Annotated in this window: 99 protein-coding genes (2 of these 99 running past the window's edge); 34 read left to right on the plus strand and 65 right to left on the minus strand. The window is 53.4% G+C overall.

The features are described 5' to 3' along the window. Window positions 1–475 carry the 3' portion of a helix-turn-helix transcriptional regulator gene (locus tag AC50Y3_RS14390; protein ID WP_494819414.1) on the plus strand. It extends 422 nt beyond the left edge of the window, so only the last 475 of its 897 coding nucleotides appear in the window; its start codon lies beyond the left edge, outside the window; the stop codon is at window positions 473–475. A gap of 97 nt (window positions 476–572) precedes the next feature. Then, complete coding sequence (locus AC50Y3_RS14395) at window positions 573–1925, plus strand: hypothetical protein (protein ID WP_494819415.1); 1353 nt, start codon at window positions 573–575, stop codon at window positions 1923–1925. A gap of 646 nt (window positions 1926–2571) precedes the next feature. On the opposite strand, the gene AC50Y3_RS14400 is transcribed toward AC50Y3_RS14395, so the two are convergent. Continuing rightward, complete coding sequence (locus tag AC50Y3_RS14400) at window positions 2572–4230, minus strand: glutamine--tRNA ligase/YqeY domain fusion protein (RefSeq protein WP_494819416.1); 1659 nt, start codon at window positions 4228–4230, stop codon at window positions 2572–2574. A 155-nt stretch (window positions 4231–4385) separates the two neighbouring features. On the opposite strand from AC50Y3_RS14400, the gene AC50Y3_RS14405 reads away from it, so the two are divergent. The 5 genes from AC50Y3_RS14405 (at window position 4386) to AC50Y3_RS14425 (ending at window position 11039) form a co-directional block, all read left to right on the plus strand. After that, a complete protein-coding gene (locus tag AC50Y3_RS14405; protein ID WP_494819417.1) occupies window positions 4386–4910 on the plus strand; it encodes a MarR family winged helix-turn-helix transcriptional regulator in 525 nt (174 codons plus the stop codon). 6 nt (window positions 4911–4916) lie between these two features. Next, on the plus strand, window positions 4917–6650 hold the full coding sequence (locus AC50Y3_RS14410; RefSeq protein WP_494819418.1) for an ABC transporter ATP-binding protein: 1734 nt from the start codon (window positions 4917–4919) through the stop codon (window positions 6648–6650). Continuing rightward, window positions 6647–8647, plus strand: coding sequence for an ABC transporter ATP-binding protein (locus AC50Y3_RS14415; protein WP_494819419.1), 2001 nt, complete (start codon window positions 6647–6649; stop codon window positions 8645–8647). The genes AC50Y3_RS14410 and AC50Y3_RS14415 overlap by 4 nt, the downstream gene beginning before the upstream one ends. A 175-nt stretch (window positions 8648–8822) precedes the next feature. Then, window positions 8823–10394, plus strand: a complete 1572-nt coding sequence (locus tag AC50Y3_RS14420; protein WP_494819420.1) for a glutamate synthase-related protein — start codon at window positions 8823–8825, stop codon at window positions 10392–10394. 111 nt (window positions 10395–10505) lie between these two features. Next, the gene (locus tag AC50Y3_RS14425) at window positions 10506–11039 is read left to right on the plus strand and encodes a YceI family protein (RefSeq protein ID WP_494819421.1); all 534 of its coding nucleotides are present in this window, start codon (window positions 10506–10508) and stop codon (window positions 11037–11039) included. A gap of 82 nt (window positions 11040–11121) precedes the next feature. On the opposite strand, the gene AC50Y3_RS14430 is transcribed toward AC50Y3_RS14425, so the two are convergent. The 6 genes from AC50Y3_RS14430 to AC50Y3_RS14455 form a co-directional block, all read right to left on the minus strand. Further along, window positions 11122–12390 (minus strand): MGH1-like glycoside hydrolase domain-containing protein, encoded by a 1269-nt coding sequence (locus AC50Y3_RS14430; protein WP_494819422.1) that lies wholly within the window; start codon window positions 12388–12390, stop codon window positions 11122–11124. 38 nt (window positions 12391–12428) lie between these two features. Beyond that, a complete protein-coding gene (locus AC50Y3_RS14435) occupies window positions 12429–13322 on the minus strand; it encodes a carbohydrate ABC transporter permease (RefSeq protein ID WP_494819423.1) in 894 nt (297 codons plus the stop codon). A gap of 18 nt (window positions 13323–13340) precedes the next feature. Continuing rightward, window positions 13341–14246 (minus strand): ABC transporter permease, encoded by a 906-nt coding sequence (locus tag AC50Y3_RS14440; protein ID WP_494819424.1) that lies wholly within the window; start codon window positions 14244–14246, stop codon window positions 13341–13343. Between the two features lie 84 nt (window positions 14247–14330). Next, complete coding sequence (locus AC50Y3_RS14445) at window positions 14331–16037, minus strand: type 2 periplasmic-binding domain-containing protein (protein ID WP_494819425.1); 1707 nt, start codon at window positions 16035–16037, stop codon at window positions 14331–14333. Window positions 16038–16172: 135 nt separating this feature from the next. Continuing rightward, the gene (locus AC50Y3_RS14450; protein WP_494819426.1) at window positions 16173–17210 is read right to left on the minus strand and encodes a response regulator transcription factor; all 1038 of its coding nucleotides are present in this window, start codon (window positions 17208–17210) and stop codon (window positions 16173–16175) included. Then, the gene (locus AC50Y3_RS14455; protein ID WP_494819427.1) at window positions 17185–19017 is read right to left on the minus strand and encodes a sensor histidine kinase; all 1833 of its coding nucleotides are present in this window, start codon (window positions 19015–19017) and stop codon (window positions 17185–17187) included. Before AC50Y3_RS14455 ends, AC50Y3_RS14450 begins: the two co-directional genes overlap by 26 nt. A gap of 329 nt (window positions 19018–19346) precedes the next feature. On the opposite strand from AC50Y3_RS14455, the gene AC50Y3_RS14460 reads away from it, so the two are divergent. Genes AC50Y3_RS14460 through AC50Y3_RS14470 form a run of 3 tightly spaced genes read left to right on the plus strand, consistent with a single transcriptional unit; the run spans window position 19347 to window position 22440 of the window. Further along, window positions 19347–20294, plus strand: coding sequence for a hypothetical protein (locus tag AC50Y3_RS14460; RefSeq protein WP_494819428.1), 948 nt, complete (start codon window positions 19347–19349; stop codon window positions 20292–20294). Continuing rightward, window positions 20291–21049 (plus strand): glycosyltransferase, encoded by a 759-nt coding sequence (locus tag AC50Y3_RS14465; protein WP_494819429.1) that lies wholly within the window; start codon window positions 20291–20293, stop codon window positions 21047–21049. Before AC50Y3_RS14460 ends, AC50Y3_RS14465 begins: the two co-directional genes overlap by 4 nt. Beyond that, complete coding sequence (locus AC50Y3_RS14470) at window positions 21046–22440, plus strand: glycosyltransferase family 4 protein (protein WP_494819430.1); 1395 nt, start codon at window positions 21046–21048, stop codon at window positions 22438–22440. Before AC50Y3_RS14465 ends, AC50Y3_RS14470 begins: the two co-directional genes overlap by 4 nt. A 391-nt stretch (window positions 22441–22831) precedes the next feature. Here AC50Y3_RS14470 and AC50Y3_RS14475 read toward each other — a convergent pair whose 3' ends face one another. The 3 genes from AC50Y3_RS14475 to AC50Y3_RS14485 form a co-directional block, all read right to left on the minus strand. Continuing rightward, window positions 22832–27556, minus strand: a complete 4725-nt coding sequence (locus AC50Y3_RS14475) for a X2-like carbohydrate binding domain-containing protein (RefSeq protein ID WP_494819431.1) — start codon at window positions 27554–27556, stop codon at window positions 22832–22834. A gap of 1484 nt (window positions 27557–29040) precedes the next feature. Beyond that, on the minus strand, window positions 29041–30000 hold the full coding sequence (locus AC50Y3_RS14480; protein ID WP_494819432.1) for a hypothetical protein: 960 nt from the start codon (window positions 29998–30000) through the stop codon (window positions 29041–29043). A gap of 198 nt (window positions 30001–30198) precedes the next feature. Beyond that, the gene (locus AC50Y3_RS14485; protein WP_494819433.1) at window positions 30199–30354 is read right to left on the minus strand and encodes a hypothetical protein; all 156 of its coding nucleotides are present in this window, start codon (window positions 30352–30354) and stop codon (window positions 30199–30201) included. On the opposite strand from AC50Y3_RS14485, the gene AC50Y3_RS14490 reads away from it, so the two are divergent. Further along, window positions 30353–30556: a hypothetical protein gene (locus AC50Y3_RS14490; RefSeq protein ID WP_494819434.1), complete on the plus strand. Its 204-nt coding sequence runs from the start codon at window positions 30353–30355 to the stop codon at window positions 30554–30556. The two genes, AC50Y3_RS14485 and AC50Y3_RS14490, sit on opposite strands and share 2 nt — an antisense overlap. A 116-nt stretch (window positions 30557–30672) precedes the next feature. Here the strand turns inward: AC50Y3_RS14490 and AC50Y3_RS14495 are convergent, their stop codons facing one another. The 5 genes from AC50Y3_RS14495 to AC50Y3_RS14515 form a co-directional block, all read right to left on the minus strand. Next, window positions 30673–31125: a MarR family winged helix-turn-helix transcriptional regulator gene (locus AC50Y3_RS14495; RefSeq protein ID WP_494819435.1), complete on the minus strand. Its 453-nt coding sequence runs from the start codon at window positions 31123–31125 to the stop codon at window positions 30673–30675. A 115-nt stretch (window positions 31126–31240) separates the two neighbouring features. Next, window positions 31241–32839 carry an ankyrin repeat domain-containing protein gene (locus AC50Y3_RS14500; RefSeq protein WP_494819436.1) on the minus strand — a complete coding sequence of 533 codons (1599 nt, stop codon included), beginning with the start codon at window positions 32837–32839 and terminating at the stop codon, window positions 31241–31243. A gap of 5 nt (window positions 32840–32844) precedes the next feature. Beyond that, window positions 32845–33333, minus strand: a complete 489-nt coding sequence (locus AC50Y3_RS14505; RefSeq protein WP_494819437.1) for a CcdC family protein — start codon at window positions 33331–33333, stop codon at window positions 32845–32847. 114 nt (window positions 33334–33447) lie between these two features. Continuing rightward, window positions 33448–33930: a NanQ anomerase/TabA/YiaL family protein gene (locus AC50Y3_RS14510; RefSeq protein WP_494819438.1), complete on the minus strand. Its 483-nt coding sequence runs from the start codon at window positions 33928–33930 to the stop codon at window positions 33448–33450. Window positions 33931–33938: 8 nt separating this feature from the next. Beyond that, a complete protein-coding gene (locus AC50Y3_RS14515; RefSeq protein ID WP_494819439.1) occupies window positions 33939–34142 on the minus strand; it encodes a YwbE family protein in 204 nt (67 codons plus the stop codon). Window positions 34143–34319: 177 nt separating this feature from the next. Between AC50Y3_RS14515 and AC50Y3_RS14520 the strand changes: the two genes are divergently transcribed. Both AC50Y3_RS14520 and AC50Y3_RS14525 read left to right on the plus strand, forming a co-directional pair. Next, window positions 34320–34544, plus strand: a complete 225-nt coding sequence (locus AC50Y3_RS14520) for a DUF1450 domain-containing protein (RefSeq protein WP_210660950.1) — start codon at window positions 34320–34322, stop codon at window positions 34542–34544. Window positions 34545–34657: 113 nt separating this feature from the next. Further along, window positions 34658–35164, plus strand: coding sequence for a ferritin (locus AC50Y3_RS14525; protein WP_494819635.1), 507 nt, complete (start codon window positions 34658–34660; stop codon window positions 35162–35164). Window positions 35165–35746: 582 nt separating this feature from the next. Here the strand turns inward: AC50Y3_RS14525 and AC50Y3_RS14530 are convergent. Beyond that, complete coding sequence (locus AC50Y3_RS14530; protein ID WP_494819440.1) at window positions 35747–36478, minus strand: WecB/TagA/CpsF family glycosyltransferase; 732 nt, start codon at window positions 36476–36478, stop codon at window positions 35747–35749. 66 nt (window positions 36479–36544) lie between these two features. Beyond that, the gene (locus AC50Y3_RS14535) at window positions 36545–37069 is read right to left on the minus strand and encodes a hypothetical protein (RefSeq protein ID WP_494819441.1); all 525 of its coding nucleotides are present in this window, start codon (window positions 37067–37069) and stop codon (window positions 36545–36547) included. A gap of 156 nt (window positions 37070–37225) precedes the next feature. Between AC50Y3_RS14535 and AC50Y3_RS14540 the strand changes: the two genes are divergently transcribed. After that, the gene (locus AC50Y3_RS14540) at window positions 37226–37753 is read left to right on the plus strand and encodes a Gmad2 immunoglobulin-like domain-containing protein (protein WP_494819442.1); all 528 of its coding nucleotides are present in this window, start codon (window positions 37226–37228) and stop codon (window positions 37751–37753) included. A gap of 59 nt (window positions 37754–37812) precedes the next feature. Here AC50Y3_RS14540 and AC50Y3_RS14545 read toward each other — a convergent pair whose 3' ends face one another. The 4 genes from AC50Y3_RS14545 to AC50Y3_RS14560 all read right to left on the minus strand — a co-directional run bounded on the left by AC50Y3_RS14545 (window position 37813) and on the right by AC50Y3_RS14560 (window position 42265). Next, window positions 37813–38337, minus strand: coding sequence for a VOC family protein (locus AC50Y3_RS14545; RefSeq protein ID WP_494819443.1), 525 nt, complete (start codon window positions 38335–38337; stop codon window positions 37813–37815). Continuing rightward, window positions 38300–38821 (minus strand): GNAT family N-acetyltransferase, encoded by a 522-nt coding sequence (locus tag AC50Y3_RS14550; RefSeq protein WP_494819444.1) that lies wholly within the window; start codon window positions 38819–38821, stop codon window positions 38300–38302. The genes AC50Y3_RS14545 and AC50Y3_RS14550 overlap by 38 nt, the downstream gene beginning before the upstream one ends. A 90-nt stretch (window positions 38822–38911) precedes the next feature. Further along, the gene (locus tag AC50Y3_RS14555; protein WP_494819445.1) at window positions 38912–40984 is read right to left on the minus strand and encodes a DEAD/DEAH box helicase; all 2073 of its coding nucleotides are present in this window, start codon (window positions 40982–40984) and stop codon (window positions 38912–38914) included. A 183-nt stretch (window positions 40985–41167) separates the two neighbouring features. Beyond that, entirely contained in the window at window positions 41168–42265 is a 1098-nt protein-coding gene (locus tag AC50Y3_RS14560) for a nitric oxide synthase oxygenase (RefSeq protein WP_494819636.1), read from the minus strand. A gap of 190 nt (window positions 42266–42455) precedes the next feature. Between AC50Y3_RS14560 and AC50Y3_RS14565 the strand changes: the two genes are divergently transcribed. Both AC50Y3_RS14565 and AC50Y3_RS14570 read left to right on the plus strand, forming a co-directional pair. Next, window positions 42456–43499 carry an NADH:flavin oxidoreductase/NADH oxidase gene (locus AC50Y3_RS14565; protein ID WP_494819446.1) on the plus strand — a complete coding sequence of 348 codons (1044 nt, stop codon included), beginning with the start codon at window positions 42456–42458 and terminating at the stop codon, window positions 43497–43499. An 18-nt stretch (window positions 43500–43517) separates the two neighbouring features. Further along, a complete protein-coding gene (locus AC50Y3_RS14570) occupies window positions 43518–43859 on the plus strand; it encodes a cupin domain-containing protein (protein WP_494819447.1) in 342 nt (113 codons plus the stop codon). Window positions 43860–44536: 677 nt separating this feature from the next. Here AC50Y3_RS14570 and AC50Y3_RS14575 read toward each other — a convergent pair. Together AC50Y3_RS14575 and AC50Y3_RS14580 are read right to left on the minus strand one after the other, a co-directional pair. Continuing rightward, complete coding sequence (locus AC50Y3_RS14575) at window positions 44537–46522, minus strand: GTP-binding protein (RefSeq protein WP_494819448.1); 1986 nt, start codon at window positions 46520–46522, stop codon at window positions 44537–44539. Between the two features lie 22 nt (window positions 46523–46544). Then, window positions 46545–47057 carry a metallophosphoesterase family protein gene (locus AC50Y3_RS14580; protein WP_494819449.1) on the minus strand — a complete coding sequence of 171 codons (513 nt, stop codon included), beginning with the start codon at window positions 47055–47057 and terminating at the stop codon, window positions 46545–46547. Window positions 47058–47339: 282 nt separating this feature from the next. Between AC50Y3_RS14580 and AC50Y3_RS14585 the strand changes: the two genes are divergently transcribed. The 5 genes from AC50Y3_RS14585 to AC50Y3_RS14605 all read left to right on the plus strand — a co-directional run bounded on the left by AC50Y3_RS14585 (window position 47340) and on the right by AC50Y3_RS14605 (window position 51830). Continuing rightward, window positions 47340–47810, plus strand: coding sequence for a GNAT family N-acetyltransferase (locus AC50Y3_RS14585; RefSeq protein WP_494819450.1), 471 nt, complete (start codon window positions 47340–47342; stop codon window positions 47808–47810). An 87-nt stretch (window positions 47811–47897) separates the two neighbouring features. Next, window positions 47898–49490 carry a plastocyanin/azurin family copper-binding protein gene (locus AC50Y3_RS14590; protein ID WP_494819451.1) on the plus strand — a complete coding sequence of 531 codons (1593 nt, stop codon included), beginning with the start codon at window positions 47898–47900 and terminating at the stop codon, window positions 49488–49490. A gap of 10 nt (window positions 49491–49500) precedes the next feature. Then, on the plus strand, window positions 49501–50346 hold the full coding sequence (locus AC50Y3_RS14595; protein ID WP_494819452.1) for a cupredoxin domain-containing protein: 846 nt from the start codon (window positions 49501–49503) through the stop codon (window positions 50344–50346). Between the two features lie 114 nt (window positions 50347–50460). After that, a complete protein-coding gene (locus AC50Y3_RS14600) occupies window positions 50461–51033 on the plus strand; it encodes an RNA polymerase sigma factor (protein ID WP_494819453.1) in 573 nt (190 codons plus the stop codon). Continuing rightward, window positions 51033–51830, plus strand: coding sequence for an anti-sigma factor domain-containing protein (locus tag AC50Y3_RS14605; RefSeq protein WP_494819454.1), 798 nt, complete (start codon window positions 51033–51035; stop codon window positions 51828–51830). The genes AC50Y3_RS14600 and AC50Y3_RS14605 overlap by 1 nt, the downstream gene beginning before the upstream one ends. Here AC50Y3_RS14605 and AC50Y3_RS14610 read toward each other — a convergent pair. From AC50Y3_RS14610 to add, 4 genes are all read right to left on the minus strand, one after another. After that, window positions 51794–54172, minus strand: a complete 2379-nt coding sequence (locus tag AC50Y3_RS14610; RefSeq protein ID WP_494819455.1) for a helicase C-terminal domain-containing protein — start codon at window positions 54170–54172, stop codon at window positions 51794–51796. The two genes, AC50Y3_RS14605 and AC50Y3_RS14610, sit on opposite strands and share 37 nt — an antisense overlap. 98 nt (window positions 54173–54270) lie before the next feature. Beyond that, window positions 54271–54483 carry a cold-shock protein gene (locus AC50Y3_RS14615; protein ID WP_090980204.1) on the minus strand — a complete coding sequence of 71 codons (213 nt, stop codon included), beginning with the start codon at window positions 54481–54483 and terminating at the stop codon, window positions 54271–54273. Between the two features lie 77 nt (window positions 54484–54560). After that, window positions 54561–54761, minus strand: a complete 201-nt coding sequence (locus tag AC50Y3_RS14620) for a cold-shock protein (protein ID WP_025337122.1) — start codon at window positions 54759–54761, stop codon at window positions 54561–54563. A gap of 375 nt (window positions 54762–55136) precedes the next feature. Then, window positions 55137–56162 carry an adenosine deaminase gene (gene add, locus AC50Y3_RS14625; protein WP_494819456.1) on the minus strand — a complete coding sequence of 342 codons (1026 nt, stop codon included), beginning with the start codon at window positions 56160–56162 and terminating at the stop codon, window positions 55137–55139. Between the two features lie 206 nt (window positions 56163–56368). On the opposite strand from add, the gene AC50Y3_RS14630 reads away from it, so the two are divergent. Continuing rightward, window positions 56369–58702, plus strand: coding sequence for a bifunctional diguanylate cyclase/phosphodiesterase (locus AC50Y3_RS14630; protein ID WP_494819457.1), 2334 nt, complete (start codon window positions 56369–56371; stop codon window positions 58700–58702). 479 nt (window positions 58703–59181) lie between these two features. Here AC50Y3_RS14630 and AC50Y3_RS14635 read toward each other — a convergent pair whose 3' ends face one another. From AC50Y3_RS14635 to AC50Y3_RS14680, 10 genes are all read right to left on the minus strand, one after another. Next, on the minus strand, window positions 59182–60774 hold the full coding sequence (locus tag AC50Y3_RS14635; protein ID WP_494819458.1) for a sensor domain-containing diguanylate cyclase: 1593 nt from the start codon (window positions 60772–60774) through the stop codon (window positions 59182–59184). Window positions 60775–60909: 135 nt separating this feature from the next. Then, a complete protein-coding gene (locus tag AC50Y3_RS14640) occupies window positions 60910–61065 on the minus strand; it encodes a hypothetical protein (protein ID WP_177246116.1) in 156 nt (51 codons plus the stop codon). 5 nt (window positions 61066–61070) lie between these two features. After that, window positions 61071–61367 carry a ferredoxin family protein gene (locus AC50Y3_RS14645; RefSeq protein WP_090980218.1) on the minus strand — a complete coding sequence of 99 codons (297 nt, stop codon included), beginning with the start codon at window positions 61365–61367 and terminating at the stop codon, window positions 61071–61073. Between the two features lies 1 nt (window position 61368). Further along, window positions 61369–62664, minus strand: coding sequence for an FAD-dependent oxidoreductase (locus tag AC50Y3_RS14650; RefSeq protein ID WP_494819459.1), 1296 nt, complete (start codon window positions 62662–62664; stop codon window positions 61369–61371). Beyond that, a complete protein-coding gene (locus tag AC50Y3_RS14655; protein WP_494819460.1) occupies window positions 62657–63679 on the minus strand; it encodes an electron transfer flavoprotein subunit alpha/FixB family protein in 1023 nt (340 codons plus the stop codon). Before AC50Y3_RS14655 ends, AC50Y3_RS14650 begins: the two co-directional genes overlap by 8 nt. After that, entirely contained in the window at window positions 63676–64506 is an 831-nt protein-coding gene (locus AC50Y3_RS14660; RefSeq protein ID WP_494819461.1) for an electron transfer flavoprotein subunit beta/FixA family protein, read from the minus strand. Before AC50Y3_RS14660 ends, AC50Y3_RS14655 begins: the two co-directional genes overlap by 4 nt. 264 nt (window positions 64507–64770) lie before the next feature. Continuing rightward, window positions 64771–65439 (minus strand): DUF2642 domain-containing protein, encoded by a 669-nt coding sequence (locus AC50Y3_RS14665; protein ID WP_494819462.1) that lies wholly within the window; start codon window positions 65437–65439, stop codon window positions 64771–64773. 43 nt (window positions 65440–65482) lie between these two features. Next, window positions 65483–66817, minus strand: a complete 1335-nt coding sequence (locus AC50Y3_RS14670) for an arsenic transporter (protein ID WP_494819463.1) — start codon at window positions 66815–66817, stop codon at window positions 65483–65485. A 723-nt stretch (window positions 66818–67540) separates the two neighbouring features. Next, the gene (locus tag AC50Y3_RS14675; protein WP_494819464.1) at window positions 67541–68560 is read right to left on the minus strand and encodes a sensor histidine kinase; all 1020 of its coding nucleotides are present in this window, start codon (window positions 68558–68560) and stop codon (window positions 67541–67543) included. Further along, complete coding sequence (locus AC50Y3_RS14680; protein WP_494819465.1) at window positions 68557–69228, minus strand: response regulator transcription factor; 672 nt, start codon at window positions 69226–69228, stop codon at window positions 68557–68559. Before AC50Y3_RS14680 ends, AC50Y3_RS14675 begins: the two co-directional genes overlap by 4 nt. A gap of 182 nt (window positions 69229–69410) precedes the next feature. Between AC50Y3_RS14680 and AC50Y3_RS14685 the strand changes: the two genes are divergently transcribed. After that, entirely contained in the window at window positions 69411–70178 is a 768-nt protein-coding gene (locus tag AC50Y3_RS14685; protein WP_494819466.1) for an ABC transporter ATP-binding protein, read from the plus strand. Next, window positions 70165–72150 (plus strand): FtsX-like permease family protein, encoded by a 1986-nt coding sequence (locus tag AC50Y3_RS14690; RefSeq protein ID WP_494819467.1) that lies wholly within the window; start codon window positions 70165–70167, stop codon window positions 72148–72150. Before AC50Y3_RS14685 ends, AC50Y3_RS14690 begins: the two co-directional genes overlap by 14 nt. Window positions 72151–72218: 68 nt before the next feature. On the opposite strand, the gene AC50Y3_RS14695 is transcribed toward AC50Y3_RS14690, so the two are convergent. The 4 genes from AC50Y3_RS14695 to AC50Y3_RS14710 form a co-directional block, all read right to left on the minus strand. After that, the gene (locus AC50Y3_RS14695; RefSeq protein WP_494819468.1) at window positions 72219–78362 is read right to left on the minus strand and encodes a S8 family serine peptidase; all 6144 of its coding nucleotides are present in this window, start codon (window positions 78360–78362) and stop codon (window positions 72219–72221) included. Between the two features lie 173 nt (window positions 78363–78535). After that, window positions 78536–79282, minus strand: a complete 747-nt coding sequence (locus AC50Y3_RS14700) for an amino acid ABC transporter ATP-binding protein (protein ID WP_494819469.1) — start codon at window positions 79280–79282, stop codon at window positions 78536–78538. Window positions 79283–79302: 20 nt separating this feature from the next. After that, on the minus strand, window positions 79303–79980 hold the full coding sequence (locus AC50Y3_RS14705; protein WP_494819470.1) for an amino acid ABC transporter permease: 678 nt from the start codon (window positions 79978–79980) through the stop codon (window positions 79303–79305). Window positions 79981–79998: 18 nt separating this feature from the next. Beyond that, window positions 79999–80790, minus strand: a complete 792-nt coding sequence (locus AC50Y3_RS14710) for an amino acid ABC transporter substrate-binding protein (protein ID WP_494819637.1) — start codon at window positions 80788–80790, stop codon at window positions 79999–80001. Window positions 80791–81002: 212 nt separating this feature from the next. On the opposite strand from AC50Y3_RS14710, the gene AC50Y3_RS14715 reads away from it, so the two are divergent. Then, window positions 81003–82223 (plus strand): multidrug effflux MFS transporter, encoded by a 1221-nt coding sequence (locus tag AC50Y3_RS14715; RefSeq protein ID WP_494819471.1) that lies wholly within the window; start codon window positions 81003–81005, stop codon window positions 82221–82223. Window positions 82224–82315: 92 nt separating this feature from the next. On the opposite strand, the gene AC50Y3_RS14720 is transcribed toward AC50Y3_RS14715, so the two are convergent. The 4 genes from AC50Y3_RS14720 to AC50Y3_RS14735 all read right to left on the minus strand — a co-directional run bounded on the left by AC50Y3_RS14720 (window position 82316) and on the right by AC50Y3_RS14735 (window position 85825). Beyond that, window positions 82316–83443: a glycosyltransferase WbsX family protein gene (locus AC50Y3_RS14720; RefSeq protein WP_494819472.1), complete on the minus strand. Its 1128-nt coding sequence runs from the start codon at window positions 83441–83443 to the stop codon at window positions 82316–82318. Window positions 83444–83600: 157 nt separating this feature from the next. After that, window positions 83601–84521: a helix-turn-helix domain-containing protein gene (locus AC50Y3_RS14725; protein ID WP_494819473.1), complete on the minus strand. Its 921-nt coding sequence runs from the start codon at window positions 84519–84521 to the stop codon at window positions 83601–83603. 42 nt (window positions 84522–84563) lie between these two features. Then, the gene (locus AC50Y3_RS14730) at window positions 84564–85415 is read right to left on the minus strand and encodes a sulfite exporter TauE/SafE family protein (RefSeq protein WP_494819474.1); all 852 of its coding nucleotides are present in this window, start codon (window positions 85413–85415) and stop codon (window positions 84564–84566) included. A 122-nt stretch (window positions 85416–85537) separates the two neighbouring features. After that, on the minus strand, window positions 85538–85825 hold the full coding sequence (locus tag AC50Y3_RS14735) for a hypothetical protein (RefSeq protein ID WP_494819475.1): 288 nt from the start codon (window positions 85823–85825) through the stop codon (window positions 85538–85540). 219 nt (window positions 85826–86044) lie between these two features. Here AC50Y3_RS14735 and AC50Y3_RS14740 point away from each other — a divergent pair, with 219 nt between their 5' ends. Further along, window positions 86045–86176, plus strand: a complete 132-nt coding sequence (locus AC50Y3_RS14740; protein ID WP_494819476.1) for a DUF4023 domain-containing protein — start codon at window positions 86045–86047, stop codon at window positions 86174–86176. Window positions 86177–86743: 567 nt separating this feature from the next. On the opposite strand, the gene AC50Y3_RS14745 is transcribed toward AC50Y3_RS14740, so the two are convergent. From AC50Y3_RS14745 to AC50Y3_RS14755, 3 genes are all read right to left on the minus strand, one after another. Then, complete coding sequence (locus AC50Y3_RS14745) at window positions 86744–88345, minus strand: flavin monoamine oxidase family protein (protein ID WP_494819477.1); 1602 nt, start codon at window positions 88343–88345, stop codon at window positions 86744–86746. A gap of 174 nt (window positions 88346–88519) precedes the next feature. Continuing rightward, a complete protein-coding gene (locus AC50Y3_RS14750) occupies window positions 88520–88798 on the minus strand; it encodes a hypothetical protein (RefSeq protein ID WP_494819478.1) in 279 nt (92 codons plus the stop codon). Between the two features lie 53 nt (window positions 88799–88851). Beyond that, window positions 88852–89817, minus strand: a complete 966-nt coding sequence (locus AC50Y3_RS14755) for a quinone oxidoreductase family protein (RefSeq protein ID WP_494819479.1) — start codon at window positions 89815–89817, stop codon at window positions 88852–88854. 441 nt (window positions 89818–90258) lie between these two features. Between AC50Y3_RS14755 and AC50Y3_RS14760 the strand changes: the two genes are divergently transcribed. After that, a complete protein-coding gene (locus tag AC50Y3_RS14760) occupies window positions 90259–90927 on the plus strand; it encodes a futalosine hydrolase (protein WP_494819638.1) in 669 nt (222 codons plus the stop codon). A 2-nt stretch (window positions 90928–90929) separates the two neighbouring features. Beyond that, the gene (locus AC50Y3_RS14765; RefSeq protein WP_494819639.1) at window positions 90930–91763 is read left to right on the plus strand and encodes a 1,4-dihydroxy-6-naphtoate synthase; all 834 of its coding nucleotides are present in this window, start codon (window positions 90930–90932) and stop codon (window positions 91761–91763) included. Window positions 91764–91892: 129 nt separating this feature from the next. On the opposite strand, the gene AC50Y3_RS14770 is transcribed toward AC50Y3_RS14765, so the two are convergent. After that, entirely contained in the window at window positions 91893–92723 is an 831-nt protein-coding gene (locus tag AC50Y3_RS14770) for an MBL fold metallo-hydrolase (protein WP_494819480.1), read from the minus strand. Window positions 92724–92866: 143 nt separating this feature from the next. Next, a complete protein-coding gene (gene desA / locus AC50Y3_RS14775) occupies window positions 92867–93895 on the minus strand; it encodes a Delta(5) desaturase DesA (protein ID WP_494819481.1) in 1029 nt (342 codons plus the stop codon). 120 nt (window positions 93896–94015) lie between these two features. Here desA and AC50Y3_RS14780 point away from each other — a divergent pair, with 120 nt between their 5' ends. Then, window positions 94016–94948, plus strand: a complete 933-nt coding sequence (locus AC50Y3_RS14780) for an NAD(P)/FAD-dependent oxidoreductase (RefSeq protein ID WP_494819482.1) — start codon at window positions 94016–94018, stop codon at window positions 94946–94948. A 48-nt stretch (window positions 94949–94996) separates the two neighbouring features. Here the strand turns inward: AC50Y3_RS14780 and AC50Y3_RS14785 are convergent, their stop codons facing one another. Continuing rightward, window positions 94997–96442, minus strand: a complete 1446-nt coding sequence (locus tag AC50Y3_RS14785) for a DEAD/DEAH box helicase (protein WP_494819483.1) — start codon at window positions 96440–96442, stop codon at window positions 94997–94999. Between the two features lie 118 nt (window positions 96443–96560). Between AC50Y3_RS14785 and AC50Y3_RS14790 the strand changes: the two genes are divergently transcribed. Then, window positions 96561–97799 (plus strand): helix-turn-helix domain-containing protein, encoded by a 1239-nt coding sequence (locus tag AC50Y3_RS14790; protein ID WP_494819484.1) that lies wholly within the window; start codon window positions 96561–96563, stop codon window positions 97797–97799. 80 nt (window positions 97800–97879) lie between these two features. Here AC50Y3_RS14790 and AC50Y3_RS14795 read toward each other — a convergent pair whose 3' ends face one another. The 12 genes from AC50Y3_RS14795 to AC50Y3_RS14850 all read right to left on the minus strand — a co-directional run bounded on the left by AC50Y3_RS14795 (window position 97880) and on the right by AC50Y3_RS14850 (window position 108787). Further along, window positions 97880–98239: a hypothetical protein gene (locus tag AC50Y3_RS14795; protein ID WP_494819485.1), complete on the minus strand. Its 360-nt coding sequence runs from the start codon at window positions 98237–98239 to the stop codon at window positions 97880–97882. Between the two features lie 242 nt (window positions 98240–98481). Next, entirely contained in the window at window positions 98482–98961 is a 480-nt protein-coding gene (greA, locus tag AC50Y3_RS14800; RefSeq protein ID WP_494819486.1) for a transcription elongation factor GreA, read from the minus strand. 147 nt (window positions 98962–99108) lie between these two features. Next, window positions 99109–99387 carry a hypothetical protein gene (locus AC50Y3_RS14805; protein WP_494819487.1) on the minus strand — a complete coding sequence of 93 codons (279 nt, stop codon included), beginning with the start codon at window positions 99385–99387 and terminating at the stop codon, window positions 99109–99111. Window positions 99388–99430: 43 nt separating this feature from the next. Next, the gene (locus tag AC50Y3_RS14810; protein WP_494819488.1) at window positions 99431–100282 is read right to left on the minus strand and encodes an AraC family transcriptional regulator; all 852 of its coding nucleotides are present in this window, start codon (window positions 100280–100282) and stop codon (window positions 99431–99433) included. A gap of 127 nt (window positions 100283–100409) precedes the next feature. Further along, on the minus strand, window positions 100410–101471 hold the full coding sequence (gene rlmN / locus AC50Y3_RS14815; protein ID WP_494819489.1) for a dual-specificity RNA methyltransferase RlmN: 1062 nt from the start codon (window positions 101469–101471) through the stop codon (window positions 100410–100412). A 110-nt stretch (window positions 101472–101581) separates the two neighbouring features. After that, window positions 101582–103225 (minus strand): DUF4091 domain-containing protein, encoded by a 1644-nt coding sequence (locus tag AC50Y3_RS14820; RefSeq protein WP_494819490.1) that lies wholly within the window; start codon window positions 103223–103225, stop codon window positions 101582–101584. A gap of 24 nt (window positions 103226–103249) precedes the next feature. Continuing rightward, entirely contained in the window at window positions 103250–103852 is a 603-nt protein-coding gene (locus AC50Y3_RS14825; protein ID WP_494819491.1) for a carbohydrate-binding family 9-like protein, read from the minus strand. Window positions 103853–104043: 191 nt separating this feature from the next. Then, entirely contained in the window at window positions 104044–105966 is a 1923-nt protein-coding gene (locus tag AC50Y3_RS14830; protein WP_494819492.1) for a diguanylate cyclase domain-containing protein, read from the minus strand. 338 nt (window positions 105967–106304) lie between these two features. Then, window positions 106305–107498: an MFS transporter gene (locus tag AC50Y3_RS14835; protein ID WP_494819640.1), complete on the minus strand. Its 1194-nt coding sequence runs from the start codon at window positions 107496–107498 to the stop codon at window positions 106305–106307. Window positions 107499–107588: 90 nt separating this feature from the next. Further along, the gene (locus AC50Y3_RS14840) at window positions 107589–108017 is read right to left on the minus strand and encodes a MerR family transcriptional regulator (protein WP_494819493.1); all 429 of its coding nucleotides are present in this window, start codon (window positions 108015–108017) and stop codon (window positions 107589–107591) included. Between the two features lie 193 nt (window positions 108018–108210). Then, window positions 108211–108408, minus strand: coding sequence for a rhodanese-like domain-containing protein (locus AC50Y3_RS14845; protein ID WP_494819641.1), 198 nt, complete (start codon window positions 108406–108408; stop codon window positions 108211–108213). 61 nt (window positions 108409–108469) lie between these two features. Further along, entirely contained in the window at window positions 108470–108787 is a 318-nt protein-coding gene (locus AC50Y3_RS14850; protein ID WP_494819494.1) for a rhodanese-like domain-containing protein, read from the minus strand. A gap of 48 nt (window positions 108788–108835) precedes the next feature. Here AC50Y3_RS14850 and AC50Y3_RS14855 point away from each other — a divergent pair, with 48 nt between their 5' ends. Continuing rightward, a complete protein-coding gene (locus AC50Y3_RS14855; protein WP_494819495.1) occupies window positions 108836–110557 on the plus strand; it encodes a catalase in 1722 nt (573 codons plus the stop codon). A gap of 50 nt (window positions 110558–110607) precedes the next feature. On the opposite strand, the gene AC50Y3_RS14860 is transcribed toward AC50Y3_RS14855, so the two are convergent. Continuing rightward, window positions 110608–112473, minus strand: coding sequence for an LTA synthase family protein (locus AC50Y3_RS14860; RefSeq protein WP_494819496.1), 1866 nt, complete (start codon window positions 112471–112473; stop codon window positions 110608–110610). Between the two features lie 68 nt (window positions 112474–112541). Further along, the gene (locus tag AC50Y3_RS14865) at window positions 112542–113183 is read right to left on the minus strand and encodes an antibiotic biosynthesis monooxygenase family protein (RefSeq protein WP_494819497.1); all 642 of its coding nucleotides are present in this window, start codon (window positions 113181–113183) and stop codon (window positions 112542–112544) included. 294 nt (window positions 113184–113477) lie between these two features. On the opposite strand from AC50Y3_RS14865, the gene AC50Y3_RS14870 reads away from it, so the two are divergent. The 3 genes from AC50Y3_RS14870 to AC50Y3_RS14880 form a co-directional block, all read left to right on the plus strand. Beyond that, entirely contained in the window at window positions 113478–113936 is a 459-nt protein-coding gene (locus AC50Y3_RS14870) for a MarR family winged helix-turn-helix transcriptional regulator (RefSeq protein ID WP_494819498.1), read from the plus strand. Window positions 113937–113953: 17 nt separating this feature from the next. Continuing rightward, window positions 113954–114709, plus strand: coding sequence for a class I SAM-dependent methyltransferase (locus AC50Y3_RS14875; protein ID WP_494819499.1), 756 nt, complete (start codon window positions 113954–113956; stop codon window positions 114707–114709). Window positions 114710–114826: 117 nt separating this feature from the next. Next, window positions 114827–115343 carry the 5' portion of an NAD(P)H-dependent oxidoreductase gene (locus tag AC50Y3_RS14880; protein ID WP_494819500.1) on the plus strand. 23 nt of this gene lie beyond the right edge of the window, so only the first 517 of its 540 coding nucleotides appear in the window; it begins with the start codon at window positions 114827–114829; its stop codon lies off the right edge, out of view.

Consider the following 115343-nt stretch of genomic DNA (forward strand, 5'->3'; position numbering starts at 1 on the left):
TGAGTCGATGCTGCTGGAATTAATCGAGGAGTTTCAAATGCGATTGCCGCTATACGAAACCTCTTGCAAAGGATTGCTTCTCTCTCTGATCACCTATTTGATCAGGCAGCATGACCTCGGCATGAAACGCCCGGGTACGGACATGCAAGCCATTCGCCGGCATCTTCACTCCAAATGGGACAGCGAGATTACGCTGGAGGAGCTGTCTGAGCGATTTAAGATCAGCAAGTACTATATGCTGCGCACCTTCAAGAAACACTATCTCACGACGCCGATTCAATACCATCGTCAAATCCGAATCGATCAGGCCAAACAATTGCTTCGTTATACCAATCTCTCCATCCAGCATATTTCCGATCACTTGGGATTCGGCAGCATCCATGCGTTCAGCCGCGCCTTCAAGGTGGCGGAGGGCGTGCCTCCTATCGCTTTCAGGGCGAGGAGTGGTCCGGGCGCGGAAGAGTTTAACAGTTGATTTTGACAAAAAAACGAGATTGTTTAGACCAAGAAATTCTCCCTTAGAACTTATATAATCGTACATAAGTACAACTTTCATAAGGGAGTGTCGCGCATTGAATAGAGTCGTTATTGACAATAAGGGCATACCGCCGCTAGCCGGAATATGTTCCTACGAAGAGGCCTGCAAGCCCGGGTTTACCGTCGACCAAAGCGTAAATCTGCTGAAGCGTTTCAACTTTATTGCCAAGAACCTCAATCAAATCTTGTCCGCGCATCTGGCAGCTGTTCCGGAATGGGAAGTTAAATGTGCGTTTGGTTACCATCTGTGGCTCGATGCCGAGCACAGTGCTGCTATTCGCAAACGGGTTTCTGAAATGCGCGAGCCTCCCCTGCATCTTGATCAAGATCCGGATGAGCAGCTGCGCAGCTGGCTGGATGAAGCAATTCGCGCGGAGAATACGGTGGAGCTGCTCACCGGGATCTATCGGGTCATCCGACCGGAAGTTGTGAAAGCGCTGTCCCAATATATTGCGAATATGAACAAAATGACGGAGCATCCGACGTACCGCCTGCTTCGCGGCATGCTGCAGGATGAAGAAGAAATGATCGCCTGGGGAGAAGCGGCCCTCGCGGCGTTAATTGATTCGCCTGAGCAGGCGAGCATTGCCGATCAATGGGAAGCTCACCTGCGCGCTTTCTTGCTCGCTGCCGGCGGCGTGTCTGGGGATCTCGATGCTGTGGTCTGTGAAGCAATCCCGCGTTCGGACGGTCAACGCTATGAAATGGACCCGATGCCTCGTCGCGATGACCGGTTCATCGATCCTTACAATACGTCCGCCAAGATCGATTCCTACTTCTGGGATGAGAACTGTTCACCGGAAGAGCGCGCCTACTCGCTCATCTATAAACGGCTTCGCGAGATGGATGTACCGGAGTGGATGGGGCCGATTCTGTACAAAACAGAAGGAAAACCGTGGGAATACTACACCGACCTCAGCCGCCAGCTATGGGATGAAACCCGGCATGCGATGCTTGGCGAGATCGGCCTTTACTTCGGCGGAGTTCCATTCTACAAGTACCCGATTCATATGGGTTCTTCGGTGATTCTTAATACCGAATTTAGTCCGCAGGATGCTCATCTCATCCTGTGGCGGATCGAACAGAGTCTCATGCCTAAACATACGGGCAAGCAGAAAGAGTGGGAAATCGCGAAGGACACCAACAATCCGATTTCGCTCCTGATCCAAGATTATGATTGGGCCGACGAAGTGCTTCATGCCCAAATCGGACGCAAGTGGCTCGTGCCGGATTACGGCAGCTTAGCAGCCATGACCGAAAGCGGCGACCAGGCCATGAAGGCGTGGGGGCAGGTTTCCGCCAAAACCGCTGCTTGGTCCGAGCAGGCCGAGTGGTGGCCGCAGTTTATGGAGGAAATCCGCGCGAATGAGCTGGCGCGGAAGGGTTAGGATTGGGGCACCGCTGTCAGCGGTGCCCTTTTTGGCGGACCGCCAGCGCTAGCTGCAGGTTGAGCCAGGACAGGCAGAGCAGGTGAATTTGTTTAACCCACAATGGCCTTAGCGGCTATTCCGCTTATGTGTTGGTTTTTTGACGCTTATGTGTTGGTTTTATGGCGATTTTACATGCCTTTAGCGGATATACCGCTTATTGCGGCGGAAAGCAGCGGTTTGGGGTTAGGTTTACTCAGGTTTCGATGGTGTAAGCGGCTATTCCGCTTATGTGCTGGTTTTGTCGCGATTTTGCATGCCTTTAGCGGATATATCGCTTATAGCGGTGGAAAGCAGCGGTTTGGGGTTAGGTTTACTCTGGTTTCTATGGTGTAAGCGGCTATTCCGCTTATGTGCTGGTTTTGTCGCGATTTTGCATGCCTTTAGCGGATATACCGCTTATAGCGGCGGAAAGCGGCAGTTCGGGGTTAGTTTTGCTCGGGTTTCGATGGTGTAAGCGGCTATTCCGCTTATGTGCTGGTTTTGCAGCGATTTCGCCCACTGAGAGCGAATATGCCGCTATCGGCGGTCAACTGCACCACGCAAACAAACAAAGGGCTGGCCCCGCAAGTCATAACCATGACTTGCGGGGCCAGCCCTATTCTTTTTAAGCCTTCGGATCAAACGAACTCTTCAGCGACACGATGCGGTTGAAGACAACCTTCTCATCGCTGGTGTGCTTCGGATCTACGTTGAAGTAGCCGTGGCGGAAGAATTGGAACTTGTCCTGTCCGCGCGCTTCCTTCATGTTCGGTTCGACGAAACCTTGCAGCACGTCGAGCGAATTCGGATTGATGCGCTCCAGGAACTCTTTGCCGTCATCCTCCGGATTATCGAGAAGCAGCGGCTCGAACAGGCGGAATTCCGCCGGTACGGCTTGGGAAGCTTCCACCCAGTGGATGGTGCCTTTCACCTTGCGACCGGTGAAGCCTGATCCGCTCTTCGTTTCCGGATCATACGTGCAGCGAAGCTCGACTACGTTGCCTGCCTCGTCCTTCACCACTTCTTGGCAGGTAATGAAGTAAGCATGCTTCAAGCGGACTTCGTTGCCCGGGAACAACCGGAAATATTTGTTCGGCGGGTTCTCCATAAAGTCATCCTGCTCGATATAAATTTCACGCGAGAACGGAATTTGGCGGCTGCCCATCTCTTCGTTCTCCGCGTTATTTTCGGCCTCAAGCATTTCCACTTGCCCTTCCGGGTAGTTGGTGATGACCACTTTCAGCGGTGCAAGCACGGCCATCGTGCGCGGCGCCTTCAGCTTCAAATCCTCGCGAATGAAGAACTCCAGCATCCGCTCATCCACTACGCTATATGCACGCGCTACGCCGATTTCGCGGCAGAAAGCACGCAGCGATTCAGCCGTGAAGCCGCGGCGGCGAAGACCGCTGATCGTCGGCATGCGAGGGTCGTCCCAGCTTTCGACGACGCCTTGATCGACGAGCATTTTGAGGTAACGTTTACTCATGATCGTATTCGTCACATTCAAGCGGGCAAACTCATATTGACGCGGCTGCGATTCCATCTCGCATTCGATGATCGTCCAATCGTACAGCGGGCGGTGATCTTCGAACTCCAGCGTACAGATCGAATGCGTTACACCTTCAATCGCATCGCTGATCGGGTGCGCGTAGTCATACATCGGATAGATGCACCAAGCATCGCCGGTCCGGTGGTGATGAGCATGAGCAATACGGTACAGCGCAGGGTCACGCAGGTTGATGTTCGGCGAGCTCATGTCGATTTTGGCACGCAGAATCCGTTCGCCGTCCTTGAACTCGCCTGCACGCATACGAGCGAACAGATCCAAGTTCTCTTCCACGCTGCGGTCACGGTAAGGGCTGTTTTTGCCAGGCTCGGTCAACGATCCGCGCATTTCGCGCATTTGCTCGGCCGTCAGGTCGCAGACGAACGCTTTGCCCTTCTTAATGAGAAGCACCGCACGTTGATAGAGCTCCTCGAAATAATCCGAAGCAAAGCGAAGGTCGTCCCACTCGAAACCAAGCCAAGTCACGTCCTCTTGGATCGATTCCACATATTCCGTATCTTCTTTTACCGGATTCGTATCGTCAAAACGCAGGTTGGTTTTCCCGCCATATTCGTCGGCAAGCTCAAAATTCAAACAGATCGATTTGGCATGGCCAATATGCAGGTAACCGTTCGGCTCCGGCGGGAAGCGAGTAATGACCTCGCTGACTTTACCGGCTTTCAAATCTTCAGCCACGATATTTTTAATAAAGTTAGAGGATGATGTCTTGTTCTCCATTGCGACCAACCTTTCCTACCTAAAATCTTATCCTACTATCATACACAATTTTCAGAGTGTTTATAAATAGCAATCTTGACATTCCATTGGCGAAATAAATATACTTAGGTTAGCTAACCAAACTAAATGCATGATGCAAAAAAGGAGCACTTCCTATGCAAGGTAATAACGAGCACGACCGCGGCACTGCCCACCAGCTTATCCGCGCATTCCGACAGCTCAAGCATATTCCGTTTAAGAACCGAAATCCGATCGAGAATTGCACGCCCAGCGAGACGATGACGCTGTTTACCATCGGAGGAGCCATGCGTTCCAATCCCGCAGGACTGAAGGCATCGGAACTCAGCAGTCTGATGAACGTCGCCTCGCCTACGATCACGCAAACAGTCAATGTGCTCACGGCAAGAGGTCTGCTTGAGCGCAGCGCGGACCCGAGCGACCGCAGAGTGGTACGGATTAAGCTGACGGAGGAAGGCGCCAGGCTGACCGGTCTTGCCCGAGCCGCCATGCATGCCCGGATGAACGGACTGATCGAGCATCTGGGCGAAGATCGTGCAGCGCTGCTGGTAGAATTGCTCGATGATGTTTTCGCCTTCTATCACGGCGAGCGGCCGGAGGAATATTCCGTATGGTGCAAGGACAATCCAAGCAAACCAACCAATTCCAAAGAGGGTGAATAAGCGTTTATGATGAAACTGCTTCGCATGCTGCGGCCTTACCGCATCCCTGTTTTATTTGTTCTATTATTCGTATTCCTTCAATCGTTATCCGATTTATATCTCCCGACGCTGCTCGCCGACATCGTCGACAAAGGCGTCGTACAAGGAGATAACCCGTACATCTGGCGGATCGGCGGGTTCATGCTGCTCATCGCGCTGGGCGGCGGTATTTGTTCCATCGGTGCCAGCTTCTTGTCCGCCAAGGCGGCAGGCGGCTTCGGCCGCGACCTGCGCAGCCGCGTTTTCGGGCATGTAGAGAAGTATTCCCTGCATGAATTTGACCAAATCGGCACTGCCTCCCTCATTACACGGACGACGAACGACATCACTCAAGTACAGCAAGTACTCATGATGATGATGCGGGTCATGGTCATGGCTCCGATGATGTGTTTCGGCGGGATCATTATGGCCCTCTATAAAGACGTCAATCTCTCATTCATTATTATTGCGATCGTACCGGTTCTCGCACTCATTATCTTCGCGATCGTTAGCCGTGGTGTCCCGCTGTTCAAGGCGATGCAGAAGAAGATCGACAAGCTTAACCTTGTACTTCGCGAAAATCTTACCGGTATCCGCGTTATCCGTTCCTTTAACCGGATCAACCACGAGCAAGGCCGTTTCAATGATGCCAATTTCGATCTGACCGATACGTCGATCAAAGTAAACCGGATCATGGCCTCGCTTATGCCTGCGATGATGCTCGTGTTGAATTTTGCGAGCCTTGCCATCGTTTGGTACGGCGGACTTCGAATTAACAGCGGCCATATGGAGGTCGGCGACTTGATGGCCTTCATTCAATACGCGTGGCAAATTATGTTCGCGCTGATCTTTGCCTCCATGATGTTCGTTATGATTCCGCGTGCATCCGCTTCGGCCACTCGGATCAACGAGGTGCTGAACATGGTACCGGATATCACAGACCCTAATGCAGCTTCATCGGCTCGATCAGCTGCTGCAAGCGGTGAGCTTGCTTTCAACAATGTATCCTTTCATTACCCGGGTGCCGAAATGCCGGCGCTCTCCACCATTTCGTTCCGCGCCGGTCGCGGCGAAGTGACGGCCATTATCGGCGGCACAGGCTCCGGCAAATCGACGCTCATCAATCTTATTCCGCGCTTCTATGATGCTTCAAGCGGCAGCATTACGATCGGCGGCATCGATGTACGCGAGATGTCGCAAGAGACGCTGCGTTCTATGATCGGCCTCGTGCCGCAGAAGGCGGTGCTCTTCACGGGGACCATTGCCGAGAACATCCGCTTCGGCAAAGAAGATGCAACGGACGAGGAGATTCGTCATGCGGCCGTTGTAGCGCAAGCCAGCGACTTCATCTCTGAGATGAAGGAAGGCTTCGGCTCGCCGATCGCGCAAGGGGGTACCAACGTATCCGGCGGTCAGAAGCAGCGGTTGTCCATTGCCCGCGCACTCGTTCGCAGACCTTCGGTCTATTTGTTCGACGACAGCTTCTCGGCGCTCGACTTCAAGACCGATGCCAAGCTGCGTGAGGCACTGCGCAGTGAAACGACGGATGCGACAGTCTTGATCGTTGCCCAGCGGGTTAGCACCGTCATGGATGCCGACCGCATTATCGTACTCGATGACGGCCAAATCTCAGCGATTGGCACACATCGCGAGCTGCTGCAATCATCCACCGTCTATCGCGAAATCGTCACGTCACAGCTGTCAGAGGAGGAAATCGCATGAGCGAACAACAAAGAGGTCCTGCAGGCGGCGCAGGCGGCCCAGGTGGACCGGGCGGACCGGGCGGTCAACGGCCAGGCGCCCCAACCGGCCCGGGTCCAAGCAATTTCGGTTTCGGCCCGGGACGCGGCGGCCCTGGCGGCATGATGGTTATGCCGGTTCAGAAGGCGAAGAACTTTAAAGTTACGCTGCGCAGACTAACCGGTTATCTGAAGCCTCACCGCACGGCACTGCTTATCGTGCTTCTGACTGCAGTACTCAGCACGGTCTTCTCGATTCTCGGACCGAAAATCATGGGGAAAGCCACAACGAAGCTGTTCGAAGGACTGATGGGCAAGATTAACGGCGTACCCGGTGCAGAGATCGACTTTCATTATATTTGGCAAATCCTTGTTGTACTCGCGGTCTTATATGTAATCAGCGCAATGTTCAGTTTCATTCAGCAGTATGTCATGGCAAGCGTCGCGCAGAAAACCGTATACGATCTTCGCAAAGACGTGAACGAGAAGCTGGCGCGATTGCCTCTGAAGTTCTTCGATTCCCGCACGCACGGGGAAATACTGAGCCGCGCGGTCAACGATGTCGATAACATCAGCGGAACGCTGCAGCAAAGCTTGACGCAGTTCATCACCTCCTTCGTGACGCTGATCGGCGTTATCGTCATGATGCTGACGATCAGCCCGCTCATGACGCTCATCACGGTTGTGACGCTGCCGCTTAGCTTCCTCGCGATCAAGATGATTGCGAAGCGATCGCAGCTTTATTTTAAAGGACAACAGAAGGCACTTGGCGAACTGAACGGCCACGTTGAGGAAATGTACACGGGACACAATATCGTGAAAGCGTTCGGTCATGAGCGCAAGTCCGTTGCCAAGTTTAATGCGGTCAATGAGGAGCTGTATCAATCCGGCTGGCGCGCGCAATTCGTCTCCGGGATGATCATGCCGATCATGGGCTTCATCGGCAACATCGGCTATGTACTGGTTAGCGTCGCGGGCGGCATACTCGTGCTGCACAAGTCGATTACAATCGGGGACGTGCAGGCGTTCATCTCCTATTCGCGCCAATTCGCGATGCCGATTACGCAAACCGCTCAAATCGCCAACATCATTCAGTCGACGATTGCTTCCGCGGAGCGGATTTTTGAGCTGCTGGATGAGGAAGAAGAAGTGCTTGAGGCGGATGCTCCGATTGCCATTGTAAGCAGCCAAACAGCTGCCGGTACCATTGTCGGTAAAGCAATCAGGCCGAAGGGCGACGTGAGCTTCAACCATGTGCAATTCCGCTATAAGGAAGACACGGCGCTCATCGAAGACATGGACATCCATGTCCGCGCAGGTCAAACGATCGCCATCGTCGGCCCAACCGGCGCAGGTAAAACAACGCTGATCAACCTGCTGATGCGCTTCTATGAGCTGAGCAGCGGCAGCATCACCATTGACGGCGTAAATCTAACGCAGCTTCGCCGAGGCGCTTTACGCAGCTTGTTCGGCATGGTGCTTCAGGATACGTGGTTGTTCAACGGGACGATCCGCGACAATATCGCTTATGGCCGTATCGGCGCTTCGGAAGACGAAGTGGTCGCAGCTGCCCGGGCCGCTTACGCCGATCACTTCATTCGTACGCTGCCGGACGGCTACGATACGATTCTGAATGAGGAAGCCTCGAATATTTCTCAAGGCCAGAAACAATTGCTCACCATTGCCCGCGCCATTCTTGCCGACCCTGCCATCCTCATCCTCGATGAGGCGACAAGCAGCGTCGATACGCGGACGGAGATTCATATTCAGCATGCGATGAATCAGCTGATGCAGGGACGGACCAGCTTCGTCATCGCCCACCGTCTCTCGACAATCCGGGATGCCGATCTCATTCTCGTCATGAACCACGGTACCGTGATCGAGCAAGGCACACACGAAGGCTTGCTCGCTGCCGGCGGTTTCTACGCCGACCTGTACGAAAGTCAGTTCAGCAACCGCAAGCGTCAGGATGTAAGCTAGCTTACTATCCGTTGGTTGCCGAAAAACAGAACCTCCATACCTACCTTTCTCGGTGGGATGGAGGTTTTGTCGTTCTGTCGCAAACCACGCCTTGCGGCGACTAAAAAATGGAAGCGCATGGTATACTGAAATGGAAATTTATTGCCCGCTAATTTAACAACTGGGGGAATCCGAGATGTTAGCCACGATTCTGATTACCGCTGTTTTCTTGCTTGTCGCGCTGCCTCTGCTCGCGTTCTTCAGCTATATGTACATCCTCTCCAAGCGGCCCAAGCATTCCATTATCCGATCGCATCCGTTTCTTGGCTGGATGCGTTATTTGCTGGAGAAGCTGGGTCCGGAGTTCCGGCAATATTGGTTCGATAATGATACGGAAGGCAAACCGTTCTCGCGGGCAGATTTCGTCGGCCTCGTGTATGCGGCCAAATACCGCACCGATCTCATCTCTTTCGGCGGGCGCCGTGACTATGAGAAGCCGGGCTTCTACTTGTCCAATGCGATGTTTCCCAAGCTGACGAGCGAGCTGAAGGTCGACAACCTTCAGCTTGTGCCCGGAAGAAAATACGTCATCACCGATGAAGGGCTGTTTACGCGCAAAGAAAAAACCGTCGACGAGAGCGTGAAGCGCTGGCTCCTCGCTGACGACGATGTCATTATCGTGGGTCAAGATCGCCCTCAGCCCTGGCGGCTGAAAGGCATGTTCGGCGCGTCCGCCACTTCCTTCGGCGCCGTCGGCGAGAACTATATCCAATCGACAGGCAGCGGCGCCGCTATGGCCGGCGGGTCTTGGATCAATACAGGCGAAGGCGGCGTTGCAGGCGTTCACCTCGCAACCGGGGTGGACGTCGTTTCCCAGATCGGCCCCGGTATGTTTGGTTTCCGTGACGACCTGGGTAAATTCTCCATAGAAGAGTTCAAGCGCAAAGCAGAGAATCCGAACATTAAAGCCTTCGAGCTCAAATTCCATCAAGGGGCTAAGATCCGCGGCGGACATCTGGAAGGCTCCAAGGTAACGGAAGCGGTAGCGGCAGCAAGGCTGGTCCCGGTCGGCAAAACCGTCAATTCGCCCAATCGCTTCGAAATGCTGACGAGTCCGGAAGAAGCGCTCCGTTTCATAAGCTCCTTGCAAGAGGCCGGCGGCAAACCTGTAGGCATTAAGATCGTCGTCGGGGACCCGAACCGGCTGGAGCCGTTATTCTCGGCGATGCTGGAGCTGAACATCTACCCCGACTTCATTACGGTCGACGGCTCCGAGGGCGGGTCCGGCGCCACGTTCAAAGCGATGGCTGACGGCATGGGCCTGCCGCTATACGCAGCGCTCATCATTCTCGACGACACCGCTCGCAAATTCGGCGTTCGCGAGCGCATTCGCATCTTCGCCTCCGGCAAGCTGATCACGCCGGATAAAGTAGCGATTGCCCTCGCACTTGGAGCAGACTGCGTCAATTCGGCGCGCGGCTTCATGATGGCTAACGGCTGCATCATGGCGATGCAATGTCACACCGGCAAATGCCCGACCGGCATCACCACAACCGATGACAAGTATCAAGCCGCACTCGCGCCTGAGGAGAAGCAGTGGCGGGTCATGAATTATATTTTGCAGCTGAGGGAAGGTTTGTTCTCGCTGTCTGCCGCATGCGGCCTGGAGAGCCCGCGCGGGCTGCGACGGGAGCATGTGGTATTCACGACCGAAAGCGGCCAAACGACCCGAATCGCCGATCTCTTCCCTTATCCCGAGCCGCAATAATCAATAGGGTTTTTCTTACATTCGTATTGACAAAGACATACTTTCCCCATTAAACTTACTATATAATATTTAGCTTATTATTAATTGTAAGTAAACTTAGGAGGTCAATTCATGTCTTTGTCCAAATGGATCGTTGATGCAAGCCACAGTAGTGTTGATTTCACAATCAGACATATGATGATTGCTAAAGTTAAAGGCACGTTTCACGAGTTTAATGCCACAATTGAAGCGGATCCAACGGATTTGACTACAGCAAATATTGAATTTAACATTGCGCTTAGCAGCATTGACACTCGTAATGCCGATCGCGATAATCACCTGCGCACCGGTGATTTCTTCGATATCGAGCAATACCCAACCCTATCCTTCAAATCGACATCCATCAGCAAAACAGATGATGGCGAATATAACGTTAACGGCGATCTGACTTTGCACGGCTTGACTCGTACAGAATCGTTCACCGTTACTTATGAAGGCAGCGGCAAAGACCCATGGGGCAACGAGAAAGTTGGCTTCAGCGGCAAAGGCGCTTTCAAACGCAGCGATTACGGCCTGACTTACAACGCGGCGCTTGAAACAGGCGGCGTTCTAATCGGCGACGAAGTAAAATTCACAATCGAAATCGAAGCTTCCAAACAAGCTTAATTTCACGCTTTTTATAGCAAAAAGACCCGCTGTCGGCGGGTCTTTTTCTCATGTTATCAGACGACCTATGCCGCCTTCATCATCATAAACTGAATTCCTCTTGCTCCTCTAAAGAAACCCGCTTATCGCCAATGCGCACATGGATAACCGGTCCCTGTTGATTAGCCACCGTAATGCGGCCATCGCGAACTTCAACAAGCAGCTTATTGCTCAGCATTGCAATCCCTTCCGCTCGTACCCAGTCCACCCCATCCGGCAGCTGCGGCGCAATCTCGATGAGCTGCTGGTCGGCGAATGGGCGGACGCCCAGCAGTCCGGTGACCATATTCCCGATCACGGAATACGACACCTCCGGATACTCTCTGCGCTTCATCCCTTCGTCACACAGCGAGAGAATAGCCCGATAAGCCTCTTCTTTCTCCCCCGAGGCATAGTAGATATCAGCCAAATGCGACATCTCCTCCACATTGGAGACTCCATTGCGAATGATGTCTTGCACCGCCAGCTGCCGCTTCTCAGCCGATGCGATCAGCCCGAAATAGACTGGCATGTATTGCGCCGATAAATAATAGCTGTTATGAAATTGACCATCCTGCAAAATAGCCGCACTAAACCGCTGCTTCGCCTCACTCCACCACTCTGTATCAAACATCCGCTGCAGCCGCTCCGCCAAAGCCCTATAATGTGCCGCTTTGTCATACTCCCCGCGCAGCGAAGCCATAGCACTATAGGCGGCGTAAGCGCCATATTGCGCCGCTACAAGATCGCCTCCCACTCGAGGTGTAAGCGAATCCTCCACGTAAGACGCAATACCGCGCCGGCCTTCCCCCTTCACATGGTCGGGAATGCCGTCTCCATCACGATCCCAGCGCTGTACATAGTCATTTAGGCTTCGCTCATAGAACGTAAGGAACCGTTCATCCGTTAGAAAATCCCTATCCCCGCTCCACAAATATTGCCGATAGCAGCAGTCGATTACGTCGAAGTTGGCAGGCAAGTTGTACCAGAAATCGGCATCGCTCGTATAATCATCCGGGCATGGAAGCCCGTCCTTCGTTATTTCCCAGTACGTGCACCAATCCTTAGACTCGCTAATGTTCTCCGCAAACTTCAGCAGCATATTCTTCGTATGCGCGCCTAACCCAAGTACAGCGGCTCCCGCGCTCATATGCGCCACATCGCGCATGCAGAACGCCTCGCGTCCCGGCAGCGCCGCTTCGTACCACGGTCCAACCGGATCACTTACCGACGCGTAAGCTAGCGCCTGCTCCTTCGCCCAGCGCGCGGCAGCCTGAAGCGCTTCGGATGAAGAAGTCAGCTTAAACGGACTTAATACGGATCTCGGACTCACTCCATAACCTCCCTTATCTCAAAGCAGCCGAATCGTTATTACTTGACAGAGCCTAACGTAATCCCGCCGATAAAATATTTCTGCAGAAACGGATACACGCACAGAATCGGCACCGTCACGAGGACGGTTGTCGCCGCACGCAGCGTCTGCGGAGATAAGCCCTGAAACTTATGCAGCAGCAGCTGTTGATCGCGAATTTGCTGTGTAGCCTCGACTTCCAGAAGCAGGCGTCTCAGGTACACCTGGAGCGTATCGAACTTCCCGTTAAAGTTGTACAGAATAACATCGAACCAAGAGTTCCAGTGACCTACCGCCCCATAGATGGATACTGCGGCGAACACCGGCATCGCTACAGGAATGACAATTCGCCAATAGATGCGGAGCTCCCCTGCTCCGTCAATCCGCGCCGATTCGAACAGCGCTTCCGGCAGGTCGGAGATATAGGAAGCCATGAGCAGCATGAAGTACGCATTAATGAGTCCCGGAATCCAGTACACCTGAAACGTATTCGTCAAATGCAGCTGGTTCATCAGAATATAAGTCGGGATGATGCCGCCGCTGAAGTACATCGTCATAAAGAACAGAATGCGCATGAATTTGCGGCCCGAGAACGTCCGAATGCTGATGATGTAGGACAAGAGCCCCGTCACGAACAAGCAGGTACCCGTGCCGATCACGACGCGCAGAATAGACCAGCCGAGTCCCCTTAGCAGCTTCTCATTCTCGAATAGCATGCTATAGGCGGAGAATGAAACCTTGCGCGGGAAGAAATAAATGCCGCCGCGCGCCGCATCTTTGCCGTCATTGAAGGACAGCGCCAGCAGATTGATGAACGGATAGACAACGATAAAAGCCAGCAGCAGCAGCGCGGCAATGATGAGCACATCCGCCACCCGGCTTGCAAAAGAGGGCTTAATATAAGAAGTTTCCATCGCGAGCAGTCCTCCTTCCTAGAAAATAGATGATTGCATGTAGCGCTTGGACAGACGGTTCGCCACGATGACGAGAATAAGACCGATTCCGCTCTTCATCAACCCGACGGCTGTTCCGTAGGAGTAATTCCCGAGCTGTACGCCGAAGCGATACACATACGTATCAATAACCTCGTAATGATCCTGCGTGAGCGGGTTTCCGATCAAGAGCTGCTGCTCGAAACCGGCATTCAGAATGCCGCCAATTGCGAGAATGAGCAGAAGTACGGCCGTAGAACGGATACCCGGAATGGTAATATGGCGGATAAGACCGAAGCGCCCCAGTCCGTCTACCCGGCCTGCTTCATACTGCTCCTTATCAATGCCCGCGATGGCGGACAAATAAATAATGGCGGAGAAGCCCATGTCCTTCCACACATTGCTGCTTACAAGGATCGTCCAGAAGTATTTGCCCTCTGTCAGAAATCCGATCGGGCCTTCAATGATGCCAAGCCTGAGCAATATATCGTTCAGAATCCCGTCGCTTCCCAGCAGCGTAATGAGGATGTTGGCAACCACCACCCACGAGATGAAGTAAGGGATATACGACAGCGATTGAATGGTCTTTTTAAAATAACGGCCTTTCAATTCGTTCAGCAGCAGCGCGAGAATAATCGGGGCAGGAAACCCAACGATTAGGTTTAAGAAGCTAATGACGAGCGTATTGCGCACGATTTGCACAAAGTCCGGTTCATTGAAGAAGCGAACGAAATTGTCAAACCCGATCCAATTGGAGAACATGGAATGTCCGGGAACATAATTTTGAAAGGAAATAAGCAGTCCATACATGGGGTAATACGAGAACGTAAGCACCCATGCGATCATCGGAATACAGAGCAGCCAAATTTGCCGTTCACGCCGCACTCTTTTCCACAGCTGTGTCATACGTGTGCCTCCTACTTAAGAATCACGTTATTCTGTTTTGAAAAAGGGGGCTCCGTTCGGAACAGGAACGGCCCCCCGCGTGCTTTACTGCAATTTAGCCAGATTGTTCTGATATTCCTTGGTGCGGAAAGCTTCGATGTCTTTCAGGCCAAGCTTCTCTGCTTTATCCCGCATATCGTTGAAGGCGTTAACCGCCTCCTGCTCGGTTTTGCTCATGACCGCCTTGGCGAAGCCGGTTTTGATCAAATCTTCAATCTGCTGGTTGACGATGGTCAGCGGATTATCGACCGAGAATACGACGCGTCTTGCGGTGTTGTCATAGATCGTATCCTTCAGGTTCGTGTTCATCAGCGCTTTCCACTTGTCTTCCATGTTGAAGTTCTGATCGTACCAAGCGGTGCTCTTATTGTCGTCGCTCATGATTCCTTGCGGATGAGCCAGCCAAATTTGGTTCCAGCCCGTCAGTTCATCTTCCTTCTCAAAATCAAGCGTACCCGCAAACAGCTCCTTCTTGTGCTCCTCGTTGAAGGACCATTTGCCGCCTTCTTCATAGTTCCAAACCGACTCCGGTAAATTCGGAATGCCCCAGCCCAATAAACGCGTGCCGATTGGCGTCATTTCAAAATCAAGGAATTTGATAATGTCTTCGGGATGCTGTTCTTTATCCGTAATGACCGTATAGTTCCAGCCCGTTGTATCTTTAGGGGACAAGTAGGCGGCTTCGGCCTCCGGCGCTTTCAAGCCGATCTGCACGTAGCGCTGCTCATCCGTCCAGCCCTGCATGGTCGTCTTCCACACCTCATGGCCGGCATTCCACGACTGCCACCAAGGTCCGATATGGCCGAGAATGCGTTCGTTCGAGAACTTCAGCTTCCAATCATCGAATTTGTTCAAGAAGCTGTCCGGATCCATCAGCCCTTCGCGGAAGAAACGATTATAATATTTCACCGCTTCAAGACCTTCCGACGTATTCAGCCAATGCGTCAGGTTGTGGCTCGCATCTTCCTTGTAGCCATCCTTCAAGCCCCAGATGCCCATTACGTTATTGATGCCCACCTGATCGTTCCAGGAAATCGCGTACGTTTTCTCGCCCTGCGCGTTCTTCGGATGCTCGGCCACCATTTGCTTCAGCACATTGTAGTAATCATCCGGCGTCTCGATCTTCGGCGAGCCCATCGCTTGATACCAATCCCAGCGAATGTGAGCGCTAAAGTCCGGAATCGGCAGGTAGCCCCAGCCTCTCGGCAGTCCCCATAGCTTGCCGTCCTTGTCCAGGTAGGAGTTGTATTTATCGCCGAGCTCTTTCTTGATGTTCGGGCCGTACTTGTCAACCAGAGGGGCTAAGTCAATCAGCTTGCCTTGCGAGCGCCATTTGTCCAGGGATTCGCTGTCGATGGAAGACATTACGCCGGGATAATCGCTGGAAGCCAGCATTAGGTTCAGCTTCTCTTTGCCATCCACGTCATAGGATGTTTTCTTCACGTCTACGTTGAAGTTTTCTAGGATGTAATCATGGATCGCAACTAATTTCTTAGCTGCTTTATCGGGATTGTCTTTGTCGGCAGAATAATAATCGATCGTAATCGTCTTGTCCGGAACCGTCCAGCCGAACGCATTAACCTTCGGTGCAGCTGCCGCATCTGTCTCTGTATTCTGCTGCGTGTTTGTTGCTGCGCCTGTCGATTCGTCGTTCGCGTTCGTATTCTTGGCGTTGTCCGAGCAGCCAGCCAGCAGCCCTCCGGTTAGAAGCACCGAGCCTAATACCAAAGCCGTACTTTTTCTAAACTTCATCCTTTCATCCCCCTAACAAAATAGTGATTCGCTCGAGTTGCAATGTTTACATGACTTATACTAGGGGACAGGAATCGAATTGAGGATGTACATATCTTCACGAGTATGTGTTATTCATCACTGCAATGACAGCGTTTACACGAGCTTCCGATATTCGCTTGGCGTGACGCCAGCGACCTTCTTGAACAGCTTGGTGAAATGCGGGTAATCCGGATAGCCCACCCGCTCGCCGACCTCATAGGTTTTGAGCTGTTTCTGCTGGCTCAGCAGCTGCTTCGCTTGCTCAATCCGGTATTCAATCAGGTAGGAGATGAACGACTTGCCTGTCTCCTGCTTGAACATATTATAGAAATGCGTGACGGAGATATTGAGTACCGAGAGCAGCTCATCGAGCTTAAACTGCGGGTCGGCATAACGAGCCTGAATAACGGAAATTGCCTCGTGAATGGCGGAGTGTTTTCCCCAATTTCGGCTGCCTCTTACTTGACCCAGCTCATGAAGAAGCATGTCGTGAAAGTCCTGGATCATCTCAGAGAGCTGCTCTCTCCATACTAGTTCGAAGGCAAGCGGCGTGCCCCGTTCTTCCGATTGATGCCGGATGGCGGCAGCGGTATCGAGCAAGCTCTCTTTCTTCTGCTCGTCGGGCAGCTCATAGCTCAGAATCATTCGCACGACCTCTTGGGCCGCTGCTTTCGCGCCGGGCTCGTCCACCTTCCAAATCAGCTCGAACAGCCCTCCGGATGCTTGCAGGCATTGGAACATCAGGTCGCTCTTCGTATGGCAGCACTCGATTTTCTCCCTATGTTTCTCGTAGAGTCCGGTCATAAGCTCCTTAACGGCGGAGACGCGAATCGGCTTTAGTATATAATCGGCTACGCCATAACGCAGCGCTTCCCGCGCATAATCGAACTCGCCATAACCGGATAGAATCACAATCTCCGGCTTCCAGCCCTTCTCGTGTATAGCGCGGATCAGCTCCAGCCCGCCCATGACGGGCATGCTGATATCCGTAATAATGACATGCGGCTGTTCGCGCTCCGCCAATTCCAGCGCTTCTTGACCGTCCATAGCATCCCCCACAATGACGAAATCGGGATGCGTGTCGGTTAATATTTTGCGCATGCTCAGCTTGATCATCGGTTCATCATCAACCAGCAAGATGCGGTAGCTCATCGGTCATCTCCTCCTTGGATTTCGCCTGCAGCGGCAGCACCAATTGAATCGTCGTTCCGTTCTCGTCCGAAGCGGCAATATACAGGCCAAACGGTTCTCCGAAGAGCATCCGCAGGCGTGAATGTACATTGTGAAGCCCGATCGATAGCGAGCCCTCTTGGGGATTGAAGCGATTCGATGAGTCGGCTTCATTTTGCGAGAAGGCTGCATTGTAGCGCTCCATCACTTCAGGCGGCATTCCATTGCCGGTATCCGTGATCTCTAGCACGAAGCGATTGCCATCCACGATATTGCCCGCAATTCGTATCGCGCCGGGACGGAGCTTATGGCGTTCATAGCCATGCTTGAAGCAGTTCTCCACAATCGGCTGGAGCGTCGAACGCACGGCCGGAATCGAAGCTGCTACTGCACGATCAACATCAATGCGGTATGTAAACGTGGGATACCGCTCGGACTGAATCGCCAGATAAGCTTCAATATGCTGGATTTCATCAGCCAAATGCACGCCGCCGTTCGGATTTTGCACATTGTAGCGGAACATGTCTCCCAAGGAGACAATCATATTGCTAATCTTCTCGTTCCCTTCCACGATGGCATTGGAGTTAATAAATTCAAGCGTGTTATATAGAAAATGAGGATTGATCTGCGCTTGCATCGCATGCAGCAGCGACTCCTTCTGCTTCACTTCAAGCTCTTTCTCCCGAAGCTCTGACACATGCACAATTTCAATGAGCCGTTTGATTTCCTCGACCATTTTATTAAAGCCGCGATACAAGCTGCCAATTTCGTGTCCGCCCTCATTCGGTGCCTTCACGGTGAAATCGCCCATCTCCGCACTCTTCATGAGCTGCAGCAGCTTCACTAGGGACTTAGTGATGGAGTACACAACCCCGCTGGCAGCCAACATCGACAGCAGGAAGAGCAAGACCAGCACCACAATCGAGATCCGGCTTACGGTCACGATCGATTGATTCAGCTCCGATAGCAGCACCTCGGAGATCAAGGTCAAATCGGTGCGGTCCGAGCGGATAAACACGACCAGCTTCTTGCCTTGATCCGTGTTCATCGTGAAGGTGCCGCTTTGCTTCGTGCCCATCTCCTTCAGATAGTTAGCCGGGACAACCTGCGACAGCTGCTCATCCTGCGGATGATAGATAACTTGATTGGCGGAATCGGCTACCCATACAAAGCCTGTCCGCCCAAGCTGCACCTGCTGAATAATGTGCACCATCTCGTCGCGCTTGAGGTCCACGATGAGCATCCCCTGCTTCATCGTGCTTTGCGGCGGATTAAACTTCATCGCCATCGCCACGACCCGGGTACTCGGCGTCCCTTCGAAGCCCATAATGCGGAATTGGCCCGGGGACTTCAGCCGTTTGAGATAGAGCGAATAACGCTGCTCTGCCAGCATAAAGCTGGAGCTTGAGGTCGCTTTAACCCGGTCGGAGATCAGCGAGATCCCCTGAATATCCTGCCGATTCATGACGATCTTGGCGAACAGCTCTTTCTCGATTCGATAAGAAAGCTCATAGCGTTTAATGGGGTCATCATCCTGATTGTTGAGGAATGCCCCTGTCAGATCGCTCGCCAGCATCGGCAGCATCGTCCGCTGCACTTCCGTGAAATAGGTTTCCAAATGTAAATTGACCTGGTTCACCATCTGGATGCTGGAATCTACCGCGTTGTTCTCAATGACCTGGTAAGTCCGTTCATACCAAATCCAGCCGAGAATCGGCAGTGGAAAGTAGAGAAATATCATAATGATAAGCAGCTTCTTTTGAAGTGAAATGGGCTTCAATCGCTTCATGGGTAACCCTCCAATAAGGACGGCCGTCGCCGTCTCAGACGCTGATCGCGAGATCAGTCGATATGATGCATGAACAAAGAAATGATTAGAATTTGAATATAATCGATAATCTATGAAAGCGCTATACGTAATCAATTGGGCAGCGAACCTCTGTAGACTGGGCATAACAGGAATGTTCATCCGCTCCTACCCATACAATGATGGATGAGTCAAAAGTCTGCGCGCTGCCTCTGCGGCGGCGCCCTTCAAACGGTGGGATGAGCTGAAATGGCAGATACCATTGTGTTGTTCCCGCATCGTACATGATTGCCGGCAGGCAGCCAAAAGCTTTGATTATGCTTCTCCCCGCTGAGCTTGAACAAGGGGATGATGCTTATTTGCACTGCCGCGACGCCTTGTGCGCGGCGGCTTCGCTTGTCATGGTCGGCTCGGAGCCCTTCTACTTCGAGCAGTGGTTTCGGCGAGGCCGCGTCTTCATGCAGGATGGCATCGACACGGCGGCGGATGCGATTGCCGCCGCAGCGATCAGCGATGCGATTAGCGGGAAGAGCGTTGCTTCGCTGGCGAGGCTGCAGCTGCTGCGCAGATGTGATTTTCGCGAGGAGCAATTCAAGGTGCTGCTGCCTTCGGCGATGCAGACTTTTTTCCAAACGGTTTATTCCTATTTGCTTGGTGACGCGGATAAGGCCGAGCAGTTGGGTAAGGCAGCGTTCGAGCGGGCGATCTTCACGGGTGATTCCGGTGCGATTACGACTTATTTCCGCTTCTTGTCTGCCGTCAGGCTGCTGCAAGGACGGCTTTCGGACGCGATAGATACGTATGGGATCAGCGCAGTCACCGATCACGAACGTGACGCTTTCTCGGAACTGGTCGGATTGCTTGCGGCAGGCAGGGATAAGCTCGCCTCGGCGTTGCTCTATCGGCTGAATGACGATTTCCGGCATGCCGCCGAACTGCTGGAGCCGCTTGTTGGCAGCAGCGATCCGGATGCCGATGCCAGGAGGCGCGCAACGGAGCTGTTAGTTGAGGTTTATTTGCTAAGCGGACGGCCTGAGGCGGCTTTGCCTCTGCTTAAGATGCCGCCGGGTAATGTACAGAGCCGTTTGAAACGGCTGCAACTGGAAGGCACCGTTCTTGCGCTGCAAGGAGAACGGCATGCTGCCGTGCACGCGATGCTACAAGCCGCTATGACCGGTATGGAACCATTGAAAGCAATAGCAGAACTGGCCGCCGTCGATTACAAAGCGCATCAGCTGGCAGAGGGGGAATATGCGTGAGCGATGATGTACCTCGGCCGCTTCGTAAGGCAAGCGGCAATAAGCTGACGGCTATGATGCAGGCTCGCAATGAAGCCGGCCGATATCTGGAGGCCGCACTTGCCGACTTGTCCGACTTTGTCGATGAGATCGTCATTGTCGACGATGCGAGCGATGACGGGACGCCGGATATTTGCAGCTCGTTCCCTAAGGTGAAATTGCTGGTGCGGCTGGAGCAGCCGCTGTTCGGACAGGAAGCGCGGCTTCGCCAGCTGCTGTGGGAAGCGGCCTTGCGGACAGAGCCGGACTGGCTGCTGTCTATCGATGCGGATGAATTTTTCGAGCGGAAAGCCAAGTCACAGATTCGGGCGCTCATTGACCAGGATCGGTACGACTGGGTCGCTTTTCGCATGTACGATTTCTGGGGCTCGCTCGCTTACTATCGGGACGACCCGTTATGGCAGCTGCACAAACGGCATACGATGATGCTTGTCCGCTATTTGCCGCTCTACTCGTACTTCTATCCGGCTTGGGATCATCATGTGCCGCGTCTACCGCTTTCCTGCTCGCTACTTACAGGTTTTCAATCCGAGCTTCGAGTCAAACATTACGGCTGGGCCGGCGATGACGCGCAGCGAAGGGCCAAATATGACCGGTATATGCAAAATGATCCCCTCGGCAAATGGGGCAGCTTAGAACATTACGCCTCCATTCTCGACCCCCACCCCCATCTTGTGCGCTGGCAGGAGGATGAGGAAGGGGTTGGAAAAGCATGAGGACGGTTACCATTCTGACACATAGCTACTTGAATGGTTATTCGGAGGGGGAGGCCTATTCGAAGCCTTTCGGAGGCGGCTTGGAGCGGTATATTTTCGACCTATGCGGAGTTATTCAGGCGCGAGGCTGGCGTGCAATAGTGTATCAGCTGTCGTATTTTCGTAGTTTCGAAACGACTTATAACGGCGTGGCCGTACGAGGTTTCGCCTATGAGCTGAATGATATTGCGGGGGCGTTCGAGCGGATGGCGGCCGAGGCTGAGGGACTTATTATTTATGGGAGCTGCCTGTGGCATCCGATTCGGTATGTACCGGGCAGTATTGGCATTTATCACGGCGTCAGCTGGGATTGGCATGATATGAGTGAAGTGGTCAAAGCGGACGTCGCGGTGATGATTCAGCGGGCGGTCAGCGGTTTAGAGCGGATTGTGACCGTCGACTCGCATTTCCAGACGTACTGCCGTTCCTGCTGCTCGTATGATGATGCGGAGCGGCTCGTGCTGCTGCCGAATGCGGTGGATACGGCGTGGTTCACGCCGAGGGGTGAGCTGGAGGACGACTTGGAGGACGAGGAACCGGTGGATAAGGAGCTGGAGGATGAGGCGGATGCGGAAAAGGTAGTGCGGCTGGGAGTTGTGACTGAGGAGGATGGCGAGCGAGCATCGGAGGATCGAGATGGGGAGTTAGCGTTAGAGGATGCCGATCGCACTGGAAGTGGTGCGGAAGCGTCGAGTGACGGTAGGGATGAAGGCGCAGCGGGGAGCACGAATGAGCCGATAAAGGCTGCCATACACCTATTTCTTCAGCCTGAGCCTATTTCTCGCAGGCTGCGATTACTCTATCCAAGGCGGCTGAGCTACGAGCGCGGAATCGTGCCGATGATGCTCATTGCCGATCGACTGCTGGCTGAGATGCCGACGCTGACCGTGGAGTTTGCCGGTGAGCTTGTCGAAGGCACGCCGGTGGCGCTGGCTTTCTACACCTGGCTGAAGAGTCACCCTAATCGCGATCGAATCGTGCATCACACCTATGCTTTCTCATCTATGCGTGATGCTTATCGTGCTGCAGATGTCGCTGTCATTCCGACGGTATACTCGGAGGGCACCTCCCTCTCCTGCCTGGAGGCGATGAGCTGCGGCGTTGCCATAGTCGCCACTAATGTCGGCGGTCTCAACGACCTTATTACCGATGGCTTCAACGGACGCCTTGTACCGCCAACCGAGAATGCCCTGTATACAGCTGTACGTGAGCTTCTCATGGATAAGGAACTGAGACAGCGGTACGGGGCGGATGCGCGGCGTACCGCGTTCGCATTCGATATCGGCAGATGGCAGCAGCGGTGGGGTGCGTTGTTGGAGGAACCGTTTGATCGGCGGGACTCAGGTTACTGAACACTACTCCGGCATCGCGATACACCCCTGAAATTCTAACGAATCCTACAGGCCTTATTCACTTCAAAACCATCGATTTGAAAATCTAACGAAACCTACAGGCCTTATTTGGTCAAAAACCCGTGCAATTCCACCCCTTTCGGCTAAATAAGACCTCTGTGGTTTGTTAACATTTTAAAGATGCCTATTTCTCCAAAATAAGGCCTCCACGGTTCGTTAGAGTTGAGAGGTTGTAAGCCCGAAATCATAAGCTGCCACAATTACCGACTCCATCAACATTTCGAACCACTAAGCATTGTCACGGTGACCCTCTCGATATAGATAATAAGGAAGCAGCCCGGATCGAGATCCGGGCTGCTTCCTTCATTTCATGCTTATGCCAAGCAGCAAATTATTTCACGGCCAACTCGCCGCCGCCTGTTCTTGGCTGGTATTGATGGCTGACCGAGGCTTCCTCGATATCGCCCGCAGCCCAGTGATTATCCGGAACGTCCTTCCATGGGGAATGCGCGATTCCGTAAAGCGGGCCTCTGCCCAGTACGCGGTTTATGACGGTTACCGCTTCGGCGCGCGTGAGCGTGCTGCCCGGATGGAACGTACCGTCTGCATAACCTTTTAGATAGCCTGCACTTTGAGCGGTCTTGATGGCCGCTTCGGCCCAGTGGCCGACCGTATCGGAATAACCTGCTCCTGCAACCTGGTTCTTCGGAGCAAAGCTCGCCGTGATCGCAGCCATCTCGGCACGGGTTACCGGCTGCTCCGGCTTGAAGCTGCCATCCGCATAACCGTGCATCGCCCCCATACGCGTCACTTTTGCAATCGCGTCGGCTGCCCAATATCCGGACTTAACGTCAGCGTACGCACGGCTGCTCTCTGTCTCGGACTGCGTGGAGATGCGGGACAAAATCGTCGCCAACTCTGCACGGGTGATGCTGCCGTTTGGTTTGAACAAACCGCCGTCGTAGCCCTTCACGTAAGGCTCATGTGAGAAGATAGGTGAATCGCCTGCGATCTTCATTAGCGCGAACGTACTGAACTTGTTCGTCGTAAATTGAATGCTGCGTACGCCGTTAATCGTCGTCAGCGTACCTTGCTTGAACTCAGTAGTGCCGTCGCTGTGTTCAATGTACACGCCAAGCCGCGCCAGATTCGCTTCGCTGATGGTTGCATCCTCGATTGGAAGGACAAGCGTGACCTCGCGATTTTGCAAATTCGTCTCGATTTCAACCGGATGACCAAGCAGCGTCACTTGGCTGCCGCCGGCTGCCGCAATCACGATCTTCGCGCTATTCGCGCGTTTCTCGAGTTCCTTCCCTTTATCCGCTGCTTTCACAGGAACGAGGTTAAAGTAAGCATCGTCTTTGAAGTCCTTCAGCGAAGCGTTCGGAATTTGAACCGTTACACCATTCGCCGCAAGCCTCACGTCGAGTGCGCTCTCCGAGAGCTGGCTAATCGTTTCTTTCGGCAGTTCGATGCTCGTTAAGGAGACTTCATCCTTCGATACCGGAACCGAGATCATGACCGATTTGTCGCCCGCGTTTTTGGCTTTATCGATTAACGCTTTCGCGTTGTCGCCGGATACGTTCACTTCATCCTTGACTGTACCGTCAGGCAGTGTCGCATGCACGACGTTGATTGCGCCCGGATCTGTGTATCCGCCGCCGCCACCGCCGCCGACCGGACCAGGGGAACCGGAATTCGCGGAAACATTGAATTTGAGCGCATCGACAAGCATAAGCGCGCCTGATTTCTTGACTACTTTCAGCGTGTGCGTGTCGTCTGTCAGCGACGAGATGCTGAACAAGCTGATCATCGCGTTCCGGGTTGCCGCATTCGCGCTCACCGTATTTTTCAGTTCGCCGTCAATATAGATGTCCATATTGCCTTGCTCCGGTCCTGTCGGGGACAACAGCTCAACCCCTGTGCCCTTGAACTGATATTCAAAGTAATCGTTGTTTACAGCTGTTACATGCACATCATTGGCATTGTCACCGGTGAATGCGAACATCAGCTTCGTCGTACCGACCGGCTGAGCCGCCAAGTACGCCTTCTTAATCGTGACTTGATTTCCTGCAATGCTATAATCCGTACCGTTAACGAGCGTGTACGCGCCGTTTGAGATTTCCTTCAGGCTGCCGATGCTGCCAAGAACGTTCACACTCACGTCGGCTTGCGCGGCGATGTTCTTGTCGAAATCGGCAACGGATACATCGATTAGATCTGTTAAACGCACTTTCAGCGCATCGAGCAGCATGAATTGGCCGGACTTCTTAACCGCCTTCAGCGTATGGATACCCGGTGTCAAACCCGATACCGTATAGACGGTCTGCTGCGGCTTGTTGCTCGCATTGGCTTCATACGTGCTGACCGTTTTGTCGAGTGCGCCATCGATGTAAATTTCCACATCGCCTTGGCCTTTATCAACTTCGGTAATGTACGAAATTCCCGTTCCGTTGAATGTATAAGTGAAGAAACCGCCGTTCGTTTCGAGATAGTGCACGTCTTTGTTATAGTCGTCAAACGGACGGCCGGTGCTGCGGTTCCATGAACCCGTAAATTTAATATCCGGGTTATCGTCGTTGATCATCGCATAGCGTCCGGGCGAAGATGAATTGATGACGTTGATGGCCAGCGTCTGCGGACTGCTCACGCTAAATGCAAAGGTCAGGTTAGTCACGCCGACCGATAGTTGCTGCAAATACGATTTTTTGATCGTCACGAGACCGTTTGCGATCGTGTAATCCGTCCCCTCCATCAACGCATCTGCGCCGTTCTTGATCGCGGTCAGACTGTTGCCGCCGCCAAGCGTCAGCGTCGTCGTGACGTCGGCCTGGGCCGATGTTTTCAGATCGAAGGTCGCGGATAACGTGCTGAGCGAAGTACCCGTAACCGCGATCGATATCGACTGCGTATCGCCGCCGGCAAAGCCGAAATTCAGCACGGCCGATTGGCCGGAAGGCTGCTGCATGAGATAGCTTTGCTTGATCGTCACGTCGCTGCCGTTAATCGAATAATCGGTATTGGCTGCAAGCGGTGCCGCTCCGTTCTTGATGCCCGTCAGCGTGCTTGCTCCATACGGCAAATGGACCGTAATATCAGCAGGCACGTCCTTGCTGAAGCTGGATGCGGACGGCTGGTCAAGGAGTGAGTCTGTCGTGACCTTCAGCGCATCAAGGATAAAGTAATATTGGCCGTTGCCATTGCGTACGACGCGAATGGTATGTGCGCCCGGTGCCAGGTCGGTCTTGCTGAAGACGGCGTATTGGCCAGCCTGCGGCGTACCTTCGGTATCCACTGTTACAGCCGCATCGCCGTCGACATACACATCCAGCTTGCCGTTGCTGCCGCCTTTCTCGGACCACAGCTCAATTCCGGTGCCGTTAAAGCTATACGTGATTTCGGGCTCTGTCCCATTATTGGGCTCACCGTAATGAACGTCATTCATATAATCGGACAGTCCGTTCCTGCCGCTGCTGTAGCCCCACTTGTTGGAATAGGAAATGGCCGGATCATTGTCGTTGAGTATGACCGTGTGCGATACTGCCGCAATGCCAACATCCGAAGTGGACGGCTGCGAATTGTCGCCGTTATTATCCGCATCTTGCGTAATGTTCGCAATAGGGGCAGCGGACGAATCCGTTACCGCGATGGACAGATCCTCTGCATCGCCTGCCAGCTCTTTGCCGCCATTGCGGGTCCATGTACCCGTATAACGCATGCCCGTATCGTCGTCATTGACGAGCGAAGTTCCGGCCTGCGCCGTTACCTTAAGCAATCGCGAAGCATGCGGTTCGAGCGTAACCGGACCGAAGCCTGTCTCAAAATTGCCCAAATCCTTATGCGCCCACAGATCACGGACGGAAGCAGCGCCAGTAAGGCCGATATCCTTCCAGTTCACGTTCACCGCGGCTGCCTTGTTGCCGAGATTGTACAATGCGACCGTATATGTGCCGTCACCGTTATTGGCATACCATACCTGCTGATTGGTAGACATGGATACCGGATGTGCCGGGCGGCCCGCCTGATTGACGGCGATAACCTCGTCGTTCGTCAGCAGCTCAAGTCCGTAATCATCCAAATTGCTGAGATCGTCGCCTGTATAGAGCTGCGCGGAAGAAGCGGACCACAGCGTCATTGCCGTCTGACGTTCGTCCTTCGTCAGCCCCGAAGTCATCCCGTTGCCAATGTCGATGGAGTCGAAGTCGTTCCAGCCGCCGGGACCTGCATCCCGCCACCACAGCGCGGCATCCGGGAATAAACGGGCAATGTTGGCCCACTGCGTCATGCCGATTTCGCGGTCGTAGGATTCAACATCCCAGTCTACGCGCCAGCCGTTCGCGTATTTCTTCCAGAAATCCGCGTAGTTATGATCGAGCGCCCATGAAAGCTCGAACCAAATATGACGTTTGCTAAGCGCCTCGGACCATGCTTTGACATCGTCCCGCGCGTCAATTGACGTGTCGTTATGACCGGAGCCCGGCGTAACGCTGTCGAACTTCACGAAGTCCACGCCCCACGCAACCAGCTGGTCCGCGACGGAATCGACGTATTTCTGCGCGCACGGATTGCTGAAATCAACCTTATAGCCCATGCCCCAGTAATCCGCGGTCTTGTGAGGCGTTACGGCGATATCGTTAACGAAACAATCCGTCGTGCCGTAAACCGGAATCCGCGTAGGCGAATCAATGGCACCGGGAGAGATGCCCGGGATCATGTAAATCCCGATTTTCTGCCCGTTGGCATGGACATACTTGACGAGATTCTCGAATCCGCCCGGATAGAGCGTCGTACTCGGAACCGGACGTCCATATTCGTCCATGCTGCCGTTCCAGCCGGCATCAATATTAATATAGTTATAACCGTGCGCCTGCAGCTTCTCGTGCATCGCATCGGACATTTGCTTGATTTTCGCCTCGGAAACCCAATTTCCCGACGGACCATCATATACCTGCATGCTGTAGCTGCTCCAGCCCATGTACGGCTTCAATGCTAATCCATTGTCGGCCGCTTCCGCCACGTTGGCGTGCGGAGGTAAATAGCCGATCTGCGCGACGGCGATAATAGCTAAGAGAAGGCTCAGCCAGATTTTTCTTCGGCGCTGCGATTTGTTTTTCATTTCCTTCAGTCCCCTTTGTCATTAGAAAATAGCCTCTTGCTGCACCGACGGCATTCATCCGCGGTTATGTACGGCGAGCGGACGCTGCCATTCCCCCTTTCTCCCGATATGACACCCTGCATGAGCGACGACAACCGTAACAGCCGATCTGAAAGCGCTTTTATTGCTCGATAAAAAAATCGCTGCCAAGCTTCCAGCAGCGGATAACGATCGGCCCAACTTGTATGACAGCGCTTTCCACACGACCGATTATATAAGAACGGTTCACGGCGGAGATAGGTACACTTCCGTCTAAAACCGTACGAATTGTCCGATTTCAGGGGTACAAATCATCCTCCGCAGGGCCTCATTGGCTGTTTTAGCGGTGGCTTTCGCCTTCCGATCCTCATTCTCTCCGGCTGACGAAACGCGCGGACGGCAGCGTATGGCCGTTGGCCGGCCGAGATTAAGCGATTCTCGGACAATCAGCAGCCGCCATATCGGGATGGGGTCGGCTTGAACAACGTGAATGCCGGAATTAAGCTGTGCTTCGGCGCGGATTCAAGGCCATCGAGTGGCTATCGAGCGACTGACTATCGCGAGAGTGTCGAGCAAACGTCACCGAGAAACTATCGAGCGACTGCAGAGCGACTGTCGAGAGTTTACGTTCCCAGATATCTAACGAACCGTAGAGGTCTTATTTGCTCCCAAAACCCTGATTTGACATTCTAACGAACCCTACAGGCCTTATTTGCTCCAAAACCCATACTTTCCTGCTAAATTGGGCTCAATAAGGCTTCTGTGGTTCGTTAAAATTTTGGAGCTGCCCATTTCCCCAAAATAAGGCCTCTACGGTTCGTTAGAGTCGCAAGAGGCTAAGGAGACGCTGAAGAAGTGACCGGGAAAACTTGAAGGATACTGCTGCAAAGTGGCTGGGGGGAGACTATCGAGGGGTTGTCGAGCGGCGATTGAGCGACTGGCATTGGGTGACTATCGAGAGAGTATCGAACAACGTCACCGAGAGACTTCAGAGAGACAGTCGAGCAACCATCACCGAGAGACTGCTGAGCGACTGTCGAGTGACTGGTACCGAGAAACCATTGAGAGACTATCAAGCGACCTTCACCACGCATCTTCAATTAGACTGTCGAGTGACTGGCACCGAGAAACTATTGAGAGACTGTCATGCGACCTTCACCAGGCAACTTCAAATGGACTGTCGAGTGACTGGTACCGAGAAACCATCGAGAAACTGTAGAGCAACCGTCGTCACCAAGCGACTTCAGAACGACTGCAAGCGACAGGTTCGCAGCCCATCAACAAAACAATGGGCAGACTTTAGTTCGCAAGCACCGTAGTCCCGAGCAGCAGCTCGAGCATCTCTTCGCTGCGAAGCTCGGGCAGCAGCTCCGCGTCGCAATATGCCCTCGCCCGTGCGGCAAATGCGGCGGCAAACCCCGCCGCTGCAGCTCGCTGCTGCCATGGGCGCGCGCCCGCGACACCGGTCACAGCGGCAAAACCATCCGCCGCTGCCCGCCAATCGCCGACCAAAGCGGCGGTCCAACCATTGGCCAAGCAGCGCTGCATTCCGATGCCCGCAGCTGCCTGCTCTCCATAGCAGATAACAGCAAACCAGCCGCCGCATGCGTATAACCGTTCAGGTATAACCGTTCCGCATACTCTTCCCGCAGCTCGGCTCCGGCTTCTTTCAGCTTGCCTGCCAATGGCAGCATGCCAAGCTGAAGCGCACGCTCCAGCAACAGACTCGCAACATCAGCCCGCAAGGACAATCCGCTGACTGTTCCCGTCAGGAACCCATCCAATGCAAGCAGCATCGCTTCCAGCTGTTGCACCTCAGAATCCACGCTGCCATGAAGCAAGCTGCGCAGCTCCTCATGGAGTGTCCCACCTTCAGTCCAACAGTAAAGTGCCGCATCCACGCAAAGCTCTAGCCAGTACGGCTCCGTCGATGACAGCAAAGGTTGCTGCTCCACAGCCTCGGCAATAAGAGTCACGTTGCCATGATCAACCTGCGGCTCACCGCTCACCACCGAGTTGCCCTCAACCTGCGTCTCGCCTTCCTCGCTCGCGCCATCCGCGACCCCGAGCGCTCCCAGCAGCACCGCCCGCGCTTCGCCCGCGTGCCCGGCGCCGGCCAAACACGCCGCGTACTCGCGCGCGTCCGCCGGCGCGAGCGGCTGCGCCGCGCGCCATAGCGGCAGTGCAACGGCATACGCGCCTATGCCGCCAAGCACCCGGGCCTGCAGCGCCAAATCCCCCGGCGCTGCAAGCCCCACGCTCGAAGCCAGCGCTGCGCGTATGGCTTCATCGCGCTCGCCCGCGGCCTGCTGCTGCTCCGCCCAGCCGGCCAGGGCAGGGCCAAACCGCGGCGCCTCACGGGCGGCCGCCGCGTACAAGCGCTGCGCGCTGTCGCCCCGGCCGAGCGCCGCCTCGGCCGCAGCCAAACCGCAGCGGGCGCGATATGTCCCCGCGCCCGCCTCTACCACATACCGGGCGGCGGCAGACCCCGCTGCCCCCGCTTCCAGCGCCGCCTCGTAGGCGCTGCTAACAACGTTCAATAACTCTTCAACGCTCAGTATATTAGGCGGTTCGGTTATCGCAACCCTTCAAATCTCCAATCCCAATGCCAGCGGCCGAACGCTCTATGTCTCTCGTATATCGGGCGGTGTTGGCGTTGGCCTTAGCTTACTTTCTTCCTTCAGCGGCTCCTTGACGATGACGAGGGCAGCCACAATAAGCTCCCCCTCCACCCTGACTCCCTTCAACACGCAGTTCGGCAATTCAGCGACCAGTGTCATGACGGCGAGATCCTCCACAAGTGCCGCCTCCGGGGGGACAGCCTTCCTTTCATTGCCGCTCATCCCCGGTATGTTTTCTTTCGACTATGTGGGCGGACTAATCGTGCCGGAGAATCAAAGCATTTCCATTACGGTCAGCAGCTCGCTCACCGTAGCAGGCACGCTTACCTCCTTCGCCAACATTTCTTGGTGGGAAGGATAACGCTTGCTGCCCGTTTCCCGGGAAATAATCGCAGCGCCCAGGATATAAAAAAGAAGACCCTCTCAGCCTCTGCCCATGCAGCGCTGAAATGGTCTTCTTTATGATTAGATACAAGCTTATAACTGACCGCACGACTGCTCATGAACAGCTGTGGTCAGCTTGCGAAGCTGTTCTCGAAGCTGGGTAATTTCCTCGGTAGGCATGTTGGTCTGACAGAACACGCGCTCCGGAATCGTTACCGCCTTCGTCTTCAGCTCGCGTCCTTGGTCGGTCAATCGGACGATGACGCTGCGCTCATCCTCAGGATCGCGCTCCCGTCGAATGAGTGTCATCCCTTCGAGCTTCTTTAAGAGCGGCGTGAGCGTGCCGGAATCCAGGTACAGCCGGTTTCCCAGCTCCTTCACAGGTACGCCGTCCTTCTCCCAGAGCGCTAGCAAGGTTACATACTGAGTGTACGTAATGCCTAGTTCATCCAAATACGGGCGATACAGCTTCGTTACTTCGCGGGCGCAGGCGTAGAGGGCGAAGCAGAGCTGATTGTCGAGCTCCAGCTGAGCACCTTTTTCCATTGCAGTCTTCCTCTCTGCGGCTTAGGCTAGCAAGCCAATCTATAGTGAATAACACAATTAAATTGCATGCAATTTATGTCGTTAGAATACCAGTTGCCGCAGGTACTGTCAACTGCTACACCGCGCCTTTCCGATGGGAAAGAAGTAATTCCGAGATGGCTTGATGCCCACTGCGTCTTGCCCATGCCAGCGGCGTTGCCCATTCCGGCACATCTGCCGGCTCGATCGCCGCTCCTTTGCGAAGCAGGTAAGCCGCCATCTCGACTTGCCCGTACTTGGCCGCCCAGCCAAGCGGGGTCGTATTATATTCCTCGTCCACGGCGTCAAGCTCAGCACCATAGCGAAGCATCAGATCGGCTAGATCGGTGTCGCCCTTCTTGGCAACCAAATGCAGATAGCTGATACCGAGCCAATTCCGAACGTTCGGATCCGCATCATGACGAAGCAGAAGCTCCACCATCTCTTGGTCTGCATAGCTGAAGGCATACACCATATAATTGCTGGCGTACCAAGGCCCGTTCAGCTCGACCTTATGCCTTAGCAGCAGCTTAACGATGTTGGTATATCCGCAGCTTGCCGCCTGGGCGAGCGGTCCGTAGTCGCCATCATTGGCAGCAGCCGGATTTAGCGCGAGCATTTCGCCGACCAAGTCGATGCGGCCTATTGCACAGGCACCGGTCATCGTGACCGTCCCGCCATGTTCATAGAGCAGCTCCAGCAGCTCCTGTGCGCCTTTCTGCATGGCGGCAAACACGGCATTGCCCGATGCATCGATCTCTGCGTTTGGATTCGCTCCATGCGCAAGCAGCAGCTTCACGCATTCGGTATGGTCGCCTCTGACCGCCGCATAGAGGGCCGCTCCGCCCGGCGCATCTCGCTCAGGCAGGTTAGGGTCGGCGCCACTGGCGAACAGCAAGCGCACAACCTCTACATAGCCATGCTTGGCCGCATAATAGAGCGACGATCTGCCCGACGTGTCTGTGGCATTGGCCAGCTGTGGCTCCTGAGCCAGCTGCTCCTTCACTCGCATAGCGTCGCCTACGGCGGCCGCAATGAAGATATCGTAAGAGATTCCTTTTCCAATGAGATACCCCAGTAAGAAACGTGGATCCCGAATCGTATTCGAGGGCAGGTCTCGATTGCCTCTGTAGAAATAATCGCCCTCCATCGCCAGATGGACAGCCTGACTCCCGTCGGCTCTTCGCGCATGAATATCCGCGCCGCGTGCCAGAAGCAGATCGATCAGCTCCAGCTGCCGTGTCATTACAGCCCAGTGCAGCGGCGTGTTGCCTCGTTCATCACCTGCATGAATCGTCTCCGGATGCTGCTCGAACCAGGACAACAGCTCATCGCGATTGAATGCGCGAATTAGCCCCGCCGTTACGTCGCCGATCGGCTGCACTTGAAGCGTGCGCTGAAGATGCTCGCGAAGCAGCTCGGCGATCTCTGCGTATCCGCGATCCTGCGCCTTCTGCAGCAGGGAGTCCTGCCAGCTTAGAACAGGCTTGTCCGCAGCATCTGCGCCATAACGGAGCAGAAGTGCTGCCGTATCCAGATGGCCTTCCCGGACCGCGACATGCAGAGGCGAGAAGTACCCCCAGTTACATTTTGCCAAATCAGGATCTTGCTGAAGCAGCTCTTCCACCATCGAGGTTTCTCCGGCTGCGCACAGATCAAACATTCTTCTTATGGATTCAGGCATCGTTATCGTCATTGGGCTTACCCCCGTCGCATGAGTTTAAGATACGATTGAAGCATTGCGATTCTCCAGACTACAATCATTCCGAAGGCAAGCACGAAGAACAGCGCTCCCGTTTGCGGGATACTGACAGTTTGCTCCACTAGATTATGAACGAGCAGACGTACGATAAGAAGACCGAGCAGAATGAATATAAACATTTTGGACCGTTTCAATACGATCGTGTCCCCAACCCTCTCCAGCTTCGAGGTACGGATGAGCGGATAAGCGAACAATACCGCGCCGACAGCAAAAGCGGTAATGCCCCATAACCACGGCACATGCGTAACCGGTGCGACAAACATCAGGAAGCCGGTCGACATGCCGATCGGCGGAATAATGATTTTGCGCATTGTCGTTGGCCGATTGCTAGCGCGCAATCGCAGGAACATCACAGCTATGCCTGAGAGCAGCGTGACTACAATGGAGGCCACGTGAGGGAGAGAGAATGATTGAGGGAGAAAGCTCATGTGGACGCAGCTCCTTTATTTCCGGCTGTTTCAAGAAGAAGCCGATTGACTTCGTTCGGGCCATACCGTGCAACTCTTCTTAGAAAGCGCTTGTTTTCTCTAATCCTACTCATTTTACTGCTGGGTTGCAAATAGATCGCGATGCACCTTCACGACCGCCTTACGGATTGGAATATCTTGTTCAACCGAGCAGTTGGGTCTGTGAATGTCGGTCGGAAACAAGACAACGAAATCACCCGGCACCATATCAATCGTATTCTCGTTATGTACTTCATCATAGAAAGCGATGTCTTGCGTCTCATAGCGGTCGTTTGTAATGACCTGATCCTCCGAAACTTTGGCTACTCGCATCCGCTCGCGGCCGCTAAGCAGCAGCTGAATGTCCGCATGCAGCCTATGCGTCTCCGGCTTCACTTCGCGCCAATCTCTCGTTACGGGCTCGTTAATAAGCAGAAACATACCAGGCTCGCCAAACTCATGCCGCCCGGCAGGAAGCTCGTCCAGATCCATCTGCTGCAGCATTTCTATCGCACGGCGCACCGGCGCGGGGAACGTATGCTGCTCCCGCTCCCAATTCGTTAAATCGCTGAATATCATAGGCGTTATTACCCCTCTACGATTGATTTTACCCGGCCGACATCACCGGTTTGCAGGCGCACTTTAATCCCATGCGGATGGTTGGGCGAATTCGTCAAAATATCCTTTACGATGCCCCGGGTTGTTTTGCCTGTTGCTTGATCCTTCTTCAATACAATATCTACAGTAAGCCCCGGACGGATTGCCGAGCGTTGTTGTCCATTTGTACTCATGGTTCGTTACGTACTCCTTCAAAAGTTGGATTTATTGCTCCCATCATATGCCAGCGCATGAGTGAAGTAAAGATTTTGGCCGTGAAGATGCAAGAAAGGATTGACAGTGAGAATGAGAATTACTATCATTGTTGTAGGGCACGACAACACCATCCAGAGAGGTCGGGAACAGGGCGGATGAAAAAGATCAAGTACTGCTGCAGGAACTTCAAGCACGGCTCCAAGTCTGTTTTTAAAACCTTAAAGCAAGAATTTCCCGACTTGAAGCAGAAGAAGAAGGATTGCCTTAGCAACTGCAAGCTGTGTTCCAAACAATGCATGGTCATGATCGGCAAATCGGAAGTCGTTGTAGCCCCGACAGCAGAAGTGTTGTATGCCAAGCTCAAACACCGGATAGGCTGATATGGCATAGTATGGTAATATAGGAGACGAAGTAGTCCATACTCCTTAGTGGAGTTTGGTGCTTCGTCTCTTTTTATTTTATAATATATTTGGAAAGGGAGGTGCGGCCGATGATGAACGACACACTCAGCCAAGCTTTGAACGATCAAATGAATTTCGAGTTTTATTCCGCACACGTGTATTTGGCAATTGCCGCTTACTGTTCCGGAGAAAGCCTCGACGGTTTTGCGAATTTCTTTATTGTTCAAGCCGAAGAAGAACGCTTCCACGCGATGAAGATGTACAAGTATCTGAACGATCGCGGAAAACGCGCTACACTGATCGGCATGAGCACACCTAACAATGAATATAGCTCAATCCTTGATGCCTTCCAGCATGCTTACCAGCATGAGCAGGAAGTTACCAAGCGGATCTATCACTTGTCTGATCTTGCGATGAATGATCGCGAGCATGCGACGATTCAGTTCCTCAAATGGTTCATTGATGAGCAGGTAGAGGAAGAGTCGATGTTCGACAGCATCATTAACAAGCTGAAGCGAATCGACACGGATAGCAATGCTTTCTTCATGCTCGATAACGAGTTTGCACAGCGGACATTCGTTCCACCGACTACGGCTTAAGCATGGTTTGAAAAAGTGGCTGAACAGGGATATCCCCCGCTCAGCCACTTTTTTGTATTCAATTAACGCCGCGTGAGGCGGCAGTTCGAATCACCGGCCACCCACCAATTCCTCGCTACCACACGATCCGATGACCATCTAACTACTATCCGCTACTCGCTGGCCAATCACCAACCATCGACCACTCACTGGCGGCTGACCAACCATAACCACCGGCCACCAGCCACCCATTCCCGTCGAAGCGGTAAACACTGCAGACTCCAACTCTCACGATCCCCGGGAATTCTAACGAACCCTACAGGTCTTATTTCTGCAATATTACTCGATTCGAAATTCTAACGAATCCCACAGGTCTTATTCGGTCAAAATATGCCCTTTGCCGCCCAAATTCCCCTAAATAGCGCCGCTAAGGTTCGTTAGAATCCATTAGGGGTTAATTTCGAGCAAATAAGGCCTGTGTGGTTCGTTAGCGCGTAAACATGACGACAAGAGCAAGCATTCCAGCGCTGCGCAAACTCTCCACATAGAGAAAGCCGCCTCCAAAGTCGCGATGCGCACTTTTGAGACGGCTCCTTATCGTTTCTAACGACGACGGTTAGTCAGTATCGTCACTGCGAACCTCGGCAGCACCAGCTGGCGGCGCCAGCGGGACGGCTGCTTGAGCAGTCGGTACAGCCACTCGACGTTCAGCTTCTGCCAGATTACCGGCGCGCGTTTCACCTTGCCCGCGATGACATCCAAGCTGCCTCCGACACCGAAGGCGATCTTCGCATGCAAGCGGCTCTTGTGCTTGTAGATCCAACGCTCCGCATTAGGTGCGCCGAGCGCTACGATCAGCACATCCGGACGTTTCTGTCCGATATCGGCGACAAGCGCTTCTTCCTGCCCGTCCTTGAAGAAGCCGTTATGTCTGCCGACAATGGTGACGCCTTGGTATTTGCTCGCGATGATTTCAGCCGCTTTCGCGTTGGTCTGCTCGTCCGCCCCGACGACATAAAGCGTGAAATGATGCTGCTTCGCTTCTTCGAACAGACGAATCAGCAAATCATAGCCCGTTACACGCTCAGGGATATGTTCGCCCTGCCACTTAGCGGCAAGGACCACGCCGATGCCGTCCGGCGTTATGATATCCGCTTCATCCACGATTGCCTGCAGCTGCTTCTCCGAACGTGCTGCCATGACAATCTCCGGGTTCGCTGTAATCAGATGAAATAACGGCTTATCCTTCGCCGCGATTTGCGCTTGTACGAGCGCCACCGTATCCGAAAGCGTCCGCTTCGAGAACGGAACGCCCAATATATTGACTGTATTCATCCTACACCTTCCTCTATACGCTCATGCTGTCTATTATTGTAGCACAAAGCCGAAATCGGTTGAAACCTAGCGGAACAGCCCGGCAATCCATCTGATAAAGTCGCCTACGATCGGCACAAGGCCAAATCCGTGCTGACCGATGGCGACAATTCCATAGACGCGTTCACCGATCGCTACCACGCCAAGAACATGCTGACCGATGGCGACGGCTCCAAGCGCATTTTGACCGATCCCGACCGCACCGACAGCAGATTCGCCGATAGCCACCGCCCCGATCGCCAGCTCCCCAATGGCTACAGCCCCGGCAGACAATCCGCCTGACATGGCCACTGCGCCAAGCGCCAGAAGCCAGCCGACGGCCACGGCTCCGACCGAAATGACGCCGACTGAGACCGCCCCGCCGGCCACAAGCCCGATCGCCACATCGCCGAGTGCGATAACGCCAATGGCGACTTTAGGTTTGCCTTTGCCAACGCTTGTCCGAATACTGATGAATGGGAGCTTTGCAGTAGGCCACTGATAGTCGATTTCTTCTTGCCCATTGCCTCTTATGTATCTGTTAAATCGAAGCAATCGCTGCCATTCAAACATGAATGCACACTCTCCTCGCTTATCCAATTATTATCAGTTCTGCATGCAACGAATGATTCAAGCTGTTATCTCAAGCGTATAATAATTTAAGAAGCGCAACAAGGATGAAGCGTGAAATATTGCGATTTCATGCTCATAGAAAGTAGATGATTCGTTATGAACCTCAAATCACTGCTATACGGGACCCTAGTGACTCTATTGATGGCCGCGGTATTGTTAACGGGCTGCGGGAAGCAAGGCATCTATATGTCAAACGCGGCTGCAAACAGCCAGCCGACGAAGGAACCCGCTTCAGACGCAGATAACAGCGACACCGCTGCTTCTAACAACCCAAAATCGCCGAAGGTTGTAGCAAGTAACGAAGCCTTTAAAGTCTATGAACCGGCGGAAGAGAGCATTGTCGGAAAATCGTTCGTCGTGAAGGGGCAAGCCCGCGTCTTCGAAGCGGCTTTCAGTTATTCGTTCGAGGACGGACATAACGTCCTTGCCGAAGGGAATGTCGTGGCGGATCAAGGAGCACCGGCATGGGGAAATTTCGAGTTCACCGTTACACTCGCAAGGGCGCCAACCAGTCCGACAGGCGTGCTAACGATCTATGAATCGAGCGCAAAGGACGGTTCGCACATCCATAAGCTGAATTTGGCTTATCACTTCGAGGACGGCTTAGTGGAGCTCGATAACTAACATAAAGAGCCGTTCAAGACTGCGCGCCAACGCGCCATGTTTTGAACGGCTCTCTTACTCTAATGGCCCGGCTGTGTGGCAATTTGCCACCGGACGCCATACTTGTCCTCGATACGTCCAAACATACTCCCCCAGAACATCCGCTCAAACGGCATGATGATTTTGCCGCCATTCCCCGACAGATTGTTAAAGGCATCCTCCGCTTCTTCCTCGGTCTCGAACTCCAAAGTGAGGTCAATCCCATTGCCGCGATTGATCGGCCCAGCATCCGCCATATAGAAGAGAAGACCTGCCGCCTGCAGCACCAAATGCATAACCCTGTCTTTATCCTCCTCAGCAGAGCCCGGCATCATTTCGCCGTACGTTTGCTGGCTTATAATCTCGCCGCCAAGAGCTTCTACATAGAACTTCGCCTGTTCAAGTGCTTGCTCGCTGTATAGGTATGGACGAAGTTTCGTCATCGTAATCGTTCCCCCTTCAATTGCGGTTTCACTGAAACCGATGCCTGCCTTGTACCATGAGTGTACCAAATCCGCCTGATCTCCGCTATTCGCCGCGGTGAATCCAGAAACGTTTGACGACATTGCCGTGTGCTTCCGTGAAGCTCGATTCGAATCGCCCGCCATTTCGCAGTATCGTGCGTTCCGATCCGATATTATCATGATCGCAGATGACCAACACTTCGCGTAGGCCAAGCGCATCCGTCTTCTGGAGCGACAAGGCAAGGAGCTGTGACGCGTAGCCTTTGCGGCGCTCTGAAGGGATGATGCCATACCCAATGTGTCCGCCGCTCTCAAGCAGCTTCTGATTCAGCCGGTGACGGATATTCGCCGCACCGACGACATGTCCGGCTTCGTCCAGTAGCCAATAGGTGGAATGTGGCACCCAGCCCTCAGGCATGTTCTCCTCTTTATGGGCGTCATTCAATTGAGAGATGTATGCCGCAAAATCACTCGGATCCTGACTCACCACCCAAGGGACAATATCTTCCCCGCTCTCGATCCATTCCAGGTAGAACGCCAAATAAGCTTCCTGCAAAGCAGTTGACGGCTTTACTAACTGCACCATTGTTCCCCACGCTCCTCTATAGAAAAAGAAGCAAGGCAGCGACAGTATATCGTCTTATGCCTTGCTTCATCGGTTGATTATGAATGGATCTTAACGCGACCCTTTGCGCTGCGGACGACCGCCCGAGCCTTGTTTCCCGCCGCCGCTGCTGCGGCCGCCTTTGAAGCCGCCCGCGGACGGCCTGCCGCCTGAGGACGGTCTGCCGCCACCCGTTGATGGTCGGCCGCTCGAGGAAGACCGGGCGCGATTCTTATCGCCGCCCCCGTTCGGGAATTGCGGTGCGCCTGCACCGCGGCTGCCGAATTCGCCGCCGCGGCCGGTTCCGCCGCGCTGCGGGGAATCCCCGCGCGAAGCTGCTGCGCCGCCGAACTCGCTGCGCGGTGCCGAAGCGCCGCGGGATTCGCCGCGCTGCGCAGAACCGCCACGGCTGCCGCCGAACTCACCGCGTGACGCCGATGCGCCACGGGATTCGCCGCGGGATGCCGAAGCTCCGCGGCCGCCGCCGAACTCGCTGCGGCCAGCTGATGCGCCGCGTCCGCGTGCCGAGTCGCCGCCGCGACCACGCGATGCGTCGCCACCGCGACCGCCGGTGCGCTCAGCTGCGCCAGCGCCTCCGCCGAATTCGCTGCGGCGCGTGTTGTCGCCGCGTCCGCCTTCTTCGCGGGACGGCGTGCTGTAGCGCCCGCGTCCTGCCGGCGCCGCGCCATCGCGCGAGCCTGCTCCGCCGCGTCCGCGCGGTGCTTCCGCTCTTGCCGCGCCCCATTGCGGCGCCTCTTCGGCACCGCGTACGCCTGCTCCGCGCGATTCGCCGCGCTTCGCCGCTCCACCGTACGCGCCGCCGCCTGAGTTGGCCTTGCGGCTATCAATGTTGCCGCCGAAGCCGGATCTGCTCTTGCGGCCTTCCTGGCCGGAACGGCCGCCCTTAGGCGCCCACTTGCCGGAAGCCGACTGGCCCGACGTTCCGCCTCTGCGGCCGGAGCCGCCGGATTTGCGTTCGCCGCCTTGACGGTCCGGCATATCGTCCATCACCGATGTGCGAATCGGCGCACCTCCGCGATTCTTCTCGCGCGGAATCGGCTGATTGATGCCTTTCTCAATGGCAGCAAGCTCCAGACGATCATGCGGAGATACAAGGGTAATCGCAAGACCATCTTCGCCTGCACGGCCTGTACGGCCGATCCGGTGAATGTAGCTCTCTGCATTCTCCGGAATGTCGAAGTTGAATACATGCGTAATCCCTTCAACATCGAGGCCGCGTGCTGCAACGTCAGTCGCAACGAGCAGATGAATCTTCGCATCGCGGAACTTTTTCATTACCTGCTCGCGTTTCGATTGCGTGAGATCGCCATGCAGCTCGTCGCTGTTAAAGCCGTTCTCTTGCAGGAATTCGTTAAGCGCGCTAGCCCGCTTCTTCGTACGGACGAAAATAACGCCCAAATACGGGTTGTACTCGCCCAAAAGCCGCTGCAGCTGCTCCATCTTGTCTTTCGCACCGACTTCAACCGTCAGCTGGCGAATCGCCTTCAACGTCACTTGCGGTGCTCGCACCGTGATGTCCTTCGGTTCGATCATGAACCGCTGCGCCAGCGAGCGTACGCCGCCCGGCATGGTTGCCGAGAACAGCATCGTTTGCTTGCGGTAAGGCATCTGGCTCAAAATTTCCTCAACTTCTGTCAAGAAGCCCATGTGCAGCATTTGATCGGCCTCGTCGAGCACGAGCATTTTGACCGAACCAAGCTTCACTGTGCCTCTGCGAATATGATCAAGCAGCCTGCCCGGCGTAGCCACAACAATATGAACCGCACGCTGAAGCTTCCGCAGCTGCGATTCCACATCTTGTCCGCCATAAACAGCCAGCACGCTGAATTCGTCCTTCGTTGCAAGCCGTTTCTTCAGTTCTGTCGTAATTTGCAGCGCTAGCTCACGCGTCGGCGTAAGGATAAGACCCTGCAGATCATCGCGCTCCGGTCTGATTTTCTCCAGCATCGGAAGCAGGAACGCGAGCGTTTTGCCCGTACCTGTCTGTGCCTGACAGATTACGTCGCTGCCCTGCATAATAACGGGTATTGCGCCTTCTTGAATCGGTGTCGCTTCATGAATTCCTTCATTACGCAGCGACTGCGTCCGTTCCTTGGCAATACCTAATTGTTCAAAACCTGCCAATACATCCACCTCTTTTAGTTATAAAAACCTTCCCGTTCGAAAACCGGCATTTCTATCGTACCACATTACGGACATGCTCATGTACCGATTCTTCCCATTCCCAGTAAAAATGTCGCTTCCCGACCATTTTTCTCCACTGTTTATCCTTATTTTGTCCGTATCGCACGCCCGCCAACCTAACCATTACGACTCGTAAGGAGCCTTTTGAGCAAAATAGTTCGGTTTCAGCTCGGTATCCTCATATCTATTGTGAAAAATAGCCGTTGTCGCCGGAGACAGAGGCGGAATCAACCAAGACCATCGACCGGTCGGCGTTCGGCCGTTTCGCTGTTCCTTCTCTGTAAACAGAGCGAACTGCTTGCTCGCGGTATGGTGATCGACGATCGTTACGCCTTGCGCCTTATAGGAGTGCAGCACCGCTACATTCAGCTCTACGAGCGCCCGGTCCCGCCATAAAGTGATCTCTCTGGTTGTATCCAGCCCCATTAACGCGCCTACTGCCGGCAGCATGTTGTAACGGAATGGATCAGCGAGATTGCGCGCGCCGATTTCGGTGCCCATATACCAGCCATTAAACGGAGCCGCCGTATAATGTAGACCGCCGATTTCAAGACGCATGTTCGAGACGAACGGAACGGCGTACCATTTTAGCTGCAGCTCTTCGAAAGCCGGATAGTCGGGGTGGACTAGCGGCACCTCAAGAACGATATCGGTTGGAATATCGAACCACTCCGGCGGCCGCGAGCCGACTTGGATCACAAGCGGCAGTACGTCGAAAGCAGTTCCGGAACCACGCCAGCCCATCTCCGTGCACGTTTGCGTGAGGGTCAGGGAAATCGGATCGCCCAGAACGGACCCATCCTCCATCCGGTAACCCGCGTAACGGATCAACTGATCATTCCAGATTCGGATTTGAGGCGAGTCGGCGTCCGTGCATGGGGCAAAAACAGTAATGGAAGGTAATATTTTGCCTCCGCCTGTGGCATATTCGATATGGCGAAAAACCGCTTTGGCTATTTCGGCTGCGGTGGTCGCATCTCGCGCATCCTGTACGGTCAACGAATCCCAAAACAGCCGGCCGATGCACCGATTGCTGTTGCGCCATGCCAGCTTAGCCCCGAAGGCAAGCTCCTCCGGGGTATGCGTATACGTCCCGGTAGCCGCGATCTCCGCGGTAATCTCCGCTATTCGTGCCGCTGTCGTCTGCTCAGCAATAGCCAGCTCGCTGCCGACTTGTCTAATAAATGCCTCAGCCTCCTGAAGCAGCTCCACATTACTCATGATTGTCTGTTGATTCTGCATAACTTCTCCTTGCCTGCCCGATGATTAGTTATCTCTATTATAACGGATTCGCGTGACGAATTCCCGTTTCCCAGCTTGTGGAAGTAATTTCACTTTCAAAATGTAAGTGGCAGGGGTATACTGAGGCTGAGCTTACTGTTTTAGTTATTCAAATATGAAGGAGTGGAGCATGTTGAACCGATTAGCAGAACCTTTTGCGCTGAAGAGTCTCTCTCTCAAAAACCGCATCGTTATGGCGCCGATGTGCCAATATTCCGTAGAAGCGAAAGACGGTACGCCGAACGAGTGGCATTATATTCACTACGTGACTCGCGCCGTTGGCGGTACCGGTCTCATCATTATGGAAATGACCGATATCGAGCCCGATGGCCGCATCACCGAGCGCTGCCTTGGTCTATGGTCGGATGAGCAGATTCCGGCTTATCGCCGGATTATTTCGGAAGTGCATCGCCAAGGCGCGAAGATCGGCATTCAAATTGCCCATGCCGGCCGTAAGGCCGAAGAAGCGGTAGAACCGGTTGCTCCTTCCGCTATCGCATTCAGCGATGCCTACCGTACGCCGCGAGCACTGACGACCGATGAAGTGAAAGCTATGGTGGTAAAATTCCGGGAAGCGGCTCGCCGCGCGGTAGAAGCCGGAGTCGATACGATCGAGCTCCACGCCGCTCATGGCTACTTAATCCACCAATTCCAATCACCGGTGACGAACCGACGTGAGGATGAATATGGTCAGGACCGCCCACTATTCGGCGTAGAAGTTATTCAGGCTGTAAAAAGCGTCATGCCTGCTGATATGCCGCTAATCGTGCGGGTTTCCGCAGCTGAGTTCTCGGAGGGCGGCTATAAGGTAGAGGAAGGCATTGAGATTTTCCGGCGCTATCAAGAGGCCGGCGCTGATATCTTCCATGTCTCGAGCGGTGGCGAAGCCCCGGTAACCGGCGCCAATCGCCCGGCGATTTATGCCGGTTATCAAGTGCCGCTTGCCCGCGCAGTGAAAGATGCGCTGAATGTGCCGGTTATCGCCGTCGGCTTGCTTGATGAGCCGAAGCTGGCGAACACCACCATCGCGCACGGCAATGCGGATCTCGTGGCCGTCGCCCGCGGCATGCTGCGCGATCCGTATTGGGCGCTGCATGCGATTCAAGCGGTAGCCGCGAAGGGCTCCAGCGAAGCAGAGGCGTTTCTTCCGCGCCAATACCAGCGCGGCTATTAAGGCGGCGGACTGGTTAGTATGAAAATGATAAGCAAGCTGAATGCGGAGCATTATTCGTGGGGCGACGTGTGCGACGGCTGGCATTTGGTCAAAAATGACCGGCTCAGCATCATCCACGAGCGGATGCCCGCCGGCGCCAGCGAGGTGCGGCACTATCACGAGCAGTCCCGGCAGTTTTTCTTTATGCTGTCCGGCACGGCGACGCTTGAGGTCGACGGCGTGCCCGTCGTCCTTGCCCCACAGGAAGGGGTCGAGGTGCCGCCGCTGACCCCTCATCAAATGCTCGGCTCCACCACCGAACCGGTGGAGTTCCTCGTTATTTCATCGCCGACCACGCGCGGTGACCGCGTGACGGTCTAGATGGTTGTGAAAAAAGCTGAGAAGGTGCGCGTTTGCGCCTTCTCAGCTTTTTTGTGTTTTTGTTGGGATGGATCGGCGGGGCACGGTGCTCCATCCCAACTGATTTCCGTTAAATAGCATACCAGTCCAAGAAATTCGCTGGATGAGCTCGCTTCGTCACAACAGCCAGCTCGTTAAGCGGTATATCCGCTATCGATGCACCAAACTAGCTAATTTCTGCGCCGTAAGCGGCATATCCGCTTAAAGTCCATGACATGCGCATGTTAAGCTCATTTCGACCCGTGAACCGGCTCGATAAGCGGTATATCCGCTTACATGTATCATACTGTTCCGAAACAGAGCTGAGAGCCGCTTATCCCGACTCTCAGCTCCATTTCCATCCGATTTCGGCGGTGAGAAGCGGCTTTTCCGGCTCTCACCATCCAGCGAGGGGGATTTTAGCTAGTTTAACTGCTGAGAGGCGGATTTCCCGACTCTCAGCTCCAATTCCCCCCGCTTTCGACGGTGAGAAGCGGCTTTTCCTACTCTCACTATCGAGCGAAGGTGATTGATAGCTAGTTTGACTGCTGAGAGGCGGATTTCCCGACTCTCAGCTCCAACTCCTCCTGTTTTCGAACGGTGAGAAGCAGCTTTTCCGGCTCTCACCATCCAGCGAGGAAATTGCGCGGCTAGCCTATCTACCCGCTCAGCGCGTTCCGAACCGCGAGAATATACTTCGCCTGATCGAGCGGGTTGACGCCGCGCCGTTGGCGCGATACGTCAACGTCCGGCAGGCATTCGCGATAGCCCGCGAAGAAGGTCGTGAGCGTGCCGCGGCCTTTCGTCATGGAGCCGAGGCGTGCCGGGAAGTCGAGCGTTGTCGCCACGGGCAGCGTGCCCTCCAGCTCCATTCGTTCTTGGCGCACGATAGGCGCGTCGAACTCGCCGCGCATCAGGACGAGCTCGTTCATCAGCTTGCCGCCGTACTCCTCCGGCACGGAGAGCCGAAAACGAAGCAAAGGCTCCAGCAGCTTCGTTCCCGTATTCGCAAGACCATTCATCATGCCCATTGGCGTTGCAATGACGAAGTCGAGCGGATGCGTATGCCACACATGATGCTCGCCTTCGATTAATGTGACGCGCAGGTCCGTCACTTCCCAGCCGCGCAGTCCCTGCTGCAGTGCTTCCGGTACGCGCCTCGCCACCTCGTTCTGATAACTCTCCAACAAACGTTCGTTGCGAACAAGCGACTTATAGACGAGCCCGCTTCCCCGCTCGCCCGGTTCAATTGCAAAACGCAGGATCGCCCAGCAAGGCTTCGGCATCAAGTACGCGACATACCCTTCACCTACCGAAGCAGGCGTTTCTTTATAAATAACCGATGGCGCGCCGAAACTGACGTCGAGCTTAAATCGGCTCAGCAAGATGGAGGTCAGCACCTCCATCTGAATCGGCCCCATTACCTTCAAATGCAGCTCCCGTTCATCCTGCAGCCACTGCAAATCGAGCAGCGGATCCTCATCCGCAAGCTCCTGAAACGCGGCAACGACAGCCGGATATTCAGCCTCGTTCTTCCATTGCACCTGCACGGTGAGCAGCGGCACTGCAAGCCGTTTCTCTCCCGGCACACCCTCAGGCGCACCAATGACATCGCCGATTCGAGCGCGGCTCCACCCATACACAGCCGCGATATCACCGGCCTTCAGGACGCCGATATCTTCGGTTTTCTGCCCGGTCACACGCCGAATTTGCGTCACTTTATCCTGCATGTCCCGGCTGTAATTGAGCACGGTATCGCGGTTGCGGATAACTCCTTCAAAGAGGCGGACATACGCGATTTTGCCCATCACCGGGTCTCGCTCCATCTTGAAAATCACGCCCGAAACCGGAGCCTCCTCCGACCCGCTCGGAGCCGGCAGATACGTCAAAACCGCGTCCATCAGCTCCTTCACGCCAATCCCGCGGTTCGATGCACCGAACAGAACCGGGAACAGCGTGCTGCGATGCACGCTTTCGACGAGTACTCGTCCAAGCAGCGCGTCATCCACAGCCTGTCCTTCGAGGTAGGCATCCAGCAACGACTCGTCCTGCTCAGCAGCCGCTTCCACCAGCATGCGCCGATATGGCTCTGTCCACGGCTGCTGTACCAGCACCTGCTCGTCCAACACCGACACAGAACCCGCAAAATCCGCCTCCGCTCCAACAGGCGCCGCAATCGGCACCACCTGTCGAGACAGCAATCGCTGCAGCTGTCCCACTACTGCAAGAGCATCCGCTCCTACTCGATCCATTTTGTTGATATATATAAGTGTTGGAATCGATAGATCGCGCAGCGCCTGCCAGATCACTTCCGTCTGCGCCTGCACGCCTTCAACAGCCGATACGATCAGAACCGCACCGTCCATGACACGAAGCGATCGTTCCACCTCAGACAGAAAATCGACATGGCCGGGCGTGTCCACGAGATTGATCGGCGTATCCTTCCATGCAAACCGCGTTACTGCGGCACGCACCGAGATGCCCCGCTCCCGCTCGACATCCAGCCAATCGGTCTGTGTTGTTCCCGTATCCACGCTGCCCAGCGCGCGAATATGCCCGCTCTGATAGAGCATCTGCTCGGTCGTGGTCGTTTTGCCTGCATCGACATGAGCAAATATGCCAACATTACGCATCTTCGCGCTCATAGCTCCCCTATCTCCCCCGCTGTTAGCCCTTATCGTCGTAATAAACATGATCGGCTGCCAGTAATGCGCCGCCTTCTATAGTGAAAATGCCAAAGGAATATTGCTTCTGTCTACGTTTATCTGTCGGCGAGCCCGGATTAAACAGCAGCACGCCGCTTCGCTCCCGAATTAGCGGAACATGAGAATGCCCAAACACAATCACGTCCACACTGCCCTGCTCGAAGGACCGGTACGCATTCGTTTCCGTATCCTCGCGCTTGCCTGCGCCCAGGTGACCGTGCACCAAGCCGACACGAAGTCCGCCAACATCAAGCACTTTGCGGTGGCCGAATTTGGCGATAATCTCATCTCCGTCATTGTTGCCCGCCACGCCCTCCGTCCGAGCATACGCGCGCAGCATATCCCAGACCGACAACGTCATCCAATCCCCCGCATGCAGAATGGCATCCGCATCCTGAAGCTCTTGAATCAACCGATCCGGCAGCTTCTTTGCCATTCGTGTCATGTGCGTATCCGAAACAACGACTACTTTCATGCCCTCCACTCACCCTTCACTCTGGCATGGTTAACCACAACGCCGCTAGTGTCTTCCGCCTATATCTTATTACCTTCATTATTGTGCAAAAGCACCCTGTATTCAACAATAAACAATTTTATTCTTATAACCTGACATAGATATGCCGCAAATAAAATATTCCATCCATAATCCCATCAAATCGCACAAAAAACTGTCAATCACCTCTTGTTTCGTGTTAGATTATATTACATATAAAGCATTTGCTTGCTCACAGTCCGTTTAGGAAAAGGAGAGAATGCTATGTTCAACATTAGGCGTTATTCTACCGCAGACCATGACGATATCTGGCGGCTTCATCTTCTTGTTATTTCCGCAGCAGGCGTAGAACCGACACATCAGCATTATCATGATATTTTCCATATCGACGAGCAGTATCTCGAGAGCGGCGGCGATTTTCTTGTCGGAACGGGTCAGAACGGCGTCGTAGTAGCGATGGGCGGACTCAAGAAGCTTGACGAAGAGACCGCTGAAATCAAACGGCTTCGCGTCCATCCGAACTTTCAGCAGCGCGGCTTTGGCCAGATGATGCTGACGAAATTGGAGCAGCGCGCGAAGGAGCTCGGCTTCCGCCATATTTATTTGGACGCACTAACGAACCAGTTAGGCGCCAAAAGGCTGTTCCTTAATAACGGCTACGCCCATCGAGGCGCATCCGTCATCGATGGCTTCTGGATCAATGTCTACGAGAAATCGCTCACCGAGGCAAAATAAAACAGAGTAATTATAAAATCGCTCAAACCGCTGGGCTTATCTCATCGTTACCTCCTAATAGAACGACTATTTTGAGGAGGAAGATCGATGAATAAAGCAAGAAGGTTTGGGCTATTTTTGCTGACATTAACCGTATGTCTGGCCATGCTGCTCCCAGTTCTACATGCATCAGCAGCGGAAAGCTCCCCGGCGGTTACAACGGATGCGGACACAGCCGCTAAGCTTGGCCTGTTGTTGGGCGACGGCGACGGTGTGTCCGCCGCTTATCTCAGCAAGACGTCCACAAGACTCCAGGCTGCTATTATCTCGTTACGTCTTCAAGGAAAACTGACTGAAGCACAAGCATTTACAGGAACAGGCAACTTTAAAGATGCTTCTCTCGTAAGTAAAAGCAACCAAGCTATTCTGGCTTATTTGAACGCTCATGCGGAGCTCGGCTGGAACGGTACGGGCAACGGCAGCTTCAACCCCCTCGTTTCCATCACCGCGCAGCAGTTCTACAAAGTGCTGCTTGAAGCGCTGGGCTACAAATCCGGCACAGCTTTCCAGTACAGCGCTACTTTCACTTTCGCAAAAGGAAAAGGACTGAAGAACATTGCCGGCGCAGCTGAGCTGACCAATGCCGATATCGCCACAGCACTGATCGAAGCACTAAACGCATCGAACGCAAAAGGCGCAACACTGTTCGCTCAACTGCAGCAGGCAAATGTAATTGCCGCTTCTGCCGTATTGCCAACAGGCGAGCATATCGGAGTTGGCGCTACGGATAAGCTCGGCTCCTACTTAACCGATAGCAAAGGCCGCACACTCTACTACTTCACGAAGGACGCTGCTAATCTGGAGTCCTGTCAAGCCGGCTGCCTGCAAGCATGGCCAATCTTCCATGCGGATCAGCTGCAAATCCCTACTTCCATGAACGCGGCTGATTTCGGGATGTACATGCGCGCTGACGGCACGATGCAAACGACGTATAAAGGATGGCCGCTTTACTATTTTGCCAAAGACATGGCTCCCGGCGATGTAAATGGCGAGGCCGTCGGAGGCGTATGGTTCGTAGCCAAATCCGATTACGCCGCTATGCTCGGCACCTCCACGACTCTAGGCAACTACTTAACCGATGCAAACGGACGCACCCTGTACTATTTTGACAAAGATACAGCTGGCAGCAGCGTTTGTGAAGGCACCTGTTTGGCCAACTGGCCGGCCTATCTAGCTAGCGGTGCAAATGCGCCTACCGGCGTTGCAAGCGCTGATTTCGGCACGATTACTCGTACCGACGGCAGTAAACAATCCACATATAAAGGTTTCCCGCTCTATTACTTTGTCAAAGACTTGGCGCATGGCGATGTTAACGGACAGGGCTTGAACAAGGTTTGGTATGTTATCGATCCTGTTGCTTTCAAAGGCACGACTGCCAGCGCAGAAGTCAAAACCTATCGCGTAGACATCAAAGAATATTCCTTCGGTACCGGTCCGCTGACGGTGGAAGCCGGCTCCAAGATCGTCTTCACCAATTATGACGATATGAAACACAACGCAGTTGCGGTCGACGGCAGCTTCAGCACCCCGTTGTTAGCGAAGGGCGACACGTTTACCATTACGATCAGCAAACCGGGTACGTATGATTATTTCTGCGAGCCCCACAAGAAGTTCATGACGGGCCAAATTATTGTGAAATGAGTGACGTCTTATGCAGAGGAAAACGAAGAGTAACCTAGTAGGAGCGAAGTGGAACAAGGGCTATCTGTCAGCCGCCTTGTGTTTGCTGCTTTGTCTGTTGGTGTCTGCTTGCAGCAGCAATAATACTGCCGCTACACAGAATCACGACAATCACGGCGATATGGTGATGAATGATGCAGCAGACGCGTCTAACTCCGGTGAGGACAGCTCTGTTAACGCCTCGGCAGACAACAGCTCAATAGCAAAGCCTGACCCCGCAACTGATGATGCACAAGCAGACGATAAAGGCGTCAACGCTTCAACGGATGGCGGAACTGCCCCGGCTACGGAGCCCAAGACGGACGATTCGAAGGCCGCGACAAAGCCTGATGATGACAAAACAGCTCCGGAACCGGCAACCGATGATAAAGGCGGCACGAAAGGCGATTCTTCGGACGATTCGCAAAAAGATGATTCGAAGACCACGACGCCTGCTGCCAAGCCAACGCCGAAACCGGCAACGAAACCGGCAGCGAAACCGGAGACGAAGCCGGCTCCAAGCACAACGACGACTAAGCCCGATAAACCGGCTGCGGGCGATTCGAAAGCCGAAGTGAAGAGCAAAACCTATGTGGTCGAGATTAAGGAGTTCGCTTTCACCGGAAGCAGTCTGACCATCCGCCCGGGCGATTCCGTGAAATTCATCAATCGGGATAAGGTCAAGCACAGCGCCACGGCAGATGATGGCAGCTTCGATACAGGTCTCCTCGCCCTCGATGAAGAGAAACTAGTCACCTTCGACACCGAGGGAGAATTTTCGTACTACTGCTCGCCGCATCCGGCGATGCAGGCAACCATTATCGTTTCTGCCAAATAACTTTCTTCCGGACAACGTTTTGCAGGGTAGCCGCAGCTTAGGCGGTTACCCTCTCTGCGTTAGTTTGGTACACTTATGATTAATTATCGACGTCTGTTCTGGAGGCTTGCCGGTATGCACAATCTTGCTGATCATGAATTGATGCTGCTCATCAAAGCCAAGCAGCACAAGGCGCTGTCTGTACTATACGATCGTTACGCGGCACTTGTGTATTCGTTCGCCTTGAAGTCGCTGAAGGATGAACAGTCCGCAAGGGACATCACGCAGTCCGTGTTCATGCGGCTGTGGACGACCGAGTCGGACTACAACCCGGACAAAGGCCGTTACACCAGCTGGCTGCTGACCGTAACGCGAAATATGACGACCGATTGGCTGCGCAAACAGCGGCGCATTAACGCTCCGCTTGTTCCCTATGTGCCGGAGGAGCTCGAGCGTATTCCTGATGCTGCCGTTACTTCTCCTGAGGAGAGCGCAGAGCGCCAATCACTCAAAGCGCAAATTCGCAGCGCCTACCGCCATCTATCCTCACAGCAAATTTTGCTGCTGGAGCATTTCTATTGGCAGGGGTACAGCTTAAGCGAGCTCGCTGCTGCCTATAATCAACCGCTCGGTACCGTGAAGAACCGATTGCATCAAACACTCAAAATATTACGCAGACATTTGCCGGCAGAAGAGGAGGGATTGTGATGGAGAATAAAGATACAATGCCTGCATCCCCTTGCGAGCTGTGTCTGGAATACGTCTCCGGCGCATGCAACGAAGAAGAATCGCTCGCTTTCGAGCTTCATCTCCCTCACTGCGACGCCTGTCAGAAGGAGCTGCTGGAATTGCGCACAGCCTGGGAAGCACTTCCTGTCGATATTGAATGGATCGAACCGCCTAAAGATCTGAAGAAGCAAGTGATGGATGCCGCGCTTGCGGTTCGACCGGAGGAAGTGACGCATCGCGACGAACCTGCAGTCAATCGCATCGCGGAATGGCGTCCTAGAAAACCTAAAGCCCGCTTAGGCAAGCTGCTCCCCGCTCTGCTGACCGCTTCAATTGCAGGAGTCGTGCTGCTGTCCATATGGAACGTCCAGCTGCGCCATGAGCAGCAGATTGCGCCGCTCCCGGTAGAGCAGGCGCTGCAAGTATCCGCCGCCCAGATCAGCGAGCTCGTTCCGCTGAAAGCGCAAGGCCCGCTCGCCGGCAAGTCCTCCGGAGTTGCCTGTATTGTCGATAACGGCCAAAGCCGGCAGTTCGTCGTGTATTTGTTCGGCGCTGCAGCAACCAAAGGCGCAGAAGCCTACCAGGTCTGGCTCGTTAAGGACGGCGTCCGTACGAGTGCCGGTACATTCCGTGTCGGCCAAGCGGATCGCGGAATCGGCCTGCTCGCGATGCCTATCTCCTCGGCGAAGCTCGATTACGACAGCATCGGCATTACCATCGAGCCCGATGATCGAGGCAATCAACCGCGCGGCGCAAAGGTGTTTGGGTCCATCTGATCTTCATTAGCACGCAGCACACGATAGTTGAGCCACTCCGGCGGCAGAAGCCGGTTATACTGGGGCTGCAGGTAGCGGTCGTCGATCAACAGCAAGCTTCCGCGATCATGCTCCGAGCGGATAAGACGCCCGCCCGCCTGCAGCACTTTATTCATACCGGGATATAGGAACGCATAATCAAATCCATTGCGGTCAGTCCGGTCGAAATATGCCTTCATGATGTCACGCTCAAGCCCAACCTGCGGCAGTCCGACGCCTACAACAACAACGCCCGTAAGCCGATCCCCGACAAGATCAATTCCCTCAGAGAAAATGCCGCCCATTACAGCAAAACCAACCAGCGTTTCCCCCGAACCTCCCTGAAAAGCAGCCAAAAAACCTTCCCGCTCCTCCTCCGTCATCCCCGGTCCTTGCACCATGGTCCTCACCGAACTCGAATCCGAATTCGAACTTAAGCTTGAACCAATAAGCAATTGATATTGCTCATAAGCATCATTCATATAGGCATAGGACGGGAAGAAAACCAAATAATTGCCCTGTTTCTCCCGTGTCACCTTCGCGATGAGCGCGGCAATCGGAAATTTCGTCCGTTCCCGATCCTGGTAGCGGGTAGATAACGGTGCAATCGTCACTTCCAGCTGGTCCGCCGAGAAAGGGGATGGAATGACAATACTATAGCTCCCCTCGCTCTCACCGGCACCTAGCATATCCATGTAGTAGTTCAGCGGCGTCAGCGTAGCCGAGAAGAATACCATCGCATGATATCCCTTGCTCATCACTCCAAGCAGATGCGAAGGATCTAAGCAGAACAGCTTCGTTCGCATATCTCCCCGTAAGGACTCCGTATAGGCCACGAATCGCTCATCGAACAGCTCCGCGATACGTACGAAACTCTGACTGCGAAAATACAAATCAAGCAGTTCCGGATTCACGCTGCCCCCAGCCGGTGCAAGCAGCTCCTTCTCTGCCGCCGCCGCAAACTGCTCCACCAAGCCAACAAGCGGCTCCGGTAACGACTCTGTTACCTCTTGCCGCTGTTCCCCGAGCGCTTTACGCTGCGCAATGTAGTACTGATTGACCGCTTTGGCCGCGCTGTGCACCTCGATATTTACGCCTTTGAATGCCCGCTGCATCTCCAGGAAGTCTGCTTTATTGAGCTCACTCGAATACATTTCCCGCGCCCGATCCACAAGGTTGTGCGCCTCATCGATCAGCAGCGCCGTTTGCCGTTTCTGCTCCTCGAACATGCGCTTCAAGCTGACGCGCGGATCAAAGACATAGTTATAGTCGCAGATCATCGCATCTGCTCCATAAGCCGCATCCAGCGCGAATTCGAACGGGCAGACCCTATGCTTACGCGCATATACTTCCACCACTTCGCGAGTAATCAGCGTTTCATTCGAGCGCAAATCAAGCAGCGCCTCATTAATCCGGTCGTAATAACCGTCCGCGTATGGGCAATGCTCCTTCGAGCATCGAACTTCCTCTTGAAAACAAATCTTCTCCTTCGCCGTCATGGTGACCACCTGCATATGCAGGCCGTTTGACTGCAGCAGCGCAAAAGCCTCTTCCGCCGCTGTGCGCGTAATCGTCTTCGCCGTTAAATACACGAAACGCTGCAGCAGTCCCGCCCCGATCGCTTTCACGGATGGGAAGATCGTAGAGATCGTTTTGCCGATGCCCGTCGGGGCTTTCGCAAACAGTTTATGGCCTTCGGCGATCGTCTGATAAACAGCACCCGCCAGCTTCCGCTGTCCCTCCCGATAAGTGGAAAAAGGAAAAGCAAGCTCCTGAATACTGCGGTTTCGAAGCTCCTTATGCCGCACTTGCTGCGCAGCACACGCATAATAAGTTCTTACCATTTCGTAAACGAAATGTGTAAGCTCCTCATACGTAACCCGCTGTAGAAATCGCCGTTCTTCCTCGCTTTCCACTTGCACATACGTCAGCTGCACCGCCAGCTCCTGAAGACCGCGATCCTTGGCGATAATATAGGCGTAGCACTTAGCCTGTGCCCAGTGAACCAGGTAGGTATGGTCGATCTCCTCGGGTAACCGACCAGAGGTCGACTTAATTTCATCTATAATAAGGCCGCCATCTTCTTCGGCGACGAGCAGTCCATCACAGCGCCCATCAATGACAAAGAGAAGATCATCCATGACGATCTCCGCGCTTACATATACTTCCTTCCGATCTTGTTCGCCATATTGCTTCTGGATGCGTTGATGCGCCTTCGTACCTTCCGTCATCGAGCTCATCACATGGAATCCTGCTTCGATATCGCCGCTCCGATACGCATATTCCACCAAAGCACGGACAGACAGCTGTATATGTTCTCCCATGGCATCTCCTTCAAGCCGATCAAATCGAACATTTGTTCCTTAATTGTACCATCTAACCCCGTATGCGCGCAAAAAAAAGCCGTCCCTGCAAGGGACGACTAATTTTTTGAGCTTTTTAACGAATTGTTGTTGTTCAATGCCGGCAGCATTTTCATGCTTTTTACCATAGGCGTATGATGCACATGGCAGGAAGGAGCAACATCGAAGGCGAAGTTATCGCGCATCCAGCTTTTGCAGCCTTCTGTCTCACAGCTCCAAATGGCTGTGTTCTCTTCAGGGATATCCTCCACGATTTTCTTGCGATTATACAAGGCGCATCCCTCCCGGAATTATAAAAAAACTGCCCTCAACTTTCGTTAAGGGCAGTTTGTTGTTGTTCGCTATAAAACTACAGTTTTACAACGTTTTCTGCTTGTGGTCCACGGTTGCCTTGAACAACGTTGAACTCAACGCGTTGGCCTTCGTCAAGGGACTTGAAGCCTTCGCCTACGATTGCGGAGAAGTGTACGAATACATCGTTGCCGCCTTCAACTTCGATGAAGCCGAAACCTTTCTCTGCGTTAAACCATTTAACTGTTCCTGTTTGCATTAGGAAAACCTCCAAAATTAAATTAACATGTACTTTTTATTCGTTTAGCAAATAAAAAAATCACACATTGAAAAAGGTACCATCTCGCTTTATGACAACCCTTTTCAATATGTGAATTCAGGTCTTTTCTTACTAAGATCATATTAGCATATCTATATGTTAAAAGCAACGTGATTCCATTTCTTAACTGTTTCTTTAGCTTATCTTCTTGGTTATCTTCACCTGGCCACCTGCAAAGTGCAAGCTATTTCGCTTGCCCTCTGCTATTATGACCGGCACTTGCTTCTTCCATACGCAAATTTACAAAAAATTTACGAAACCATTTAACGAACGTAAACGACTGCACTTGATCGTTATAAGATCTTGATCTCCGCGTTATTTTATCCCGAGTGCCTGCAGTTCCTGATCGACGCGCTGCTTCAGCGCCTTCTTCTCCGAGTCCTCGAGGAATGCCGCATTTACGCCATTGCGAATGATTGCGGCCAGTTCCGCGTCCGTAAAATCAAACTTCTCCGAAACAATCCGGTATTCGCGTGTTATATCCGTACCTGAGACGCTTGGGTTATCCGTATTGAGCGTGACGATCAACCCTTGCTCGAAATACTCGCGAATCGGATATGCATCCCAGCCCGCTACGGCTTTCGTCTGGATATTGCTGACCGGGCACATTTCAAGCGGAATGCGCTGCTCCAGCATCATCTGGAGAATCGCCGGGTTCTCCCGCAAGCGAACACCGTGTCCGATCCGCGACGCCCCCAGATTCTTCACGGCTTCATATACGTTCTCCGCCCCTGCGGCTTCACCGGCATGAATCGTCACAGGCAATGACCGCTTGTGAGCCAGCGCGAACACTTCGCGAAACAGCTCCGGCGGGAATGACGCCTCGTCCCCCGCCAAATCAACGGCAACCAAACCGCGTCCGGCATATTGGGCCGCCGCTTCGATCACTTCAAGATTATCTTCACGGCCATGATGACGCATGCAGATCGCAATGGCCCGGCCCTTAATGTCAAACTGCTGCTCAGCCCGCTTCATGCCCTCAATAACATGATGGATGGTTTCTTCCGGCCGCAGCCCGCGAAGTCTGTGAAGCTGTGGCGCGAAGCGAACCTCGATATAGCGGCAATTGTGAGAAGCAGCTTGCGCCAACGTCTCATAAGCTACACGTTCCAGTGCAGCACCCGATTGCATGAACCGCGTCGTAAAAGCAAACTTGCTTAAATACTCCGGCAAGCTGCGGCATTCATCGTCAACCTGCATATAAGGAATCAGCCCTGCCGCATCGCCTGCAGGCAGCTCGATGCCTTCCGCTGCAGCGATATCAAGGACGGTGGCCGGCAAGAGACTTCCGTCCAGATGAACATGAAGATCTACCTTCGGCAATTGATGCCATCTATTCATACGGTTGTTCATCCCTTCTCTATGTAGTGAACATCATAGGTAACGCAAATCGCTGCACCATTGTTGCTGCTAGTGTGACCCTGTGACAGAGATTTGATAATAAGACAGCATATTATACCGAAGAGTGGAGGAATCTGTCGATTCATGACGAATTGATAACGACTGGTTATTATTTCCCCTTACTGCTTGAGAGGAGTTCTGCACCCTTGTATAACTTAATTGACGACACGCAATTGCGGTACACGACTCCCCGCAGGACATGGTTTATACTGCTTCTCAGCGCACTTGTTCTCGGCAGTTGCTTCTGGTGGATCACCAATGCCTACAGCCGGTGGCTGCATAATGAAGTGTATCACGATGCAACCGTGGAGCTGTCGGCCAATGCCTCGTCGCTAACGCTGGCTCTCGAGCGCAGGCTGCTGCTCTCGGACGGACTTAAAGCATTTGTTGATACTTCGCTGATGGACTCGCATACACTGGATGCTAACCATTTTAACAGTTTCGCCAAAAGTTTCATCGGTCCTATCCAGGGCATTCGCAATTTATCCGTCTATCCCGGCGGCATCGCTGAATACGTCTATCCGCTTAAAGGAAATGAGAACGTCATTGGGCTTGATCTCTTTAACCATTCCAATCCTGATATCCGCGAGAATGCACTGCGCACGCAGCATCTGAACGCCAAAACGATCGTCGGCCCATTCGAGCTTACACAGGGCGGGCTCGGGTTATTGTCCAGGCAGTCCATCTTCGTTGAACGTGAATTCTGGGGTTTCGTCTCCATCGTACTCGATGTACCGCCGATTCTGGAAGAGGCCGGTCTGACGAAGGTGAACAAGGGTATTAACCTGGCTGTAAAAGCCGGCAATAACGTGATCTACGGCGATACAGGGCTCTATAATCGGTCCCCGCTGCTGGAGAAGGTATATCTGGCTGAAGGCAACTGGGAGATTGCCGCTCTTCCTAATAAAGCGAAGCTAAGTGCGATTGATACGAAGGTCCAAATTATCCAGACGATTTTCCTCCTGGCCCTGATCCTGCTTATCTATTTAATTTATATTCAATTGACCCAGAAACATAAGCTGCAAGTGATGGTGAACGAACGGACGAATAACCTGACGCGCACCAATCAGCAGTTGGAAGCAACCTACGAGGAACTCATTGCTACTGAGGATGAGCTGCGAACGCAATATCGGCTGCTGGAAGGCACCGAGCGATCTCTTCGTCAGATGGCTTACCGCGATACGGTAACCGGACTCAAGAACCGGGTTTTCTTCCAAGAACGACTCGAAGAAACGATCGTATCGTCCAGCAATAAGAACCGCCGCTTCGTGCTGCTCTTCATCGATCTGGATCAATTCAAGCTCATCAACGACACGCTCGGCCATTCCTACGGCGACTTGCTGCTTAAGGAAGTCGGCGAGCGAATGACGATGCTGCTGACCAAAGGGGAATCGTTCTCGCGGATCGGCGGCGATGAATTCACGATTATTTTGCCATATCTAAAGGATATCGCGCATTTGCACCATATGGCGCAGCAGGTCGTGAACTTGTTCCAGCAGCCATTCGTCCTGCAAGGGATGGAGTACTATGTGACCGCAAGCATCGGCATCACGGTCTTCCCGGAACATAGCGAGGATGCGGAGCTGCTCATGAAATATGCGGATGCTGCGATGTACCGTGCGAAAGAAGAGGGCAAGAACAACTACCGGATTTATGACGATACGCTGAATGCCGATGTGCAGGAGAAAATTTATATCAAGAACAGCCTGCGGCGCGCGCTTGAGAATAAAGAATTCGAGATTTACTATCAACCACAGCTGGAGATTAAGACGAGAAAAATCATCGGACTTGAAGCACTCATCCGGTGGAATCATCCGAAACGGGGGCAAATATCGCCGGCCGTTTTTATTCCGATCGCGGAAGAATGCGGTTTAATTGAACCTATCGGAGAGTGGGTCCTGCGTATGGTGTGCGCGCAGAGCAAGGAGTGGCAGGACTCCGGCGCCGAGCCTATTCGGGTCGCTGTGAACTTGTCCGCCCGCCAATTCAACCAGCGGAACAAGCTGACAGAGCTCATTAAATCGATTCTGGCGGAGACCGGACTCGATCCCGCCTATCTGGAGCTGGAAATTACCGAGAACCTGGCTATGCAGGATGAGAACGCGGTAGCCTTGCAGGAGCTGCGCAATCTCAATATTACGATTTCCATCGATGATTTCGGGACGCATTACTCCTCGCTCAGCTACCTGAAGCGACTGCCAATCGACAAAATCAAGATCGACCGCTCCTTCGTAAACGGCATCTCCAAGGAGCCGAAGGATGAGGCGATCATTCTCGCGATTATGCTGATGGCAAGTCATCTGGGCTTAACGATCATCGCTGAAGGCGTTGAAACGACGGACCAGCTGTTCTTCCTGCAGCAGAACCACTGCCATGACATTCAAGGCTTCCTGTACTATCCGCCGCAGCAGGCCGATACGATTCTTCGCATTCTGAACAGCCATTCGCCGGATATCGTGCTGGCAGCAGAAAAGAAGTAAGCTGGTATGCAGTAAAAGAAAGAGCAGCTCTCAGCCGAGAGCTGCTCTTTTCGGTGTATTAGCCCGTTTGCACTGGTGTGTTGCTCTTCGAGCTACTCTTTCGCTCATTCCATCAACTTTACACTAGTGTGTTGCTCTACGAGCTACTCTTTCGCTCATTCCATCAACTTTGTGCTGGTGTGTTGCTCTATGTGCTACTCTTTCGCTCATTCCATCAACTTTGCGCTGGTGTGTTGCTCTACGAGCTACTCTTTCGCTCATTCCGTCAACTTTGCAACAGTGTGTTGCTCTACGGGCTACTCTTTCGCTCATTCCATCAACTTTGCACCGGTGTGTTGCTCTATGGGCTACTCTTTCGCTCATTTCATCAACTTTGCACTGGTGTGTTGCTCTTCGAGCTACTCTTTCGCTCATTCCATCAACTTTACACTGGTGTGTTGCTCTACGAGCTACTCTTTCGCTTATCCCGCCGATGGCTGCTAGAGCATATGCGCCGGAGCGGCGGTGTTCGCCGTCTCGACGCGGTTGCGGCCCAGATGCTTGGCGCGGTAGAGCGCTTCGTCCGCGTCCCGGAATAAGACGGCCGCATCCTGCGCCGTGTCCGGGTACCGTGCGATGCCCATCGAGAGCGTGACAGGCCTTCCAACGGGACTGTCCGTTTCTTCCATGATGGTGCGCAGATTCTGTGCGTAGACCATCGCCGTCCCCAGCCCCGTTTCCGGCAGCAGCACGACAAATTCTTCCCCGCCATATCTGCAGCAAATATGGTTATCCTCGAACTGCGCCCGCATGTTGGCAGCCAGAAACCGCAGCACTTCGTCGCCCATTTCATGGCCGTACGTGTCATTGACCTGCTTGAAATGGTCCAGATCCAGCACCATGATAACAAAAGGCATCCCATCCGCAATCCATCTGCGGATATAGAGATCCATGGTGCGCCGATTATACAGTCCGGTAAGCGGATCGGTTTGTGCCTCCTGCGACAAATGATCGAATCTGCTGCGAATTTGCCCGACGGCCAGTACGAATGCCCGGTGCATCGCATTGGCTTCGCTGTTCCAGGAATGGATGCGCGGAACCTCATCGCGTACCGATTTGTTGGTCAACAGGACAGAGGCATAATTAGAGAGCTTCGTCAGCGGCTCGGACATTTTACCGATGAGCCAATAGATGACCAGCAGCAGGAGCGCCAGAATCGGAGCCATATACAGCGCAACCCTGAGAATCGGACGCTTGGACGCTGTTAAGATGACAGCTGTCGGGGTCTGCGTGACCACGCCCCACCCGGTCTCTTTCATATAGGTATAGCTTGCCAGCATATCAACCCCGCGCGAATTGACGATCCGTTTCACGCCGCTGTGCCCAGAGAGCATCTCTGCGAAGATCGGATTCACGATATCGCGCTCCCCGATACGACTCTTATCCGGATGATACAGCATCGCGCCGGAGGCACTGACCACATAGGCGTAAGTACCATTGCCGGACTGTGCAGCATCACCAAGAATCGTATTCAGCAAATTCGTCTCATGCAGACGGATCGTGCCGCCGATGTAACCTAAATATTCACCGCCAGCCCCCCACAGCGGATGACTGACCATAATAATTAATTGATTCGCCGCGCTAATATAAGGCTCCGAAATAAGCGGTTTTCGTTCCTTCAGTGCTTGCTTGGCACCATCCGTTTCAATGGTTTTGCCTTTGAGCCCTGTCTCCGTCTCCGATGCAATGCTGATCACTTTACCGGTCTTATCGACCACAACGACTGCTTTGTACATCGGGTTCGTTTGTAGAATCAGCTTCACCTGCTCGTCCAGGTCAGGATGGTCCAGCCCGCCCTTCGCGATATGCTCGGCATTGTACTTGAGGTTCTTCTTCATCGAAGCGAACAGCTCATTGACCGTTTCGCTGATCTTAGTCGTATACATATGGTTAAGCTGGAAGTTCATCGTCATCAGCGAGTTCTTCTCATTGCGGTAGCTGATTAGCAGACTGATTCCCAGTGTAATCAGTACGGATGCAACGATGAGTACGCTAACCATGGTTCGTATCGAAAACCCCTTAGCTTGGAGCATGCACATGCCCCCTTTCAAGCTGATGTGAAATTATTCGACAAAAACCGCCAAAGTTCCTGCGTCCCGCACGCCCTCGCAAAATAAAAACCGCTCCCTGCAAAGCAGGAGAGCGGCGGCCATTCTACGTATGCGTTTTCAACTCCGGAGCTGAATCTTCTCCAGCAGCTCCTCCCGCTCCCAGCTTACGAACTGATCCTCCCAAGCTACGTGGTATAAGCCTTCCCCGGCTTCCATTACGGTACCTCTCGTGCCATCCAGCAAGAACACAACGCAATCTCCGACCTCGAACATCGTTATCACCCCAGTCTGAAAACGATTCCGTGACCACCTTTCGGATATTCCCACTTGATGTTCTGATGCGGACAGCCGATGCGGCAGCTCCCGCATTCATGACAGCCTTCATAGCCGACATGCATGCGGATCTCCTCCCATTTGTACACCTCGGCTGGACAGAAAATGGTACAGATTTTGTCCGGACAGCTCGACATGCACACCTCGGCATCGAGTACGGTCAAATGCGATTTCGTATCCGCATTAAACCGGAGTAAGTACTGTTTCTCCTCGATGGACTGCCCTTTCGCCAGATCGCTCATTTCACTTCATCACCTTCCAGGCCCGGTACATATCCCGCGCGATTTTCACCTTCTCTTTCGTCGTGCCGATATCCCGCCATATCTTCTTCTGTTTCTCCCGTTTTGAGGTGCCGTCTACCGTGAACATTTGGCTGGCCGCACGGTTCATCATCGGGATGTACTGCTCGAAGAATTGCGGGAATTTGTCAAAATGATGCGTGGAGTCTTTGTACTTCTTCAAGTCCTTCCCAACAAAGCTGCCCATCAGCGAGGCCTTGTAATGTTCGAGGAACGCCTCCGAGAAATCTCCGGCTTGCTTCGCCAGCACGACCGTCTCCGCGGCTAGGCGTCCTGACGTCATCGCCATATTGGAGCCCTCGCGATGAATGGCATTGACGAGCTGCGCCGCGTCGCCAACGACGAGCACGCCGTTGCCGACCACCTTCGGCATGGAATAGTAGCCGCCCTCCGGAATGAGGTGGGCGAGATATTCCTGTGGCTCCGCGCCTTGCACAAACGGACGAATCATCGGGTGATTCTTGACATAATCGAGTAAGTGGTGAGGCTTTAGCTTATGCTTGATCATGCCCGAAAGTAACGTGCCCACACCAAGACTGAGCGTATCCTTATTCGTGTAGAGGAATCCGGTGCCGAGAATGCCCTTCGTGGCATCGCCGAACAGTTCAATCGTGCAGCCCTGCCCTTCCTCCAAGTTAAAGCGGTCCTCGATGACCTTCTTATCCAGCTTCAAAATCTCCATCGTCGCCAGCGCCACTTCATCCGGTTTAAACTCCTTGTGGAAGCCGAGCGACTTGGCCAGCAGCGAATTCACGCCATCGGCGAGCACGACAACGTCGGCATAGAGCTGACCGTCCGGGCGGTCGGTTTGAACGCCCACGACTTTGCCGTTCTCAACAATGCAGGAGAGGACAACCGTCTCATTGATGAGCAGCGCCCCTTGCTCCACCGCTTTGCTCGCGAACCACTGATCGAACTTGGCCCTTAGCACGGTGAAATTGTTATAGGGCTCGCGTGCCCACTCCAGCCCTTTATAACCGAACGTTGTAGCCGATTCTTTATCCATCATCATGAAGCGCTGCTCCACGATGGGCCGTTCTACCGGTGCTTCCTTATAGAACTCCGGTATGATATCCTCCATCATCTGCCGATACAGCACGCCGCCCATGACGTTCTTCGAGCCGGGATACTCCCCCCTCTCGAGCAGCAGCACCTTCACGCCCGCCTTCGCCAGCTCGTAAGCGCAGGCAATTCCGGCAGGCCCCGCGCCTACGACGATACAATCAAACTTCTCAGGCATAGTTACTCTCCTTCCCAAGCGCAAGCTTGAACTGCTCGATCAGCAGCGGCACAATTTCGAAGGCATCACCTACGATGCCATAGTGGCAGGATTGGAAGATTAGCGCGCCGGGATCCTTGTTAATCGCAATAATGAGGCCGGAATTCTGCATGCCCACAATATGTTGAATCGCCCCTGAAATGCCGATGGCAAAATAAATCTTAGGCGTCACCGTCACACCGGTCTGCCCGACCTGATGATGGTGGCCGACCCAACCGGCCTCCACTACATCCCGGCTTGCACCGACTGCCGCTCCGATGACATCCGCAAACTCATGGATGAGCTGGAACCCGGCCGGGCTGCCAAGCCCCTTGCCGCCGGCGACGATAATATCCGCCTCGTCGATCCGTACCGTCTGCACGGTATTGCGCACGATCTCGAGCACCTTCGTCCGCACATCGTCTTCGTGCAGCTCGATGGACTCCTCAATAACCGTACCTTCTCGAGTTGTGTCGCGAGGAAGCGCTCGCACCACCTTCGGCCTTACCGTGGCCATTTGCGGCCGGTATTTCTTGCATAGAATCGTCGCCATGATGTTGCCGCCGAAGGCGGGGCGGCTTGCGAGCAGAAGACCTGTGTCCTCTTCCACGTCCAGCTGCGTAGTATCGGCGGTAAGGCCTGTCGGGAGGTCTGTGGCGACAGCGCTTGCCAAGTCCTTACCCGTCGACGTTGCGCCATAGAGGATAATCTCGGGCTTGTATTTCTCCGTACAGGCGAGGAGCGCCCGCATATACGTTTCGGTACGGTAATGCTTGAAAATCGGGGCGTCGTAGACATAAACCTTATCCGCTCCGTAATAGATGGCTTCCTGTGCAAGCGCGCTCACCCCATCGCCAATAATAACGCCGGCCAGCTCGGTTTTGCGTTTATCCGCCAGCTGCCTGCCCGCGCCCAGCAGCTCCCGCGCCACGGGTACGATTGCGCCGTCCTTGATCTCCATGAACACCCAAATCCCGCGGTACTCCTCGAAGCTCATGACGATTCCCCCTTCGCTTGGAACAGTTCCTTCTTCTCCAGCAGCACGCCGATCAGCTGGTTCACCTGCTCGGCAGCGGCGCCTTCCAGCATTTGTCCGCCCTGCGGTTTCTGCGGCGCCCAGACCGAAGAAACGATCGTCGGCGAGCCTTTCAGACCAAGCTGCGCCTTATCCACATCCTCCAGCTCATTTACGGACCAAATGAACGGATTATATCGGGCTGCCCGCAGCATGTTCGGCATCGTCGAGTAAGGAACCTCGTTAATGTCCTTCTCGACCGAGAATAGACAGGGCAGCGTTGAGGAGATCACCTCGTAGCCGTCCTCCAGCTTCCGATGGAGAATTGCGATGCCCTTCTCCTTGTCGATCTCGACGATCTTCTTCACCGAGGTGAGCGGCGGGATGTCGAGCCGCCGCGCGATGCCGGGTCCCACTTGGCCGGTATCGCCGTCTATCGTCATTTTTCCGCAGATAATAAGGTCGATCGGCTTTTCCTTGGCAATTTTGTTAAGCGCTTTCGTTAATGCGTAACTCGTGGCCAGCGTATCCGCTCCGGCGAAAGCCCGGTCGGAAATCATATACCCCTCATCTGCGCCAATCTCGATGCATTTGCGAATCGCTTTGACAGCCGGCGGCGGACCCATAGTAAGCACCGAAACCGTTCCCCCGTAGCGCTGCTTCAGCCGAACCGCTTCTTCAACCGCATGCGCGTCATAGGGATTCAGAATCGCCGGCGCGCTGGCACGATCCATCGTGTTGGTTTTGGGGTTCATCTTGATGATTTTCGTATCCGGCACTTGCTTAATGCAGGCGACAATATGAAGCATCCCTTCAGCACCTCTCGTCTAAATACTAAAATATATAAGAGACAGCCCCAGAAAATGCCTGTCACACAGGAAAGGCTTGAACATTATTGTTCAAGCCTTGGTGAATCCCCACCAACTACCCACGCACCCCAATGCGATCCTACATAAGCTATGTTGTGCATGAATCTCTTTGCGGCCTTCTCTCGGAGGTCTTCTTTTTTTTGTACATAACGCTTCGAAACGATGAAGAGCACCAAGATAACGCCTTGTAATCTTCGATAAAGATTACTTCGGCGCATAGATGGATTTGATATGCCGGATATTCAGTAATGTGCTTCTTCCGCCCGCACCGATGAAGTCGATGATGCCGCCGCTCACCTTCTTGATGACGCCCAATTTTGCGGATTGTCCGCCAAGATCGATAACGACCATGTTGCCTGCTTCTTCCTTGCACCGTTCCTCGAAGCTTCTTGATAGAGCAGGCGGCAGCGGCTTCATCGAAGGTGTATCTGCGCTTCGGGCGTACGGGAGATGAGAAGTCGGATAAGGAATAAGCCATTTCAAATGATGCAGCGAAACATAAACCGCGTTATAGATGGGCGAGCAGATCACCAGATAATCGTCCATAATGCCTTGCAGGAAGCCATGCATCGGCTTGCTGCCGCTGACGCAGATTTCGACGAACATGCCCTTCGCTTCCTGCAGCACCGTGAGCAGCGAAATCGAATCGGCGAGCAGCATCGCACTCGGCTCTCCTTGTTGATTATCCGCATTGTCGTCCGAAGCATCCGGATTCAAATTGTGCACATGGATCGTCGGAATATACATATACCGCTCTTGATGATAGAGAACCAAAATATCCGGACCTACATCGATTAATTTTCCCGCTAACTGTTGCTTCCCCGTCACCTCCACAATCACTTTCTCCGCAAGATAAGGTATCAATTGATTCAAGCTAGTCCCTCCTTTACATTTCTATTTGGTTTGGCTTGTCTGGTCAAAAAATCCAACCTACCCAGTACGTTAACAGGACAAGCGTGAACAGCACCGTTACCGGAATAACGAGTACAGTTATCTTTATATACTGGGTCCAATTGAATTTCACACCGCCTCTTCGGATGATATGCATCCACATAATGGTCGCCAGCGTACCAATCGGCAGCAGAAGCGAACCGATGTCACTGCCAATAACGCTGGCCAGATAAGAAACTTTGAGCGTAAGCGGATCCAGACCCATATTCGTTAGAGTCAGCGTTCCGACCATTAAAGCCGGATGGTTATTAAACAGGTTGGACATGATGCTCATCAGCACACCCATCAACACGCTGGCATGCAATAAGCTGCCGGTGACAAGCGGCTGCAAGTAAGCAATCAGCCACTCCGTTAATCCGATGTTGCGCAGTCCGTAAATGATCACGTACATGCCAAAGGCAAAGATCAAGATATACCAAGGGGTTTTCTTCAACATATCGACAGGCGGTATTTTGAGATAAATCCAGCGCCAAGCCAGCAGAAAAGCCGATCCGATGACGGCCATTACCGCAACGGGAAAATGGAGATACGAAGCAACGAACAGGCTGATACGCACACAGAAGACGAAAATAAGCACGTTGCGCATAAACTTGCTGTTGTAGCTCTTCTTAGGTGTGTCCCCTTTGAGCGGATGGCTGCCGGGCGTCGATTTCCACGGCTGAATTTCAGGCAGCTTCTTCGGAAGCGTTCGGTAGAAGATTACAAACAAGAGAAGAGACATGAACGCCAGCCCAATGATTGCCGGCACGAACATCATTGCCGTTTGCATGTAAAGGTCCATATGCACAATCTTGAGCGCGATCAGATTGACGATGTTGCTTACCCCGATGGGAGCGCTGGAGGCTGTTGCGATCAGAGCACCTGAGAGGAGATAAGGTATTTTCTGATGGTTTTTGAGCCCCATATTCTTGAGCAGCATCAACAGAATCGGTGTAGTAATCAGAATACTGCCGTCATTATTGACGAAGAGTGTCATGAGGAAACAGAACAAATTCGTAAGCCAAAAGAGACGAATACCGGAACCTCGCGCCTTTCGGGTTAGGATTTCGGCAGCCCAGTTGAAGAACCCGAAGCTCTCCAGCACGATAGCCATGACGATGGTCGCTATGATGGTAATTGCGGCGCCATAGATCGTTTCCGTGATACTCCCTAAGTCTCCAAGTGAAACTGTACCCGTAAGCATAACGATAAACGCACCAACCGATGCCGGAATCGCTTCATTCACGTTCGGACGCCAGAACATAAAGCCGATGGTTAGGAAGAACGTACAAACTGTAATGATTGCCATTATGTCGTGCATGTCTTTACCTCTCTTCAAGAAATCGTTTCTCTAGTCTTTCATTCTCCTTTCGAGCCGAATAGAAACGCCATTGCTCGCGATGCTATTTTCATAGATTCCTCCTCTGCATGCCCGTAACTGCAGCGCTGTACTGTATATATATGTACAAGGCAGATGGCTCGTACTGGACAATACCCCCGAATCTATGAAAACCATCTCCTATCAACACTTGATAGATATCTCTGAATGGCAGATGCCGGGAATAGATAATTGCCCATCGCCTAGCGTCATCGACGCATGACTTCGGAGTAAGCCAGCCTCGGGCTGAATGAACAGCAAAAAAGGCGGTGCAGGTAAAATTCCTGCTCCGCCTTTTTGTTTGGTTTGTATTTGCTACACTTGCTAAACCATGTAGATCTCTGGGCAAGCTTCTTGCTCCTTATTCGCTGCTTTCGCTGCCATGTAGATCTCTAGGTGTGCTTCTTTCTCCATATTCAGTGCTTTTTCAGCCATGTAGATCTCTGGGGGAGCTATTTGTGTTGCTCTGGATGCTACTCTTTGCTCAATCCCACTACTTTTCAGCCAATGTGTTGCTCTAGGCGCTACTCTTTACTCGATTCCACCGCTTTTCCGCGTATGTGTTGCTCTGGATGCTACTCCTTACGCGATCCCACCATTTTTCAGCCAATGTGTTGCTCTAGGAGAGTCTTTTGTGCATATGCGGAACCGTTACCGAGAAGCCCCTTAAGAACGGTCCAACCTGCGAAACTTCGGAAAATGAATCGTCACCGCGGTATACACGCCTTCCTCCGACGCGATCGACACCTCATGTCCGAGCTTCGCGGCCAGCTGCTTGACCAGGTACAGCCCCATCCCTGTCGACTTCGTATGACTGCGCCCATTCGAGCCTGTGAACCCTTTATCGAACACGCGATGCACTTCCTCGGGCCGGATGCCAATCCCGGTATCGCGAATGACCAGCCTTCTCTCTCTGCTGCCTTCCTCGCAGAACGCTGCCACTTCCCCGCCCTCAGCGGTGTACTGCAGCGCATTGGCCATGATCTGATCGATCATGAACGCCAGCCACTTGCTGTCACTGGCGACGAACATTTCATCGCTCGGCGCGAGCAGAAACCGGATGCGCTTCGTAATGAAGAGCTTCGCGTATTTTTTCACGCTTCCTTTTACAACTGCCGAAATGCCGATTTCGTTTATAAAATAATCCTTGGAGAACGAGTCAATCCGCGAATAGTACAGCGCCTGTTCGACATAGCTGTCGATTTTGTTGATCTCATCCTCCAGCTTATCGACCAGCTCATCGACCGGCTTATCCTCACTGCCCGACAGCAGCAGCTTGCTTGCGGTAATGGGCAGCTTCACCTCGTGGATCCAGGACATGACAAAATCCTGATGATCCTTCATTTCCAGCTGCACCTGCTGAAGACGCTTGACGTAGGTCTCCTGCTGGCTGCGAAGAAGCGCGAAGTAAAGCGATTGCGCTTCATTTTGCGGATCCGGCAGTGCTTCGAATCGTTCCAGTTCGCCGCTATGGATCAGCTCCGACAGCTCCCTGTAGAACGAACGCCGATAATAGTAGCCTGCCACGACATAGATGATGGCGAACACGAGGCAGCTTCCATCGATGTAGACCACGTCGCTCCAACCGTTGCCGCTGACGATCAGCATGACAGTCACAAACAGCAGCACGACCGCAAACCAGCTTAAATAATAACGCTTGTCCTTCAAATAAGAGAGAAAGGTCATTCGATCATGTACCCCTGCCCTTTCCGGGTCGCTATGAAGTCTTCTCGGCCGAGTTCAGCCAGCTTCTTGCGCAGTCTCACGATATTGACGGTCAGCGTATTGTCGTCAACGAAGCTTTCGTCCTCCCACAAACTGCGCATCAGCTTCGTTCGGCTGACTATGGACCCTTTCTGCCGCATCAGCAGGCTCATAATGACGAATTCCGTCTTCGTCAGCTCCGCCTTCCGCTCGCCTTGATACAGGGCTCCGTCCTTCAAATTCAGGACAATGCCGCCATGCTCGATGGCGCTCGTTTGTGCGTCCATGTAGGTATACGTTCTGCGCAGCAGCGCGTTAATCTTAGCAATGAGCACATCGGGGTGAAACGGCTTCTGGATAAAATCATCCCCGCCCATATTCATGGACATAATCATATCCATAGGGGTATTGCGCGAGGAAATAAAGAGGATAGGCACCTTCGACACGGCGCGGATTTCGCTGCACCAGTAGAAGCCATCGAAGACCGGCAAATTAATATCGAGCAGCACAAGATGCGGCTCCTCGCGGGCAAACCGCCCCATGACGTCTTGGAAATCGACGATAGCCGCTGTCTCGAACCCCCACTTGTTCAGCGACTCGCAGATCATCTCCCGTATGGTTGCGTCATCCTCGACGATCATGATTTTCAACGTAGCCTTCGCTCCCTGCAATGGTTTCTTCCTTCATGTTACCTTCGGCCCGAATAGGAAGCAACCAACCTGACAATTCTGTAAGGTTCCCGGCGGAAGCTGTAAGCTTAAGCTAGGATTGATTCCTGTACAATGGAGCTATACCTGGTGCGATGAGCGCCTAATGGAGAGGACAACGGACAATGAAGACCATTCTGGAAGCAACAGCGATTCGTAAAGTGTACGGTGCCAAGAGCAACATCTACACGGCGCTGCAAAATATTGATTTAACGGTCCAAGAGGGCGAGTTCGTCGGCATAATGGGTCCATCCGGTTCAGGCAAAACAACGCTGCTGAATCTGCTGGCCACGATTGATCAGCCCACCTCGGGCGATATCGTCATCGATGGACAGTCGATTCTGCGGATGAATGAGGCGCAGCTATCGGCGTTTCGCCGCAGCAAGCTCGGTTTTATTTTTCAAGATTTCAATCTGCTTGATACGCTGACGGTGAGGGAGAATATTATATTGCCGCTAGCTCTGTCTAAGGCGAATGCCGCAGATATGGAGCGCCGTGCCGAGGAGGCAGCCGCCACCTTCGGAATTAGAGCGATCCTCGATAAGTATCCGTATCACATCTCCGGCGGTCAGAAGCAGCGGACCGCCGCCGCCCGCGCGATGATTACGCGGCCAAGCTTGCTGCTAGCGGATGAACCGACCGGCTCACTGGATTCGAAATCGGCGGCTGATTTGCTGGATAGTCTGAAAGGGCTGAATGAACAAGACCCCGCGACGATTCTCATGGTGACGCATGATGCGTTTGCCGCGAGCTACTGCAAACGGGTTATTTTTATAAAGGATGGGACGTTATTTACAGAGCTGGCACGCGGATCGATGCCTCGCAGTCAGTTCTTCAAGAAGGTGCTTGATGTGCTGGCCGTGCTTGGAGGTGGCTCCGGTGACCTTGTTTAGTTTGGTCAAGAAGAACCTGCTTGGGAATGCGCGCAGCTATTTGCTCTATTTCATCTCCCTGGTCTTAAGCGTCGTTATCTACTTTACGTTCGTTTCTCTCATGTACAGCAGTGAAACCCAGGCTTCAATGGAGCTTCAGGGGGGCATTGACAACATCTTTCTGGGTGCCTCTGTTCTGCTTATTGTGTTCGTAGCTGTGTTCATCTGGTATTCAAACGGCTTCTTTACGAAGCGGCGAAAAAAAGAGGTCGGGCTATACACGCTGCTGGGCGTCCGCAAGCGGACCGTTGGGCAGCTGCTCTTTTACGAGAATCTCATGCTTGGCGCAGCCGCGCTTGCCGCAGGTATCCTGCTCGGGACGCTGCTCTCCAAGATGTTCACGATGATCTTCCTTAAGCTGCTCGACTCCGCCGTGGACGTCAGTTTTCATTTCTCCGGCGCAGCGACGGTCAACACCATCATCGTCTTTATGATTCTTATCCTGCTCGTGTCTGTACGAGCCTATCGCCTTGTCTATCGGTTTCAATTGATCGAGCTGTTTCAGGCCGAGAAAGAAGGCGAACATGCCCCGCGCACTTCGCTGGTTGCTGCAATAGCAGCAGCATTATTGCTGGCCGGCAGCTATTGGATCGTATTTGAGTCGATCACGACCACCGCGGAGATGGGGCGAAATTTACTCCTGTTCGTAGTTGGCCTCATTGCCGGTACCTACCTGCTGTTTCGTTCCGGCATCGTTCGGCTGCTGCAACTCGCAAAGCGCAACAAATCCCGCTACTACGCAGGGATGAACCTCGTTGCTGTCTCGCAGCTTGTGTACCGGATGAAAGGCAATACGCGCACGCTGACCATGATAGCTCTGCTGAGCGCCATGACACTAAGCGCCGTCAGCACGGGGTACATCATGTATACGGGCAACGGACAAGCAGCTGAGGAAGCAGCGCCTTTCAGCTATAGCTGGATCAGCCGCGCAGAGCTCAGTAAACCGGCGACCGCACTCATCGCGGCCGACAAGGAGCATCCGGTTACGGCCCATATGCAGCTTCCGGTCATCCGCCTTCATGCGGATTTCTCCAAGCTTGCCTATATTCCCGGCGGCTTTGAGGCTACGGAGATGCCGATCAAGGTGATGTCCGCCAGCGCGTATAATGCCGCTGCCGAAGCACTTGGCTTCCCGGCGGCCGCTGCCTCGCTGAGCGATGATGAGGCGGCAATCGTTCGCCCGCGCTATACGTCAGATCTTGCTCCATCAAGCTTCATTGGGCCAACGACATTGCAGACCGCAGGGCAAGACAACCAAGGAACGGGGACCACGCTCGAATTGTCGAAGCTCCTGGATCATCATGTGCTGCGCTGGAGCTACCCCGATCTCACGCTTATTGTGAGCGACAACCGGTTTGCTGAGCTGGCGAAGATCACCACGCCTATCTCTTACGAGGTCTACAAGGTGAAAGGTGAACGCCAGACCGGCGAGACAACCAAAGCATTGCTGGCACTTGCCGTTCCCCGGAGCGATGCGGATGCTGAAGCCCATGTAACCGCGGATGATGATAGCGAGATGTCTCCGTTTTATACGGTTTATCGGGAAGGGCTGGAGGGAAGCGGTCTCATCCTGTTTATACTCGGTTTCCTTGGCCTCGTCTTCCTGGCAGCTACAGGCAGCATTATCTATTTCAAGCAGCTGACAGAGGCCTATGCAGACCGCGAACGTTACGCCATACTACGCAACATCGGCGTTAGCCGGCATGAAATTCGCCGAACGGTCGCGGTTCAAACGCTGTTTATCTTCGCCTTGCCGCTCATCGTCGGCATTGCTCACAGCGCTATGATTCTGAAGGTGCTTGCAAGCATCAATCTCATCGCGGCCAGCTGGACTGCGGTCGGCACCATGGCAGCTTACATCGTTATATATGCTTTGTATTACGTGTTCACGGTTGCATCCGTGAATCGGATTGTAAACAGCCGCAGCAGCTAGCAAAAAGCCCGCTCCTCGAATAACGAAGAGCGGGCTTTGCTGTATGCCTGTGCCTGTGGTGTTCCGGTTTATTTCATAAAGCCTACGAATTGCAGCCAACGCTTCAGCACAACCGCCGCTTCTGCACGGGTTGCATTGGCTTTCGGTGCGAATGCTCCTTCATGATTGCCTTGAAGAATGCCTGCGCCTGCAGCTTGTGCCACAGCATCCTGAGCCCAGCCTGCAATGCTGCCTTTGTCTGTGAAGGTGAGCGACGCTTCAGCGGTTGATTTGCCCGCGAACTTCAGCGCGCCGGCCAGCATGACAGCCATTTCTTCGCGCGTAATCGTTGCGTTCGGAGCAAAGCTATCCTTGCTGCGTCCGGAAACGATGCCTGCTTCCACAACGGCATGAACCGCGCTTGCGTACCACTTGTCAGCAGGCACGTCTGCAAACGCAGTAGCCGTATCCGCCATTTCAAGACCGAGTGCTCTTGCCAGCATCGCGGCAAACTCCGCGCGCGTAACTGTGCTGCTTGGCGAGAATGTGTTTGTGGAAGTGCCCTTCACAAGCAGCGCTGAAGCGAGCAGCTCGATTTCTTTCTTCGCCCAGTGTGTGTTCACATCGGCGAATGTTTTGGGCGATACTTGAACGATCCCGTAGAAGCTTGCATGAGGAGCCTTAATGACGGCTTCTACAGTGCCTTTGTCATTCGTTACCGTTGCCGGGATGAAGGATAACTCGCCTGTAGCAGGATCAATGAGTACGGCCATAAACGCCTTGCCTGTGCCTTGACCTTCTACAACGATTGTTCTTGTTACATAAGTGCTGCCGAAGCTTGTGATCTCTTCGGATTTACCGCCTGCGGTTGCAGTCACGGTAAAGTTAACGACGCCGACAACATTCATGTTGTTCGCTTTCGCGCTGTCGGTAATATGCTGCTGTTGCTCCGTTGTAGGGGCAGTCATCGAAATCGATACCGTCATGCTGCTTAGATCGGAACCAAGCGATTGCGCAAGCCCTTTAAAGTCAACCGAGTTGATCGGCAAATTGAAGCTTCCGTTATTGGTCTCTACAGAGATAACCGCGTTTGGACTCGATTCTACCGCATCAGCAAGCACGCTTGCCGGCAATTTGAAATCGATATTATCTGCCGCTTGGTCGAGATGGATGACGATCGTTTGTTCCGAAGCGTCTTTGCCTTTCATCGATTCGAACGCCTTCGTAAGATCCTCGGCATCCGGCGTAACCGTTATACTCGTTTTACCATCCGGCGTTGTGCCCGACTTGATCTCATCGGCACCCGGCGTTAGAACAATGCCGTTGTCGCCTTCGGTTACAGGGTTATCCGGTGGCGTAGGTGCGCCTGGGCCTGAACCTCCCGGAACGTACGGTGCCGGTGTCGTCAGTTTGACGATATTGGATGAACCTTCGTTCGGCCCGCCTGTTACTACAATTCTGAATTGATACGCTGCCCCTGGAGTCAACCCCGTTACCTTCCCTATTGCAGCGTCGGGAGCAAGCCCTTCCGTTGTTTCGGATTTCGACCATGTTGCGCCATCATCGCTCGATTGCTCAATAGCAATCTCCGACGCCTCCAATGCAGCGCTCCACTCGAACTCCGCCTCCGTCTCACTTGCTGCTTTATTCGTGAAATCGTTGAGCGGCCCAGCTTCAGTCGTTACATCCACAATATTGGATATCCCAGCATTCGGACCGCCTGTTACAACGATTCTGAACTTATGCGCTTTACCTGCTTGCAAGCCCGTTATCCTCGCTGAAGTAGCGTCCAGCGCGAGCGGTTCAGTCGTTTTCGCCGCTTTCCAAGTAACGCCATCATTGCTCGATTGATCGATCGAGATCGCCGATGCTCCCGTTACAGCACTCCATTCGAATTCAGCCTCGTACTGCGCAGATGATTTATTCGTTAGGTCGCTAATTGGTGTAGTAGCCGCCAGTTGATCGACAAAGTCCTGTATACCTTTACCCTCGCTGGTTTCCTGCGGTGTTCCCACTGCCTCCGAGTCCGCTTCCAGGAAGTTCTTGTCGATAAACGCCAGATCCATCCCGTCAACGAGTCCATCCTGGTTTACGTCTTCCGCAGGGATATTCGTATCGGAACGCTTGTAGGCTTGAGCAGCCACCAACTGCGCATCTAGAATATCGATCATATGGTCGCCGTTCACATCCCCGGCAAGGCTGAGCGCATTGTTGATAACGGCGTTCATCCCAACTGGTTCATCAAACATCGTTCTTCCGATTTTCACTGATGTATGGCTTGTTAAATGCCCTGGAATCACGGTAGTAAATGCAATCTCATTCTCGCTGAGCGGGAGGTTATCGAACGTAAATCTGCCGTTTGCTGCAACGGTCGCTTTATAGGACGCACCGTCAACATTCGCAGAAACTTGAGCTCCAATCACACTGTAGTCTTTTGGATAATTCAAGTAGCCATAATCACCTTGGAAGGTCATGAACGCCTCAGGATAGATATCGCCTTCCACAATGGAATGTTTAGGCAGTACTTTAAAGCTGTTAATCTGATTGAAAACAGGAATTTCAGTTGCTGCTTCCTCGCCTGCTTTCGTGTAATAAAATTTCTCGATATTCTGTTCAATGTTCATCTTATCGAGTCCGGTAAAATTCTTATCATCCACTAATTTGAAGGTCACATCAAGAAATGGCATATCGCCGTCAAACCCTTCTGTTTGACCCTTTAAGGAAGCGCCGACGGTGACTAAATCCTTGGAAGTCCACACCGGATCGCCCTTCAGGATTGGTTCATCCAGCTTGACGGTAACGCCGGCATCATCGGCCATAGCCTTGAACGCATCGTTTACTTTGACATCTACAAATTCAAAGAATTTATAATAACTTACATCATATTTGCCTGCGATCAAGTCTTCTACATTGTTTAGGTTGAGTGTCATTGTGATCTCATCCCCCAGGGCCACACGATCCTTATCATAATCAGGCACGACATACGGAGATCCAGCTTTAATAAAACCATAGTGCTGGAAATCAGCGATCAAGTAACCGTTCGTCGCCAAATCGATCGGGAACAGCGTCAGTGTCATCGGCCGATCCTTTTTCGTTTCCGGATCGATTAGATCGCCGCGCGTAACACCGAATTTCACATCGCCGTTCGCCTCCACCTTGAATTCACCATCGATCTCTGAAATCTGATCTTGGTAATAGAAGAGATGATTAGCGGATTGCGTGATGCCGAGCGGCGTCAGCTTTGCCGTTCCCTCGTCGAACAGATTGGCATGAATCCAAATCGCTTCATGGCTCGTTCCTTCCAATGATTCCGTCGTGAACATGGAGTCATCGACTTCATATACGCCTGGCGCATAATCATTGAACGTAAGCATAGGACGTTTATTATCAATAATAAACATGGACTCTTTCGTGAAGGTACGGCCCTCTGCATCCTTCGCAATCATTTGCAGCGTATATTCGCCTTCCTTCAAAAGTTCGGGCTGCGTCGATATATGGTTGTCTGCAGGCTCCCCAATATAGGGGTAAAACCATTCGCCTACTTGAATCCAGAGCAGCTCATCGAGAGGAGCATCGACTGCATCTCTGGGCACTGGAGCAAAACTGCCGATCGGATTTCCGTCTTTATCCATAATCACTGTTTCGATCGATTGCATAGCGCTGTTCAGCTGGAACATCATAAATTTCATTCCGTCTTGCTCCGGGTGGCTAACCGCCGGATACTCCGACATAAACGCCGGATTAAACAGATACATATAGTCAATACCCGGCTCCACGACGCGAATTGCAAATGGAACCTGATACTTCTCATCAGCCTTCTCTGCATTAGTAAGGTGGACATAGCCCTCATATCTGCCATTCGCCGCAGTCGACGGAACGACAACAGTGACTGGCAATGTTACCGATTCGCCGGCAGGGACCATAATGGAATCGACGCCGCCCACATCCACCGTAACGTTGTTGTCAGTCGCACTCACGCTGCCACCTGCGAAGAACTCAGCAGCGAACGTAAATGTTTTATCGGTTGCACTATGATTCGCGATGGTCATATTTCTGCTTTCGCCAATATCCGTGAACTTCGCGTGATTGCCGTAGGAAATCGAACCCGTAGGGTTGTCAATTGTAACCGGCATACCCGTCTGATCGAGCGTCTGGACTTTGTTCAACACCGTAATGGACACGTCCGCATTCACGGCTTCCTTCACATCGACTTCGCCTGCGCCGGCTTGATAAACGGAGTAATCGCCGTTCAGATCGTCGGCCGTATTCATCAGCGCTGCTCGAACATCGAACGGCGTATAATCCGGATGCTGCTGCAAGATCAGCGCTGCGATACCCGCTACATGCGGCGTTGCCATCGATGTGCCGGAGATTCGCGCATAAGCATGCGAGTAGTCAATGCCTTCTTCCTTGCTGTGAATATACTCCGGGTAAGTGGAATAGACATTCACGCCTGGTCCAACAACATCCGGTTTGATATCATAGCTGCCGTTAACCGGGCCCACTCCGCTGAAACCAGCTAGATGGCCGCCTTCTGTAACAGTGCTTCCCATGGAGCTGAACGACACTTTCGGAGCTGCCATTCCTTTCAAGGCCTCACCATTTGCTTGGGTGGTTCCGAAGGTAGGGATTAAGCCAGATCCATCGCCAACAAACGGAATATCGCCATCTACGTTATTCGACATGATCGCGGCAATAGCGCCTGCTTTCGCTGCATTTTCTACTTTGGTTTGAAGCGGAAGCGTTCCGCGCTGAATGAAAGCGACTTTACCCGTAAGGTCCTTGCCTTCGAAGTCAGCCGTATCCGCTAACCCTACATCTACGATCTCGAAAGGTTGTTCCGTGTTCAACAAGCCTTCCATCGAGGAATAGTTGTATGCAATAACATGCATCTCATCCAGTGCAATCGAACCGGATGCATCCGACACGCTGCCCGTCATGGTCTTCAGCGCAATCGCAAAATCGCTTGCACCTACCGTAATGCCGAGCGGCGACGTACCAGGGGAGGTTACCGTTTTCTCATCCGGTCCCGCATTCCCTGCCGCTACCGCGCATACCACGCCAAGCAGCGTAGCGTTATTGATCGAGACAGCCTCGGCCATGAGCGGGTCATTAACCATAACCCCAAGAGAAAGATTGATGACATCCATGCCATCCTGAACGGCTTTATCAATCCCCGCCATGATCTGACTCTCCGTGCCGGAGCCGTACGGGCCCAAGACGCGGTACACGTACAAGTCCGCCTCAGGCGCTACGCCAAGTGTCGGAGCGTCGGTTGCGCTGTTCTCGGCGCGTCCAACGATTGTTCCCGATACGTGCGTGCCGTGAGACGTATAGTAGGTTCCGCCTCCCTGATCCTCCGTTTCGCCGGATGCTTGCCAATCCTTGTACGTGGTTTCCATCGGGTCCGCATCGTTATCGATGGCGTCCCAGCCTTTTACGGAAGACGGATCAATCGTCTTCGGATCCACGCCTTCTTGCGCGCGGTAGCCTTTGTAGGCATGCGTCAAATCCGGATGATTATAGTCGATGCCCGTGTCAAGTACGCCTACTTTAATCCCTTGGCCTTTAATGCCCTGCGCATGCAAGTCATTAATGCCATCCAGCGGAATCGAGTTATCGGTGGACGGCGCATCGGATTGCGGTGCGGCTTCTGCACCGGTTAGCAGTTCCATCTCTTTCGGATCCAGCTGTACGACATTGTCCTTATAAATCGTTTTAACGACGCCTGAACGAAGCAGGCTTTCAATATCCTTGCCAGGCAGCGTCATTGCCACGCCGTTAAAAGCATGACGATATTCTCTGGTGATCGTTATTTCTTCAGCTTCAAAGGTAGAAGGACCCTGCTCGGCCGCTTTCTTCTCTACCAATTGCTGCACATAGCTTTTGAACGTCGCATGGTCGTCTTCAGCCTCTTCAAACGCTTCGTTGGGGGAAATGGTTACGCCTTCAGAAGATTGTTTGAGCAATTCAACCTGTGCCGGCGCCTGCTTAAACTCGATGATTACCGGCACGGAGGCCGAGCTCTTGAGGTCCAGATCAGGTGAAATGACAGGACGCTTGAAGTCTAGCTGTTTCAATGCGCTCTTTTGTGCCGGTGAGAGATTGTAGTTGGAAGGACTAGCGTCCTGAAAGGGACTCGCTGCATAGACGTTAAAAGGAAGGGCAAGCGACAATAGCATACTGCCGACAATAACTTTCGAAACAAGCTTATTTCTGCTGCTTTTCTGCATACCGACTCTCCTTCAAGTAGAAAAAATAATAGAATAGAGCAACTCTATTATGTAAATCTACTTGCAATCCCACCAACCGACAATGGGGGGAATTTCGGCATAAAAAAACCCCATCCTTAGACAGGACGGGGCTTTCAAATGTAAACATATTTCCATATTTTCCAGTTTGACTGTTATTTCTCCATCAAAATCGATAAAAACTGCTTAGTTCGCTCCTGCCGAGGGCTTCCAAATATTTGCTCAGGTGGGCCTTCTTCGACGATCACGCCCTCGTCGATCATGATAATGCGGTCAGCCACTTCACGAGCAAACTTCATTTCATGCGTCACGATCATCATCGTACGTCCTTCTTTGGCAAGCTCGCGGATGACTTTCAATACCTCCTGCACCAGTTCGGGATCGAGTGCCGAGGTCGGCTCATCGAAGAGCAGCAGCTTGGGATCGATGGACATGGCACGCGCTATCCCGATCCGCTGCTGCTGACCGCCGGATAGCTGATGCGGGTAAGCATCCGCCTTATCCGCGAGACCAACCTTTTCGAGCAGCTCCAGCGCCCTTGCTCTTGCCTGCGCCTTCGATCGGCGTAATGCCGTAATCTGCCCCTCCATGACATTCTGAATGGCAGTCAAATGAGGAAAGAGATGATACGCCTGAAATACCATCCCCGTTTGCCGCCGCAGCGACAGCACATCGGTTATCTTGGGCTTCACGCCGGGCCGAAAGTCGATGCTCGCATTGCCAATCGCAACCGAGCCTGAGGTCGGAACCTCCAGCACATTCAGGCAGCGCAGCAGCGTTGATTTGCCTGAGCCGGACGGGCCAATAACGACGAGCACGCTGCCTTGCTCGAGGTGCATATCGATGCCTCTCAGCACGGCCGAGGAGCCGAACGATTTCGTTAGATTTTGAACCTGGATCATCGCGCCTTCGTCACGCTCCTCTACCCGGCATCATACCGTTCGTAATATCGTTCCAATCGGCGCTGGAGTATGGACAGCACCGTGCACAGCAGCAAATAGATCAGCGCCACTTCGCAATAGATGAGCAGCGGCTCGTAGACGGTTGCACTAATTTGCTGGCCTTTCTGAAACAACTCCGTGAGCGTGAGCGTCGCCGCCAGCGACGTATCCTTCACCAAGCTGATAAACGAGTTCGACAGAGGCGGAACAGACACCCGTGCTGCCTGCGGCAGGATGATCCGGCGCAGCGCTGTCAACCTCGTCTGCCCGAGTGAATACGCCGCCTCCCACTGTCCGCGCGGGATGGAGATGATGGCGGCACGAATGATTTCCGAGCCGTACGCACCTACGCTCAGCGAGAAGCCAATCACCGCCGACGGGAAGGCATCAATCGTAATTCCCACGCTCGGCAGGCCGTAGAAAATAATAAAGAGCTGCACGAGCAGCGGCGTCCCGCGGACAATCCAAACATAGAAGCGCGCCAGCTGTGCCAGCGCGCGCATCTCCGACAGCCGTACAAGCGCGGTCACGACGGCCAGCAGCAGCCCAAGTACAAACGAAATAAGCGTCAATGGTACGGTAAACGCTAATCCCGCGTGAAGCAAGGGCAGAAAAGAATCCAAAAAGATCTGCAGCAGCCGCTCTGTGCGATCGCTCATAATGATCAACCGCCCTCTTTACTGCGATACATCCTCGCCAAAATAGGTTTTGGAAATCGTCAAATAGGTGCCGTCCGCTTTCATATCAGCTAATGCCTTATTAATGGCAGTGACCAGCTCCGCATTGCCCTTATGGAGCAGCAAGCCGCTTCGGGATGCATTATTCGTCTCGTCGACGACTTTAATCGGAACATCCGGACGCTGCTTTTTCAAATCCAGGAAGCTCAGCTTGTCGTTGATGGTCGCATCAATCCGGCCCGAGGTGAGCAGATCGATCGCTTGGTTAAAGCCGTCTATCTGAACAATCTGCGCACCGTTTGCTTTTGCAATATCACCCAGGTCGCTCGTTAGCGACTGCCCCGACTTCTTGCCTTTGAGATCCGCCAGCTTCTTAATGTCGGTGTTGCTCTCCTGCACGATCAGCACGGCCTTCGAGACAATATAAGGATCGGAGAAATCATATTTCTCCTTCCTGTCATCCCGAATCGTGACCTCGTTCGCCACCATATCGAAGCGCTTCGCATCAAGACCGGCAAGCATGCCGTCCCACTTCGTTTCGATGAACTTCGCTTTTACGCCGAGCCGCTTGGCCACTTCTTCCGCGATCTGCACGTCAAATCCCGTAAGCTTCCCGTCTTTATCGTGAAAGGTAAATGGGGCATAGGTGCCCTCCGTACCAATCGTAATCTCGCCGTTCGACTTGATGGTTTCCAGTAGATTGGTGCCCGGCGCATCGGCATGATTGTTTGATTCTTGCTTGCCGCAGGCGGGCATAGTAAAGGTCAGCAGCGCAGCTGCCGCAAGCGTCATATAGAAGCGGTTTGATCTTGTATTCATCGTTGTCATTCCCCCCTTATTCTTTGGGGATAGTATGCTAACTTCTTCCTTGGTTCATTCCTCCTCTTAGCCCCAGGATTGTACATGTCAAGGCAATTATCGGAGCGCTCGTTCGTTGACAGTCCGAAGGGGTGTACTATAATAAATAGAGCTACTTACACGGCTAGCAGAAAGGAAGTCACCTTATGAATCAACTGACAGGCGCAACCGCCGGCATGCCGCGCTCGAGACGGCTCTGGACGGCGGCCGTGCTCGGCTCGCTGAGCGCATTCGGACCGCTGTCGCTCGATATGTATTTGCCCGCGCTGCCGAAGCTGGCAGACGATTTAAACACGAGTACCTCGCTCGCGCAGCTCAGCCTAACTGCTTGCCTGATCGGACTCGCGCTCGGACAGCTGTTCGCAGGCCCAATCAGCGATGTGCGCGGCCGCAGGCAGCCGCTCCTGATTGGCTTGCTGTTGTACACCGTATCTTCGTTGTTATGTGCAATCGCGCCATCGATCGGCACGTTCATCGTACTGCGATTCGTACAGGGTTTAGCCGGTGCCGCCGGTATCGTGATCGCACGCGCAATCGTGCGCGACTTGTACACGGGGCCTGAGCTAACCAAGTTCTTCTCGCTGCTCATGCTCGTCAACGGCATTGCGCCGATCGCCGCCCCCATATTCGGAGGGCAGCTGCTTCACTTTATGACTTGGCACGGCGTGTTTGTCGTGCTGGGTGCAATCGGTCTTATTATGTTCCTTGCCGTACTACTGGGTCTTCCTGAGACACTCCCGATCAATCGGCGTGCGAAAGGCGGGATATTAAACACGCTCTCGACGTTCCGCGGATTGCTGACGAACCGCTCGTTCATAGGCTACGCATTGGCGCAGGGCTTCGTCATGGCCGCGATGTTCGCCTACATTTCCGGCTCGCCGTTCGTACTGCAGGATGTGTATGGCGTATCTCCGCAGGTATTCAGTCTCTGTTTCGCTATTAACGGGCTCGGCATTATCGTGGCCAGCCAAGTCGCCGGCCGGCTGGCAGGCCGCGTGAACGAGGCGAAGCTCCTCGTCACCGGACTTTGCCTGGCTGCAATCGGCGGCGTCACATTGCTGCTTATGCTGCTTATCCATGCGCCGCTGCTGCTCGTATTGCTTCCGCTGTTCTTCGTTGTCGCAAGCGTCGGAATCGTGACCACGATGGGCTTCTCGCTCGCGATGCGCAGTCAAGGCCATGCCGCCGGCAGCGCCTCCGCGCTGCAAGGACTCATGTCGTTCATGTTCGGCTCCATCGTTGCGCCTTTTGTCGGTATCGCGGGCAGCAACACGGCAATTCCGATGGGCATCATCATTGCCGCTCTCGATATTCTGGCGCTCTTGATCTTCCTCGTATTGGTCGGCAAATCGGCCAATCGGCAATGACAGCAGCACCGGCACAAAAAATCCCCTTCATCCGGGCAGCAGCGCTAACTTGCGCTGCATCCCTCGGTGAAGGGGATTTTTATCGACTCTGTTTAGCCAAACACGCGCTTGATCGCTTCCAAATACGCCATTCCATTCTTCGTATCCGGCTCCAAGTAGCTGCCTTCCGTCCACTCGTTCCATGCGTTAACCGTAAACGCCGGGAAGCCGTTCTCCCCGCTCGTCAGAAACTGCTTCATCCTCACAAGCGACAGCTCAAACTGTGCCGGCGTGTTGCCGGACAACATGCCCATATAAGGATAGCCCAGATTATCATACGCGTCCGACTGCACGGTTCGCGGCGAAGAGTCCCAGCCCATCGTCACATTCGGCAAATAAGGCAAGCCGTACATCGCGGAGAATTTAGACCAATCCTCAGCCGATTTCAAGCTGATCTCGGCATAGGGCGTCTCCGGAAACGTCGGCAGCTCCTGATGGTGAATCCATACGTACGAGGAGATACTGTCGATACCTAACGCAGCCAGCAGCTCGTTGCCGTTGGTGATCTTCTGCTCGCCGGGAAGAATCTGCACGCCCCATACAACCGCATTCAGATGCAGCTCGCCCAGCCCGGCCGCGCGGACACGGGTCCGGAAATCCTCAAGCGCCTCTCTCGTCGCCTCGATGCTCCCAAGCCCTTTGACCAAGCTCATCAGCTCGTACACCGAGAAATACAGCTTCCCATCCACGCGCCAATAGTTCGACCGAGTGAAGTACGTCCGAATCATGTGATCGGTTGCCTGCGTAAATGCCTCCCGGCTAACCGTACCTTGCGCCAAAATATTGTACGGCGTGCTCCGCTGAGCCGGATGGATATCCATCCAATCATGGTTCGCCCACATTAGTGCAAACTTCAACCGGCTATTGTTATCCGCGCCAAGAAAACCTTCCTCAAGCGCTCGATCCAAATACGGCCCATCCTCGTACCAGTACCAGTCGAAAATAAACGTATCCACGCCATGGTCGGCAGCGGCATCGATTTTGCGCGCCATGACGGCAGGGTCTGCTTCATCCTCATAGCCCCACAGCGGCACTTTCGGCTGATCGTGACCTGCAAAACGCGGCTCAGCGCGCTTCGTCAGCTCCCACTCCGTCCACCCTTTGCCATGCCAGGCTTCATTGCGTTTATCCACGTGATAGTTCGGAAAATAATAGACGGCTACTTCAACAGGTTTGCTCATCGTATCAATCGGCCTCCAAACGAATAAAAGGATCATCTGCTAGGTCCATCCTACCCCAGCCGCGATGATCCTGTATTTGGAGCGCAGGCGTTATTTTTTGCACAAAAAGCGAAAGAGGCGGTTAGCAGAGAAGTTGCTTTGAAATAGCTAGCCGCGCCTAGGGGGTTCCGCGCAGGGAATCGCCGTAGGCGCGCGGCGGTATCCCTTCAAGCTTCTTGAAGAGCCGGCTAAAATAATGCAAGTCCTCATAGCCGCACAATACGGCAATTTCGCCGACGGACAATTCCCCTTGCCGAAGCAGCTCTTTGGCCCGCTCCATGCGAAACCGCGCCAAGTAGCGCGTCCAAGAGAGGCCGGTCGCTTGTTTGAAGAGCGTGCGGGCATACTTGGCCGTCATGCCGTAGCTGCGCACGATCGCGTCTATGTCGAGCTCCGTGCGATAGCCTTGGCGCATCAGCTCGATCATTTCTGCAATCATGGACTTATGAGGACTGTCCTGTTTAATGCCCTCGGAGGTATGCGTGTCTGCAAGCAGCAGCCCGATCACATCGAGCAGACAGGCGCGCATCCGCACCTGGTAACCGAAGGGTTTGTCGGTGAACAGGTCCAGCAGTTCGGCGAACCGATCACCGAATCGATGCGATTGCGCTCCGGAATGGTAGACAGCCGGCAGCTCGAAATCGGTAAACTGCAACGTCTGCCGCTCCAGCAGTCCCTCCTGCACCGGCACCTCGGGGAGATTCGCATAGTCTACTTTGACGTAGACGTCGTCCGAGAAATCCTGCTCCTGCCCCAAGTAGATCGGGTCAAAATGGCAGGCGTAATATGCGAAAGAACCACCTTCCGGCACCCTGCATGCATTAACCGTGAGCGGAGGAATGATGTGCAGATCGCCCGCACGCAGCACATATTCCACGTCGCCGAGCGTGTAGCAGGCACTGCCTCGCGTCACATAGATAAATTCATAATCGTAGATTATTCTGCGGGGCACGCGGTAGCGGTCATCGCCTTCATTGTAGTGAACATACCGCACGTATGGGGCCAGCTGCAGCAGGCCGATCGGTATAGGTTGCGACATGCAGCGATGCCTCCCGGTCGAATAAGATGATTTTATTATAGGCTAAGTCAAAATCATGCGCACGGCAAACAACGCAAGCGCTGCGCACATTATGCGAATGAGCAGCTTGCTGCCGATTTTGCGTGAGATGATCGCTCCAACGTAGCCGCCAATCAGCGCTCCCGGGGCAAGCGGCAGCACAAGCTGCCAGTCCCACTCCCCGCGATACAGATGCATGCCGCTGCCGAACAGTGCCGACACCAAGATGACGGACATCGAAGTCGCAGTCGCGATATGCGGCGGAAACCGGAAGAGCAGCACCATGGCCGGGATAAGCAGCACGCCGCCTCCGATGCCAAGAAGTCCTGAAATCAGGCCGACTACCCCTCCGATAATGAGTGCAGGCAGCATACTGTAGCCATATTCGAGCTGGGCTCCGCTTCCATCCATGTATGTTTTGGCGTATCGCCATTTTCCGCGAAAAGGTTTGATGCGGCTGCGAAGCAGCAGCAGTACTACCATGAACAGCATGAAGAACCCGAACGCCCGGCGGAAGACGTCAGGCTCAAACAGCGAGGTTAAGCTGGCACCGACCACCGACATCGGACCGCTCGAGATGGAGAAGAAGAGCGCGCAGCGCAGATCGGTTTTGCCCTCTCGGTAGAACGTGATCGTCGACGTCAAGGAAGTGAATACGAGTACGCCCAGCGAAACGCCGACCGCCAGCGTTGTATCAATGTCCATGCCCAGCATGGAAGGGCCGAGCAGCAGCAGCGCAGGTATAATGATGACGCCGCCTCCGAGACCGACGACGGCACCGAAGGTTGAAGCGACTAATCCAAGCGCGAACAGAACGAGCAGCGTGGGCAAGTCCCACAAGAATGAATCCGGAGCCATCAGCGTGTGCAGCCTCATTTCTTGTATTTCTTGTTGTGTTGTAGCCTTTGCCTCCTATTATACAAAAATAAGAGCTCCCCCGCGTCCATTAACAGACACTCGGGAAAGCCCTTATTGTTTATAAGAAATGATGAATATCATTATTCCGTTTCTCCATCTGCTGCTTGTTCTTCGGCAGCAGCCTCTTCCGCAACTTCTTCGGATTCTTCAGCTTCTACAGCTGCTTCCTCTTCCGATGATGCTTCTTCTTCAGATGCTTCTTCCTCGGATTCTTCTGCCGCTTCCTCAGCTTCTTCAGCTGCTTCTTCGGCTTCCTCGGATGCTTCAGCTGCTTCTTCTGCAGCTTCTTCGCTAGCTGCAGCTACTTCTTCAACTGCCTCCAGCTCGCTTGAAATTTCTTCTGAAATGATCTCTTCCTCATGGCTCATAGTAATCACCTCCTGGGTTGTTGTTACTATTATTGTAGCGCTTTCATAGAAGGAAACAAGAGTGTAAAATGTCGGAAAATAGCAGTTGCAAACTTTATTTTCCGATATTCATAGATTGTGACGAAAAGGCGCAAAAACTGCGTGAAATAGGCGTTTCTTGCATGTTTGCAGCCGGGTCTGGTCAGACTAACAGAGGCGAATTCCGAAGGAGGTAACGACATGGATCAAACGAGCGATTTCGTGAACAAAGTACACGATACACAGGCCAAAGACGAAGGCAATAAACAGCGCCAGGGCAAGGGTGCCCCGGCCAAACAGCTGGGCAACAAGCAGCACGCCACGAACAAGTAACCTTGGGCGAATAGGGCAGCAAAAAGGCGGCGCAGGTGAAATTCCTGCTCCGCCTTTTTTGTTGGTTGGTGCTTCGTAGCAAGTGGATCGCTGGGTGAGATCTAGGTGAGTTTCTTGCTCGAAATTTGCTGCTTCCGCTACCATGTAGATCTCTGGATGTGCTTCTTGCATCATATTCGCTGAGTTTGCTTATTGCGCTATATTCAGCGCTTTTGCTCGCCATGTAGACATCTGGGTGAACTTCTTGTGTTGTTCTAAGAGCTACTCTTTACTCGGTTCCACAGCGTTTCGGCGAATGTGTTGCTCTAGGAGCTACTCTTTACTCGTTCCCGCCGTTTTTCATCGAATGTGTTGCCCAAGGAGCTACTCTTTACTCGTTTTCGCTGACTTTCGGCGTATGTGTTGCTCTAAGAGCTACTCTTTACTCGTTCCCGCCGACTTTCGGCGAATGTGTTGCTCTGGGAGCTACTCTTGACTCATTCCCGCCGTTTTTCATCGAATGTGTTGCCCTAGGAGGTACTCTTTACTCGTTTTCGCTGACTTTCGGCGTATGTGTTGCTCTAAGAGCTACTCTTTACTCTCCTCCGTCTGAAGCGCCTCCATGATCTCCTCGGCGGCGCGCTCGCCGCTTTCGACGGCGCCGTTCATGTAGCCTTGGAAGACGACGGAGGTGTGCTCGCCGGCAAAATGGCAGGCACCCTTGCTGCCCTCGCGCTCCGCCTCAATGCCTGTGAACTTGGTATACTGCCCGACCTTACGGTAGGCATACGAACCGAGGGAGAACGGATTGCCCGGCCAATAGTCGCGCGTTACCTTGCCGTTCCAGCGCTGCGTAATACCCGGTATTACCGGCTCCAGCTGATGCAGAAACTGCTGCGCTCGCTCCGGCAGCGAGCCGAGGTTCATCCCATCAGCCGCGTTGCCCCCCGTATACGCGACCAGAATACCGGATTTGCCCGGCTGGCCGCGGGTAACATCGAACGTATTTTGATAGCCGCCATCTGTGATGGTGTCGCCGTTACAGCCGGCCGAAGTCCAATGACGGTCGGTGAACTGCACATGAAGCTTGCTGTTTGACCCCATGCCGAGCTCCTCAATCGCTGCAAGCTTCAGCGGCCGAAAACCCGCCTTGCTGTAGTCCACAGAACTGCGCAGAATCGAGAACGGAATCGTGAGCACCACATGCTCCGCGATCACCTCATGCGTGCCGCTCCGATCTTGCATGGTCAGCCGGTAACTGCCATCTGACGCCTCCGCGATTGCGATTAACCGGCAGCCGCGCTGCAAAGTGCCGGGCGCAAGCCTGTCCAACAGGCGATGCATAATTTGATCGTTCCCCCCGCGCACATGGTACCGCTCATCCGACACGCCAAACACACTGAACTTCTCCCCATCAGGGATATAATCGTGAAGATATAGGAAGTTCAAAGCACTCTGCTGCGAGGACTCCGCCCCATACTCAATGTTGCAGGCCATATCGATCAGCTTCCCGAACTTCGAAAGCTTGCCGCCGGGCACGCTCTCTTCAATCCAATCCACGACCGACATCCGGTCGAGCTCAAGGCCCCGAGGCGTATGTTGGTTATACAGCGTTGGGAATCCTGCAGCCTTCAAGTCCGCATTTAGCTTCGGCACAACCGCCTGAAAGTCTCGCGTCGCATCCGCCAGCGTATAAGGCACGCCGTCAAAATAATAACAAGGCTCCGTACCCTCCACCTCGGCAAGCAGCAAATCATTCAGCGTAAGGCCAAGCTCGTCAATTAGCCTGCGCAAAGCAACATGGCCGGTATCAATCAGCATCCCGCCGCGTTCAATCGACTGCCCATCGTCAAAAGCGCCGCGCCGGGTATCGACTCGGCCGGGAATCTTTTTATGATCAGCCTCGAACACGATCGGTGCGAAGCCTGCCTGTTCCAGCCGATACGCGCAAGTCAGACCGGCCAGACCGCCTCCAATAATGGCAATTCGGGATGCAAACACAGATCGCGAAGCTTGCACCGGGGGATGAAAAGGGGAGGTAATCGGCTCGGCATGAGGCAGCGCAAGCGGGTGAGCGGCTTTTCGTTTCCATTCGTATACGACCTGTTCAAACGGGATTTTTCTTTGGTTAGCCTCTTCGAGAACGACATACATGTCTTTAAATAATCGAGCCAGCGCGGTATGAGGCATACGATCCTCCTTCATGGACTTTTCCACTATCTATCAATCTAGTACTATGTATGTGCAGTCGATAAGAAAGAGGAAACGGCACTCTACCCGCAACTTGATATTTTTTCGCGCATAACAAAAAAGGCCCACAACTCTTCAAGAAGAGTCATGGGCCTCAGCCTCGTTTAGATGCGATTAGTCGACGTAGCCGGCAATGCCTTTATCCATCAAATATTCCATCTCAACGTCCAAAATCGTTTCCACCGTCAGCTCGTCCAGCTTCAGCCCCGGCCGGCTCAAAATATAATCCACCAGCTCATCGCTGTCGATATTCACTTCGCCATTCTTGTCCTCTTGCGCATTGTTGATAAACGTCTGCTCATGCTGCAGCACTTGCTCGATGCTGCTCGGTGCAGCTTTTGTTTTGCCGGCGATGAACTGAACCAGCTCTTGCATGTTGATTTCTTCACTCATGTGGGGTCAACTCCTAGTCGGTTAATTGTGGTAAAACCATTGTATCATCACAGTTAGGGGATCAGCAAAATTTTGCCCGTACTCGCACGGCTCTCCAAGTAGCGATGCGCCTCAGCGCCATCGGCTAGTGCGAATGTTTTGGGATCTGACAGGCGGAGCCTGCCCTCCAGCATATCCGTAAACAGTGCGTTCCCGCGCCTACTGCGTTCCTCCGCCGATGTAATGTGGTTCCAGAGGTCGCCGCCGGTGAGCGTTTTGCTCGTATCCATCAGCATCCGCGGATCAACCGGTGCCGGATCGCCTCCCGCCATCCCGAAGAAAACGACCGTTCCTTTGATGCGAACCGCTTGGAAGCTGTCCATCAACGTAGAACCTACGGAGTCGTATGCCACATCGAGACCTGCACCTGAAGACCACTTCAACACGTCACTCACCCAGTCCGTATTGTACAGAAATACTTCGTCTGCCCCTGCGGCAAGCGCCGCATCACGTTTCTCAGCGCTGGAAGTGAGGCCGATGACTACGGCTCCTCTTGCCTTACACAATTGAATGAGCAGCTGGCCAACGCCACCTGCCGCCGCGTGAACAAGCACTTTATCCCCTTGTTTCACCACGTAGCTGTCGTTGACAAGATATTGCGCCGTCAGCCCCTGCAGCAGTACAGCTGCGGCTGCCTCGAAGCTGATGCCTTCCGGAAGCTTGATGACCCGGTCAGCAGGCACAAGGACAAGCTCCGCATTCGCATGCGGCACATCCGCGAACCCGACGCGGTCTCCGACTCGGATGCCCTCCACATCAGACGCAACCTCCTCGACCACGCCTGCTCCTTCATAACCCAGTATGTACGGCGGTTCACCGACCAGATGGTAGTTCCCGCGCCGCCGATAGATATCCGCATAATTGAGACCGATCGCTCGTGTCCGAACTTTTACCGTTCCGGACTGAAGCGCCGGCTCCGGGATATTTTGAAGAGTCAGCACCTCTGGCCCTCCGAATGTATGGAAAACTAAAGCTTTCATATTATATTCTGTCACCTCACCATGGATTCAACCTATAGCTTACTCTTAACCCGTGCCGGGCTCAAGTTGACCAGCTAAAGCGTAACCCTCCGGCTTAGGATATCCACTTAAAAAATGTTACAATACTCTCTACAGTAACGTTCGGTCCATACCGTTTCAGCGTGTGTAAGGGAGATGTTCATGGTGATGACAAGCAATGGGGAAAAGAAAGAGAAAGATACACGTCGCATCTTAATAGTGACGGCTGTCGACGCCGAGCGTGACGCCGTGTTGCGCGGGCTCGGCGAAGAGGCGGCGCAGTTTCATGTGATCGCCGCCGGCGTTGGCCCGGCGATGGCCGCGGCGGTAACAGCGGCGACACTGGCGCTGGGCGGCGGAGCCGGTGCGGCGCGTGCGGCCGAAACCGCTGAGGCAGGCGCGATCACAAGCCTCGCCGAAGGTGTGGCGAGGACGAGCCTAGCGGCGAGTTCCGCTGAGGCGGGCGGCCGGGCGGCAAGCGCGGACGCTGCTGAAGGGAGCGCGCGTGGCGCTGAAGGCGGGAGCTTCGGCGGTGCGCCGAGCTTCGGCGCAGCTGCGAGCACGGCAGCGAGCCCAGCTGCCGCCGTGACCGCGGGCGGGTACCGCCTGGTCGTCAGCGCAGGCATCGCCGGCGGCTTCGCCGAGCGGGCCGCGCTCGGCTCGCTTGTGGTCGCGAGCGAGATCATCGCCGCCGACCTAGGCGTCGAGACCCCGGGCGGCATCGCCAGCGTAGATGAGCTCGGTTTCGGCTCATCCCGCTTCGGGGTCTGCGCGCGCAGCGCGAGCGCTTTGGCCGCGGCGCTTAGCGCGGCCGGTCTGCCGGTTGTCACGGGGCCGGTGCTCACCGTGACTACGGCAACAGGCACAGCCGCCACAGCTGCGGAGCATGTGCGGCGCGTGCCGGAAGCCGCAGCCGAAGCGATGGAAGGCTTCGGCGTGGCAAGCGCAGCCCGGCACTTCGGCGTGCCCGTGCTGGAGCTGCGCGCGATCTCGAACGCGGTCGGCCCGCGTGACCGCGAAGCGTGGCGCATCGGCGACGCGCTTCAGGCGCTTGAGCGCGGCAGCGCAATTCTTAAGGAGGTGCTCCAATGACAATGAATATCGCGTTCTCTCCATGTCCGAACGATACCTTTGTATTTCACGCCTTGGTGCACGGATTGATTCCGGGCGCACCGGAGTTTGACGTGACCTACGCGGATATCGATATTACAAACAACTGGGCGGCAAAAGGCGCCGGCCCCGAAATACTCAAAATCTCCTACGCCGCTCTGCCATGGGTGTTGGACGATTACGCCCTGCTGCCTTGCGGCGGCGCGCTTGGCCGCGGATGCGGTCCGCTCGTGCTGACCAAAGGCGAGGCTGGCAATCCGGCCGCGCTGGCCGGCAAACGCATTGCCGTGCCAAGCGATCGCTCCACCGCTTACCTGCTCTTCCGTCTATGGGCCGCGCAGCTTATCCCTGACGGCAATATGGAAATCATCGTCATGCCATTCCATGAAATCATGCCTGCCGTCCGAGACGGCTCCATCGACGCAGGTCTCGTTATCCATGAAGCCCGTTTCACGTACCAGAACTACGGTCTCAACATGGTGGCTGACCTCGGTAGCTGGTGGGAATCCGATACCGGCCTGCCCATTCCGCTCGGCGCCATTATCGCCCGCCGTTCCCTCGATGCAGCTTCGCTTACGTCGTGGATCACGGCCTCTGTCGAATACGCATGGGCACATCCTGAGGAATCTGCTGCTTATGTCATGCAGCATGCTCAGGAGATGTCGCCGGACGTTGCTAAACAGCACATCGCGCTGTATGTCAACGACTACTCGGCAAACCTCGGCGAGAGTGGTTACGCCGCCGTCGAAGCGCTTCTTGGACGAGCTGCCCAAGAAGGCCTCGTACCTGCATTCGACCTAGCCAAGCTTCGCCTCTAAACCAGCCACAAACACAAGAGCTGCCCCAAAAGTGAATAACTTTTGAGACAGCTCTTATTTGCATGCAACTAGTTCTAAGAAACGCCCTCACGGTTCGTTAACGGCAGTAAGGCTGCCCCAGCTGTATCCTCAGCTCTTAACCCCAAGCTCCCGCTCAAACAACTGCTGATTCCCCAAGTGGAACTTGCGCAAATTGCGCGGGAACGGACATCCCTCAATCAGCGCATCAATAGCTGCCTGATCCCCTGCCGAGACAGCTTTCCGCATGGCCGCTATGTATGCGAAATCCGCAGTCTGGCGGCGTTTCATCTCATCGCGATCGACAGTTGAATTGCCGTGACCCGGGATCAGCCGCGCAACGGAATGTGCAGTCAAAATCGTATCCAGCTTGCTGATGCTCGCCTCGTACAACGTGCTGCTGAAATAAATGTACGGAAACTCAATATCCGACCAGTAATCGCCGGCAAGCAGCAGTCCAAGCGGCTCCACCACGGTGTACATGCCGTCATCATTATGCCCAGGTGACAGGTAGAAAGTCAGCTTTGTCCCGGAGCCAAGCTGCAGAACTTGTCCGTCATACTCTGCCCGATGCTGTACAACCGGATAGCTGATCTCGTAGTCGCGCTCCAAATAATAGCTGTCCTCGAAGCCCCGAATTTGCTCGAGAATCGCTTCCTTGTCCGTCTCGTTCTTATCCGCCAATGCAGCAGATGCAATCACTTCCGCGTCCGGGAAAGCCCCGTATCCGATAATATGATCGTAATCCGAATGCGTGAACAACACATACTTCTTCCTTCCAGCCGCAACCTCATCAGCATACTGCCGAATCTCTTCGACCTCATGAGGCAGCCAGCATGGATCAACAATGATAATCGCATCCTCGGTCTCAATGACCGCCGACATCGTTTTATAGAGCGCGCTCTCGAACAGCGTCAGCGCGCCGTCTTTTCGTTTAATCATAACAAACTCAGCCTCCCCAAATTTGTACCGGAATGATCACTATGTATCTCATTTCTATTTTACTCGTACTTTCATTTGTACCTGTATTCGCGCCTACAACAAACAATCGCCCTCCAAGCTAGGCTTGGAGAGCGATTCATCTCTTACAATTCCACAGCCGGAGCTGTTTGCGCAACGCGCATCAGCCGCTTCATATCGCGGAAACCGATTAATCGCTTGCTCGGCTCATGCCACAATCGGAAGTTAAGCGAGCTCAGGCTGGTAAGGATCGTAATCGTCCTCACTTCCTGCATGCGCGGGTTCGTTTCATGAACCGCTTCCAAATTGTAATTCGGAATCCGCGGGCTTAAATGATGAATATGATGGAAGCCGATGTTGCCTGTGATCCAATGCAGAATGCGCGGTAATTTATAATAAGAGCTGCCATGCATCGCAGCCTTCACGAAGTCCCATTCGGCATCCGCCTCATAATATGACTCCTCGAATTGATGCTGCACATAAAACAGCCAAATACCTGCAACACTTGAGATAAAGAAGATCGTACCTTGGATCAGAAGAAATGCCTGCCAGCCAACAGCCCAGCAAAGCAGGGCAGCTACAGCTGCAATTCCGGCATTCGTAATATGCGTGTTAATCCGTTCTTTCGTGTTTGCACGTTTGCGATTGAAGCGGTAATCGATCAAGAAGATGTAAATCGGTCCGATGGAAAACATAATAAATGGATTGCGGTACAACCGATACACGAGTCGGCGCAGCGGTGAAGCGCTCAAATATTCGTCTACGGTCAGCGTCCAAATATCGCCTGTTCCCCGACGATCGAGGTTGCCGCATGTCGCATGATGGACCGTGTGGCTGTGCTTCCATTGCATATAGGGTACATAAGTCATGATGCCGGTAATGGTACCTACGATATCATTGGCTTTACGATTTTTGAAAAATGACTTGTGACAGCAATCATGGAAAATAATAAAAGTCCGAACGAGAAATCCGCCCGCAATAATGGAAACACCGACTGTCAACCAAGGGGAGATGGATAAGCAGAGGTAAGCCGCGAGCCATAGCAGCACTACAGGTCCGATCGTGTTGATGAGTTGCCAAATACTGTTTTTGAGCTTCGGTCGTTCAAATGCTGCAATTTCTTTACGCCAATGGCCTTGCTCAGCTTTTATCATTAGGTTGTTTTGTCCTCTCTCCGCGCTGCTTTTCTCATCTATATTGTATCAATAACGGTACTACGAAAGATAGGCACAAGTCGTTCCATTAATTCTGACGAACTTTAGGAGGTGCCTTTGATGGTTTATGACTGCATCATCATCGGCGGCGGAATCGCCGGACTGCAGGCGGCTATTCAGCTCGGACGGTATGCAATGCACGATGTTCTTGTCATCGATTCCGGTGATGGCCGTTCCAAAATCTGCCGCAGCTATCGAAATCTGCTGGGATATCCTGGCGGAGTGTCCGGCGATACCTTACGACAGGCAGGTCTTGCACAGGCAGCCAATTATGGGATCGAGGTCCTAACGGATACCATTCACGAAGCTCGCCGCATTGCCGGCGACTGGTTTGAGCTTCATGGCAGCAAGCAAGCAAACGCGCCTTACCGAACGCGGACGCTGCTGATCGCCACGGGTGTGATGGACCGGCTGCCGGATTATCCGGAGCTGCGGCCATGTCTGGGGCTCACCGTATTCGTCTGCCCGGATTGTGACGGCTACGAAGTGCGGAATCGCAGCACCCTCGTGCTCGGTGCAGGCGATGTCGGTGCCCGCATGGCGCTCACGCTGCGGACGTGGACAGACAAGCTGCTGTACATCGACCAAGCACCGCTGTCGCAATCCGTAAGCGCCCCAATACAAGAGCAGCTCGCAGCCGCTTCGATCGCTTATCGAAGAGAGGAACACCTTCGCGTCAACGCCGATTGCGACGGCAATCTGAAGAGCGTCACCTTGCAGGATGGCATCGTCATTGAGGCAGATCGCGCTTTTCTCGCTTATGGCGGCAACGAGGTGAGATCCTCGCTGGCCCGTCAGCTTGGCGCCAAGCTGCACGAGAACAGCCATATCTGGACCGATCCGCGCAGCAAAATGACCAGTATCGCCGGCGTTTGGGCAGCCGGAGACGTTGCCGTACATTCCGAGCAAGTGTCCATCGCAATGGGCGAAGGCGCACAAGCCGCTATCTGGATTCATAAGACACTGTTGAAGATGAAGCAGCCGCAACCGTAGCTGCAGCCACATATCCGGATCAGCGAAGCTCCACTACTTCAGCGGGCATCACTTGTTCGCAATATGTACTTTGAGTACCTTCCCTTTCACGGTCGTATTCTTCATCGCCCGCAGGACCAGGGAACCTTTACCGTTCAAAATCTCCACGAAGGTCGCGCTATCCTCAATCGTAATAATGCCGATATCTGCTGCAGTCATGCCTTCCAGCTTCGCGATCGTCCCGACGAAATCCACCGCCCGCAGCTTCTTCTTCTTCCCTCCGCCAAAATACAGCTTCGTAATATCCTGGCTCAGCAGCTCGCGTTTATCGAGACGCGGCGCGTCCATGGCGCTCAGCTTCGCTTCGAAGGCTTCCTTCGCTTCAGCAACCCGCGCTGCGCTTGGCGGCTCTGCGCGCGGCAGCTCAAAGCCGATGTAGCCTTGGATATCGTCGAGGTATCTGCCCTCACTTGGCGTTGCGAACGTAATCGCGATTCCGCTCTGTCCCGCGCGTCCGGTCCGGCCTGTACGGTGCACGAAGTTTTCTTTATCCATCGGCAGGTCATAGTTGATGACATGCGTAATATTCTCGATATCGATCCCGCGTGCCGCCAGATCGGTGGCCACTAAGTAGCGGAACTCCCGCCGACGGAAGGCATGCATAACGCTGAAACGATCATTTTGCTCCATACCGCCGTGGATTTTGTCGCAGGGATATCCGCTTTGTCGCAGCATACGGCTCACTTGGTCAACTGCTTCCTGCGTGCGGCAGAAAATCATGCAGCTGTCCGGATTTTGAATCGTCGTGACGGCCTTGAGCAGCTCCGGCTTTCGCTCATCCTTCACGATGTACAGCGTATGCGCGATCCGATCCGTCGTAATGCCTGCGGTTTCAATCTCAATATCAATGGGGTTCTTCATATGCCGATGGCATAGCTGTTCCACATCCGGCGGCAGCGTTGCGGAGAATAACAGCGTGACCCGATCCTTGGGCAGCTCCTTAATAATAGACTCCACTTGCTCGATAAATCCGCGATTCAGCATCTCATCGGCCTCATCGATGACCAGGTAACGCAGCAGATCGACATCCAGCGTCCCGCGTTTGATATGATCCAGCACACGTCCGGGCGTACCCGCGACGATATGAACCTTCTGCTGCAGCTCCAGCTTCTGCTGGGCGAACGGCTGCTTGCCATAGATGGCAACGGCTTTAATGCGTTTGAATCTGCCGATATTGATCAGATCCTCTTTGACCTGCCCCGCCAGCTCCCGCGTTGGCGTCAGCACGAGCGCCTGCGGTCTGTTCTCCTCCCACTCCACGAGCTCACAGATGGGTATGCCGAACGCGGCCGTCTTGCCGCTTCCGGTTTGGGATCGGACGGTGAGATCGCGCTGCGCGAGCACCTCCGGGATGACTTTGCTCTGAACCGGTGTCGGCTCCGTATAACCAAGATGATCTAGTGCACGAACGATTTCCTCGCTTAATGGATACGTATGAAATGGGTTTACTTGCATGGTTGCTCCTTCGCCGAATCATTGGGATGCTATTAGTATAGCCTAATTTTACCTCGACGCCGTTGTTTTGGTACAATAGTCTTACCACGAAATTGTGACAGCCAGGGAGGTCATCCCAGTGCATGAAGGGAAAATCATTAAATTTTACCGCGAAAGAGCAGATTTGACGCAAGATCAATTGGGACTTGGCATCTGCTCGGACACCCATATCAGCAAAATCGAACGGGGCATTACCGACTACTCCCAAGAAGTGCTGGACCTGCTGTGCGTGCGGCTTGGCATCAGCATGGATTGCGAGCTGGCGAAATTCAGCAACATCAAAAAAAGGCTGTACGATTGGCATGATGCCATCGTGAAGCAGCTGTCCGCGGACATGGAAAGCATTAAGGCGGAGCTCGAGCAGGAAGCGCTTCTGCAAATCTCCGAGTATGAAACGCTTTATTTGCTGCTTCAAGCGAAGTACCTGCTGCTGAAGAATGAGGTGGAGATGGCGCTGCGCATCATCAATCGCATTCGCAAAACGGCGGAGCGGCTGCCTGACTTCGAAAGCAACCTCTTGAAGCATGTAGAAGGCATCTATCATTTATCCAAACAGAATCATGTAGAAGCCGTCGCAATACTCAAGACCATTAACAATAAGGAATATAATAATCCGGAGTATTTTCACCATTTGGCTATGGCATATCATACGATGAAGTCTGAGGTCATGGCCTATTTCTACGCCGAGAAGGCACGGAATTTCTTCAAGGAGATCAACTGCTTCCTCCGTGTCATCGATGCGGAGATGCTGATGCTCATTCAGGTGCAGGATGATCCGCAGCATGATTTTAAAGAAGTGATCGCACGGTTCGAGAATTTGATTCAGAGCTGCGATATGTGTAACGCGCCGGACCGAAAAGCCAAAGTCATACATAATTTAGCCTATGAGTATTTGCGTCGTAAGGATTATAAGAAGTCGAGCGGCTTCTACAAACAATCCATGGAGCTTAAGAATCCCCGAACGCTTCCTTATTTGCTGTCGTTGGAAGGCTATCTTCGGAGCTGTTTCATGGGCGGTCTGCTGCAGGCGGAAGAGCTGGAGCGGCTGGCCCAGGCGGGCCTGACAGGCGCTAAGGCCTTAAAGGATCAAGTCTTCATCTTACTCTTCACGATGCTGCTCCTCCTGATCAATGGCAAAGAGGCGGAGTACTATCAGTATATGAACGACGAGGCGCTGCCGGTCTTTCGCAAATTCGGCTATGTGTACCTCATCAGACGGTCAGAACAGCAATTGTTTCATTATTACGCAAGAACAGGTAATGCGGAAGCGGCACTTCGAATGGGGCATTATCTCATTCAAGATCAAGATATCCTCTAATGCCTTACTAAACAAATGACCCGCGGCAGGAACACTTCGTTTTAAAGTGTCCCTGTGCGGGTCATCGTTTTTAAGGAAGACTATTTTCTAGTGCGTTTTTTGGAGGAAGTTTTTGTGCGTTTGCCGCGTTTTACGCTCGAAACCATGACATCTTTCTCGGAATACGTGTAGCAGTGTTGGTATACCGGGCAGCAGTGATGCTGTTTGACGACTTCTACGGCGTGAACAACGTTTACAAGCTGCGGATGGAATACATTCTCGTATTGCGTTACAGGAGGATCATAGATGGTTTGTGTAGGGCAGTCCGGACAAAATTGGTCGTTCATGCCTCCCACGTTGCCTGGCCCCATATTGTTTGGTCCCATATTGTTTGGCCCTATGTTTGGTCCCATATTTGCACCGGCAACTTGGCCCATCATGTGTGGATAATTACGTTTCAAGGTATTATCTCCTTCCTTGTTATGGAATACATCACATTGTATTCACAGACGAGCAAGGCGGCCTGTACGCTTGCCATGGAAGGCGATGGCCTTCCGCATTTACGCGGGTTTCCGCTAGGGAGAGATGCCGGGGAGCCTCATGAAGACACGAAAAAAGCCGCTCAGCATCGCAGAATGTCATTAAGTTAAGTAACTTAATGACATTGCTGCATCGCTGACGGCTTTACTTTATATAGACAAAATTAGAGCGTCTTGACCTCAAGCAGCTCATACACGATAACGCCCATCGGCGCATTTACATGAATCCGGCTGCCTACTGCTTTCCCCAGCAATTCCTTGCCAAGCGGGCTTTCGTAGGAGATTTTATTGTCCTGCACATCCGCTTCCGCCGGAGCTACGATTTGATATTCAATCCGTTCGTTGAACTCCACATCGTTCAAGATGACGCTCGAGCCGATTTGAACCGAGCTCGTATTGTTCGGATCCGTCTCCACGATACGAGCGGTATTGAGCATTTTCTCTAAGATGATGACGCGTGTTTCCAAGAATGATTGGTCATTCTTCGCAGAATGATACTCGCTGTTCTCTTTCAAATCCCCATAGCTAATGGCAAGCTTAATCCGTGCGGCCAGCTCTTTGCGTTTCACGTACTTGAGGTCATCAAGTTCCTCCTGCAATTTAGCAAAGCCCTCTTTAGTCAAAATCATTTCTTCGTTAGACATCGTTACAGCTCCCGTTCCATGGTATTCCTCTATTCTACTCGATTTGGGGCCGCATGTCGCCTCGATGCCCACCCCAATAATTGTTGACAAAAATAAGGTTCCCTATAAGAGGGAACCCTTCACAAAAATTGTTAAGATATTTTGTAGTTAAAGATCGATCGCCACATGCGGTTTGCTATAGTGGCTCACGCCTCCGCCGCCTACCAAAACCTTGCCCCCACTAGGGAAAACAAGTAATTTGGAAGCGCCGGTGCTCAGCAGCACCGTAACCTTCGCATCATTTCGGGTTGCCGTATACACGACATACCCGCTTCTTGTCAGAGAGGTTCGCCAATAGTTACCAAACTCTGAGCGGACCACCCGGTTGGAGTAAACCTGATTCTCTCGTTTGACCACCTTGGATTGATGTCCCTTAGCTTTGGCCATCACTCGCATCCATCCTTCATCGCGTAGTTAATCCTACGCTATCCTATTCCGATGATGGATCGTCGACTGGACATAATGGTACATAGATATCGAGCTCCGAGTCCGCGCGGCCTTCATGAAAACGAGCATCGTAGTATTCAAAATCAAAATCGCAATCGCCCAAGCTGCGCAGCGCCTCGCCGGAAGCCGGAAGCCATTCGCCATAGATATAGCGAAAAGTCTCACCGAGCAGCTCGGTCGAACCCGTATGCGTGAAGACCGCGTATCTTCCGAAAGGGATTGTATACACCTGTACATCTCCGGGCATCGCCGGCGACGGGTCTGCCACCTCGGTGCCTGCCATATAAGCAAACTCTCTCTCCCGTTCTCCGCCTGATTGCGGATTGTAAATCTCCAGCCCGAAGCAAATCCGTTCGTCTACCTTGCCCGGAATACTCGCCCAGATGCGGCTGAGCGATTTCCAGGCCTGCGCAATGTTCCGATCCTTCGTCGTATCCGTCGTACATAACACGCCCGCAATATGGATCATCTCGCGGTCAATCAACACCGGCTCTCTCATCGTACACGCTCTCCTTCGCAGGGATTGCGGAGGCTCTCCGAACCGTTTCATAAACGAGCGGATGAAGGCTTCATGGCTGCCATAACCAATATCAAAGCCGATATCCGTGCCGGATTGCTCCGATTCCCGCAGTCTTCTCGCTGCATATGCTAAGCGGCGCTCTCGGATATAATGGGACAGCGTCTCACCCGTGCAAGAGTAGAACAGCCGATGAAAATGAAACGGAGAATACCCCGCCAGCTTCGCAAGCCCCTCCAATCGAAGCTCCTCCTGCAAATGCTGTTCCACATAAGCGGCGGCCCGGTATATTCCGGCATACCGCTCTTCCTCCTCCATTCGGATCACCTCCTTACGTCAATGTTAGGTCATCGCTGTTACGTGCACCTGACATTTCTTGCGAAGCTACATAAAAAAAGGCGCATCGCCGAATATGACACGGGATGCGCCTGCTTAATCTGATTATTTATACGGTAGCTTTGATTTGCTTGCTACGCAGTTGGCCGCAGGCGGCATCGATATCCGTTCCGTGCTCCAGCCGGACGCTGACGCTGACGGATTGTTTCTTCAATGTATCGTAGAAGATGCGAATCGATTCCTGCTCGCTGCGCTGATACTGGCTGTGTTCGTCGACCGGATTATAGGGAATCAGGTTCACGTTCACAAGCTGACGGCGGTCGCCGACCAGCTCTGCCAGCTGCAAGGCATGCTCCTTCTGGTCATTGACATCCTTGAGCAAAATATATTCCAGCGTCACACGGCGCTTATTCTTGCTTAAGTAGTAATCGATCGCCTTCATCAGCGGTTCAATCGGAATGGCGCGATTGATCTTCATGATGCGCGTGCGGAGCTCATTGTTCGGCGCATGCAAGGAAACGGCCAGGTTAACGCCTAGGTTGCGATCGGTGAACTCTACGATTTTGTCGGCCAGACCGCTTGTAGAAACCGTAATATGTCTCGCCCCGATGGCAAGACCCTTATGATCCTTGACGGTTTCGATGAAGTCGACCATGTTCTCGAAGTTATCGAACGGCTCCCCGATGCCCATTACCACGATGTGGCTTACCAGTTCACCCTGCTGAGCGGCATCCAGATGCAGCTGCACCTTCATAATCTGCCCGACGATTTCGCCTGCTGTCAGATCCCGGCTCTTCGCCAGAAGGCCGCTTGCGCAGAAGCTGCAGCCGATATTGCAGCCGACCTGCGTAGTTACGCAGACGGACAGCCCGAATTTATGCCGCATCAGTACGGTCTCGATCAGATTGCCGTCCTGCAGCTTAAGCAGGAATTTAATCGTGCCGTCAGCCGATTCTTGTTTCGTATGTTCGCCAAGCGTCTGAATGTCGAAGTGCTCTGCCAACAGCTCCAGGCAAGCACCGTTCACGTCAGTCATCGCTCCGAATGTCGTAACCCGCTTCCGGTACAGCCAATCCCATACTTGCCGCGCGCGCGACGGTTTATGTCCATACTCCCCAAGCCAGCTGGTCAGCTGATCAAATGTGAAGCCATATATGGATGGTTTATGCATATCCGTTATCCTCTTTTCAACACCTTGAATTTCGTCCCCATGAACTCTCTGACTAGTATTGTCCCAAAATTCCGAGGCGAACACAAGGGCGGATCACGGAGGCTGCCATTCTAGCCTATGAATTCGGCAATTCGCTTGTTCACCGTTTCCCGCAGGTTCAGCAGCCATTCGCTCTCTGCAGGATAGCTGCTGAACGTAATGTTGCCAATAAGTGCTTGCAGCTCATCCTTCCCGCCCAACTCTTCCAGCAGGGCAAAAGCTCTCATATCCTGCAGCGCCTCATAGAACACTTCCATACGGATGGACTCAATCGGCCCCTCTTCTCCCGGGTAAACAAGGAAAGCATCACCCGATGGGAACGCATGGCCGGCATCTGTAGTGATATAAGGATTGATTGGCTTGATTGAGTACTGGCTGTACCAGAAATTGAAGCCCCAGTGCAGGAAGCCGGTAATGCCGAACTTGTGCATCTGCACGCCGAGAATCCGGTTTCGAGCAGACGGGAACGTGAAGAACCGGTTAGACACTTCCTTATATTGGCCGCAGCAATAATACGTCCACAAATCCGGAACGCCTGCTTCAAGGAACGGTTCGATATGATTCGTCGCCGGAATTGGCCGTGGAACAAGGCCCGATTCATAGAACTCATAATCGGACAAGGCGTCAATAACCGGATAACCTTGCAGCATCGGTCTGAGCCAGTCGCTCGCTTGGCGATAATCCTCAAGCGCGCTCATGCTTGGCTCATCGGAAATGTGGAAGTAGACCTGCTTCTGAAGGCCGCGGCTCTCTACCCATTTCAGCAGCTCCGGAATGAGCTGTCCCAGGAAGCTGCGATAGTCCTCGCCGGAAGCTTCCGTTTCCCAGCCGAAAATCCGCTTGTATTCGCCATTCTCATGGGCCATGATCTTAGGCGCATGCTTCGCACCCCACTGGGTGTACAAGTGGGAGAACTCGAAGTAACGAACGCCAACGGACAGACACAAATCCGCCCAGCGGTCCAGCTTGTCGAAACCGAATGTATACTGGCCGCCTGTTTTCACGACATCCACCAGCTGCACGGTAGGGCGCTCTCCGCCTACAGCCGTATCGAGCGGCGGCGTGAACAGCGGCGTCAGCAGCAAATTGATGCCATGTCTCACTGCTGTACCGATAAAGGCTTCCAGCAAGCGCCAGTGCTCTTCGCTGAATACCGGTACGTTGTATTGGGTCGCGATACAATCGGTATGGAACCACTCGGTGTGAATCAGCTTCTGCTCGGGAAGCTCGCACGGAATGACCGTGAGCGCGAAGCTCTCTTGAGCGAGCGTTTCCCCTTCCGACGATTCAAAAGCTATAGCGATGTCGAATGTTCCGCCTTGCTCGGCGCGGTCTACTTGTACGGTCACCCATACGGAGCTCCACACATTCGGGAGTGCCGTTATCCCCGTTGTAATCGGATAGAGCGGATCAGGGAATAGTCCCGGTGTCGCTTGGAAGATCCGCTCATCATGATCGGCATACATCGGCATCTCCGATGGAACAAGTCCGACGGAGCGGACGGTGATTGCACTATTTTGCAGCTGGGAAGTGACGGTTAGGTTGATGTTCTTGCGCATCTGCGCACTGCGGTAGGCGACTTGAAAGGAATAGACTTCACCCCGAAGGGCGCTGCCCTTCTGGTATGCAGGCTCTTGGAGCTCGCCGTCTTTGGCGAAAATTTTGACGAGTGAGCTAACGCACCGCGTCTCCAGCTGATTATGGTTCAAGTTCATCGTTATTTCCTCCTTGGAAAATAATTAAATGAGTACAAGCGTGCCAAATCGTTGCGGTTTATGAAAGTTAACCAACCCTGTCGGCTGCCAGGCTTGATACTCCCGGATGCCATCCGGCCGTTCGTCGATCCGGTAGAAGTTAACCCGCCAGCGGAGTCCGGCTTCAAGCGGCTTGTTGAACATGCTCGCCGGAATGCGGATGTCATACAGCCATTGCCCGGGTTGAACCTCGCTCACCTCGGTATGCAGCCCCTCAATGTCCCAGTCCGTATCGATCCCGATCGAACCGCTGCCATCATTGGTGATCCGCGCATCGAAGATAACGTTGCGGGGACTGATCTCCAGCTCTATGTAATGCGTGCCTCTGCCATCCTCATCGATAAACACTTCAACTACGTCTTGGTTATACAGCGGCTCATCGCGCTCGCTGTAATCCGATACGATATGTGCATCCTCGCAGTGAAACTGAATCAGCAGCTCGTCTGCCGTCCAGCCGCAGCGGACCTTTGTCCATTCTGTCGGCGCATCCCCGCTGACCGTATCGCGCAATAGAATCCATTCGCTATCCATACCGTTCGTCCCGCTGATTTGCTTGCATTCGTAGACTTGCTGCTCATTAGTGTCCAAGATAAGGCCCACCTCTGCTCCCATAGAATCTTCCATATCCCTCTCATCATCATAGCTAATCCCGGTGCCGATTGATTTAGCATAAAGGGATAAAATTTAGACGATTCCGAGATCACGCGGACGCGGGCAAGAAGGTATAGATGCAAAAAAAACTCCCGGAGGGAGTTTTCAATTGCAGCATAGCAGCGGGTTTAGCTAAAGCCCGCTTCGGGATGAAGTTTGTTGCCGCTCGCGGCTAGATTGGTATAGAAGCAGTACGTGCCTCTTCCCCTTGTTTTGGCCTCATACATCGCTTGGTCGGCGCATTGGAGCAATTTTGTCCCATCCATGGTGTCATCCGGATAGACCGCGATGCCGATGCTGGCTGATACTTGAATTCGTTTGCCGTCTACAATATCAAGCTGGCGAATCGCGCCGATGAGATCCAGAGCCAGCTCTTCCGGCTTCGTGTCGCCCACTGCTTCATCCACCAAGACGACAAACTCATCGCCTGCCCAGCGGGCACAGGTGCCGTAGCCCCCCATGCCGTTTTTCAAAATAATCGCTACTTCCTGCAGCAGCCGGTCGCCCATCTCATGCCCCAGTGTGTCGTTGACCCGCTTGAAGCCATCGAGGTCCATGAAGAAGACGGCAAACGAACTCCCTGCCTCCGATGCTCTTCGCATGGCAATGCGAAGCCGCTCATCAATGTATCTGCGATTCGGCAGTCCGGTCAGATCGTCGTAATGCGCTTTGCGCTCTTCATCCGTTCGGTCGCCGAACGTGAACAGATGGCCATGCAGCAGACCGCCATCCTTGCTTATGATCGGGCTGACATAGCATTCGTAATGCCGCATTTCGCCGCCTTCCTTATGAAAGGCAACACGTTCCCGGAACGGCTGCAGCCGTTGTTCAAAATATTGCTTTATCTGGTCGCCGAGGCTGCCATAATCGGCCCGCATCTCTTTGCAGTAGATCGCCAGCGACTGTCCGACGGAGAGCTCCCGTCCGAACATCGTTTTAAACCGGCGATTGACGAAGACGACACGTCCATCGCTGTCGCACATCGCAATCGATTCGTGGCTGGATTCCAGCATCCGTTCGATGATTTTGTTCTGCTCGGCGATGGTTTGCTCACCTAGGCGGCTCTTCGCGAAGAGGGTTTTGTAGCGGCTCTCGCTGTCCGTTACTTGCGTATAGAGCTCGGTCATTTTGTAATACATCTTGGTAAACTCGTAGATCATACCCGCTAATACGATATTGGCGCAGATGAAGGTGTCCAGCTTGGAGACGTACCAGCCTACGCTGAATCGATTGCCGCCGCTCATATTGATGCCCACATCCAGCACGGTTGCAAGGAGCGCTACGCATAGCCAAGAGGAGGTTACGGTGCTCCCTCTGGTCATGTAATAGTAGAGGGCCAGCGCAAGCAAGCTGATCAACAGCGTAGACAGGCCAAATCCGTACATGGCGAGCGGCGTGATGCGGCCATGATCCATTAGAACGGGCAGCTTGTCGTGCAGCGCCAGCGACACATAGCCAATCACCGCTACCGCAATTAGCACAGTTGCCCCGGTTTGCATCGTCATCAGTCGCGCGGTTTGATCGCGAAGGCGAACCTGCTTGTACTTCACCTCGACAGCCATATGAAGCAGGATCGCGATGGGAAAGCCCAGATGCCAGAAGGCATAAATATATTCGGCAGACTGGTTGCCTCCGAAGAGGAACATCGGCTCCGGGCCATGCCCCATTCCCGGCTGAGGACCGGGACCGTTAGGGCCGGGACCGAAACCATTCGGGGGCACGATACCCGGAAAAGAGAACAAATAAAGTATCGACATGCAGGCCGAGTAGAAGTACCCTCCTGCCAATATGAGAATGGATGGGGAACGGCTGACTTTGAACTGGCTGTACAGGACGAACACGGTGATGAGTTCGAAGCAGATAACCGCCGAGCATAATGCGGACAAGAAAACGTTATTATTGGGTACCAGGATGTGCGCAAACGGTATGGAAGCAAGCGAGGCAAGCGCTATGATCGCGCCAACGATAAAAGCAAATCGGCGCTGTGAAGGGTTGGACTCTAACGTAAATAACGTATAAGCGAGCGTGCCTGACGATGCTGTTTTCTTCATGTCGACCTCCACAATAAATCTGTGGTGACATCATTCGACATCCCACCCAGGAAACCCTCTTTATGGCAGATCGCGGCAGGGCGAGGCGTGCAGTCCACCCTCACACGCCTTAGAAAATGCTATTAGAGGTATCTTCGCTTATGAAGTTAGGTATTAGCTAAATTAGTCACTTTTAGCGGAATAGCCGCTAACACCTCATAAACAAACGAAAAACCCCGGCGCCGACTCATTGGAGTCGATACCAGGGTTTACTCAATTGCACATTGCATGTAATAATATAACACTAACGTTAACGTTATATTTTGAGCCAAAAAAAAGGACATCCCATCAGCAAGTAATTAATGAGCTTCTGCCTCATCCACATGCTTCAAATGTTTGCGGTTCAGCCAGATGACGATAACCGCCAGCACGACGAACCCGCCGCCAATGTAGAATGGCGCGTGGAAATCAAACCACTCCGCGAATTTAACCGCATAGTAAGGTGCAAGCGCACCGCCGATGAAACGCAGGAAGCTGTAAGCAGCCGATGCTGTCGGACGCTCAACCGGAGCGGCGTTCATTACCGCAGTTGTAATAAGCGTATTATTGTTGCCCAGGAAGGCGCCGGCCAAGATAACCATGCAGATTACGACTGTTTTATCCGTTGTCCAATACCCCATCACAAACAAGGTAGCCGCGAACAGCAGCAATTGCACACACATCGATTTCACGGTACCGTACCGCTGCTGCAATTTTGGAGCCGTAACAACCGAAGTAAATGCCAGCAGCAATCCCCATCCGAGGAACACGTAACCAAGGCCGTGTACATCAACGTGATGCAGGTGACCAAGCACAAGTGCCGCATAGACAAGCAAGGTGAAGAATCCGAAGTTATAAAGGGCAGCCGAGATGCCAAAGACCAGAAGCGCGCGATGCTTGAGTGCACGGAAAGGATCCAGCAACGAAGCTTTTTTCTTGATCGGTGTCACAACGGCAGACGACTTGGCCGCCTTCGGCATCATGAACAGGATGAGACAGAATGCCAGAACCATCAGACCGGCAACGCCGTAGAAAGGACTCCGCCACGAAATCGCGCCCAGCTCTCCGCCAAGCAGAGGGCCAACGGAAATACCCAATCCGACCGCTACCTCGAACAAAATGATCGATTTCCCGACACCAACGCGGGATAACGAAACGATGGCGGATAACGCAGTGGCGACGAAGAATGCATTCCCGAGTCCCCATCCGGCGCGAAGCCATACGATTTCCATTACATCGCCTGCACTACCCGCAAGCGCAGAGAACACTGCGATTAGTACGATACCGGCAAGCAGCATTCGCTTAATGCCAAGACGGGAGGAGATGACGCCCGTAATCAGCATGGCGACGGCCATGACCGCGTTATAGCTCGTGAACAGCAAGGTCAGCTGACTGTCAGAGGCATGCAGCTGATCCTTCATCATCGGCAGAATCGGATCGACCAGACCCAATCCCATAAAAGCGATAATACTTGCAAAAGCGATTGCCCACACGGCAATCGGCTGGTTAAACATGGAGTTACTCTTCGGTGCACTCGGCTGCAAAGGGGCTTGCGGCGCAGCTTTACGTGCTGTATTAGGTGTTGACACTTTTACTCCTTCTTTCTACGTAGTCATTTGATCAAGCGCGACATTGACGCGTTTCTTGAGCACTTCAATTTCCTTGCGGAATTCCTTCATTTTCTCCAGCTTGTGATCGATCATCAGCAGCTGCTTATCGATCATCCGTCCTGCCTCTTCAAGCTGATTGCGCTTCTGCTCCACTTCCTCGGCTTTCCTGTAAGCATCGCCGTGCTGGACGAGCTCCTCGCGCAAAGCGACAAAATCAATTATTTCCTGCAGGGAGAAGCCGAGTACATCTCTTGCATTGATGATCTGCTTTAGCCGTTCGATGTGCATGCGCGCATACAAACGCGTCCCGCCTTCCGTCCGCTCTGGGGGCGGCAGCACGCCGATCTCCTCGTAATACCGTATCGTACGTTTCGTCAGGCCGCTCTCTTTGGCAACATCATCAATCTTATAACGCTCTCCCATCTGTATTCCTCCTCTCTTTCGTCAAAACAAGTGGTTCATTTGATTTCATCTTACTCCTCCTATAACGTTAACGTCAACGTTAGATTTTGTCATCGTGCAGATTCCTTCTCACTAGTATAACGTTACCTCTTGTTTCGTATGTAAAAAGGCCCGTTCACAGCACCAATCCGTCGCTGCAAACAAGCCTTTATAATTATTGAGCAAGCTTCCCGCTCCACGCGCCAAGTCCGCCCTGCAAATGAGCGATTTGCGAGTAGCCCCCGCGCGTCAGCTGCCTTGCCGCTGTTTTGCTGCGCATGCCGCTTCGGCAGTACAGCAGAAGCTTCTTATCTTTCGGCAGCTCGCCAAGCAGCGATCCAAACTGAGACAGCCGATTCCGCGCTCCCGGAATGTAGCCGCTCTACAACAAATAATAGATTCAGCGCGATATCCATCTTCGCTAACCCCCGCTCTTATTCTCCCGTCAGCTCGCCCGTCCAGCCCAATAGACCGCCTGACATATTCACGACCGAGAACCCTCTCTCGCCAAGCAGTTCGCAGGCCAGCCCGCTTCTACCGCCGGCCCTGCACATCACGATGATCTCACGCGCATCGTCCAGTTCATCCAACCGTTCAATCAGCTGTCCGAGCGGAATGTGGACGGCGCCCGCCAGATGACCGGCCGCCCACTCGGCAGGCTCGCGGACATCCAGCATATATAGACTTTCACCGGAAGCGAGGCGCTTCTCTACCTCCTGCGGTGTCATTTCTTTCGCCGCTTGAAATCCCATTGCACATATATCCTCCCTTAACGATCAGGCTAGTATACCCCTATGGGTATGTATTTTAGACAACTCTACCATCACTGTCAACGCACATCACGCGGAATTCCGCTTCCAAGATTAACGAGCCCACCTGTAAGAGAATCTGAATCAGGAACCACGCGCTGGGCAACAATACCATTGAAGTTCACATTTACCTGCGAAGGAGCTTGGCACTTGGAAAAGGATACCGATCAAACGCTCACGACCCGTCAGGGCCATCCTGTAACGGATAATCAAAATATACGAACGGTTGGCAGCCGTGGACCGAGCACGCTGGAGAACTATCATTTTATCGAGAAAATCACTCACTTTGACCGGGAACGCATCCCCGAGCGCGTCGTTCATGCCCGCGGCGCCGGCGCTCACGGCATCTTCGAGGCTTACGGCAAAGCCGGCGATGAACCGGTCTCGAAGTATACGCGCGCCAAGCTGCTGCAAGAGGCCGGCAAGCAGACACCGGTATTCGTGCGATTCTCCACCGTCATTCATGGCAACCATTCACCGGAGACGCTTCGCGATCCTCGCGGCTTCGCAGTCAAGTTCTACACCGAGGACGGCAATTGGGACATGGTCGGCAACAACCTGAAGATATTCTTCATCCGCGATCCGCTGAAATTCCCGGATATGGTGCATGCGTTCAAGCCGGACCCGCTCACGAACGTGCAGGATATGCAGCGCTTCTTCGACTTTGTCTCGCTCACGCCGGAAGCGACGCATATGATTACGTTCCTATTCTCCCCTTGGGGCATTCCCGCTAACTATAGGCAAATGCAGGGCTCCGGTGTTAATACATACAAATGGGTCAATCAAGACGGCGAAGCGATGCTCGTCAAATATCACTGGGAGCCGATCAAGCAAGGGATCAAGAACCTGCTGCAGCGGGAAGCCAACGAGATCCAGGGGCTTAATTTCAACCATGCCACGCTTGATTTGTACCAAGCGATAGAAGCCGGGGACTATCCCGAGTGGGAGCTGTGCGTGCAGCTGATGACGGATGACGAGCATCCGGAGCTGGATTTCGACCCGCTTGATCCGACGAAGCTGTGGCCGCCGGAGCAGTTCCCTTTCCTGCCCGTTGGCAAAATGGCGCTGAACCGCAACCCCGAGGACTATTTCACCGAAGTGGAGCAAGCGGCATTCGGTACCGGCGTGCTTGTGGACGGTCTGGACTTCTCCGACGACAAGCTGCTGCAGGGCCGAACGTTCTCCTACTCCGATACGCAGCGTCACCGGGTGGGAACCAACTACTTACAGCTGCCGGTTAATGCACCTCAGACGCATGTCGCGACCAATCAGAGCGGAGGGCAAATGCAGTACCGTCCCGACCGTTCCGCCGGGCAAAACCCGCATGTGAACTACGAGCCATCGTCCATGGGCGGATTGCAGGAAGCAGCCCGCAGCGGCAAAGACCATGAGCCGCATTACGACGCGAAGCTGACTCGGCAGAAGCTCGAGCGGACCAACGACTTCAAACAAGCCGGCGATACGTTCCGCGCCTTCGAGAGCTGGGAGCAGGACGAGCTGATCGACAATCTGGTCGGTGCGCTATCGATATGCAAAGAAGATATCCGATCGCGGATGATCGGTTATTTCACTGAGGCGGACGCCAGCTACGGGCAGCGCGTCGCAGAAGGGCTGAAGCAATCCGATGGCCGCAACATTGCAAGCGGGCAGTCACGGCCTGAGCAGGCGGTCGAACAAGCGAAGCAAATGGGACACGAAGTGGACCCTTATTAAACGATAAAAAGCCGCAAGCGATGCTTGCGGCTTTATTTTTTATAAGTGCATTATTCGTCTTTATCCGGCAGTTGACTAACGTAGCTGTCTGATAACGTCAGCAGCTTCAGCGTGCGATTGTATTGATCCTCGGTAGCACCCTCGCCATGCTCTTGCTCCCCGTCATCCCGAATCGAGTAATTCGTGCCATCGGCATAATCAATGCCCGGCAAGTACATATCCTCATCCGTAATGACGGAGCCTGATGGCAAGAAATGACGCATCGGCAGCATATTGGAGCTCTGATTCAACAAATCTTGGCCAAAATAAATCTGATTGCTAAGCGATACGCCCAGTAAATTCGCAGCCGTCGGCAGAATATCGATCTGACCGCCGGTTTGTTCCCGCACGGAAGGCGCAGTCACGCCGGGAGCATGTAGAATAAGCGGGATACGGAACATGTCGGTATACCCATACTCATGTCCGATCATGCCAGCCACCAAGCTCTTCTCGTTGCGGTCAAGCGAGTACAAGGACAACCCTTGATGGTCGCCGTAGAACAGAATGACACTGTCATCCCATAACCCGCGCTGCTTTAAATCATCGATGAACTGTCCGAGCGCGTAATCGGCATAGTTCTGGGCATGAATATAGTTACCGACGATGGTGTCGTCGAACTCTTCCGGCAGCGTCATTTTATACTTGGATTCCGGAAGATTGAACGGATGATGGGCGCTCATCGAGATCACTTGCGCATAGAAAGGCTGTTCGCTCTCGTCCAGCTTCACCAATTCATCAATCGTCTTGTTGTAGAGCACTTCATCCGATGAACCAAATGCAATATGATCTTCGTCGCCGAAGAAGGATTTGTCATAGTAACGATCCCAGCCGATCGCTTTGTACAGCTCCGTCCGGTTCCAGAACGATACATCGTTCGTATGGAACGTCGCGGTCGTGTACCCATTCGCGTGAAGCAGCTTCGGCAAGCTCGGCAGCGCCTTATCCACGTTGTGGTCAGTCGCCGCATCGTGCTGAGGCACATAAAGCGATGTATTCACCACATACTCGGCATCCGAGGTAGTTCCTTGACCAACCATGGTGTAGAAATGATCAAAGTGCATGTTCTCCTGCGCAAGCTTGTTGATGTTCGGCGTTACTTCTTGACCGTCAATCTTGAGTCCGATCAAGAAATCCTGGAAGGATTCCATCTGCACGATAATAAGGTTCTTTCCTTTATTCGCTCCAAAATTTTGCGGCTGTGGCAGCGGCTGCACCGTACCTTTCAGCTCATCAATCGCGCTCTGCGTAATTTCCGCCATCGGCACCATTTCGTCGTCTTTACGGCTATCGGCAAAAATCGTGTAGATCTCGTAGTTGAGCAGACCCATCTCTTCGGCCTGCTTATTCTCATTCATGCTGGCACGGTTCGGCCAAATATTCAGCAAACAGAGCAGCGAAGACACGATGAACATGATGGTGATGCCTGTTTTCTTCACAGGTCTCATGCTGACGCGATGCTGAATATGTTTGTGCTTCGGTCTCCAAAAGATGAACGCCAGCACAACGATATCCAAGAAGATGAACAAGTAATAGGGATCAAGGAGCGAGTAGGTGCTTTCTCCAACCTTCGTTACTTTATCGGCTTGGGCAAGCGCGTGATAGGTGACGATAATGCCATAATATTTGTAATACATGAGTACGGTAAAATAGAGCAGCGTAAGCAATAAATTGACGATCATATAGTACAGCATCTTCCGTTTGCCCGCTAACCATTCGATTAGACAGAACACCACCCAGAAGAACGGAATTTCCGTTACGAGCGTCATCCAGGACGGCCCTTCGTCAAATACAACCGACCAGGCCAGAATACCCTTCACCAAGAGAATAATAGTAAAGTAAAAAAATCTGCGATTAAGCAGTCTCATTAGAAGAGACACTTTTAACAACTCCTTCCCCGGCAGCAAGCGACTGCTCTTGCACCGGACGTTCCTTGTAGTTATACCTGCTAGTTAAGCAAATTGTTTTCCGCCAATCCGACCACATGCGCGAGTTCGAACAGATGCAAACTAGGCGGCTTCGGAAGCACGCCGCAAATCGTCGCCATCATGCCCGGCGCAAGCCCCCGTCCAAAGGCGCGGAGCACCTCCTGCTTGCGGAAAATCGCTTGAAAATGACGCCTGCTCTCGAATTGCCCGACATGAATCGCCAATCGATTATCGCGGCTGACCAATAAATTCGTCGAGATATAACCAGGCTGCTTGCGTACATAAGGCATCGTGCGCTCGAAATTCCGAATCATGACTTCGCGTTTGCCGGGAGCGAGCTGTACGATATTTAAGAAATACAAACGTTCTGTCCCTTGTCCTTCCTCCACCTTAGAAGAAAGCGGAGCTGCAATATGATCGCTGTATTCTACCGTATACCGATTCGGACCTGAAGCTTCCCCCGCTTGTGCATCGACAAGCGCAAGTGAAACAACATGTTTCCCCCGAGTACCTCGCAGAACAGCGCCGCTCTGTACAGCTCCGTCTTGCCATACCCGTTCCATCGCCGAGATAGCATGGTTCACTTGTTTCAGCTGCTTGTGCCGGCCAGCAACTTGAAACACCTTAAGCCGAACCAGTGTGCCAACCTTCATATCCTGCATAGACAACAAACCCTCTGCAGTTAACATGGGCGATAATGAATGTCCTCTATGGTTTAACGCTAAAAACTCCGATTGCGTTTCATTTTCCATCATTGCAGCGTTCCTTTCACGTTTTTGCATGTGAAATTTATTACGTACTGTAGTATAGTTGTATCATGCAACTATGTCTATTCGTAATTATACAAGGTATTTAGTAGCTGTCAATCGGTCTATCTCTTCCACTTGCACGGCTTAAATTGAAGCGATATGCTGGACTAAATACGATTCATAAACCAAAGAAACGGTGAACCCAACATGAACATAGATCCAGATAATCTGCATCGAATCGAGCATGAAATGGCTATTTTTATTCGCAGAGCCGAAGCTGCCCGTATCGCTTATTTTAATAATACCGGGCTTGATCGCTCTACTTATTTATTGCTAAGGCGGTTGTTTGACCATGGACCGCTTGGTATAAAGGCGCTTGCCGATACCTTTCAATTAGATATTTCGACAGCCAGCCGGCAAACCGCCTCGCTCGAAGCGAAGGGGTATGTGGAGCGCACCGTGGATCCGAAGGATGCCCGGGTCAGCCTGCTCCAAGTCACCTCCTCGGGCAGCGAGATGCTGCTTAAAGTAAGGCAGCTGCGCCAAACCTTCTTCACCGATGTGCTGAAAGATTGGACAGAGGAAGAATCCACCCTGTTCGGAGAGCTGCTTCAAAGGTTCAATGAGACGGTGGAGGATCATTTGAACTGCAATAAATGCGTGTAGAGGAGAGGATTCCGTCTATGAAGGATAATACGAAACGGTTCTCAGATCGCGTGGAGCAATACGTGAAGTATCGACCCAGCTATCCGTCTGCGGCTTTGGATTTCATCTATCATGAGGCGGCTCTGGGTCCGGCTTCCGTAATCGCCGACATTGGAGCAGGTACGGGGATTTTCACCCGACTTCTGCTTGAGCGGGGCAGCACTGTAGTGGGGGTGGAGCCCAATACCGAGATGCGGTTAGCGGCAGAGGCTCAGCTTGGCGGTTACGATCGCTATCGTTCCGTTGACGGTTCGGCGGAAGCGACGAAGCTCAGCGATGGCTCGGTGGATTGCATCGTATCGGCGCAGGCCTTTCATTGGTTCGAGCCGGAATCGACAAGGCTTGAATTTCGCCGCATTCTGCGCGCTGACGGCAACGTGGCACTGATCTGGAACACGCGCCTGATCGATGATCCTTTTGGAGCTGAATATGATCAACTTCTCTTACACTACGCACCGGATTATAAAGATGTGAACCATAGACGTCTTCAACACGAGGACTTCGCCTCATTCTTCCGGGATGGCAGCTATAAGAAAGCGGAGTTTGCGAATGAGCAGCTGTTTGATCTGGAGGCCCTTAAAGGGCGGACCCTCTCCTCCTCTTATGTCCCGCTTCCGGGTTCGCCTAGCTACGAGCCTTATATGGAGGCGCTGGAACTATTGTTCAACAAGCATCAACAGGATTGCATCGTCGGCTTCCAGTATAGAACGGATATTTATTTCGGTTCGGTATAACGGCTGCTTCTCATAGGGGTCGACATTCAGGAGCTGCTGCGGCGGCTCTTTGTTTTTTCGGTTGGGATCTATGCTATAATTCCTATATCATTTTCATAATAGAGGAGTTACGTCACCATGAGCACACTTGTGATTGTCGCACACCCTAATATGCAAGAATCCCGCGTCAACCGGATGTGGAAAGAACGTCTGGAGCAAGAGCCCGGTATTACCGTACATGACTTATATCAAACGTATCCGAATGAAGTGATCGATGTCGAGAAGGAACAGCGGCTTCTGCTGCAGCATGACCGAGTCGTGTTCCAATTCCCGTTTCACTGGTACAGCACACCTTCCCTGCTTAAGAAATGGCAGGACCAAGTATACACCTATGGCTTCGGCTATGGGACAGGCAATCAACTAAAGGGCAAAGAGTATGTGCTCGCTATTTCCGTTGGACGGGCTGAAGAATCCTATCGTCCGGACGGCGAGAGCCTCTACACGATGGAGCAGCTTCTGCTGCCTTTGCAAGCCACGGTCCTGCTGACCGAAATGAAGTATGTACCGCCGTTTATGGTGTTTCACGCGCCGCGCTTGACCGATGAAGAGGTCGCCCAAAGCGCGGACAAGCTGGCTGCCTATTTGACAGCGCCTA

Source organism: Paenibacillus sp. J22R98, assembly GCF_059383835.1.

Coding starts and splice junctions, on each gene's coding strand:
- AC50Y3_RS14400 (WP_494819416.1), bottom strand. CDS start 4,230: ATGGAGAACAAGACATCATCCTCTAACTTTATTAAAAATATCGTGGCT.
- AC50Y3_RS14405 (WP_494819417.1), top strand. CDS start 4,386: ATGCAAGGTAATAACGAGCACGACCGCGGCACTGCCCACCAGCTTATC.
- AC50Y3_RS14410 (WP_494819418.1), top strand. CDS start 4,917: ATGATGAAACTGCTTCGCATGCTGCGGCCTTACCGCATCCCTGTTTTA.
- AC50Y3_RS14415 (WP_494819419.1), top strand. CDS start 6,647: ATGAGCGAACAACAAAGAGGTCCTGCAGGCGGCGCAGGCGGCCCAGGT.
- AC50Y3_RS14420 (WP_494819420.1), top strand. CDS start 8,823: ATGTTAGCCACGATTCTGATTACCGCTGTTTTCTTGCTTGTCGCGCTG.
- AC50Y3_RS14425 (WP_494819421.1), top strand. CDS start 10,506: ATGTCTTTGTCCAAATGGATCGTTGATGCAAGCCACAGTAGTGTTGAT.
- AC50Y3_RS14435 (WP_494819423.1), bottom strand. CDS start 13,322: ATGGAAACTTCTTATATTAAGCCCTCTTTTGCAAGCCGGGTGGCGGAT.
- AC50Y3_RS14440 (WP_494819424.1), bottom strand. CDS start 14,246: ATGACACAGCTGTGGAAAAGAGTGCGGCGTGAACGGCAAATTTGGCTG.
- AC50Y3_RS14445 (WP_494819425.1), bottom strand. CDS start 16,037: ATGAAGTTTAGAAAAAGTACGGCTTTGGTATTAGGCTCGGTGCTTCTA.
- AC50Y3_RS14450 (WP_494819426.1), bottom strand. CDS start 17,210: ATGAGCTACCGCATCTTGCTGGTTGATGATGAACCGATGATCAAGCTG.
- AC50Y3_RS14455 (WP_494819427.1), bottom strand. CDS start 19,017: ATGAAGCGATTGAAGCCCATTTCACTTCAAAAGAAGCTGCTTATCATT.
- AC50Y3_RS14470 (WP_494819430.1), top strand. CDS start 21,046: ATGAGGACGGTTACCATTCTGACACATAGCTACTTGAATGGTTATTCG.
- AC50Y3_RS14475 (WP_494819431.1), bottom strand. CDS start 27,556: ATGAAAAACAAATCGCAGCGCCGAAGAAAAATCTGGCTGAGCCTTCTC.
- AC50Y3_RS14490 (WP_494819434.1), top strand. CDS start 30,353: ATGACGGCGAGATCCTCCACAAGTGCCGCCTCCGGGGGGACAGCCTTC.
- AC50Y3_RS14485 (WP_494819433.1), bottom strand. CDS start 30,354: ATGACACTGGTCGCTGAATTGCCGAACTGCGTGTTGAAGGGAGTCAGG.
- AC50Y3_RS14495 (WP_494819435.1), bottom strand. CDS start 31,125: ATGGAAAAAGGTGCTCAGCTGGAGCTCGACAATCAGCTCTGCTTCGCC.
- AC50Y3_RS14500 (WP_494819436.1), bottom strand. CDS start 32,839: ATGACGATAACGATGCCTGAATCCATAAGAAGAATGTTTGATCTGTGC.
- AC50Y3_RS14505 (WP_494819437.1), bottom strand. CDS start 33,333: ATGAGCTTTCTCCCTCAATCATTCTCTCTCCCTCACGTGGCCTCCATT.
- AC50Y3_RS14510 (WP_494819438.1), bottom strand. CDS start 33,930: ATGATATTCAGCGATTTAACGAATTGGGAGCGGGAGCAGCATACGTTC.
- AC50Y3_RS14515 (WP_494819439.1), bottom strand. CDS start 34,142: ATGAGTACAAATGGACAACAACGCTCGGCAATCCGTCCGGGGCTTACT.
- AC50Y3_RS14520 (WP_210660950.1), top strand. CDS start 34,320: ATGAAAAAGATCAAGTACTGCTGCAGGAACTTCAAGCACGGCTCCAAG.
- AC50Y3_RS14525 (WP_494819635.1), top strand. CDS start 34,658: ATGAACGACACACTCAGCCAAGCTTTGAACGATCAAATGAATTTCGAG.
- AC50Y3_RS14530 (WP_494819440.1), bottom strand. CDS start 36,478: ATGAATACAGTCAATATATTGGGCGTTCCGTTCTCGAAGCGGACGCTT.
- AC50Y3_RS14535 (WP_494819441.1), bottom strand. CDS start 37,069: ATGTTTGAATGGCAGCGATTGCTTCGATTTAACAGATACATAAGAGGC.
- AC50Y3_RS14540 (WP_494819442.1), top strand. CDS start 37,226: ATGAACCTCAAATCACTGCTATACGGGACCCTAGTGACTCTATTGATG.
- AC50Y3_RS14545 (WP_494819443.1), bottom strand. CDS start 38,337: ATGTCGTCAAACGTTTCTGGATTCACCGCGGCGAATAGCGGAGATCAG.
- AC50Y3_RS14550 (WP_494819444.1), bottom strand. CDS start 38,821: ATGGTGCAGTTAGTAAAGCCGTCAACTGCTTTGCAGGAAGCTTATTTG.
- AC50Y3_RS14560 (WP_494819636.1), bottom strand. CDS start 42,265: ATGAGTAATGTGGAGCTGCTTCAGGAGGCTGAGGCATTTATTAGACAA.
- AC50Y3_RS14565 (WP_494819446.1), top strand. CDS start 42,456: ATGTTGAACCGATTAGCAGAACCTTTTGCGCTGAAGAGTCTCTCTCTC.
- AC50Y3_RS14570 (WP_494819447.1), top strand. CDS start 43,518: ATGAAAATGATAAGCAAGCTGAATGCGGAGCATTATTCGTGGGGCGAC.
- AC50Y3_RS14575 (WP_494819448.1), bottom strand. CDS start 46,522: ATGAGCGCGAAGATGCGTAATGTTGGCATATTTGCTCATGTCGATGCA.
- AC50Y3_RS14580 (WP_494819449.1), bottom strand. CDS start 47,057: ATGAAAGTAGTCGTTGTTTCGGATACGCACATGACACGAATGGCAAAG.
- AC50Y3_RS14585 (WP_494819450.1), top strand. CDS start 47,340: ATGTTCAACATTAGGCGTTATTCTACCGCAGACCATGACGATATCTGG.
- AC50Y3_RS14590 (WP_494819451.1), top strand. CDS start 47,898: ATGAATAAAGCAAGAAGGTTTGGGCTATTTTTGCTGACATTAACCGTA.
- AC50Y3_RS14595 (WP_494819452.1), top strand. CDS start 49,501: ATGCAGAGGAAAACGAAGAGTAACCTAGTAGGAGCGAAGTGGAACAAG.
- AC50Y3_RS14600 (WP_494819453.1), top strand. CDS start 50,461: ATGCACAATCTTGCTGATCATGAATTGATGCTGCTCATCAAAGCCAAG.
- AC50Y3_RS14605 (WP_494819454.1), top strand. CDS start 51,033: ATGGAGAATAAAGATACAATGCCTGCATCCCCTTGCGAGCTGTGTCTG.
- AC50Y3_RS14610 (WP_494819455.1), bottom strand. CDS start 54,172: ATGGGAGAACATATACAGCTGTCTGTCCGTGCTTTGGTGGAATATGCG.
- AC50Y3_RS14620 (WP_025337122.1), bottom strand. CDS start 54,761: ATGCAAACAGGAACAGTTAAATGGTTTAACGCAGAGAAAGGTTTCGGC.
- add (WP_494819456.1), bottom strand. CDS start 56,162: ATGAATAGATGGCATCAATTGCCGAAGGTAGATCTTCATGTTCATCTG.
- AC50Y3_RS14635 (WP_494819458.1), bottom strand. CDS start 60,774: ATGCTCCAAGCTAAGGGGTTTTCGATACGAACCATGGTTAGCGTACTC.
- AC50Y3_RS14640 (WP_177246116.1), bottom strand. CDS start 61,065: ATGTTCGAGGTCGGAGATTGCGTTGTGTTCTTGCTGGATGGCACGAGA.
- AC50Y3_RS14645 (WP_090980218.1), bottom strand. CDS start 61,367: ATGAGCGATCTGGCGAAAGGGCAGTCCATCGAGGAGAAACAGTACTTA.
- AC50Y3_RS14650 (WP_494819459.1), bottom strand. CDS start 62,664: ATGCCTGAGAAGTTTGATTGTATCGTCGTAGGCGCGGGGCCTGCCGGA.
- AC50Y3_RS14655 (WP_494819460.1), bottom strand. CDS start 63,679: ATGAGCTTCGAGGAGTACCGCGGGATTTGGGTGTTCATGGAGATCAAG.
- AC50Y3_RS14660 (WP_494819461.1), bottom strand. CDS start 64,506: ATGCTTCATATTGTCGCCTGCATTAAGCAAGTGCCGGATACGAAAATC.
- AC50Y3_RS14670 (WP_494819463.1), bottom strand. CDS start 66,817: ATGCACGACATAATGGCAATCATTACAGTTTGTACGTTCTTCCTAACC.
- AC50Y3_RS14675 (WP_494819464.1), bottom strand. CDS start 68,560: ATGACCTTTCTCTCTTATTTGAAGGACAAGCGTTATTATTTAAGCTGG.
- AC50Y3_RS14685 (WP_494819466.1), top strand. CDS start 69,411: ATGAAGACCATTCTGGAAGCAACAGCGATTCGTAAAGTGTACGGTGCC.
- AC50Y3_RS14695 (WP_494819468.1), bottom strand. CDS start 78,362: ATGCAGAAAAGCAGCAGAAATAAGCTTGTTTCGAAAGTTATTGTCGGC.
- AC50Y3_RS14700 (WP_494819469.1), bottom strand. CDS start 79,282: ATGATCCAGGTTCAAAATCTAACGAAATCGTTCGGCTCCTCGGCCGTG.
- AC50Y3_RS14705 (WP_494819470.1), bottom strand. CDS start 79,980: ATGAGCGATCGCACAGAGCGGCTGCTGCAGATCTTTTTGGATTCTTTT.
- AC50Y3_RS14710 (WP_494819637.1), bottom strand. CDS start 80,790: ATGACGCTTGCGGCAGCTGCGCTGCTGACCTTTACTATGCCCGCCTGC.
- AC50Y3_RS14715 (WP_494819471.1), top strand. CDS start 81,003: ATGAATCAACTGACAGGCGCAACCGCCGGCATGCCGCGCTCGAGACGG.
- AC50Y3_RS14720 (WP_494819472.1), bottom strand. CDS start 83,443: ATGAGCAAACCTGTTGAAGTAGCCGTCTATTATTTTCCGAACTATCAC.
- AC50Y3_RS14725 (WP_494819473.1), bottom strand. CDS start 84,521: ATGTCGCAACCTATACCGATCGGCCTGCTGCAGCTGGCCCCATACGTG.
- AC50Y3_RS14730 (WP_494819474.1), bottom strand. CDS start 85,415: ATGAGGCTGCACACGCTGATGGCTCCGGATTCATTCTTGTGGGACTTG.
- AC50Y3_RS14735 (WP_494819475.1), bottom strand. CDS start 85,825: ATGAGCCATGAGGAAGAGATCATTTCAGAAGAAATTTCAAGCGAGCTG.
- AC50Y3_RS14740 (WP_494819476.1), top strand. CDS start 86,045: ATGGATCAAACGAGCGATTTCGTGAACAAAGTACACGATACACAGGCC.
- AC50Y3_RS14745 (WP_494819477.1), bottom strand. CDS start 88,345: ATGCCTCATACCGCGCTGGCTCGATTATTTAAAGACATGTATGTCGTT.
- AC50Y3_RS14750 (WP_494819478.1), bottom strand. CDS start 88,798: ATGAGTGAAGAAATCAACATGCAAGAGCTGGTTCAGTTCATCGCCGGC.
- AC50Y3_RS14755 (WP_494819479.1), bottom strand. CDS start 89,817: ATGAAAGCTTTAGTTTTCCATACATTCGGAGGGCCAGAGGTGCTGACT.
- AC50Y3_RS14765 (WP_494819639.1), top strand. CDS start 90,930: ATGAATATCGCGTTCTCTCCATGTCCGAACGATACCTTTGTATTTCAC.
- AC50Y3_RS14770 (WP_494819480.1), bottom strand. CDS start 92,723: ATGATTAAACGAAAAGACGGCGCGCTGACGCTGTTCGAGAGCGCGCTC.
- desA (WP_494819481.1), bottom strand. CDS start 93,895: ATGATAAAAGCTGAGCAAGGCCATTGGCGTAAAGAAATTGCAGCATTT.
- AC50Y3_RS14780 (WP_494819482.1), top strand. CDS start 94,016: ATGGTTTATGACTGCATCATCATCGGCGGCGGAATCGCCGGACTGCAG.
- AC50Y3_RS14785 (WP_494819483.1), bottom strand. CDS start 96,442: ATGCAAGTAAACCCATTTCATACGTATCCATTAAGCGAGGAAATCGTT.
- greA (WP_494819486.1), bottom strand. CDS start 98,961: ATGTCTAACGAAGAAATGATTTTGACTAAAGAGGGCTTTGCTAAATTG.
- AC50Y3_RS14805 (WP_494819487.1), bottom strand. CDS start 99,387: ATGGCCAAAGCTAAGGGACATCAATCCAAGGTGGTCAAACGAGAGAAT.
- AC50Y3_RS14810 (WP_494819488.1), bottom strand. CDS start 100,282: ATGGAGGAGGAAGAGCGGTATGCCGGAATATACCGGGCCGCCGCTTAT.
- rlmN (WP_494819489.1), bottom strand. CDS start 101,471: ATGCATAAACCATCCATATATGGCTTCACATTTGATCAGCTGACCAGC.
- AC50Y3_RS14820 (WP_494819490.1), bottom strand. CDS start 103,225: ATGAACTTGAACCATAATCAGCTGGAGACGCGGTGCGTTAGCTCACTC.
- AC50Y3_RS14830 (WP_494819492.1), bottom strand. CDS start 105,966: ATGAAGAAAACAGCATCGTCAGGCACGCTCGCTTATACGTTATTTACG.
- AC50Y3_RS14835 (WP_494819640.1), bottom strand. CDS start 107,498: ATGTTTAACCAGCCGATTGCCGTGTGGGCAATCGCTTTTGCAAGTATT.
- AC50Y3_RS14840 (WP_494819493.1), bottom strand. CDS start 108,017: ATGGGAGAGCGTTATAAGATTGATGATGTTGCCAAAGAGAGCGGCCTG.
- AC50Y3_RS14850 (WP_494819494.1), bottom strand. CDS start 108,787: ATGGGATTTCAAGCGGCGAAAGAAATGACACCGCAGGAGGTAGAGAAG.
- AC50Y3_RS14855 (WP_494819495.1), top strand. CDS start 108,836: ATGTATTTTAGACAACTCTACCATCACTGTCAACGCACATCACGCGGA.
- AC50Y3_RS14865 (WP_494819497.1), bottom strand. CDS start 113,183: ATGCAGGATATGAAGGTTGGCACACTGGTTCGGCTTAAGGTGTTTCAA.
- AC50Y3_RS14870 (WP_494819498.1), top strand. CDS start 113,478: ATGAACATAGATCCAGATAATCTGCATCGAATCGAGCATGAAATGGCT.
- AC50Y3_RS14875 (WP_494819499.1), top strand. CDS start 113,954: ATGAAGGATAATACGAAACGGTTCTCAGATCGCGTGGAGCAATACGTG.